This is a genomic window from Vibrio sp. 10N.247.310.98, assembly GCF_041467395.1.
GTDB lineage: Bacteria > Pseudomonadota > Gammaproteobacteria > Enterobacterales > Vibrionaceae > Vibrio > Vibrio crassostreae_C.
Genome location: NZ_JBFSUL010000002.1, coordinates 57,672 through 173,014, shown reverse-complemented (window position 1 = coordinate 173,014; position 115,343 = coordinate 57,672). Strand labels below are relative to the sequence as shown.

The 115,343-nt window shown below is 44.5% G+C and carries 110 protein-coding genes, 1 pseudogene, 1 riboswitch and 1 other annotated feature (2 of these 113 cut by a window edge); of the genes and pseudogenes, 66 read left to right on the top strand and 45 right to left on the bottom strand.

Going from position 1 to position 115,343, the window contains the following annotated elements; all coding sequences use genetic code 11:
• Nucleotides 1–31, top strand: partial view of a cytochrome o ubiquinol oxidase subunit IV gene (cyoD, locus tag AB6E78_RS01680; RefSeq protein WP_017105301.1) — the 3' portion only. It extends 281 nt beyond the left edge of the window; the window shows 31 of its 312 coding nt (coding positions 282–312); its start codon lies off the left edge, out of view; the stop codon is at nt 29–31.
• 8 nt (nt 32–39) lie between these two features.
• Nucleotides 40–909: a heme o synthase gene (gene cyoE / locus AB6E78_RS01675; RefSeq protein ID WP_048669035.1), complete on the top strand. Its 870-nt coding sequence runs from the start codon at nt 40–42 to the stop codon at nt 907–909.
• Between the two features lie 107 nt (nt 910–1,016).
• Here the strand turns inward: cyoE and AB6E78_RS01670 are convergent, their stop codons facing one another.
• Complete coding sequence (locus tag AB6E78_RS01670) at nt 1,017–2,006, bottom strand: efflux RND transporter periplasmic adaptor subunit (protein WP_017107610.1); 990 nt, start codon at nt 2,004–2,006, stop codon at nt 1,017–1,019.
• Nucleotides 2,006–2,647 carry a magnesium transporter gene (locus AB6E78_RS01665; RefSeq protein WP_372132345.1) on the bottom strand — a complete coding sequence of 214 codons (642 nt, stop codon included), beginning with the start codon at nt 2,645–2,647 and terminating at the stop codon, nt 2,006–2,008. The genes AB6E78_RS01670 and AB6E78_RS01665 overlap by 1 nt, the downstream gene beginning before the upstream one ends.
• A gap of 773 nt (nt 2,648–3,420) precedes the next feature.
• Between AB6E78_RS01665 and AB6E78_RS01660 the strand changes: the two genes are divergently transcribed.
• From AB6E78_RS01660 to AB6E78_RS01645, 4 genes are all read left to right on the top strand, one after another.
• Nucleotides 3,421–4,356, top strand: coding sequence for a LysR family transcriptional regulator (locus AB6E78_RS01660; RefSeq protein ID WP_017068098.1), 936 nt, complete (start codon nt 3,421–3,423; stop codon nt 4,354–4,356).
• A 203-nt stretch (nt 4,357–4,559) separates the two neighbouring features.
• On the top strand, nt 4,560–4,937 hold the full coding sequence (gene gloA / locus AB6E78_RS01655) for a lactoylglutathione lyase (protein ID WP_017066787.1): 378 nt from the start codon (nt 4,560–4,562) through the stop codon (nt 4,935–4,937).
• A gap of 14 nt (nt 4,938–4,951) precedes the next feature.
• On the top strand, nt 4,952–6,049 hold the full coding sequence (locus AB6E78_RS01650) for an alkene reductase (protein ID WP_017065285.1): 1,098 nt from the start codon (nt 4,952–4,954) through the stop codon (nt 6,047–6,049).
• A 110-nt stretch (nt 6,050–6,159) separates the two neighbouring features.
• The gene (locus AB6E78_RS01645; protein ID WP_372132348.1) at nt 6,160–7,026 is read left to right on the top strand and encodes a DMT family transporter; all 867 of its coding nucleotides are present in this window, start codon (nt 6,160–6,162) and stop codon (nt 7,024–7,026) included.
• Nucleotides 7,027–7,104: 78 nt separating this feature from the next.
• Here AB6E78_RS01645 and AB6E78_RS01640 read toward each other — a convergent pair whose 3' ends face one another.
• The gene (locus AB6E78_RS01640) at nt 7,105–7,281 is read right to left on the bottom strand and encodes a hypothetical protein (protein WP_372132447.1); all 177 of its coding nucleotides are present in this window, start codon (nt 7,279–7,281) and stop codon (nt 7,105–7,107) included.
• Between AB6E78_RS01640 and AB6E78_RS01635 the strand changes: the two are divergent.
• Nucleotides 7,249–7,365 (top strand): annotated as a pseudogene (locus AB6E78_RS01635) (cytochrome c); the annotation flags it as partial. The gene AB6E78_RS01640 and the pseudogene AB6E78_RS01635 sit on opposite strands and share 33 nt — an antisense overlap.
• A gap of 130 nt (nt 7,366–7,495) precedes the next feature.
• Here the strand turns inward: AB6E78_RS01635 and AB6E78_RS01630 are convergent.
• Both AB6E78_RS01630 and AB6E78_RS01625 read right to left on the bottom strand, forming a co-directional pair.
• Nucleotides 7,496–7,990, bottom strand: a complete 495-nt coding sequence (locus AB6E78_RS01630) for a peptidylprolyl isomerase (protein ID WP_017060208.1) — start codon at nt 7,988–7,990, stop codon at nt 7,496–7,498.
• Nucleotides 7,991–8,113: 123 nt separating this feature from the next.
• Nucleotides 8,114–8,722 (bottom strand): TetR/AcrR family transcriptional regulator, encoded by a 609-nt coding sequence (locus AB6E78_RS01625; protein ID WP_372128957.1) that lies wholly within the window; start codon nt 8,720–8,722, stop codon nt 8,114–8,116.
• Between the two features lie 167 nt (nt 8,723–8,889).
• On the opposite strand from AB6E78_RS01625, the gene AB6E78_RS01620 reads away from it, so the two are divergent.
• A complete protein-coding gene (locus AB6E78_RS01620) occupies nt 8,890–9,876 on the top strand; it encodes a glycosyl transferase family protein (RefSeq protein WP_081090248.1) in 987 nt (328 codons plus the stop codon).
• Between the two features lie 98 nt (nt 9,877–9,974).
• Here AB6E78_RS01620 and AB6E78_RS01615 read toward each other — a convergent pair whose 3' ends face one another.
• Nucleotides 9,975–10,271, bottom strand: a complete 297-nt coding sequence (locus tag AB6E78_RS01615; protein ID WP_372128967.1) for a hypothetical protein — start codon at nt 10,269–10,271, stop codon at nt 9,975–9,977.
• Between the two features lie 171 nt (nt 10,272–10,442).
• On the bottom strand, nt 10,443–10,676 hold the full coding sequence (locus AB6E78_RS01610) for a hypothetical protein (RefSeq protein WP_372132352.1): 234 nt from the start codon (nt 10,674–10,676) through the stop codon (nt 10,443–10,445).
• A 302-nt stretch (nt 10,677–10,978) separates the two neighbouring features.
• Here AB6E78_RS01610 and AB6E78_RS01605 point away from each other — a divergent pair, with 302 nt between their 5' ends.
• The 4 genes from AB6E78_RS01605 to udp all read left to right on the top strand — a co-directional run bounded on the left by AB6E78_RS01605 (nt 10,979) and on the right by udp (nt 16,590).
• The gene (locus AB6E78_RS01605; protein WP_017060213.1) at nt 10,979–11,395 is read left to right on the top strand and encodes a CBS domain-containing protein; all 417 of its coding nucleotides are present in this window, start codon (nt 10,979–10,981) and stop codon (nt 11,393–11,395) included.
• A gap of 179 nt (nt 11,396–11,574) precedes the next feature.
• A complete protein-coding gene (locus AB6E78_RS01600; RefSeq protein WP_048614570.1) occupies nt 11,575–13,038 on the top strand; it encodes an MATE family efflux transporter in 1,464 nt (487 codons plus the stop codon).
• 153 nt (nt 13,039–13,191) lie between these two features.
• The gene (locus AB6E78_RS01595; protein ID WP_137001571.1) at nt 13,192–15,549 is read left to right on the top strand and encodes a zinc/cadmium/mercury/lead-transporting ATPase; all 2,358 of its coding nucleotides are present in this window, start codon (nt 13,192–13,194) and stop codon (nt 15,547–15,549) included.
• Between the two features lie 282 nt (nt 15,550–15,831).
• Nucleotides 15,832–16,590, top strand: a complete 759-nt coding sequence (gene udp, locus AB6E78_RS01590; RefSeq protein WP_372132356.1) for a uridine phosphorylase — start codon at nt 15,832–15,834, stop codon at nt 16,588–16,590.
• 213 nt (nt 16,591–16,803) lie between these two features.
• Here the strand turns inward: udp and AB6E78_RS01585 are convergent, their stop codons facing one another.
• Nucleotides 16,804–17,970, bottom strand: a complete 1,167-nt coding sequence (locus AB6E78_RS01585; protein WP_017065293.1) for a DUF1887 family protein — start codon at nt 17,968–17,970, stop codon at nt 16,804–16,806.
• A gap of 197 nt (nt 17,971–18,167) precedes the next feature.
• A complete protein-coding gene (locus AB6E78_RS01580) occupies nt 18,168–20,159 on the bottom strand; it encodes a methyl-accepting chemotaxis protein (RefSeq protein WP_372132359.1) in 1,992 nt (663 codons plus the stop codon).
• Between the two features lie 277 nt (nt 20,160–20,436).
• Here AB6E78_RS01580 and hinT point away from each other — a divergent pair, with 277 nt between their 5' ends.
• The 7 genes from hinT to AB6E78_RS01545 all read left to right on the top strand — a co-directional run bounded on the left by hinT (nt 20,437) and on the right by AB6E78_RS01545 (nt 27,045).
• Nucleotides 20,437–20,787 (top strand): purine nucleoside phosphoramidase, encoded by a 351-nt coding sequence (gene hinT, locus AB6E78_RS01575; protein WP_017065295.1) that lies wholly within the window; start codon nt 20,437–20,439, stop codon nt 20,785–20,787.
• Between the two features lie 296 nt (nt 20,788–21,083).
• Nucleotides 21,084–22,475, top strand: a complete 1,392-nt coding sequence (locus AB6E78_RS01570; protein ID WP_017065296.1) for a COG3014 family protein — start codon at nt 21,084–21,086, stop codon at nt 22,473–22,475.
• A complete protein-coding gene (locus AB6E78_RS01565; protein ID WP_017060222.1) occupies nt 22,475–22,858 on the top strand; it encodes a YcfL family protein in 384 nt (127 codons plus the stop codon). The genes AB6E78_RS01570 and AB6E78_RS01565 overlap by 1 nt, the downstream gene beginning before the upstream one ends.
• A gap of 86 nt (nt 22,859–22,944) precedes the next feature.
• A complete protein-coding gene (gene lpoB, locus AB6E78_RS01560) occupies nt 22,945–23,535 on the top strand; it encodes a penicillin-binding protein activator LpoB (protein WP_017060223.1) in 591 nt (196 codons plus the stop codon).
• 205 nt (nt 23,536–23,740) lie between these two features.
• A complete protein-coding gene (locus AB6E78_RS01555; protein ID WP_017060224.1) occupies nt 23,741–24,595 on the top strand; it encodes a phosphotransferase in 855 nt (284 codons plus the stop codon).
• Nucleotides 24,596–24,703: 108 nt separating this feature from the next.
• On the top strand, nt 24,704–25,243 hold the full coding sequence (gene ycfP / locus AB6E78_RS01550) for an alpha/beta hydrolase YcfP (protein ID WP_009847155.1): 540 nt from the start codon (nt 24,704–24,706) through the stop codon (nt 25,241–25,243).
• Nucleotides 25,244–25,755: 512 nt separating this feature from the next.
• A complete protein-coding gene (locus tag AB6E78_RS01545; RefSeq protein ID WP_009847154.1) occupies nt 25,756–27,045 on the top strand; it encodes an NAD(P)/FAD-dependent oxidoreductase in 1,290 nt (429 codons plus the stop codon).
• A gap of 111 nt (nt 27,046–27,156) precedes the next feature.
• Here AB6E78_RS01545 and AB6E78_RS01540 read toward each other — a convergent pair whose 3' ends face one another.
• The 4 genes from AB6E78_RS01540 to AB6E78_RS01525 all read right to left on the bottom strand — a co-directional run bounded on the left by AB6E78_RS01540 (nt 27,157) and on the right by AB6E78_RS01525 (nt 32,708).
• A complete protein-coding gene (locus AB6E78_RS01540) occupies nt 27,157–27,702 on the bottom strand; it encodes a GNAT family N-acetyltransferase (RefSeq protein WP_372132362.1) in 546 nt (181 codons plus the stop codon).
• A gap of 137 nt (nt 27,703–27,839) precedes the next feature.
• Nucleotides 27,840–28,607, bottom strand: coding sequence for a peptidoglycan binding protein CsiV (locus tag AB6E78_RS01535; protein WP_017068090.1), 768 nt, complete (start codon nt 28,605–28,607; stop codon nt 27,840–27,842).
• Nucleotides 28,608–28,670: 63 nt separating this feature from the next.
• The gene (mfd, locus tag AB6E78_RS01530) at nt 28,671–32,132 is read right to left on the bottom strand and encodes a transcription-repair coupling factor (RefSeq protein ID WP_017066779.1); all 3,462 of its coding nucleotides are present in this window, start codon (nt 32,130–32,132) and stop codon (nt 28,671–28,673) included.
• A gap of 6 nt (nt 32,133–32,138) precedes the next feature.
• Nucleotides 32,139–32,708 carry a hypothetical protein gene (locus AB6E78_RS01525; protein ID WP_017065300.1) on the bottom strand — a complete coding sequence of 190 codons (570 nt, stop codon included), beginning with the start codon at nt 32,706–32,708 and terminating at the stop codon, nt 32,139–32,141.
• A gap of 227 nt (nt 32,709–32,935) precedes the next feature.
• Here AB6E78_RS01525 and lolC point away from each other — a divergent pair, with 227 nt between their 5' ends.
• From lolC to lolE, 3 genes are read left to right on the top strand one after another with little or no spacing between them, the layout of a single operon-like run.
• Nucleotides 32,936–34,144: a lipoprotein-releasing ABC transporter permease subunit LolC gene (lolC, locus tag AB6E78_RS01520; protein ID WP_017072110.1), complete on the top strand. Its 1,209-nt coding sequence runs from the start codon at nt 32,936–32,938 to the stop codon at nt 34,142–34,144.
• Nucleotides 34,137–34,829 (top strand): lipoprotein-releasing ABC transporter ATP-binding protein LolD, encoded by a 693-nt coding sequence (gene lolD / locus AB6E78_RS01515; RefSeq protein WP_017060230.1) that lies wholly within the window; start codon nt 34,137–34,139, stop codon nt 34,827–34,829. Before lolC ends, lolD begins: the two co-directional genes overlap by 8 nt.
• Nucleotides 34,830–36,074 carry a lipoprotein-releasing ABC transporter permease subunit LolE gene (gene lolE, locus AB6E78_RS01510; protein ID WP_017072111.1) on the top strand — a complete coding sequence of 415 codons (1,245 nt, stop codon included), beginning with the start codon at nt 34,830–34,832 and terminating at the stop codon, nt 36,072–36,074. It abuts the gene before it with no gap.
• 205 nt (nt 36,075–36,279) lie between these two features.
• Here the strand turns inward: lolE and AB6E78_RS01505 are convergent, their stop codons facing one another.
• Entirely contained in the window at nt 36,280–36,792 is a 513-nt protein-coding gene (locus tag AB6E78_RS01505; protein ID WP_017060232.1) for a DUF2062 domain-containing protein, read from the bottom strand.
• Nucleotides 36,793–36,809: 17 nt separating this feature from the next.
• Between AB6E78_RS01505 and AB6E78_RS01500 the strand changes: the two genes are divergently transcribed.
• The 11 genes from AB6E78_RS01500 (at nt 36,810) to pyrF (ending at nt 48,413) form a co-directional block, all read left to right on the top strand.
• A complete protein-coding gene (locus AB6E78_RS01500) occupies nt 36,810–39,140 on the top strand; it encodes a DNA internalization-related competence protein ComEC/Rec2 (protein ID WP_017060233.1) in 2,331 nt (776 codons plus the stop codon).
• 31 nt (nt 39,141–39,171) lie between these two features.
• Nucleotides 39,172–40,920 carry a lipid A ABC transporter ATP-binding protein/permease MsbA gene (gene msbA / locus AB6E78_RS01495; protein ID WP_372132367.1) on the top strand — a complete coding sequence of 583 codons (1,749 nt, stop codon included), beginning with the start codon at nt 39,172–39,174 and terminating at the stop codon, nt 40,918–40,920.
• A 13-nt stretch (nt 40,921–40,933) separates the two neighbouring features.
• Complete coding sequence (lpxK, locus tag AB6E78_RS01490; RefSeq protein ID WP_029235494.1) at nt 40,934–41,941, top strand: tetraacyldisaccharide 4'-kinase; 1,008 nt, start codon at nt 40,934–40,936, stop codon at nt 41,939–41,941.
• Entirely contained in the window at nt 41,922–42,101 is a 180-nt protein-coding gene (locus tag AB6E78_RS01485; protein ID WP_004736429.1) for a Trm112 family protein, read from the top strand. Before lpxK ends, AB6E78_RS01485 begins: the two co-directional genes overlap by 20 nt.
• On the top strand, nt 42,101–42,847 hold the full coding sequence (gene kdsB / locus AB6E78_RS01480; protein ID WP_017060236.1) for a 3-deoxy-manno-octulosonate cytidylyltransferase: 747 nt from the start codon (nt 42,101–42,103) through the stop codon (nt 42,845–42,847). Before AB6E78_RS01485 ends, kdsB begins: the two co-directional genes overlap by 1 nt.
• Before the next feature lie 292 nt (nt 42,848–43,139).
• Complete coding sequence (cmk, locus tag AB6E78_RS01475; RefSeq protein WP_017060237.1) at nt 43,140–43,820, top strand: (d)CMP kinase; 681 nt, start codon at nt 43,140–43,142, stop codon at nt 43,818–43,820.
• A 106-nt stretch (nt 43,821–43,926) separates the two neighbouring features.
• Complete coding sequence (rpsA, locus tag AB6E78_RS01470; protein WP_010439921.1) at nt 43,927–45,597, top strand: 30S ribosomal protein S1; 1,671 nt, start codon at nt 43,927–43,929, stop codon at nt 45,595–45,597.
• Between the two features lie 121 nt (nt 45,598–45,718).
• A complete protein-coding gene (ihfB, locus tag AB6E78_RS01465; protein ID WP_017060238.1) occupies nt 45,719–46,003 on the top strand; it encodes an integration host factor subunit beta in 285 nt (94 codons plus the stop codon).
• 129 nt (nt 46,004–46,132) lie between these two features.
• Nucleotides 46,133–46,405 carry a LapA family protein gene (locus AB6E78_RS01460; protein WP_017060239.1) on the top strand — a complete coding sequence of 91 codons (273 nt, stop codon included), beginning with the start codon at nt 46,133–46,135 and terminating at the stop codon, nt 46,403–46,405.
• Between the two features lie 12 nt (nt 46,406–46,417).
• Complete coding sequence (gene lapB, locus AB6E78_RS01455) at nt 46,418–47,593, top strand: lipopolysaccharide assembly protein LapB (RefSeq protein ID WP_017060240.1); 1,176 nt, start codon at nt 46,418–46,420, stop codon at nt 47,591–47,593.
• 124 nt (nt 47,594–47,717) lie between these two features.
• Complete coding sequence (gene pyrF, locus AB6E78_RS01450) at nt 47,718–48,413, top strand: orotidine-5'-phosphate decarboxylase (protein WP_017060241.1); 696 nt, start codon at nt 47,718–47,720, stop codon at nt 48,411–48,413.
• Between the two features lie 104 nt (nt 48,414–48,517).
• On the opposite strand, the gene miaE is transcribed toward pyrF, so the two are convergent.
• Entirely contained in the window at nt 48,518–49,273 is a 756-nt protein-coding gene (gene miaE / locus AB6E78_RS01445; protein ID WP_017060242.1) for a tRNA isopentenyl-2-thiomethyl-A-37 hydroxylase MiaE, read from the bottom strand.
• A gap of 143 nt (nt 49,274–49,416) precedes the next feature.
• A complete protein-coding gene (locus tag AB6E78_RS01440; protein ID WP_017060243.1) occupies nt 49,417–50,181 on the bottom strand; it encodes a hypothetical protein in 765 nt (254 codons plus the stop codon).
• A 322-nt stretch (nt 50,182–50,503) separates the two neighbouring features.
• On the opposite strand from AB6E78_RS01440, the gene cysB reads away from it, so the two are divergent.
• Both cysB and AB6E78_RS01430 read left to right on the top strand, forming a co-directional pair.
• On the top strand, nt 50,504–51,478 hold the full coding sequence (gene cysB, locus AB6E78_RS01435; protein WP_017060244.1) for an HTH-type transcriptional regulator CysB: 975 nt from the start codon (nt 50,504–50,506) through the stop codon (nt 51,476–51,478).
• A gap of 140 nt (nt 51,479–51,618) precedes the next feature.
• Nucleotides 51,619–52,821 carry a methyltransferase gene (locus AB6E78_RS01430; protein ID WP_372132370.1) on the top strand — a complete coding sequence of 401 codons (1,203 nt, stop codon included), beginning with the start codon at nt 51,619–51,621 and terminating at the stop codon, nt 52,819–52,821.
• A 174-nt stretch (nt 52,822–52,995) separates the two neighbouring features.
• On the opposite strand, the gene ald is transcribed toward AB6E78_RS01430, so the two are convergent.
• Nucleotides 52,996–54,120 (bottom strand): alanine dehydrogenase, encoded by a 1,125-nt coding sequence (gene ald, locus AB6E78_RS01425; RefSeq protein ID WP_017060246.1) that lies wholly within the window; start codon nt 54,118–54,120, stop codon nt 52,996–52,998.
• A 156-nt stretch (nt 54,121–54,276) separates the two neighbouring features.
• Between ald and lrp the strand changes: the two genes are divergently transcribed.
• The 6 genes from lrp (at nt 54,277) to AB6E78_RS01395 (ending at nt 62,135) form a co-directional block, all read left to right on the top strand.
• Nucleotides 54,277–54,771 carry a leucine-responsive transcriptional regulator Lrp gene (lrp, locus tag AB6E78_RS01420; protein WP_004734558.1) on the top strand — a complete coding sequence of 165 codons (495 nt, stop codon included), beginning with the start codon at nt 54,277–54,279 and terminating at the stop codon, nt 54,769–54,771.
• A 163-nt stretch (nt 54,772–54,934) separates the two neighbouring features.
• Nucleotides 54,935–58,105: a DNA translocase FtsK 4TM domain-containing protein gene (locus AB6E78_RS01415; protein WP_372132373.1), complete on the top strand. Its 3,171-nt coding sequence runs from the start codon at nt 54,935–54,937 to the stop codon at nt 58,103–58,105.
• Nucleotides 58,106–58,180: 75 nt separating this feature from the next.
• Nucleotides 58,181–58,777, top strand: coding sequence for an outer membrane lipoprotein chaperone LolA (gene lolA / locus AB6E78_RS01410; protein ID WP_372111000.1), 597 nt, complete (start codon nt 58,181–58,183; stop codon nt 58,775–58,777).
• A gap of 64 nt (nt 58,778–58,841) precedes the next feature.
• The gene (locus AB6E78_RS01405; RefSeq protein WP_372111002.1) at nt 58,842–60,197 is read left to right on the top strand and encodes a replication-associated recombination protein A; all 1,356 of its coding nucleotides are present in this window, start codon (nt 58,842–58,844) and stop codon (nt 60,195–60,197) included.
• Nucleotides 60,198–60,339: 142 nt separating this feature from the next.
• On the top strand, nt 60,340–61,647 hold the full coding sequence (gene serS, locus AB6E78_RS01400; RefSeq protein WP_017107656.1) for a serine--tRNA ligase: 1,308 nt from the start codon (nt 60,340–60,342) through the stop codon (nt 61,645–61,647).
• A gap of 221 nt (nt 61,648–61,868) precedes the next feature.
• Complete coding sequence (locus AB6E78_RS01395; RefSeq protein WP_017060251.1) at nt 61,869–62,135, top strand: DksA/TraR family C4-type zinc finger protein; 267 nt, start codon at nt 61,869–61,871, stop codon at nt 62,133–62,135.
• A 124-nt stretch (nt 62,136–62,259) separates the two neighbouring features.
• Here AB6E78_RS01395 and bioA read toward each other — a convergent pair whose 3' ends face one another.
• Entirely contained in the window at nt 62,260–63,537 is a 1,278-nt protein-coding gene (gene bioA / locus AB6E78_RS01390; protein ID WP_372132377.1) for an adenosylmethionine--8-amino-7-oxononanoate transaminase, read from the bottom strand.
• Nucleotides 63,538–63,696: 159 nt separating this feature from the next.
• Here bioA and bioB point away from each other — a divergent pair, with 159 nt between their 5' ends.
• Genes bioB through bioD form a run of 4 tightly spaced genes read left to right on the top strand, consistent with a single transcriptional unit; the run spans nt 63,697 to nt 67,431 of the window.
• Nucleotides 63,697–64,749, top strand: a complete 1,053-nt coding sequence (gene bioB, locus AB6E78_RS01385) for a biotin synthase BioB (RefSeq protein WP_016792500.1) — start codon at nt 63,697–63,699, stop codon at nt 64,747–64,749.
• Complete coding sequence (gene bioF / locus AB6E78_RS01380) at nt 64,736–65,947, top strand: 8-amino-7-oxononanoate synthase (RefSeq protein ID WP_372111078.1); 1,212 nt, start codon at nt 64,736–64,738, stop codon at nt 65,945–65,947. The genes bioB and bioF overlap by 14 nt, the downstream gene beginning before the upstream one ends.
• On the top strand, nt 65,948–66,751 hold the full coding sequence (bioC, locus tag AB6E78_RS01375; RefSeq protein ID WP_372132380.1) for a malonyl-ACP O-methyltransferase BioC: 804 nt from the start codon (nt 65,948–65,950) through the stop codon (nt 66,749–66,751).
• The gene (gene bioD / locus AB6E78_RS01370) at nt 66,748–67,431 is read left to right on the top strand and encodes a dethiobiotin synthase (protein ID WP_029405464.1); all 684 of its coding nucleotides are present in this window, start codon (nt 66,748–66,750) and stop codon (nt 67,429–67,431) included. The genes bioC and bioD overlap by 4 nt, the downstream gene beginning before the upstream one ends.
• A 114-nt stretch (nt 67,432–67,545) precedes the next feature.
• On the opposite strand, the gene AB6E78_RS01365 is transcribed toward bioD, so the two are convergent.
• Nucleotides 67,546–67,713: a hypothetical protein gene (locus AB6E78_RS01365; RefSeq protein WP_017060256.1), complete on the bottom strand. Its 168-nt coding sequence runs from the start codon at nt 67,711–67,713 to the stop codon at nt 67,546–67,548.
• 277 nt (nt 67,714–67,990) lie between these two features.
• Between AB6E78_RS01365 and htpX the strand changes: the two genes are divergently transcribed.
• On the top strand, nt 67,991–68,854 hold the full coding sequence (gene htpX / locus AB6E78_RS01360) for a protease HtpX (protein WP_029235495.1): 864 nt from the start codon (nt 67,991–67,993) through the stop codon (nt 68,852–68,854).
• Nucleotides 68,855–69,168: 314 nt separating this feature from the next.
• On the opposite strand, the gene purB is transcribed toward htpX, so the two are convergent.
• The 3 genes from purB to mnmA all read right to left on the bottom strand — a co-directional run bounded on the left by purB (nt 69,169) and on the right by mnmA (nt 72,480).
• Complete coding sequence (purB, locus tag AB6E78_RS01355) at nt 69,169–70,539, bottom strand: adenylosuccinate lyase (protein WP_372083371.1); 1,371 nt, start codon at nt 70,537–70,539, stop codon at nt 69,169–69,171.
• 143 nt (nt 70,540–70,682) lie between these two features.
• The gene (gene hflD, locus AB6E78_RS01350) at nt 70,683–71,300 is read right to left on the bottom strand and encodes a high frequency lysogenization protein HflD (protein ID WP_017060259.1); all 618 of its coding nucleotides are present in this window, start codon (nt 71,298–71,300) and stop codon (nt 70,683–70,685) included.
• A 43-nt stretch (nt 71,301–71,343) separates the two neighbouring features.
• A complete protein-coding gene (gene mnmA / locus AB6E78_RS01345; protein ID WP_017060260.1) occupies nt 71,344–72,480 on the bottom strand; it encodes a tRNA 2-thiouridine(34) synthase MnmA in 1,137 nt (378 codons plus the stop codon).
• A gap of 204 nt (nt 72,481–72,684) precedes the next feature.
• On the opposite strand from mnmA, the gene AB6E78_RS01340 reads away from it, so the two are divergent.
• A complete protein-coding gene (locus AB6E78_RS01340; protein ID WP_010439986.1) occupies nt 72,685–72,954 on the top strand; it encodes a hypothetical protein in 270 nt (89 codons plus the stop codon).
• Between the two features lie 102 nt (nt 72,955–73,056).
• Nucleotides 73,057–74,361, top strand: coding sequence for an inosine/guanosine kinase (locus tag AB6E78_RS01335; protein WP_017060261.1), 1,305 nt, complete (start codon nt 73,057–73,059; stop codon nt 74,359–74,361).
• A gap of 194 nt (nt 74,362–74,555) precedes the next feature.
• Here AB6E78_RS01335 and AB6E78_RS01330 read toward each other — a convergent pair whose 3' ends face one another.
• Complete coding sequence (locus tag AB6E78_RS01330; protein WP_017060262.1) at nt 74,556–74,966, bottom strand: H-NS family nucleoid-associated regulatory protein; 411 nt, start codon at nt 74,964–74,966, stop codon at nt 74,556–74,558.
• Nucleotides 74,967–75,330: 364 nt separating this feature from the next.
• Nucleotides 75,331–75,508: riboswitch (Lysine riboswitch) on the top strand.
• Nucleotides 75,509–75,620: 112 nt separating this feature from the next.
• On the opposite strand from AB6E78_RS01330, the gene AB6E78_RS01325 reads away from it, so the two are divergent.
• The 9 genes from AB6E78_RS01325 to hisIE all read left to right on the top strand — a co-directional run bounded on the left by AB6E78_RS01325 (nt 75,621) and on the right by hisIE (nt 84,867).
• A complete protein-coding gene (locus AB6E78_RS01325) occupies nt 75,621–77,213 on the top strand; it encodes a Na+/H+ antiporter NhaC family protein (RefSeq protein WP_017060263.1) in 1,593 nt (530 codons plus the stop codon).
• A 190-nt stretch (nt 77,214–77,403) separates the two neighbouring features.
• Nucleotides 77,404–77,539, top strand: a sequence feature (His leader region).
• A gap of 53 nt (nt 77,540–77,592) precedes the next feature.
• Nucleotides 77,593–78,489, top strand: coding sequence for an ATP phosphoribosyltransferase (gene hisG / locus AB6E78_RS01320; RefSeq protein WP_017060264.1), 897 nt, complete (start codon nt 77,593–77,595; stop codon nt 78,487–78,489).
• Nucleotides 78,489–79,790 (top strand): histidinol dehydrogenase, encoded by a 1,302-nt coding sequence (hisD, locus tag AB6E78_RS01315; protein WP_017065318.1) that lies wholly within the window; start codon nt 78,489–78,491, stop codon nt 79,788–79,790. Before hisG ends, hisD begins: the two co-directional genes overlap by 1 nt.
• 9 nt (nt 79,791–79,799) lie before the next feature.
• Nucleotides 79,800–80,840, top strand: coding sequence for a histidinol-phosphate transaminase (gene hisC / locus AB6E78_RS01310; protein ID WP_017060266.1), 1,041 nt, complete (start codon nt 79,800–79,802; stop codon nt 80,838–80,840).
• Nucleotides 80,841–80,971: 131 nt separating this feature from the next.
• Nucleotides 80,972–82,060 carry a bifunctional histidinol-phosphatase/imidazoleglycerol-phosphate dehydratase HisB gene (hisB, locus tag AB6E78_RS01305; protein WP_017060267.1) on the top strand — a complete coding sequence of 363 codons (1,089 nt, stop codon included), beginning with the start codon at nt 80,972–80,974 and terminating at the stop codon, nt 82,058–82,060.
• A 9-nt stretch (nt 82,061–82,069) separates the two neighbouring features.
• Nucleotides 82,070–82,684, top strand: a complete 615-nt coding sequence (hisH, locus tag AB6E78_RS01300) for an imidazole glycerol phosphate synthase subunit HisH (RefSeq protein ID WP_017060268.1) — start codon at nt 82,070–82,072, stop codon at nt 82,682–82,684.
• A 43-nt stretch (nt 82,685–82,727) separates the two neighbouring features.
• Nucleotides 82,728–83,465: a 1-(5-phosphoribosyl)-5-[(5-phosphoribosylamino)methylideneamino]imidazole-4-carboxamide isomerase gene (hisA, locus tag AB6E78_RS01295; RefSeq protein WP_012604374.1), complete on the top strand. Its 738-nt coding sequence runs from the start codon at nt 82,728–82,730 to the stop codon at nt 83,463–83,465.
• The gene (gene hisF, locus AB6E78_RS01290; protein ID WP_017060270.1) at nt 83,447–84,220 is read left to right on the top strand and encodes an imidazole glycerol phosphate synthase subunit HisF; all 774 of its coding nucleotides are present in this window, start codon (nt 83,447–83,449) and stop codon (nt 84,218–84,220) included. Before hisA ends, hisF begins: the two co-directional genes overlap by 19 nt.
• Nucleotides 84,217–84,867 carry a bifunctional phosphoribosyl-AMP cyclohydrolase/phosphoribosyl-ATP diphosphatase HisIE gene (gene hisIE, locus AB6E78_RS01285; protein WP_017060271.1) on the top strand — a complete coding sequence of 217 codons (651 nt, stop codon included), beginning with the start codon at nt 84,217–84,219 and terminating at the stop codon, nt 84,865–84,867. The genes hisF and hisIE overlap by 4 nt, the downstream gene beginning before the upstream one ends.
• A gap of 201 nt (nt 84,868–85,068) precedes the next feature.
• Here the strand turns inward: hisIE and AB6E78_RS01280 are convergent, their stop codons facing one another.
• From AB6E78_RS01280 to AB6E78_RS01265, 4 genes are all read right to left on the bottom strand, one after another.
• Nucleotides 85,069–85,581 (bottom strand): YchJ family protein, encoded by a 513-nt coding sequence (locus tag AB6E78_RS01280; RefSeq protein WP_102319771.1) that lies wholly within the window; start codon nt 85,579–85,581, stop codon nt 85,069–85,071.
• A gap of 127 nt (nt 85,582–85,708) precedes the next feature.
• Nucleotides 85,709–86,926, bottom strand: coding sequence for an EAL and HDOD domain-containing protein (locus tag AB6E78_RS01275; protein WP_102319772.1), 1,218 nt, complete (start codon nt 86,924–86,926; stop codon nt 85,709–85,711).
• Nucleotides 86,927–87,049: 123 nt separating this feature from the next.
• Nucleotides 87,050–87,784: a UDP-2,3-diacylglucosamine diphosphatase gene (gene lpxH / locus AB6E78_RS01270; protein WP_065675744.1), complete on the bottom strand. Its 735-nt coding sequence runs from the start codon at nt 87,782–87,784 to the stop codon at nt 87,050–87,052.
• Between the two features lie 77 nt (nt 87,785–87,861).
• Nucleotides 87,862–88,356: a peptidylprolyl isomerase gene (locus AB6E78_RS01265; protein ID WP_017060275.1), complete on the bottom strand. Its 495-nt coding sequence runs from the start codon at nt 88,354–88,356 to the stop codon at nt 87,862–87,864.
• A gap of 189 nt (nt 88,357–88,545) precedes the next feature.
• Here AB6E78_RS01265 and cysS point away from each other — a divergent pair, with 189 nt between their 5' ends.
• Nucleotides 88,546–89,931, top strand: a complete 1,386-nt coding sequence (gene cysS / locus AB6E78_RS01260; RefSeq protein ID WP_102319773.1) for a cysteine--tRNA ligase — start codon at nt 88,546–88,548, stop codon at nt 89,929–89,931.
• Nucleotides 89,932–90,029: 98 nt separating this feature from the next.
• Nucleotides 90,030–90,608, top strand: coding sequence for a thymidine kinase (locus AB6E78_RS01255; protein WP_017060277.1), 579 nt, complete (start codon nt 90,030–90,032; stop codon nt 90,606–90,608).
• Nucleotides 90,609–90,745: 137 nt separating this feature from the next.
• On the opposite strand, the gene AB6E78_RS01250 is transcribed toward AB6E78_RS01255, so the two are convergent.
• From AB6E78_RS01250 to AB6E78_RS01240, 3 genes are all read right to left on the bottom strand, one after another.
• The gene (locus tag AB6E78_RS01250) at nt 90,746–91,411 is read right to left on the bottom strand and encodes a YdcF family protein (RefSeq protein ID WP_102319774.1); all 666 of its coding nucleotides are present in this window, start codon (nt 91,409–91,411) and stop codon (nt 90,746–90,748) included.
• Nucleotides 91,404–92,258 carry an NAD(P)H-binding protein gene (locus tag AB6E78_RS01245; RefSeq protein WP_017060279.1) on the bottom strand — a complete coding sequence of 285 codons (855 nt, stop codon included), beginning with the start codon at nt 92,256–92,258 and terminating at the stop codon, nt 91,404–91,406. The genes AB6E78_RS01250 and AB6E78_RS01245 overlap by 8 nt, the downstream gene beginning before the upstream one ends.
• A gap of 114 nt (nt 92,259–92,372) precedes the next feature.
• Nucleotides 92,373–92,603: a TIGR02647 family protein gene (locus AB6E78_RS01240; protein WP_017060280.1), complete on the bottom strand. Its 231-nt coding sequence runs from the start codon at nt 92,601–92,603 to the stop codon at nt 92,373–92,375.
• Nucleotides 92,604–92,860: 257 nt separating this feature from the next.
• Here AB6E78_RS01240 and AB6E78_RS01235 point away from each other — a divergent pair, with 257 nt between their 5' ends.
• Entirely contained in the window at nt 92,861–94,168 is a 1,308-nt protein-coding gene (locus tag AB6E78_RS01235; RefSeq protein WP_102319775.1) for an ATPase, read from the top strand.
• A gap of 362 nt (nt 94,169–94,530) precedes the next feature.
• Nucleotides 94,531–95,373 carry a formate transporter FocA gene (focA, locus tag AB6E78_RS01230; protein ID WP_017060282.1) on the top strand — a complete coding sequence of 281 codons (843 nt, stop codon included), beginning with the start codon at nt 94,531–94,533 and terminating at the stop codon, nt 95,371–95,373.
• A gap of 506 nt (nt 95,374–95,879) precedes the next feature.
• Here the strand turns inward: focA and AB6E78_RS01225 are convergent.
• The 8 genes from AB6E78_RS01225 to AB6E78_RS01190 form a co-directional block, all read right to left on the bottom strand.
• The gene (locus AB6E78_RS01225; RefSeq protein ID WP_372132385.1) at nt 95,880–96,425 is read right to left on the bottom strand and encodes a recombinase family protein; all 546 of its coding nucleotides are present in this window, start codon (nt 96,423–96,425) and stop codon (nt 95,880–95,882) included.
• A 640-nt stretch (nt 96,426–97,065) separates the two neighbouring features.
• The gene (locus AB6E78_RS01220; RefSeq protein WP_372132388.1) at nt 97,066–97,965 is read right to left on the bottom strand and encodes a hypothetical protein; all 900 of its coding nucleotides are present in this window, start codon (nt 97,963–97,965) and stop codon (nt 97,066–97,068) included.
• A 285-nt stretch (nt 97,966–98,250) separates the two neighbouring features.
• Nucleotides 98,251–99,219, bottom strand: a complete 969-nt coding sequence (locus tag AB6E78_RS01215) for a hypothetical protein (RefSeq protein WP_372132391.1) — start codon at nt 99,217–99,219, stop codon at nt 98,251–98,253.
• Between the two features lie 152 nt (nt 99,220–99,371).
• Nucleotides 99,372–99,668, bottom strand: coding sequence for a hypothetical protein (locus tag AB6E78_RS01210; protein ID WP_372132394.1), 297 nt, complete (start codon nt 99,666–99,668; stop codon nt 99,372–99,374).
• Nucleotides 99,669–99,917: 249 nt separating this feature from the next.
• Nucleotides 99,918–100,193: a hypothetical protein gene (locus AB6E78_RS01205; protein ID WP_372132397.1), complete on the bottom strand. Its 276-nt coding sequence runs from the start codon at nt 100,191–100,193 to the stop codon at nt 99,918–99,920.
• A 120-nt stretch (nt 100,194–100,313) separates the two neighbouring features.
• Nucleotides 100,314–100,541 carry a hypothetical protein gene (locus tag AB6E78_RS01200; RefSeq protein WP_372132400.1) on the bottom strand — a complete coding sequence of 76 codons (228 nt, stop codon included), beginning with the start codon at nt 100,539–100,541 and terminating at the stop codon, nt 100,314–100,316.
• Between the two features lie 200 nt (nt 100,542–100,741).
• Nucleotides 100,742–102,181 carry a hypothetical protein gene (locus AB6E78_RS01195; RefSeq protein WP_372132403.1) on the bottom strand — a complete coding sequence of 480 codons (1,440 nt, stop codon included), beginning with the start codon at nt 102,179–102,181 and terminating at the stop codon, nt 100,742–100,744.
• A gap of 281 nt (nt 102,182–102,462) precedes the next feature.
• Nucleotides 102,463–103,257, bottom strand: coding sequence for an ABC transporter permease (locus AB6E78_RS01190; RefSeq protein WP_050645084.1), 795 nt, complete (start codon nt 103,255–103,257; stop codon nt 102,463–102,465).
• Nucleotides 103,258–103,694: 437 nt separating this feature from the next.
• On the opposite strand from AB6E78_RS01190, the gene torE reads away from it, so the two are divergent.
• The 3 genes from torE to torA are packed head-to-tail and all read left to right on the top strand — an operon-like array spanning nt 103,695 to nt 107,596.
• The gene (gene torE / locus AB6E78_RS01185) at nt 103,695–103,877 is read left to right on the top strand and encodes a trimethylamine N-oxide reductase system protein TorE (protein WP_017060298.1); all 183 of its coding nucleotides are present in this window, start codon (nt 103,695–103,697) and stop codon (nt 103,875–103,877) included.
• A 50-nt stretch (nt 103,878–103,927) separates the two neighbouring features.
• Complete coding sequence (gene torC, locus AB6E78_RS01180; protein WP_102320261.1) at nt 103,928–105,109, top strand: pentaheme c-type cytochrome TorC; 1,182 nt, start codon at nt 103,928–103,930, stop codon at nt 105,107–105,109.
• Between the two features lie 24 nt (nt 105,110–105,133).
• On the top strand, nt 105,134–107,596 hold the full coding sequence (torA, locus tag AB6E78_RS01175; RefSeq protein ID WP_102320260.1) for a trimethylamine-N-oxide reductase TorA: 2,463 nt from the start codon (nt 105,134–105,136) through the stop codon (nt 107,594–107,596).
• Nucleotides 107,597–107,890: 294 nt separating this feature from the next.
• On the opposite strand, the gene AB6E78_RS01170 is transcribed toward torA, so the two are convergent.
• Nucleotides 107,891–109,105 (bottom strand): putative manganese transporter, encoded by a 1,215-nt coding sequence (locus AB6E78_RS01170; protein ID WP_102320259.1) that lies wholly within the window; start codon nt 109,103–109,105, stop codon nt 107,891–107,893.
• Nucleotides 109,106–109,306: 201 nt separating this feature from the next.
• On the opposite strand from AB6E78_RS01170, the gene AB6E78_RS01165 reads away from it, so the two are divergent.
• Together AB6E78_RS01165 and AB6E78_RS01160 are read left to right on the top strand one after the other, a co-directional pair.
• Nucleotides 109,307–110,212 (top strand): manganese-dependent inorganic pyrophosphatase, encoded by a 906-nt coding sequence (locus AB6E78_RS01165; protein WP_017065328.1) that lies wholly within the window; start codon nt 109,307–109,309, stop codon nt 110,210–110,212.
• Nucleotides 110,213–110,361: 149 nt separating this feature from the next.
• Complete coding sequence (locus AB6E78_RS01160; protein ID WP_004734596.1) at nt 110,362–110,751, top strand: DUF2750 domain-containing protein; 390 nt, start codon at nt 110,362–110,364, stop codon at nt 110,749–110,751.
• Nucleotides 110,752–110,849: 98 nt separating this feature from the next.
• Here AB6E78_RS01160 and AB6E78_RS01155 read toward each other — a convergent pair whose 3' ends face one another.
• The 6 genes in view from AB6E78_RS01155 to sapA are tightly spaced (at most 36 nt apart) and all read right to left on the bottom strand, a layout consistent with a single transcriptional unit that may run on beyond the window.
• Entirely contained in the window at nt 110,850–111,629 is a 780-nt protein-coding gene (locus AB6E78_RS01155) for a DUF2927 domain-containing protein (protein WP_029235328.1), read from the bottom strand.
• Between the two features lie 36 nt (nt 111,630–111,665).
• Nucleotides 111,666–112,448, bottom strand: a complete 783-nt coding sequence (locus AB6E78_RS01150) for an ATP-binding cassette domain-containing protein (RefSeq protein ID WP_017060304.1) — start codon at nt 112,446–112,448, stop codon at nt 111,666–111,668.
• Nucleotides 112,445–113,446, bottom strand: a complete 1,002-nt coding sequence (locus AB6E78_RS01145) for an oligopeptide/dipeptide ABC transporter ATP-binding protein (protein WP_017060305.1) — start codon at nt 113,444–113,446, stop codon at nt 112,445–112,447. The genes AB6E78_RS01150 and AB6E78_RS01145 overlap by 4 nt, the downstream gene beginning before the upstream one ends.
• On the bottom strand, nt 113,446–114,333 hold the full coding sequence (gene sapC / locus AB6E78_RS01140; protein WP_017065331.1) for a putrescine export ABC transporter permease SapC: 888 nt from the start codon (nt 114,331–114,333) through the stop codon (nt 113,446–113,448). The genes AB6E78_RS01145 and sapC overlap by 1 nt, the downstream gene beginning before the upstream one ends.
• Nucleotides 114,320–115,282, bottom strand: a complete 963-nt coding sequence (locus AB6E78_RS01135) for an ABC transporter permease (protein WP_372132408.1) — start codon at nt 115,280–115,282, stop codon at nt 114,320–114,322. Before AB6E78_RS01135 ends, sapC begins: the two co-directional genes overlap by 14 nt.
• Nucleotides 115,282–115,343 carry the 3' portion of an ABC transporter substrate-binding protein SapA gene (gene sapA / locus AB6E78_RS01130; RefSeq protein WP_017065332.1) on the bottom strand. 1,561 nt of this gene lie beyond the right edge of the window, so 62 of the gene's 1,623 nt are visible here — the last part of the coding sequence; the start codon falls outside the window, past its right edge — the gene reads right to left on this strand; it ends in the stop codon at nt 115,282–115,284. Before sapA ends, AB6E78_RS01135 begins: the two co-directional genes overlap by 1 nt.

The following is a 115,343-nucleotide window of genomic DNA, read 5'->3' as shown; positions in this document are numbered from 1 at the left end:
CTACAACATGAACGTCAACATGAAGTTGTAGGCTAGGGTATGCTGAAAAGATATCTGTCTATTACCAAACCGGGCATCATTTTCGGCAACCTGATTTCTGTTGCGGCGGGGTTCTTCCTCGCCGCAAAAACAGAACCAGCCAGTGCGATGTTGTTACTGACAACATTAGCGGGTGTGGGACTTGTGATTGCATCAGGTTGTGTGGTCAACAACATCTTTGACCGAGATATCGACCAGAAAATGAAACGAACCCAGAACCGTGAATTGGTTCAGGGCAACATCAACACAGACGTCGCATTTATCTATGCGTTAGTCATGTTGTTGGCAGGCACGGCGTTGCTGTTTCAATTCGTTAATCCGATGTCTGCGGTGGTGGTGTTGCTTGGTTATGTGTTCTACGTTTTTTTCTACACCATGTGGTACAAGCGTAATTCAGTTTACGGCACCTTAGTGGGCAGTATTTCTGGCGCGGTTCCACCATTGGTTGGCTACCTTGGCGTGACGAACTACCTGAGCTTAGAAGCCGTTCTGCTGTTCATTATGTTCTGCTTATGGCAAATGCCACACTCGTATGCGATTGCGATGTTCCGCATTCAAGACTACCGAGATGCAGGCATTCCCGTTTTACCGGTTAAAGAGGGTGTGGATAAGGCTCACAAACATATGAAAGCGTATGTGGTCGCTTTTGGCGCGGTTGCTCTGGGGTTATTTTTACTCGGAGAGGCGGGTTATGAATACCTAGCCGTGTCGGCAGCCGTTTGCTTTATGTGGACCAAAGTGACGTTCCGTAAGGTTGATTGTCTTAACTACATCCAGTGGTCAAAGACAGTCTTCAAGGTCTCTCTGCTGGTGGTGATGAGCATCAGCGGCGTACTTGGACTGGAACTGATTCCACTGCCTTTTTCGTAAGGTTGGAACAAGATTAACCTATCAAGCAGTTCGCACCAATAATATAAATACCCCGACGAGCGGGGTATTTTTGTTTATCTTCTATCCAACTCTTACGCGTAACTTGTTTACCAAGCGCCTAAGTAAGACTTGTAAGATTGTAGGCGAACCGTTGCCGCACCGATTACATCAATAAAGCCCCAGAACGGATGTGGCTTCTCAGCAGAAATCCAAGCTGCGCCAGCTGAACCAATTGGGATATTGAAACCTTCTGGTTCGATGATCTCAAGTACGATGGTACGGCCTAAACCGTTGCCGTTTCTTACCACGTGTTGACCGACGCTTTGTGGCCCCTGAAGTGGAGAAATACTCGACTCACCCGTACCTGCATTAAAGCTGTGTACTTTTGCTCGGAACACATGCCCTGGGTAGGCATCAACGAAGAACTCTGCGAAGTCTCCTACTTGAACATAGCCGTAAGTTTGGTCTGAAATACGCATCTCAAGGAATTTTTTGCTGGTATTGTAGAGGTGCATGTTACCCATGACAGAACCTTCAGCAATATTCACTATCGATACCTGACCATCAAATTCAGCTCTAATGGTTTTCTTCTCTTGCGCCCAATTTACTTTTTGTAGATCGGCTTTTAACGATACAAGTTGAGCGTGCAGCACTCGAAGGTCTGAGTCGTATTTTTCTACGTCACGCATATTGAAGATTTCAGGTGACGTTTCAGCGCGCTCTAAGTCGCGAGTCATTTGCTTGATCTCTTCTTCTTTCTGAACAATTGAAGATTCGATCTTTGCTTTGTCTGCGGCAGAATCGATGTCGACGAGTGTGTAAATTACGTCGCCTTCTTTAACCATTTGGTTGTGCTCAACAAGCACTTTGTCGATCTGCTGACCAAAGATAGGTGACATTACCGCATGTGGTGCTTTCACTGTGGTTGAGTTGGTTAAATCAACCGGTGCCCATAAGCGAGAGATAACCGCTAATACCGCAAGGATTGTTACGCCGCCAATGGCAGCCCACGTGTAGTTTTTGAAGTTCTTCTTCAGTGCGCCTGTCGCAAACAGTGACCATACAATTAGGATGTATGGAATCATCATCTCTTTCATTATGCGACCTCTTTTTCTGTAGGGGATGGTTTTGTTGGAGCCTTTTCTTCTGAAGACTGTTCTTTAGAAGATTGTTCTACTGGAGACTCTTGTGTTGGAGACTGATTTGTTTGAGACGGCTCCGTTACCGATTGTTCAGGCGATACGTGGACAGCGGCTGTCGCTGCATTAGCCGCATCTTGTTTAGGCTGAACACCACGGCGAATCACATCACTCAGTGATTGACCAATATGTTTCCAGTTCGCCAATGCGATAACCAAGGCGATAACCCAGAATGTTTTGCTGATGAACAGTCCACAAAGTGACAGTGCAAACACGATCTGTACGTGAGCGCTTTTGTGCTCTTTTGCTTTATGCACTCCCAGTTCATGCAATTGCCACATGCCGTAAATACCGGCTAATACGACAGCAATGGTCACTGAGAACAAGTAACCAGAGAAGTACTCCATCTGGAAGAAGTTCATCATCATTTCATTGGGATGATTGTTGAATTGAGACATGTCGATGTCTTTAGAATGGATTGTGCCTAACGGTGCAAGAGCCCATGCACCAGCAAACATTACCGCCATAAACAGGCAGAATTTAATCAAGACCATCACAACGGCCCAGATTTTCTGGAAAACGATTTTTATAAAGTTCATATCTCAACCTAAATAAGGAGAGAGAAAGTGCAGCCTTGGTACAAGACTTTTAGAAGACATCTGAAAGAGGTGTTGAACTCACGTAACCGTATAGACCTACTGAGTCAAAAGTACTAGATGACAATTAAAAATCGCTTTGACCACGTAGACAACGCATTCTCGCGAATAGAGTGTTAAAAACACCTGGCGAAATCATTCTTAAGTAACGTCTACCATTGATAGGTTCGTTTGCTGCATTGGGTTTTAAGGCCGTCTTCCGTGATGTGTGCAACACCATCATCTACACATTTTTAGGTTTTCTGTTTAGGTTAAGAATTGATTTGTTGGCGAAATAATAGGAAGTGTAACTGGTGCTATCTACGCATTATTGCGATATTGAATTATCGTAATTACGATGAATTGAGTGGTTGCTTAAACGTGAGGTGGGTTTATTTGAACAGGCTCAAACTCGGCTTATAAAATATGTCTATTTAATTAGCCTGGATCATAGAAGTGGCTATAAAAGTATCAATAAGGCAGGACGGAAATATTGAATACTCCGACCAGTCTAGGGTGAGTTTGGGTGGATTAAGCGTTACTGGCACAGCGAAGAGATTTAGATTCCAATCTGGCGAATGTGGCAGCTATTCGAAAGAGTGAGTTGTTCTGACATTTTTGCTCTTTACCATATGATGCTTCCTTCTCAGTTTTGTTTTCTCAATGAGCATCCGTTGTTTCATTCTATCGCTTTTACGATAAGATAATTAAATCTATCGCCAAATGAGCACTGAATCATGAGTAATGACATTCCGAATTTTAACTTATTGGCTGTGTTTTCAGCGGTGATGGAGCAGGGCAGTTTGAGTAAGGCTGCCGATCATTTGAATACCAATCAATCGACGATCAGCACTGCGCTCGGCCGACTGAAAAATGAAATTGGCCAAGAGTTGTTTGTGCGCAGTGGGCGAGGGGTTGTGCCTACTGCTTACTCGCAAAGCTTGTATGAGCAAATCAAAGCGCCAATACATGAGCTCAACGGCGTGTTTCAAGGTATGGCTGGGTTTGATGAAGCGAGTACAGAGCGCAGGTTTGTGGCTTCGGTTCCCGAACATTTAAAGTGGATGTTGCTCGATCGATTTTCTCAGTTATCTAACCAAGGCTTATCTCTTGAGGTGTATGACCAACCAGATAGTGATGATCAAGTCCATGAGGATCTATTAACTCAGAAGTTTGATTTGATGATCGACATTGTGTTGCCTGAGCATTCAAGCATGATGAGCGAAAAGCTCTACGACAGTGAGTTTGTGATTGTTTGCCGAAATGGGCACCCTAGGATCAAAGGTGAGATCACCGAGGCGCAATATCTCAGTGAGCAACATGCGGTTTTAGCCAGAACACGTCGCCAAGTAAGAAGTTTGACTCACTACACTTCGTTAGACTTATCCTCGCGTAAAATTGTAATTCACGGCAGCTCTATGGCCAGTAACCTAATGCTGTGTAGCCAGACTGATTACATCACTGTTGTGCCGCTTTCTATGGCGAACCAGTATCAGGAACGTCTTGGGTTACAGTTGTTCAAACCGCCTTTCGATTATCAGCCTATCTCTCATTACCTCATTTGGTTGAAAAAACAGAACACCGATCCGGCACATAAGTGGTTGAGAGAGCAGATCATCAATACGACTAATGACATGTCTAAATCACTAAACAGTTGGCGCTCCGCTTTCTGATCGTCGCCCTATCTTTTGTTTGCCAAATATCTTCTTAACAAATCACTTGTATTAAGTGAGTTATAATAAAAAATTATCACAATGAGAATTTATGATAATTTCATTTATTTGCTGTCAGCTCGTATATTAACCCTAACAAAGAAGTGGGTAACCTCCACTCACGATTATATCGGCTCAGGTTGCTGGGCTAAAAAGGGCGAAATATGAAATTCCTACACACAATGATCCGAGTTACTGATTTAGACAAGTCTATCGAGTTCTACACCAAGGTATTGGGAATGAAGGAACTTGAACGCCACGAAAACAAAGAGTACCGCTACACATTGGTTTTTGTTGGCTATGAGCAAGGCGGCACGACTATCGAGCTAACGTACAACTGGGATACGAATGAGTACGAGATGGGCAGCGCGTTTGGTCATCTGGCATTGGGTGTAGAAGATATTTACGCAGCATGTGACAAAATCAAATCGCTAGGTGGCAACGTCACTCGCGAAGCGGGTCCAGTGAAAGGCGGCTCAACTCATATCGCTTTTATTACTGACCCAGACGGCTACCAAATCGAACTGATTCAACTAGGTTAATCGAGGATATAACAATGACAAACGCACTATTTCAACCAATTCAACTTGGTAATATCGAGCTTAAAAACCGTATTGTTATGCCACCGATGACGCGTTCTCGCGCAACGCAACCTGGTAATTCAGCAAACGATATGATGGCGGCTTACTACGCTCAGCGTGCTTCTGCAGGTTTGATTATTGCTGAAGGCACACAAATTTCACCTATGGGTCAAGGCTATGCTTGGACTCCGGGTATCTATTCTGATGAGCAGATCGCTGGTTGGAAAAAAGTGACTGATGCCGTACATGAAAAAGAGGGCGTTATCTTCGCTCAACTTTGGCATGTAGGCCGTGTAACACACCCAGACAACATTGGTGGTGAACAGCCAATCTCGTCTTCTGCACTTAAAGCACAAAACGTAAAGGTATTCATCGATAACGGTACTGATGAACCGGGCTTTGTTGATGTGGTTGAACCTCGTGAAATGACGAAACAAGACATCAAAGAGGTGGTTGAACAGTATCGCCAAGCGGCTTTGAATGCGGTTGAAGCAGGCTTTGATGGTATCGAACTTCACGCAGCGAATGGTTACTTAATCAACCAATTCATCGATTCTGAAGCAAACAACCGCACTGACGAATACGGTGGTTCAATTGAAAACCGTTTACGTTTCCTAGGCGAAGTGGTTGAAGCTATGGTTGAAGCGATTGGTGCTGACCGTGTTGGTGTCCGCCTTGCTCCGTTCACATCGTTGAATGGTACGGTTGACGCTACACCAGTAGAGACTTACACAGCGGCGGCAGCACTACTTAACCTATACAAAATTGTTTACCTACACATTGCAGAAGTTGATTGGGACGATGCACCTGAAACGCCAAAAGCATTTAAAGCAGCAGTTCGTGAAGCCTACGAGGGTGTCCTTATTTATGCGGGTAAATACGATAGCGAGCGTGGCGAAAAAGCCGTTGCTGAAGGCGTAACTGACATGGTTGGTTTTGGTCGTCCATTCGTTGCGAACCCAGATTTACCAGCTCGTATTCAAAATGGTTACCCACTTGCAGCGCACGATCCAAACACATTGTTCGGTGGTGCTGAAAAAGGTTTAACGGATTACCCAGAATACGCAGGCTAAAAACAGCTGCCTGAAGCAGAGTATTGAGATAGTATCTCGATCCTGTTGAATGTTTATAAAAAGCAACCTTGCAGAGTCGGGTTGCTTTTTTTGTTATTGGACTAAGTAAAATGATGAACGTGAAAGCGATGCGCGGAGAGCTTTACCTTCTATTTGCCACCCTGCTAGCTGGGGTGGGATGGATTGCATCTAAGCTGGTGGTATTAGAAATGCCTGGGCCAGTGTTCATTGGTGTGCGATTCCTCGTCGCGAGTCTTATTCTTCTGCCATTTTGTATTCACCATATTCGTAAGCTTTCGTTTAAGCAGATTCTGTCTCTTTGCGGCGTGGGTTTGTTGTTGTCTGCCTCATTGCAGGTATGGGTGTTTGCAGTTTCGGTGACTGACAGCTTGTCGGAAGGGGCATTCATCATGAGCTTAGCCATGATCATTGCACCGTTTGTGTCTTGGATTTTGTTTCGAGCTAAGCCTAATCGCGCGTTTTGGATGTCTTTCCCGATCGCGATTATTGGCATGCTGTTGCTGACTTTGGGTAACGGCTGGCATGTTGAGCAGAGTCAGATTTATTTCTTACTAGCATCGATGTTGTTGTCTGTTCACTTTGTGATGAACAAGCGTGTGATTACCAATATCAAGCCTATCGCATCAATCTGTGTGCAACTGTTTGTGGTGGGTGTGAGTGGTTTAGCCTTTGCTTCTATGACAGCTCAGCCGGAGTTCGAAATCACCAAAACCTTAGTCTTCTGGTTTATTGTCTCTGCGGTGATCGCAACGTCTATTCGTTACTTGCTACAAACGGTCGGTCAGCACTCCGTGAACATGGAAGTGGCGGCATTGATCATGATTCTTGAGCCTGTGTGGACGCTGCTGTTAAGTGTGAGTGTGCTTGGCGAAAGTGTAGAGATGCAGAAGCTGCTCGGTGGGGCGGTGATCATTGCTTCACTATTTTGCTATATCAAATGGTCGAGACGAAAATAAAACACTCGGCGCAAGGCCGAGTGTGGGTTGTTTTTCAATACACGTTCAGAGTGTAATAATTTCTAAGCACTAAGCTTGCTAAGCAGTGAACGCGGTAAGATCAGATTGCGCGACTACTTTCTGAAGTAGCTTGAGCATTTGTTGTTGCTCTTCAGCATCTAACTCGTTCATCAACTCTTTGTTTAAACGAACGGGGATAGGAACGAGTTGTTCTTCAAGTGCTTTTCTGAGCCTTATCAGGCGAGTGTTGAACAAGACTTGTCGAGTGCAGAGCAAGGGTTAAATTCTGCGAATAAGACGTGCAAAGGGTGTCACCGTACTTATCGTTCTCGCTGGTAACTATTCTAACAACGAGCTTTAAATACAGGTGGTAAAGTCGAACCCTTACCACCATAGTCCTATCGCACAGCCTTCTTTTCTTTATGCCATCAATTCGAATGCACTAGGGGCGGGAAAGGACGTGAATGAATTAGTCGCGAATAGTGACTTTTGTAATCACAATATCTTCGCAAGGCACATCTTCGTGTCCCCAGCGAATGGTTGTTGGTGCTTTCGCAATTTTGTTTACCACATCCATACCTGCTGAAACCTTACCGAATACCGCGTAACCCCAGCCAGCATTGGTTGTTGAGGTGTGATCTAGGAAATCGTTGTCATCAAGGTTGATGAAGAACTGCGCCGTTGCAGAATGTGGTGCATCAGTCCGAGCCATTGCCACAGAACCAATCACATTCTTCAAACCACGGTTTGCTTCGTTGACGATTGGGGCGCGAGTTGGTTTTTCTGTCATGTCGATAGTGTGACCACCACCTTGAATCATGAAACCTTCAATAACACGGTGAAATGTCGTGCCTTCGTAGAAACCGTCTTGGCAGTATTTAAGGAAGTTTTTCGACGTTACTGGCGCTTTTTCAAGGTTCAGTTCAATCTCGATATCGCCAAAGTTGGTGGTGAAAGTAATCATAGGGTTACCTAAAGTTGAAGTTTTACTGAGTCGTAATGACGAAAGTGGGTTGCAGTATAGGGAAAATAACAGCAGATACTAGTGATGGTTTTATTGTGGTTGAATTCTCATCAACCACCAAAATCACGCCTGATATTGTTTAAGGAACATCTCGACACTTGAAGTAATGATCACTTGTTTGTGCGCAGCATCCGGTGACGGCACATGACCAATGATTTGCGGCCAAAACGCAAAAGACTTAAGCAGACCAATGAACTGCGTGGAGGCGAATTGTGGGTCTAGTTCTACTAAACGACCGTCTGCCAACGCGGCTTTAATCCAGGTTGTAAGTCCACTTTCTGCTTGGGAATATTTTTCCATCGCTTGATGCGCCAGTTCGGCGTTATGGAAATACTCAGAGAACAGTACACGTGACAGGTCGATGAAGCCTTCAGACTCAAGTAACTCAAGTTCTTGATTGGCTATCGACGAAAGCTGTTCTTCAAGTGGCAGTTCTGCTTGATAAGGGAATTGCGTCGCGGCCAGAGTTTTGCTCCAAATGCTGTCTAGAATCTCATCTAAAAGCAGCTCTTTGCTGGCAAAGTGATTGTATACGGTGCGCTTTGATACTTCTGCGCGACTCGATATTTTATCCATGCTGGTGGCCTTGTAGCCATGCTCAGTAAACTCTGCGATAGCAGCGGCAACGATCGATTCACGTTTTCTTTGGCTCAGCGTTTTTTTTACAGTCATCGGGATACTACTCAATATGTCGCGGTTAGCATTGCATACGCTAATTTTACACCAGTAAGTTTACTTTTAGAACACCAATCCGCGTAATGGTAATTCGGTCGATAGCAACTGAATCGCTTTGCAATGCACTGTGGGTATCATAGAATCGAAAGTGTATTCGAATTTTATTGATATCAACGGAAGAGAATAAACAATCAATGAGTAGTATTTTAGAGTGTATTCGTACAGTTGGACGAGGAGAAAGAGGGCGTAAGCCTTTATCGTTCGAACAAGCCTACCGCATCATGGATGAGTATTTAAGCGGAGAGGTCGGTGACGACCAAATGGCTATGCTACTGATGCTGATTCGTGTGCAGAATGAAACTAATGAAGAGATCGCTGGCTTTGTAAAAGCGTTTCAATCTCGAGTGCCAGATTTAGGCGCTGATATTGATTGGCCGTGTTATGCAGGTAAGCGTAACGATAATGCCAGTGGCAAACCTTGGAACTTGTTGGCAGCAAAAATACTCGCTGACAATGGCTATAAAGTGTTAATGCACGGCTATATGGATAAGCCGAGCGGTAGGACGCACGTTGAAAGCCATTTGCAAGATGTCGGTGTACAAAGTGCTGAGAACCCTGAACATGCTAAGTCGATTCTTGAACAAGACGGCATTGCTTATTTACCGCTAGCTAACTTTGCGCCCGAAGCACAAACCATGATTGGTTGGAAACACCGTTACGGTTTGAGAACACCAATTAACACGGTAGTTCGAGCATTGAATCCTGGTGGTGGCCGTTTAGGTTTGCGTGGCAGTTTCCATCCTGGCTTCCCACAACTTCATGCGGAAGTTGAGCATGTTATTGGAAACAAATCCCACTCGGTGATTTCATTCAAAGGGATGAACGGTGAGTCGGAATATAATCCTAAAGTTAGCCAAACGGTATGGATGAGCTCCCCTGACAAAGTCGAATCGTTCTACTGGGAAGAGATGATGAACCTAGAGTTGCCACTTCCTAGTCAATGTGTACTTGGCACATCGGCTGAAGAGATGGCGCTAATGGCGAATACCGTTGTCGACAGCATGACAGCCATTCTCTTTGCAGAAACGCACGATAAAACTGAGGCATACCAGAAAGCGGTGCGCCTGTGGCATGAGTATTGTGCGCGTTAGATGGTGGTTTGTAATCAATGAGAGAAGGTCAGCGAGCGCTGGCCTTTTTTATGCTTAATTTCTAGTAATGGCTTTTCGTGCGTGCCCAAACAATAGCACTACTTCACTCGCATCAAGCGATGCATTTTGTCTTCGAACTGAATCTCGATCACCTGTGAGATTTTCATCTTATCAACACGATCAAGCATTCTCGCTTGGTAATCACGGTTCTTCATCCACTCTAGCGGTTCTTTAAAGCCATCCTCATTAATCACAAACGATTGATCGGTAATGGAGTCTTCAAAGATATGAACCACCCAAATGCGTGATTGGAAATCCAATAACTCACTAAAGTAGCTTTTTAACTTAGATAAGGAATTCGTTAGATACGTTTTAGGTGAGGTTTGAGAGGACATAGTAAACCGTATTTGGACAATGAAAATCGGCAAGGGCGCCGTCTGATCATTATAGCCTTTACCCGCTCGGCTTGTCAGGTCGAATTCGGCAGCCATTCACGCTAATGCTTTGCTATTGCTATTGCTACTGTGGCTGCCAGTTCGTGATTAACCAAATCAGTGTCGGAGTCACTATTTAACGAATAGGCCGAAGTCGATCTCTTGTTCTCTTTGATACTTCACCAGCTTCACTTTTAGGTCGTGTTTTGCTGCTAAATCAATGGCTAAGCATGACATGCGTTTTATCTCATCAACGCAGCTTGATATCAGCGGTTTTTCTTGATTATCGATAGTGGCGATGAGTGTGTTTTCTGTGCCGTCGTTACCTGCATAAACATACGCGTACATTTTGTTGTCGTGTTGCATAAACTTCCTAAATCGGGATTTCTAATTATTTGTGCGGTGAAGATTACAGGGTTTATTTACGCAGGCTAGTTTGGCTAAGTAAGGTTAAGCAAGGGAAAGTAAGGCTTTGTAAGAGCTCTTTTTTTCTTTTTTCTGGCGTTCGAAAACGTGCTCAACCCTTTGTTTGTCTCACTTTTTAGTCTTGTTAGGTTTTGCCTATCAATAAAATTGTTGAAATCCATTTAGTAAAATCAAGATTTTAGACAACAATTAACTTAACGAGATAGAAAAATATATGACGCAAAGTATTTAGGGAGAACGCAATGCATTCTATTAAAGTGAAAGATTACATGACGCAGCAGGTTGTGACATTTACTCCTGATATGCCGTTAAGTCTAGCGTTAGACAAAGTGATGCGTAGTCACCACATGGGTGGACCCGTAATCGACGATAATGAACAAGTGATTGGCTTCCTTTCAGAGCAGGATTTACTCGAGAAACTTGTGAAGGTCAGTTACTTCTGCCAAGACACACACCTTGTGGGTGACTGCATGTACCAAGAAGTGCTGTCGGTGTCACCTGACTTATCCATTATTGAATTGGCGGACATGATGCAGGTTGGAAAACCTAAAGCATACCCTGTGATCGATAATCGAAAACTGGTGGGTATTATCACCAGAACCGATGTTTTGAGAGCAATCGGCAAGAACTTGGAAGAATGCTTCAAACATCAGGTATAGTAGCGTGTTAAGAACGATTATTTTTCTCAATACCCTCAATTGAAAAAAGGCGCACTAGCGCCTTTTTTCTGTATAGCGCTTTTCTTGGTCGATCCTCTTTTTGTGGATCCCGAGTCTGTTGATCTGTTGATTAGCTGATTGGGCTTTAGCTCTTGGGTATTCCAACTTTTGGAGGTTTCATGTCAAATCAAACGGCAAAGTTTGTTGAAGGTTCAACGATGCGCCACATATTGGTGATGTCGGGGGCTGGCTCTGTCGGTTTGATGGCGTTATTTGTGGTCGATTTACTCGACATGCTGTTTATCAGTATGCTCGGACAGGTCGAATTGGCTGCTGCGGTAGGCTTTGCAGGTACGCTGACTTTCTTTTCTACCTCCGTTTCTATCGGTACTTCCATTGCCATGGGCGCATTAGTGTCCAAAGCCATCGGCTCAAAGAATCAAGAGCACGCTCGAAACCTAAGCACCAGTATCATGCTGACTGCGTTTGTTATCAGTTCAACCATAACTGCAATCATGTTCGCTTATATTCCAGAGCTGCTAGCCGCGATAGGCGCCAAAGGTATTGCAGCCGAGCGTGCTCAAGCTTACCTACAGATTTTGCTACCAAGTGGTCCATTTTTGGCGTTAGCGATGGCGGCGGGTGCGGGCTTAAGAGCGGCAGGTGATGCTAAGCGTTCGATGTGGGCAACTTTGTCTGGCGGCATTGTTAACGCGATTCTCGATCCTCTGTTTATTTTTGGTTTTGGTTGGAACATCGAAGGGGCGGCTATCGCTTCGGTTGTCGCTCGTTTCTCGGTGCTATTCTTTTCGCTTTATCCTCTTATTCGCAGCCATCAGCTGGTGGCTCCGCCTTCTTTTGTGCAATGGCGTCTTAATATTCGACCAATATTGGCGATTGCGCTGCCTGCGATTATCACCAATACCGCAACGCCTATCGGTAATGCGATTGTGACAACGGGTATCGCACAATATGGTGAGGACTTTGTCGCGGGCTTTGCCGTGATAGGTCGTCTGACGCCAGTTTGTTTTGCGGTTATCTTTGCCTTGTCTGGCGCTGTGGGGCCAATCATTGGTCAGAACTTTGGTGCTGAACGCATGGACCGAGTAAAAGAAACACTCAATAACTCATTGCTGGTTACTACGGCATACACCATCGCTGTTTGTATTCTGTTGTACTTCGTTCAAGGTTATGTCATTCAAGGCTTTAGCTTACAAGGTGATGCAGCAATCATTGTGGCGGCTTTCTGTACCTATGTGGCGTTAACCTTCACCTTTAACGGTGCACTATTTGTTGCCAACACCTCTTTTAATAACCTAGGTAAACCGCTTTACTCGACAGCATTGAATTTGGGTAAAGCGACGTTAGGTACTCTGCCGTTCGTCTATCTAGGTTCGGAGTGGTATGGCGCTTTGGGTGTTCTCTATGGTCAAGCTTTGGGTAATGTTTTGTTCGGAATTTTAGGTATCTTGGTGCTTCGACATCATATCGCTGAACTGATGCAAGGATCTCAAGTTGATCCAGTGGAAGATGATGTGTCGATTGTCAGCTTGAACACTCAGCCATTCTGTTCACACGATGCGGTTCTTATTGATGATGTATCCGCTAACCGTGAAGAGTGTGCGGAGCTTAAATCTCAGTAAGCCATCGGCGCTGGCATAATATTTTTGTTTTCTTGAAAACTTCTTCTTGACCTTGGAGTAGCCTCCAAGGTTTATACTTTTGATGAACTTAAGGTTCTGTTGCTCGTAAGTTAGCAACAACCTCAAGGCTTTTGAGTATTAAGGAGATACATTATGTGCGCAAAACATGCAGCGTGCCGCTCAGCAAAAGTGGACGTTCAACCTCAAGCGGCAGGAGCAAGTTGCTCTAGCCCTAAAATTTCAAGCATCACAGCAGCAGGTACTTCATCTGGTTGTTGTAGCTCTTCTGCTGCTTCGTCATCGTCTGGAGATGATTGTTGTAGTTCGTCGGATAGTGGAGAAGAAGACAGTCAGTCCTCAACTTTATCTCTCGATGCCAAATTTTCGAAAAGTTGGCTGGTTGCCGGAATGGACTGCCCAGCTTGTGCAAGAAAAATAGAAAACGCGATCAGCAATATTGACGGTGTTATTCAAGCGAAGGTTCTCTTTGCTACCGAAAAGCTGGTTGTGAAATTCGATAATGAAAGCCTTGCTGACACCATTGAACAGGTCTCTATCAAAACGGGTTTCCCTCTTACGGAAGTCGGTTCAAAGAAAGAAAAACAACAACCTGAGACTTTTTGGCAAGCTTATATCCAACCTAATTTACAGATTATCGCGATTGCAGCGGCAATGCTGTTTGCGGCGCTTGTAAAAATCACCTCACCTCAATTAAGTGAAGGCTTGTTTACGGTAACTTGTCTGCTTGGTTTATATCCGGTGGCGAAGAAAGCGGTTCAGCTGGCGCGTTCAGGTACACCGTTTGCTATTGAAACCTTAATGAGTGTTGCCGCGCTGGGTGCTTTGTACCTTGGCGAAACTGCGGAAGCAGCGATGGTTCTATTGTTGTTCTTGATTGGTGAGCGCTTAGAAGCGTTTGCTTCATCAAGAGCAAGAAGTGGCGTTCAAGCGCTAATGGCATTGGTACCAGAAAACTCGACTAAGATCATCAACGGCGAGCGTGTAGAAGTAGCAGTCAGTGAACTGGTTCCAGGTGATGTGATTGAAGTGGCCGCGGGCTCTCGTTTACCTGCTGACGGCCAATTGATTACAGACGCGGCAAGCTTTGATGAAAGTGCGTTAACCGGTGAATCTGTTCCTGTTGAACACATCGAAGGCAATAGCATCATGGCTGGCGCTGTGGTGGTCGATAAAGTGGTTCGTATCACCATCACTTCAAAACAGGGTGAGAACGCGATCGATCGCATTCTTCATCTGATTGAAGAAGCAGAGTCTCGTAAAGCACCACTAGAGCGATTCCTCGATAAGTTCAGCCGTTGGTACACACCGTTAATGATGGTAGTGGCTCTGTTGGTCATCATCACACCACCATTGTTGTTTGCGCAGCCATGGGAAACATGGGTTTACCGTGGCCTAGCGCTATTGTTGATTGCTTGTCCGTGTGCCTTGGTTATCTCGACTCCTGCAGCGATTACCTCTGGCTTAGCAGCAGCAGCGAAACGTGGCGCGCTCATTAAAGGCGGCGCAGCGCTAGAGCAGCTTGGTAAAATCCAAACCATCGCCTTCGATAAGACAGGCACACTGACCGAAGGTAAGCCTCAGGTTACGGATATTCAACCTCTATCGGGGTGGCAACAAGACGCGATGCTGCGTGTGGTTGGGGCGATTGAAGTTGGCTCTACTCACCCGTTGGCGCAGTCACTTGTCGCTAAAGTAAAAGACCTGAATATTGAGATTCCTGAATCACACAACAAGAAAGCGTTGATTGGTAGTGGTGTTGAAGGGGATGTTGATGGTGTTAAGTATCAGGTTCTGTCACCGTCTAAAGTCACGTTCGAACTTGGTGCCGATGTGGTTTCTCAGGTAGAAGCATTAGAAGGTGAGGGCAAGACGGTTGTGGTTGCTCTTGAGGTTAAAGATCAAGAAGAATCAACAGAGCAAGCTACGACGGTGATTGGTCTGATTGCTTGGCAAGATACGTTACGCAGTGACGCTAAGCTTGCGATTGAACGACTTAATGAATTAGGTATTCAATCTATCATGTTGACCGGCGATAATCCGCGCAGTGCAGCAGCGATCAGTAGCAAGATTGGTATGCAGTACAAGGCAAGCCTATTGCCAAGCGACAAGGTATCTTACGTTGAGGAGTTATCTCAACAGTCGCACGTGGCGATGGTCGGTGATGGCATTAATGATGCACCAGCAATGAAAACGGCGAATGTCGGCATCGCAATGGGTGGTGGTACGGATGTCGCTTTGGAAACGGCGGATTCAGCACTGACTCATAACCGTTTAACTGAGCTGCCAGCGATGATTGAACTGTCGCAAGCGACCATGAACAACATCCGTCAAAACGTAGCCCTTGCGCTTGGTTTGAAGGTCGTATTCTTGGTGACAAGCTTGTTAGGTATTACCGGTTTGTGGGTGGCAGTTTTAGCGGATAGTGGTGCAACTGCATTGGTGACATTGAACGCATTGCGTCTGCTTCGATTTAAATCTAAAGCGGACTAAATCGAGCTCACCGACATAGAGCATTCTTAACATAAAAGCGCCTTTAGCGGTAATACGTTAAAGGCGCTTTTTGTCTCATTAGTATGCAACATAGGCGTGCGGATTGCTTATTTTTGTGATGCCAATCGGTTTTTTGTGAAACTTGAATTATTGTTGCGATCATTCATGTGACATGTGTCACTTCATTTTGTAATGAGCTTGGTTAGAGTGTGTTCGTACCCCACGAATTTACTATGAGCTTAAATAAGGGTAAAAAGCCCAATAAGCCAAAAGGAGCGAACTATGTCTCAAGCTGTTTTCCACTTAGGTGTTACTGAAGCAGATCTTAACGGTGCTACTCTTGCGATCATCCCTGGTGATCCTGCTCGTGTGCAAAAAATTGCAGAAGAGATGGAGACCCCAGTATTCCTTGCTAGTCACCGTGAATACACGCTTTACCGCGCAGAGCTAGACGGCAAACCAGTTGTTGTATGTTCAACAGGTATTGGTGGTCCATCGACTTCTATCGCAGTTGAAGAGCTTGCTCAACTTGGTGTTCGCACTTTCCTACGTGTTGGTACGACTGGTGCTATCCAACCTCACGTAAACGTGGGTGACATGATTGTTTCTACAGGTTCTGTTCGTCTAGACGGCGCTAGCCTACACTTTGCTCCTATGGAGTTCCCAGCAGTGGCTGACTTTGAAGTTGCAACAGCAATGAAAGCGGCAGTTGATGAATCAGGTGCAACAGTTCACATGGGCGTAACGGCATCAAGCGATACGTTCTACCCAGGTCAAGAGCGTTACGACACGTTCTCTGGTCGCGTTGTTAAGCGCTTCCAAGGCTCTATGCAAGAATGGCAAGACATGGGCGTTCTAAACTTCGAGATGGAATCTGCAACACTGCTAACTATGTGTGCAAGTTCTGGTCTGAAAGCAGGTTGTGTTGCTGGTGTAATCATCAACCGTACTCAAAAAGAGACGCCTGATCACGACACTCTAAAAGTAACAGAAGCACGTTCAATCAAAGTGGTTGTAGAAGCCGCTCGTAAAATGCTTTAAGTCTTAAAGTGCTCTGAGTTTTAGAGAGCATTAAGTCTTCAAGTGACATTAAATTTTGAAAATGGCCGCATCGTATGATGCGGCCATTTTTTTGTGCCGTCTGAAAGTAATCAATAGAGAAAACAGACAACAAAAAAGGCGAGTGACTTAATCGTCATTCGCCTTTTTAACAATCTGCTTAAGAGCATTGAGCTCTCATGAGCTTATTGGTTTTTAGTACTCTAGATCTTCACTGCCACCCGCAGCTGTAAACCATGCCGTTAGGTGTGTTTTAAGATCTTTCAATTCGTCAGGGCCAATCAATGCAAGGCCAAGATCTTCAGCTCGTGTGATGTCGTTATGGCGAAGAGGGCGGAAGCTCACTAACATTGCACGTGCTTGTAGGCCACCTAGCAGGTCTCTAAGCGATTCCAGTTTGTACAAGGTGTCATCACCATCATCACGCATGCCTTTGGTCTTACATTCGATGATGTGCAGCTTATTGTTCACCACAGAGGCAACATCAAGCTCGTTACGAACCTCACGTTCACCCAGTTGACGGTATACCTGAACATTCAAAGAACGGTCTTGAATGGTCGGCATGTCATCTTGGATCTGCTTAACTGTGCTGTGAACCAATGTTTCAAGCCATTCACCGTTTGAGAAGCGGCGCGCGTCTTCGTTGGCAAAGGTCAAAATACCATTGTCGTAAGTCGCAATTTTAGCTTCAACCAAATCGCTCAGCAGCATGTTGAGCTCGCGATAGCCTTGTTGCTTCTCAGATAGGCCTACATCAAGTTTTTGTTCTTTACGGCAGGTCGTTGCTAGGTAGTTCAATGTCGCAAGGCCAGGGCCTAGTTCGAGTGCGTTACTTGCCCAACGTTCACCCAGTTCATAAAGTTTCTGATCCAGTTGCGGAGACAGCTGAACATCGCTGAATTCACCGCGAGCACCGAACACAGTTAGGTAGTCGTCGATAGTGATGCGGTCTTGAACTTGTGCGTCTTCTTTACCATTAGGGTACAACCAGCAAAGCTTGTCGCTATTTGGTTCAACCACGAAGATTGGCCAGTGGTAAGTACGGAATACTTCGTACACAGAAAGTAGGCGGTGACGGAGGCCACAACTTGCGTTGAGCTTCACTTCTTGACCGCGTGCTTTGAGGTCTTCGGCAAGGGTTTGGATAGATTCTTTAATGACAGATGTATTTACGATGGTCGGAATTTCGAAAAACTCACTCGTAATGTCGCGCTTGTGCAAAACGCTGTCTAAACGTTTGTACATACTGACTTGATTTTTGTCACCGATAAACACGATGTGAGTGCTGACCGTTCGGTTATCAAGTAATGGGGTGAGCAAGCGAATGGGGTCTTGATCGATAATGCCAACATGAACAGCCATATAAATTCCTTAATAGCGGCTCGCTCATAAAGGTGAAAGAAAAAACGGGAAGCAGCAAGCCTTAATAATCATATAATGACAAAGCTCATAAAAAACAAGGGCAACCCTTGATAAAAGTTGCCCTAGCTCAATTAGTCACCACTATTGGGTAAGAAGTCTCAACAATCTCACTAAATATCTATCGATTCTTCATTTATCTATAGTTTGAATTGATGTACTAAATCACCTTGCTGATTCGCCAAAATTGTTAGGTTTTGGCTTGCCTCCGCAATTGAAGACATCGCTTGGTAACTCTTATCTGCGATGTGGTTGATGTCTTCGATGTTGCGTGCAATATCACCAGACGTTTCACTCTGCTCAGCGGCTGCTTGAGAGATGTGTGTACTCATGTGGCTGATCTCTAGAATCAAGGCTTGGATCTCTTCCATCGCACTGTTTGCACTTGAAGCTTGTTGAACCGACATGTCCATATCGCTCATACAGCTTTCAATTACGTTACTTGCAGTTTTCGAGCTTGATTGCAGATTGCTGATCATAGTCTCGATTTCAGAGGTTGATTGAGTGGTCTTCTGTGCTAGCACTCGTACTTCATCGGCAACGACTGCAAAACCACGACCTTGTTCACCTGCACGCGCTGCTTCGATTGCCGCATTAAGTGCAAGTAGGTTGGTCTGTTCAGCAATACCACGAATAACGTCAAGGATTGAACCAATCTGGCTACTCATCTGTTGTAGCTCGCCTACAGCGCCCACTGATTCAGTAAGGCGAACTTCAAGCTGATTAATGGTGCTGATGTTGGTGTTCATGATCTGACGACCAGACTCAGAAGCCGATTCTACTTGTTGAACCATGGTGAGTGAGCTTTGCGCGCTGTTCGCCACTTCTTGTACAGAATGAGACATCTCTGTCATTGCGGTCGCAACAGTCGCGGTTTGCTCACGTTGGCTGTTCAATTGAGCCTGCGTTTCAGATGACGTCTTCTGGTTGACGCTTGCAGTCTTAGTTAAGTCATCTGAAGCATCATTCAACTTCACAAGGATATTGTGCAGGTTGTCAGCCAAGGTGTTGATGTGACGGCTCACGCGGCTGAATTCGTTGTCGTAGCGAATATCGATACGCTGAGTCATATCACCTTCAGTTAGACCTTCTAATGTACCGAGGATGCGAGTTAATGGCTCTCGTACGCTGTGTGCAATGTGGTAACCAATCGCAGCAGCGAACACAGTCACAACAACGCCAATGGCAATCGCGTTGAATAGGCCTTTGTCGTAGATGCTGCTTGCGTCAGCGAGTGATGAGTTAAGTTGCTCTTCAGCGGTCACGTTGAATGAGTCCAAAACAGCCATCGCTTGGTCAACTTCTAGAGCTAGGTTAGCGATGTTCACGTACAACGCTTGTTTGGCTTGTAGGTAGTTGTTGTGTTTGTCTAGTACGCCACCTTTCTGACCAACGTCTTTGGTGAACTTCTGAACCGACTCATCGAAGACATTTTTAAGTGCTGGTAGTTGTGTTGATAGACCTCGATAAGCGTAGTTAAGATGAGTAACGGCCTTTTTGTTTTGGTTAACGGCTTTTTGAACGAAGGCAACATCAGAGCTAGCAAGTGCATCAGAGGTAATAACTTCTGCGTCTTGCAGTTTGATGAAGTAGCTCTTTGCCATCACTTTTACAGAGATGCTTTTTTGGTCGGCAACGTACTCTTTCATACCAACGGTTAATTCTGAATGTAAGCGTTGGAAGTCACGAGACGCTTTTTGTACTTGTTCTTGTGCTTCGAACATCGCGACGTAGTTGTTCATCGCTTCGTCAGCTTCGGCGAAGTAGCGTTCTTCCATTGCTCTTAATTGCGCGATACGTTCAACAAGTGAAGCATTGTTTTGGCTTGCCGCTTCTAAACTACCGAGAACTTCTGAAAACGAGTTTTGTGATGCAGCAAATTCTGTACGCATTGCAGACATGCGTTCAGCGTTTTGTGTGGTTAAGAAATCTTTGAATGACTTATCAGCAGAAAGCAATTGAACACTCGTTTGATTTGAAAGCGCGACAAGTGGTAATGAGGTTTCTGAGACACTCTCAAAATTGCTGTGTATCTGATTCATGCTGTTCATCATGATGGTTATCGTGACTGCGAACATGATGATGATCAGTGCGAAACCAGCGTACATACGCTTGATCACAGATCCCTTCATGGCTTTCTCCCTAAATAAAAATGCAGACCTAATGTCAGGTCAAAGTAAAACTAACAAAATTATCAGCATTCTATTGAGCTCGGCTTACGCATTTTATGACGCACACGTCAAAAATAGCGCTCAGTTATAACCAACATGCCATTCTTGAGAGCTAAGGCTCGTTTTCTTTGATTTGAACGGTGTTTTTTATTATGCTTTAAAGCAGATTTATTGTGGTTTGATGCGGCATAGCGCATACTCAAAGCATTAAAAAATAAATGTTTTATCGGAGAGAAACATGGCTGAAGAAACCATTTTTACTAAGATCATCAACAAAGAAATCCCAGCAGATCTACTATACCAAGACGATTTAGTAACCGCATTTCGCGATATTAACCCTCGCGCGCCAAGCCATATCCTAATCATCCCAAACAAGCTGATTCCGACAACTAACGATGTTGAAGTCGAAGATGAAGCGATGATGGGGCGCATGTTTACTGTTGCTCGCAAGTTAGCAAAAGAAGAGGGCATTGCAGAAGATGGCTATCGTCTTATCGTGAACTGTAACTCTCACGGTGGCCAAGAGGTTTATCATATTCACATGCACTTGGTTGGCGGCCGTCCACTTGGCCCCCTATTAATGAGCTAATAAAAAGTTAATGAGCTAATGAAAAGCTAACGAGTTAATGAAAGCTAATGAGCTAGTTTAAACGCGCTCATTAGCGGGTTAACACAAGTAGTTAGTTGGAAAATTTGTAGTTTGTATGCCAACTTTAAGTTCTATCTGTTGTCTGAATGTCGGCATCGCTTAGGCAGAGGCTAAATAAGTAGGGTTTCAACTGGCTTGAGATCCTTTTTACAACGCGTTTCGTTTTGATAATGAGACCATTAAAGGTCAGCAGACCCTAATAAAGTTGGCATTTTAAACATGCACGGAGACGATAAGTGAAGCAACAGTTTAGATTCGCTTCCATTGCCCTGTTATCGGCGTTGACCGTAGGTTGTGCGAGTATGTCTGCAGGAAGCCTGTTCAGTCATTACAGCGCACAAAACAAAGCGATCTACCAAGCCGTTAAATCTGGAGATTATTCAGAGGCTCAGCAAGAGCTACCAGATTACGCGGCAGGCGACATCCTTGATAACTTTGAAAGAGGCAGAATTAATCTGCTGGATCAAAAATACCCTGAGAGTAAGGCTTCGTTTGAAGTGGCTGATCAGGCGGTTACTGAGCAGCAACGCAAAGCCGTGATCTCAATCTCAGACAGTGCAACCAGTGTGGGTGCGTTGGCTGTGAATGACAATATTACCGAGTATGTGCCAGCCGATTACGAGTTGGGCTTTCTTCATCTGTATCTCGGTTTAAATTACCTCAAGAAAAACGATTTAGAAGGTGCGGTGATTGAAATGCGTCGCGCCAACCAAGTTCAAGAACAAGCGAAGAAGCAACGCGAGGCTGAGTTAGACAAAGCAGCCAGCGATGCGAAGAAGCAAGGCTTGTCTGCCAATGTGGGTAGCATCCTTGCCAATTACCCTGATGCGGGTAAGAAACTGCAGTCAGTACAGAATGCGTATCTGATGTTCTTGTCTGGTCTGCTTTATGAAGCGTCAAATGATTTAAACAGCGCCTACGTTGACTATCGTCGTGCTTTGGCTGTGATGCCAGATAACCAAGAAATCATCGATAGAACCATGGCAACAGCCGCTCGTTTAGGGATGCGACAAGATTTAGCAACATTAGAAAAACGCTATAAGCAATCTTCTAAACTTAGTGCAGGTGAAGGGCGAGTGATTGTTCTTCAAGAGCAGAGCGCTGTGCAAGCTATGGACAGTTGGCGACTGGATTTGCCTGTTTATGACAGTCGCGATCAGGGGGCAATATACTCTCTTGCGCTGCCATATTACCCAAGTCAAAACGTAGAGCGTTTTTCTGCCTTGCGAATCAGCGGACAGCCGCTACAAGAACATTTGATCACTGATGTAAACGCGATGGCGCAGAACGATCTATCGGAACGTATGACAAGCATTGTTATTCGCCAAGCGCTACGTGTAGTCGCGAAAGATCGCATTCGAAAAGAAGCAACCAAAGGCGATGATGTCGGTAATATTCTGTTCAACGTGTGGAACACACTGACAGAGCAACCAGACACTCGCAGTTGGCAATCATTACCTGCAGAGATTAAGAGCAGTACGTTTGTAGCAAATAGCGGTCAATATACGTTGGAAGCGGGCGCTAAAACGTACGACTTTGATATTCGAGAAGGGCAGACCACCTTGGTGTGGATTTCTCGACAAGGAAACAATGCAACAATGTGGCATAAACAGCTAGGGAGGCTGTAATGAAAAAGTGGTTAGTGAGCTTAGCAGCGGTTATGGCTCTGGCTGGTTGTGCTGATAATACAGCTGGCGTAAGGGTCGATAGTCTGACTCAGAACGTTTTCTTTGGTGACAAGGTATTGGGCAGCCGTTTACAGGTTGAAGATATTCGCACCGATCTGGTCGACGGTCATACGCGAGGAATCGTTCGTTTAAACAGTAACTATAAAGGCGATCAACATATTCTTTATCGTTTTTACTGGTACGACGATGCCGGGCTTGAGGTCAACCTTAAACAAGGTCCTTGGAAGCAAGCGATTGTTCGTGGTTTTGAAAGTATTTCGTTGTCGGAAGTGTCGGTAAACCCGAAAGCGACTCAGTTCAGAGTCCAGTTCCGAGAGCAGTAAGTTAGATTAAACGGGTCTCATGATTCGTAAATACAAGAATTTAAGAGTGTGGGTAACCCCGCTCAGTGATAAGTTGAGGAAACAAAATGAAAAAGAGTGTCATTGCGCTACTAGGTTTAGCGGTTATTTTAGGCGGTTGTTCAAACAAGGTAAGCTACGGTGATGCACAAGCAGTAGAAACCACGACAATCGATTTCGGTTCAACTGACCTTCAAACGATTGCGGGTGAAATGGTCGATAGCATGATGGCGTCTGGTTCTGTGTCTTACATTACTCGTGAACAGCGTCCAATCGTGTTTGTAGAGCGAATCAAGAACAAAACAAGTGAGCACATCGATACTGAGTCAATCACTGACACTATCAGTACTAAGATGCTGAACTCTGGTAAGTTCCGTTTCGTTGATATGGACCGTGTAGAGTCTGTTCGTGACCAATTGAACTTCCAAAACAACGATGAGCTTGTAAACCAAAGTTCAGCGATTCAATTCGGTAAAATGGTTGGTGCTCAGTACATGCTGTACGGCAACCTATCAAGCATCGTTAAGAAAGCGGGTAGCGATGAAGACGTATACTACAAAATGACGATGCGTCTAATGGATCTTGAGTCTGGCTTGATTGAATGGGCTGACGAGACTGAAATCCGTAAGCAACAATCTAAGAGCCTACTAGGCCTTTAATTTCGCTTACTTGCCAACTATGCGCAGCCGGATTTGACAATGTCTAGTATTGGCGGCGCTTAATCTTGACAGCGTATAGCTTGGTCACACGCCAATGCAGTGCATGATGTGCTGTTTATGAAGAGACACTGGCTTTTGGTCAGTGTCTTTTTTGTAGGGAATGAAGACGTTTATAGGGCAGTTAAGACGTTTATAGGGAGTAAATATGGCAATTTTTTCTTGGTCTGAGGCTAAGCTTCTTGATACCAGTTTGAGTTCGCTTGACGGTTACTTTTCTGAGCCTCCAGTTAGAGCACAGACATTAACAGGCGGTTTGACCAATCGATGTTGGAAGTTGGTCGATGCCGATGGTACTGCGTATGTTTGGCGGCCAACCACACCTATCACCAAAGCGTTCTTCATTTCTCGCCATGAAGAGTACCAAGTGCTGTCTGCCATTGAGCGACTCGGTATCGGGCCAAGCCCAATGGTAGTGAATGAGCAGGGGTTACTGGTTGAGTGGATTGCGGGTGAGACACTTTACGAAGATCTAGAACTCGATGACCTGTTGAAAACGCTGATCTCTGTTCATCTGGTTAATACTGCGCGATTACCACTGCAACCATTCAGTTTCACGGCGCGAGTCGACCATTACTGGCTGCAGCTTGATGCGATTCATAAGACCGAAGCCTGCACTAAGATTTATCAAGAGTGGCGCGTGGCTCCGAGTATTACCAATGTTGACCTGTCTTTGTGCCATTTTGACTTAGGTGGTTATAACCTAGTGAGAAACAGTGACTGCATTAAGATTATTGATTGGGAATACGCTGCGCTCGCAGACCCTAGGCTCGATTTAACATTAACCATTGCGGTTGCTGGCGCGCCAGTCACAGAAGCGGTTGAGAAGTACTGTCAGCTGCGAGGAATCCATGATGTTCAGCCTTGGCTTGATGGTGTAGAAGCATGGTTACCAAGAAGCCAGATGATGGCGATGCTATGGTATTTACTTGCTCATCAGCTTTGGGGCGATGAAAGTTATCTGCGTGAAGCGGAGGCTCTGAGTCACACTTTATGTAGCTAGGATCACGTTTAGGAAGTGAAAAATATAATTTCTCAGCTGTTACCTTTAAAACCTTGTTTTTCGTGTTAGATTGATCAAAACGTACCAATATTCAACGGGGGAGGTACAATGATTATCTATCTACATGGCTTCGACTCAACAAGCCCGGGCAATCACGAAAAAATACTGCAGTTGCAATTCATTGATGATGACGTTCGTTTCATCAACTACAGTACTTTGCATCCAAAACACGATATGCAGCATCTGCTAAAAGAAGTGCATAAGGTGATAGAGCAATCCGATGATCCGCATCCCATTATTTGTGGTGTAGGTTTAGGTGGTTTTTGGTCTGAGCGTATTGGTTTCTTATGTGGGATTAAGCAGGTGGTGTTCAACCCTAATCTGCACCCTGAGAACAACATGGTAGGTCGAATTGACCGTCCAGAAGAGTACGAAGACATCGCAACTAAATGTGTTGCTCAGTACCGTATGAAAAACAAAGGACGCTGTTTAGTGGTGCTTTCTCGTGAAGATGAAATTCACGACAATACCAAAACAGCTGCCGCGCTAGAAGATTACTATGATGTAATCTGGGATGAGAAAGAGAGTCATAAATTCAAAAAGATCTCTCAACATCTTCAAGCAATGAAAGCGTTCAAAAACGCTTAATCAATCCAGATGTTTTATAAAAGCAGTGCTCAATGAGTGCTGCTTTTTCACATCTGAATCTTAGAGATTGGTATTGATAAAGTAGTTGTATATGTTTTATCGGTCGGTTTGTGCATTTATAGATCAGTTTGCGCAAACGTTAACTAATTAGTCGCGAATCCTCATTGAGGGTAAGGATTTTTTTGTTGCGGTCATCTTTTTGCTATATATAATGTTCCCAAGCAAAATATTTTGACAAATATCAAAAAAAATTGAGAGCGAGTGAAAAAACTTGCCCATAATTTGTGTTCTGCCTCTCAGGTAGTCACCTTTTTTATCCACGTGAGCAAAGCAACAAACCATTATTTGTTGTTTGTAACCCCTCTAACTACTCGGTGAGCTGTCGTTATTCTTTTTCGCGGTAACCCAATTTGTAACAGCCTTCGCATTCAAGGCCGAGTAGATACATAGAATTTATCGGTTGGAGTAATCGAGCCGAACCCCATTTATTCATTTTGTAGAGGATTGTCATTGTGACAAAAATTATCGTAGTAGGCGGCGGTGCTGGTGGTTTAGAACTAGCAACTAAGCTAGGCCGCACTTTAGGTCGTAAGAAACGTGCCCAGATTACTCTGGTAGACCGTAAAGCAAGCCACCTATGGAAACCATTACTTCATGAAGTAGCAACGGGCTCACTGGATGAAGGTGTTGATGCATTAAGCTACCGTGCGCACGCAAAAAACCATTACTTCGATTTCCAAATGGGCAGCCTGAACGACATCGATCGTGAGCGTAAAGTGATTGCACTAAGCGAGCTTACAGACGAGCACGGTGAACTGCTGATGCCAAGCCGTGAACTTGAATACGATATTCTAGTGATGGCGCTAGGCTCAACGTCAAACGACTTCAACACTCCAGGCGTTCGTGACAACTGTATTTTCCTTGATAGCCCAGAGCAAGCACACCGTTTTCGTACAGAAATGAACAATCAGTTCTTAAAGCTTCACGCTAAGAACGGTCAAGGCACGGTAGACATCGCGATTGTTGGTGCTGGTGCAACTGGTGTAGAGCTTTCTGCAGAGCTACACAACGCCGTTAAAGAACTTCGTACTTACGGCTTCGGCGACCTAGATTCAAGCAAGCTGAACGTAAACCTAGTTGAAGCGGGTGAGCGTATTCTTCCAGCTCTACCTCCTCGTATTTCAAGTGCAGCACACTCTGAGCTAACCAAGCTTGGTGTGAACGTTCGTACGAATACGATGGTGACTCAGGCGGATTCTGACGGCCTAACAACCAAAGATGGTGACAAGATCCCAGCTCAAATCATGGTATGGGCAGCAGGCATCAAAGCACCAGATTTCATGAAAGATATCGGTGGCCTTGAGACCAACCGTATCAACCAGTTGGTTGTGAAGAACACGCTGCAAACAACACTGGATGACAACATCTTTGCGATCGGTGACTTGGCGCAATGTACACAAGCAGATGGTTCATTCGTTCCGCCACGTGCACAAGCGGCTCACCAAATGGCAAGCTGTGCATTCAGCAACATCATTGCTAAGTTGAACGGTCGTGACCTGAAAGACTACATCTACAAAGACAAAGGCTCGCTAGTTTCACTTAGCCGTTTCTCTACGGTAGGTAGCTTGATGGGTAACCTGACGAAAGGCTCGATGATGGTCGAAGGTCGTATTGCTCGTGTGGTTTACATCTCTTTGTACCGCATGCACCAGATGGCGCTTCACGGCTTAATCAAAACATCACTGATGATGCTGGTTGGTCGTATTAACCGTGTACTTCGTCCAAACCTAAAGCTTCACTAATCAGGTAAGCCTTCTCAGAGCATTACGCTGATAATAAAAAAGAGCTCTTCGGAGCTCTTTTTTGATCGTGTCGATTATGGATTATCGCAGGTGTTGAACTCATTTCTGCTGTTAAGACGTTGGAGGTAGCACAGAATAAACCACGCCATCTTTCGGCTTACCGTTAAACAGAAATCGATTCTGGGCAATGGTTTCTCGCTCAGCGCCACACTTCTCGATCAACTTTTGGCTGGGTAGGTTCTCGGTATCGCAGACAATCTCCAAACGCGTTAACTTGAGTTGCGCGAAACAAAATTCAAATAGGGCGAACATCGCTTCTTTGGCGATCCCTCTCCTTTGAAAGTCATCACCGACCCAATAACCTAAACTCGCCATATTAAAGGTGTGGTAAAGCTCATTAATGGCAACCATACCGACCAGCTTATCGGTTTTTCGTTCAAAGATGCCAAAGCCAAACGCATCGGCTTTCACCCAGTTCAGGCGAGTTGCCAGAATAAATTTCTCGGCCTCGACGATAGAAAACTCTTTATGACACCAGTCGACCCATGGCAGCAAGCTAGGGGAGGACTTAACCAGCTGAGAAAATTCTTGAGCATCTGAGGCCTCAATGATTTTAAGGCTAAGATTTTGTGTGTTGATCTGAAATTCAGGGCTCATAGAGCGTACCAAGTAACGTGTAAGTACTGAGCAAAGAGAGTCAGTACAGAATAAAGATAGATAGCACTTAATAAAACGCCCTCACTAGGAGGGCGGATTGAATTATTTATATAATTATAGCCGAATCGGCAAGTAATTTACTGCGCTACACGTCTAACTTGAATCACCATTCCAAGAAGTGGGTGGTCAAGGTAATGAGTTTCTGTACTGCGCATACGACGTTTTTGGTCCATGCGGTAGCTCTTAAGGAACTCTTGGACTTCAACCGTCGGAGAAATTTCAGTTAGATTGCCCACCTGGACGTTGCTTTCTGCGCCACTTACTGGTGAATCTAGCTCAATTTGTTGCTCTTGTAGAGTCACTTCACGAACGCTTGGCGCTTTTAAATCTAATGTCGTTTCAGCGTATAGGTAGTGCTGAACGTAGATTTGCAGCTTGCCGTCTAATTCGTAGAGAGGCTTATCAATGGTCTCTTCTTGGAACCCATCAGCGCTGCCTGCAGTGATTGCGCCTTTTTCAGAGCCATCAGCATTAAACTGTTTAGAGAAATCTTTACCTGCTTGAATATGGAAAACAGGTGCCGAGCTCTTACCTTGGTCGCCTTGACGCCAAGCGGTATGCATCAGAACTTCAAAGCCAGCGTGTTTACTTAGCTTGTCTTTCTGAGGCGTTAACTTGTATTCCGAGTAAGGTAGCATTTGAACGCCTTTCTTTGCTCGGTATTGGGTATCTTGAAATGAACCAACGCGTTCAAGTGAAATCTTAGGCTGTGTATTTGGCCAAGATTCGTTCACCTTCTCTGCATCAACAGCGCGCTTAAAAATGATCACTTCTATATCAAATTGTCTCTGCGCCAAACTTGGCAGTGAGACGAACAATAGTAGCAGTGGGATCAGTCTTTTCATTTTTACTCCGTCTTCCAGCCGAACTACCGGCTGGATAATTTATATGTGCAAGTGGATTGGGTCTTATGCTGAAGGCAGCAAGTTTTGTCTGAATTCGCCCAATAAATCACTAACAAATTGAATTCGCTTCCGTCTGTCGACCAATGGTATCGTAAACTTGAACTTTGTTGGTCCTTCCATTGAAAACTTTTGCGGTTGAGATTGCAACAGTTTAACAAGGTAGGTCGGGTTTATGTCAGCATCCGGGTAGAATTCTAAGAATCCACCCTTATCGTGGGCTTCAATTTTCTTCGCTTTGATAGACGCTGCGGCTAATTTTAGCTCAGAAACTGATAACAAGTTCTTGGTTGCATCAGGCAGAAGGCCGAAGCGATCAATCAGCTCGACTTTCAACTCTGCCAATTCGTCGGTGTCACTCACACTCGCAATACGTTTGTATGTTGATAAACGCGTGTTGATGTCTGGAATATAGTCGTCTGGCAATAGTGCAGGCAGACGCATCTCAATTTCAGTTTGTTCACGCAATAGATCATCAAGCGAAGGCTCTCGACCTTCTTTCAACGCTTCAACCGCTTGTTCAAGCATCTCCATGTACAAGGTGAAACCAACCGACTGGATTTGACCACTCTGTTCATCACCCAACAGCTCACCCGCACCACGAATCTCTAAATCGTGAGTTGCTAGGGTAAAGCCTGCGCCCAAGTCTTCGAGCGAAGCTATCGCATCCAATCGCTTGATCGCATCTTTGGTCATTGCTTTAGGGTGTGGCGTTAACAAGTAAGCATAAGCTTGGTGGTGCGAACGACCTACACGACCACGTAATTGGTGCAGCTGTGCTAAACCAAGGTTATCGGCTCTGTCCATCAAGATGGTATTTGCCGTTGGTACGTCGATACCGGTTTCAATGATGGTTGTACACACCAGTAAGTTGAAGCGCTGGTGGTAGAAGTCATTCATGATGCGTTCCAGTTCGCGCTCTCGCATCTGGCCATGAGCTACAGTCACGCGCGCCTCTGGAATCAGCTTTTGCAATGACTCTGCTGTTTTCTCAATCGTGTCGACTTGGTTGTGTAGGAAGTAAACCTGGCCACCACGCATGATTTCACGCAGCACCGCTTCTCTGACGATGGCATCATCACTCTCGCGAACGAAGGTTTTAATTGCCAAGCGTCGTGCGGGTGGTGTAGCGATGATCGAAAGGTCACGCATGCCACTCATTGCCATGTTCAGCGTTCGCGGGATCGGTGTCGCAGTAAGCGTTAGAATATCGACATCCGCACGCATCGCTTTCACTTTCTCTTTCTGACGTACACCAAATCTGTGTTCTTCATCGACAACCAGCAGGCCTAGGTCTTTAAACTTAATATCGCTCGAAAGCAGCTTGTGAGTCCCGACTAGGATATCCACTTTACCGTCGGCGACATCTTGCATGATTAGTTTTTGCTCTTTAGCTGATTTGAATCGGGATAGAACCTCAACACGAATCGGCAAGTTGGCGAAACGGTCACGGAAGTTTTCGAAGTGTTGCTGAGCAAGTAGAGTAGTAGGAACTAAAACCGCTACTTGTTTGCTGTTGTCGGTACAAACGAATGCTGCACGCATCGCGACTTCGGTTTTACCAAAGCCAACATCACCACACACCAAACGGTCCATGGCTTTGGCTTGGCACATATCAGACATAACAGCATTGATGGCCATCGCTTGGTCATCGGTTTCTTCAAACGGGAAGCCAGATTTGAAAGTCGCGTATTGGCCGCGGTCGAGTACAAACTTGTAGCCAGGTTTTAGCTCACGCTTAGCGTAAACATCAAGTAGCTCTGCTGCAACATCACGGACTTTCTCCGCGGCGCGTTTACGCGCTTTTTGCCACGCTTCGCCACCGAGTTTATGTAGCGGTGCAGAATCTTCAGCGCCACCCGAGTAACGCCCGATTAAGTTCAAAGAAGCAACGGGCACGTACAGCTTGGCATCGTTTTGGTACTCAAGTGTCACGTATTCGGTTTTCATGCCACCGGCTTCGAGTGTCTGCAAGCCGATGTAGCGACCAATACCGTGGTCAATGTGCACTACAGGTTGACCTGGTTTAAGTTCGGCTAAGTGACGAATGACAGTGTCGCTGTTAACACTTTTTTTGTCTTTCTTACGGCGCTGAACAACGCGATCACCCAACAGGTCGCTTTCACAGATAAGGGCGATGTTTTGCTCTTCATGGATAAAACCGTGTTCAGCAGAGCCAAGGATGAGGCTGAACTTGTCTTTGCCTTTAATTGAGGCATCGAGGTTTTCAACTTCGCTTGGTCGTACTTTAATACCACGAAGCAGTTCACTCAGCGCTTCACGACGACCTTCTGATTCAACCGAAAATACTACTTTGCCGTCGAAGGCTTCTGTGAACTTTCTTAGGTTAGCTAAAGGTTCTTTATTTTGATGCTGAACGCTGAGGTCAGGTAATGACACGACAGGCAAGTTGGTGCGGCCTGCTTTCTCTTCAATCGAATCTAGACTCAGGTTAACTTGTGGCTTCTGTTTGAAGTGAGCGAACAGCTCGTCTTTCTTCAACCACAGTTGTTCAGGCGTGAGAAGTGGCCGTAATGGGTCAACACCGCGCTGTTCGTATCGATGAGCAACGTCCGTTAGGAATGAGTCTACTGCAGTCTCGACATCACCTAGAATCAGCAGTTGCGCTTCATCGGCAACGTAATCAAACAAGGTTTCTGTGTGATCGAAGAACAGCGGTTGCCAGTACTCGATACCAGCAGGCCAAGTACCCTTAGAAACCTGCATATAAACCGATTCTGGTTCGCGGCGCGCATCAAACTGTTGGCGCCAACGAATACGGAAATCTTCAATCGCTGTTTCCGAGGTCGGGAATTCGTGAGCAGGCAGCAGGCGGATCTCAGAGATGTCTTCGATAGAACGCTGGTTTTCAGGATCGAAAGTACGAATAGTGTCGATTTCGTCATCGAAAAAATCGATTCGATACGGGTCTTTACTGCCCATTGGGAACAGATCGAGAATAGAGCCACGGCTTGCGTATTCACCGGGGCCAAACACTTGGTCAACGTAACGATAGCCTGACTTTTCAAGCTGTAGACGCAGTTTCTCTAAAGAGTAGAGATCGCCCGTTTTCACCATTAACGTGTGTTGTAGCAAAAAGTCACGCGGTGACTGGCGTTGCAATAACGTGCTGATCGGAACGATCGTGATGCCATCTTTTAGTGTTGGCAGTGCGTAAAGGCGTGCGATACGATCTGAGATGATCTCTTGGTGCGGCGAGAAGCTATCGTATGGCAGCGTTTCCCAGTCAGGGAATAATGCGACTTCATGTGCCGTAAACTGTTCAATTTCAGATTGAAGCTTAAGCGCCACTTGTGGGTCGGGTACAGCCAAGACGGTATGGCTGTTGTGTTGCTCTGCGAGTTTGGCAATGGCAAGAGCGAGAGACGAACCGACTAGGTTACCGATGTGCTTTTTGTCACCGGCACCTTTAAGTTTAGGTAGTGTAAATATGGATTTTTTGGTCATGTTAATTTACTTGTTATCTCGGTCTAGAGAGCGTTGACGCAAGAGTTTCTGTTGTTGATAAAGTGCCGCTTTAATTAGCAGGTCTTGGTCGGTATCGCGAAGATGAGCGTATTTAAATTTGATTTCGAAACCTGAGTCTTTCGCCTCGCTAGCAAATACTTCTGCGTAGCAATAAATGGCTGCAGCTGGGTGCTCTAGAAAAAGTTTGGCTTTTACTAAGCGACCCGGTTCGATGTCTGCTTTTGAAAAGCAGGAAAACTGACTCGCACCAAATGAATAGGTGTGAGTGCGAAATTTCTCATCATCTTGCTGCGATAACATAAAGCTCAACAAGAGGTTTAATTTTGAGTTTTGTGCATCCAATAAACTGGTGACATTCTTCAAGTCGCTGTTTTTCAGTTCCGCTCGAGCGCTGTCAGCTAACAGATCCAATTGGCTAAATTCACTTGCCACCACAAATGGTGCTGGGATCTCAGATTCGAATTGAATTTGAGAAGGTAAAGTGAAGCCGCTGTCCATTGGTTCAATATTAGCGGTAAGGCTATGGTGAACGGTGAAAAACTCTTGTTCTGTCATGCGTTAGTTCCTTGAAGTGATCTATTGATTATCGCTATGTGGCCGCAGTAATCAAGGTCAGTTAATTGAAACTATCAAATAGTTGTTTGAAATTTGGTGTTTTGACAGGGTTCTGTTTTTCAGGCCTAACTAATTGAGTTAATTCACTCTATATTTTCAATTACCCCCTACACAGTAACAGCAATACCCGTTACATTAACCCGCATCCCTTTTTGATGGTTCAAAGTATGTTTCATCCTATTTCAATGTTTGTTGGCCTGCGTTATTTGAAAGGCCGTTCAGGTGATCGCTTTAGCCGTTTTGTTTCTTACATGTCGACGGCAGGTATCACCATTGGTGTGCTGTCTTTGATTACTGTTTTATCGGTAATGAATGGATTCGAAGCGCAATTAAAAGACCGAATTCTCGGCGTTCTTCCTCAGGCTGTGGTTTATGAACAAGGAGGCACGACCTCACTTTCTGAAAAAGCCCCAAGCTTCGCAGAACAAATTTCGCTTAATGGTCATGTTGAACCGATTGTTCGCAGTGAGGCAGTGATTCAGAGCCCTGCTCAGCTTTCTGCTGGCCTTTTGATTGGCATCCAACCCAATTCTGATGATCCACTTCAAGACCACTTAATCGCGGGTCGCTTGTCTTCACTTCAAGCTGGGCAATATCAGCTGTTTCTTGGTCATACTCTGGCGAGAAACCTAAAAGTATCGATGGGCGACAAAGTTCGTCTAATGGTGACCAGCGCGAGTCAATACACACCATTGGGGCGTATTCCTAGCCAACGAAATTTCACCGTTGCCGGTATTTTCAATACAGGTTCTGATATCGACGCTCAACTGATGGTGACAGACATCCAAGACGCTGGGCGTTTGATGCGTTATAAATCAGACACTATTTCAGGCTGGCGACTATTTTTTGAAGACCCGTTTGAAGTCGCAGAGTTATCAACTCAGCCATTACCGGAAGGTTGGTTGTGGAGCGACTGGCGAGACCAACGTGGCGAGCTGTTCCAAGCGGTTCGTATGGAGAAAAACATGATGGGCCTAATGCTTGGTCTGATCATCGGGGTTGCTGCATTTAATATTATCTCTGCGCTGATTATGGTGGTGATGGAGAAACAATCTGAGGTCGCGATACTTAAAACTCAGGGCATGACTGACGGCCAAGTGATGGGCATCTTTATGGTTCAGGGCGCGAGTAGTGGCGTGATTGGTGCGCTCTCTGGTGGTGTGTTAGGCGTTGCTCTAGCGATGAACCTTAATACTATTTTAGAGGCGATGGGCGTTGCTCTATTCTCGTTTGGTGGTCAGTTACCTATTTTGATTAACCCAATTCAAATCGCTGTTGTTGTGGTTCTGGCTATTGCACTTAGCCTGATTGCCACTGTATTCCCTTCTTATCGTGCATCGTCTGTGAAACCTGCTGAGGCCCTTCGTTATGAGTAATTTTCTTCAATGTAATGATATCCGTAAAACGTACCGTGAAGGCTCGTTAGATACTGAGGTGCTCAAGGGAGTCAGCTTTGACATCGAAAAGGGTGAGCTAGTAGCAATCATCGGTACCTCTGGCTCGGGCAAAAGTACCTTACTGCATATCTTAGGCGCATTAGACGATGCTTCTGCGGGCAGTGTGAGTTTTCTTGGCCAGGACTTAGCATCTTTGAGTTCGAATAAGCAGGCGAAGCTTCGCAACCAGCATCTTGGCTTTGTGTATCAGTTCCATCATCTTCTATCTGACTTTTCAGCTTTAGAAAACGTGGCGATGCCGTTATTGATTGGCGGCGAAAAGCCCGCTAAAGCAAAGCAAGAAGCACAACGTTTGTTGGACAAAGTTGGATTGAGTCACCGCGTGGACCACCGACCTTCAGAGCTTTCTGGTGGCGAGAGGCAACGTGTGGCGATTGCTCGTGCATTGGTGAATAAGCCTGCGCTAGTGTTGGCGGATGAACCAACCGGTAACCTTGACCATAACACCGCACTGTCTATTTACGACTTAATGCGTGAACTGAACCGTGAATACGATACTGCCTTTTTGGTCGTGACTCACGATGGTGAACTTGCCGGTAAGATGGATCGCCAACTTCACATGCAAGATGGTTTACTGGTCAACGTAGAAAAAGAGGAGAGCTAAGTGTTTTCCTCTTTATCTCTATTGATAGGCGGCCGATTTAGCCGTGCGAAACAACGAGACAAGATGGTGTCGTTCATCTCATTGTCTTCGACCATTGGTATTGCGGTTGGTGTCGCGGTGATCATTATCGGCTTATCTGCGATGAATGGCTTTGAGCGAGAGCTTCAATCACGAGTACTTTCTGTCATTCCTCATGGTGAATTTGAAGGCGTGAATGAGCCTGTGACTCGTTGGGAGCACGTGATTGAGGAGTCGGTTAAGCACGATAAAGTCGTTGCTGCTGCGCCTTATGTGAAAATTACTGCGCTTGCTGAAAAGGGCAAAGAACTCAAAGCAATTGAAGTTCGCGGCGTTGATCCGCAGCTAGAACAACAGGTATCAAGCCTATCGAGTTTTATCGATAAGCAAGCTTGGAGCGAGTTTAAGGCAGGGCAACAACAGATCATTTTGGGTTCTGGTGTAGCGAATGTGCTGGGTGCGAAAGTCGGTGATTATCTGACTTTGATGATTCCGACGGTAAACGGTTCTGTGAAGGTTCAGGCACCAAAACGTGTTCGAGTGAAAGTGGTTGGCTTGCTGACGCTTAATGGTCAGATAGATCACAGTTTGGCGCTAATCCCGATTGGTGATGCTCAGGTCTACGCAAACTTAGGTGAGGCGGTAACTGGGGTTTCTTTGAAAGTGACCGATGTGCTGAACGCGAACTCTATTGTGCGTGAAGTGGGCAATCAGCTTGATGTGTATGTGTATCTACGAAGCTGGCAGCAGAAGTTTGGTTTCTTGTATCGAGATATCCAACTCGTTCGTACCATCATGTATCTGGTGATGGTACTGGTTATTGGTGTGGCTTGTTTCAATATTGTCTCGACGCTAATGATGGCAGTAAAAGACAGAGCATCAGAGATCGCGATTTTAAGAACCATGGGTGCATCAGACGGCCTTGTGAAGCGCATCTTTGTTTGGCAGGGCGTATTCTCAGGCGTGTTAGGCAGTTTAGTGGGCAGTGCAATAGGTGTGCTAGTCGCTCTTAATCTCACGACACTAATCAAAGGACTTGAAAAGTTGGTCGATCACCAGTTCTTGTCCGGTGATATCTATTTTGTCGACTTCTTGCCATCACAACTTGATATGACGGATGTTGTTGTGGTTTCCGGCACTGCGATTGTGCTGAGTTTACTGGCGACATGGTACCCAGCATCACGCGCGGCGAAGTTGAATCCAGCCTCAGTGCTGAGTTCTAAATAGCATTCGCCTAAATAACAGGCCGTCAGTTTTCAGTCGATACAAAAAAGGATCCCAGTGGGATCCTTTTTTATTGAATTCAATTCGTGTTCTTTACGACTTTCGTTACATGCCAATCTTGCAGAGGTAAGTAGCTCATCCGATTTTAACTTGTGTACGTTTTAAGTGAAGCGCATACAAGGTTAGATTGAATAACAAGAAATGGCGTTCAGTGCCTTGCTTGTCGCTTCTTCCAACTTCTTACTACTGAGTAGCGCCATAAACCGCGAATACCAAAGTAGCCAATCATTGCTGAAACCACGCCACAAATCAGACAACCCAATAAGAACGGAGGCCCTATAGTGCTCATTTGCGCCAAGATGAAGTCCCAAGACAATTCGAAATGGAAGGCTTGCGGTGGCACATGCATAACAAACGCCCCGACTTTATAAGCAAAGTAGAAGAGAACAGGCATGGTAACCGGGTTACTGATCCAAACAAGTGCGACAGCTAAAGGCAGGTTAACGCCACATGCGACAGCAAGGCCTGCAGACATAATCATTTGACTTGGTAGAGGGACAAACGCCATGAATAACCCAACAGCAAACGCGCCAGCCGCAGAGCGACGATTAAGGCACCATAAGTTGGGGTTGTACAAAACATTGCCAAAAACTTTCAATGCTTTCTGACGCTTGATTAGATCATGGTCAGGCATAAATCGTTTGATAAACTTTCTTGGCATAGGAGGAAGCTACTCTCTTGTTTAACACTTGGTTCTTGATTTCATTTGCTGCGACAGTTGTGTCTGCCAGCTTCTGGCCTGTGATGCCACATTGGGTTTGGGCACCATTGATGCTGTTGTTACTGCTAGCACCAACAAAGTATAGCGTTTTCCGGAGTGCAAGAGGTCCAGTAACAGCATTGATACTAGTTATCTGCCTAGGGAATGCGATTGAAATACAAACGAGTCGCTTATTCCAATCAGGGCAGAATACTACCATAAATGCGTCGGTTGTTAGCCTTTTTAGTGAAAATAGCCACGGTTTTGAAAGCGTAATAGTAGTCAGATCAATTGGCGGCGAAAAATTAATCTTTCCTCAATTGATAAAATTGCGTTTGTTTACTCCTTTCAAGCTAACGCTTGGAGATGATGTCTATTTATCGGCCTCAATAAAGCCGATATGGGGCAAACTCAACGAAGCCGGCTTTGACCGAGAAAAGTACTTGTTTAGTGCTGGCGTGGTTGCCAATGCAACTTACAGAGCAGATACCAAGTACCGAATTCATTCTAGCACCAACTTACGCGCCCAATGGTTTGAAGCCAGCCTTGAAAGGTTAAGTCTGCTGGCAAATCAAGATCTCATTATCGCTTTGAGTTTTGGATATCGAGACCTTATTCCGCCTCAGCGGTGGGATATGCTTAAAAGCAGTGGCCTGATTCACTTGATGGCTATTTCGGGGCTGCATATTGGGATTGCCTTTGGTATCGGCTATCAGATTGGCAAGATATTAAGGTTACTTTCCCCTTCATTTCTTTGGTTACCTACAATATTCGGGCTCGGCTTGGCGTATTTCTATAGTTGGTTTGCTGGATTCACGCTGCCAACTTTGAGAGCTTTGGTGATGTGCGTTATCGCGAGTTATTTCTTGTGGCGTGGGCAAAATATCAGTTTGCTTCGGTATGTTACTTTAAGTGTGTGCGTGGTTCTGCTGATTTGGCCGTTTTCAGCTTTGTCGAGCAGTTTTTGGTTGTCCTTTGGTGCATTGGGCGCTGTTTTCTATATCGCCTGTAATACTCAGCGCTCAGCTTCAAGCTTTACATTTATCGACTACGCACTCCAACTTATTAAGCTTCAACTGATGCTGACATTCCTTATCGCGCCTTCCTCGATGTTGTTTTTCAAAGGAGTCAGTTTAGTCTCTGTTTTCTACAACTTGTTCCTTTTGCCTTGGGTATCGATGGTGACGATCCCGCTGTTGTTTCTGGCAATGTTTCTAAGCTTAATATCGGAGTCAGTGTCTGGCGTGGTTGGTATAACAGCGCTAGACAATGATTTGGTCAGTCAGCTGTGGAAGTTAGTCGACTTATCGCTTGAGCCTCTCGTATTTAGTCTTCCTTTCTCTGAGCGATTTTGGATCCAAGTCGATAATCAGACGATTGCATTATCAGTATTCCTTATCTTGTTTTTGAGCTTTGTTAGTCGGTATTTCAAGCGAACATTATCGATATTGGTAACTGCAGTGTTTGTGCTGTGGTGGGAGTTCAGCAAACCCCAGCAAGACAAACTAACTATTGATATCTTGGATGTTGGGCATGGGTTGTCTTTGGTCTTGGAAAAGAACAATCAGATTGTTGTTTATGATCTTGGCAATGCGTGGCCAGGAGGCTCGGTTGTTGAGTCTTTGTTGATTCCTACTTTGAATCAGCGGGGGATTTATGAATTAGAAGGCGTGATTGTGAGTCATTTCGATTCTGACCATGCTGGTGGTTATCCGGCATTACTTGAGAACTATACGCCAAAGTGGATAAGAACCAGTCAGAACATTATTCAAGAACGCCAATCTATCACTCAAGCCCCGTCTAATATTCAAACATGTACTATTGGAGAGGTTTGGAACTGGCAAGATGTTGTTTTTGAGGTGTTGTGGCCGCCTAAGCAAGTAAAGAGGGCGTATAACCCACATTCGTGTGTGGTCAAGATCTCAGATCATAGTGCTGATTTCTCAATGTTGCTCACTGGTGATATTGAACTGGTAAGTGAGTGGTTACTTGCTCGTGAAGGAGAACAGCTAAGGAGTGATGTTATGTTGGTTCCGCATCATGGCAGCGATTCGTCATCGATTAAGTCGTTTATTGAGGCGGTGTCTCCTCAGCTGGCGATAGCTTCTCTTGCCAAAGGCAACCAGTGGGGAATGCCGAGTGAGTTTGTTATTGAACGTTATCAGGAAGCGGGGAGTACTTGGCTAGATACTGGAGAAAGCGGACAAATAACCATCACTCTTAGCAAAGAAGGTTGGCAATATCATGCGATTAGAGAACAACAAGGCGGGCAGTGGTATAGGCAGATGCTCCGTAAGGGAGTAGAATAGATAGATTATTGTGAGAAAATTAAGCGATTCTATGTCAACACAAACAGATGAAACTACCTGGGTCACATTTAAAAGACTTTGGACTTATATTCGATTATATAAGGCCGGCCTAGGTGTTGCGGTAATTGCGCTTATTATAAATGCCGTTTCTGATACCTATATGATTTCCTTACTAAAGCCGTTACTTGATGAAGGCTTTGGTAATGCTGAATCTGACTTTTTACGTACACTTCCACTTATTATCTTTGCCATGATGTTCGTTCGTGGCGTCAGTGGCTTTGTTTCAACCTATTGCTTGAGTTGGGTCTCTGGCAATGTGGTGATGGAAATTCGTCGTAAGATTTTCAGCCATTTCATGCACATGCCTGTTTCTTTCTTCGATAAAGAACAGACAGGCGCATTGCTATCTCGAATTACTTACGATTCAGAGCAAGTGTCTGCAGCAACCAGTAAAGCGTTAGTCAGTATTGTCCGTGAAGGTGCAAGTATTATTGGCTTGTTGACGCTGATGTTCTGGAATAGTTGGCAGTTATCTTTGGTGTTATTTGCTGTAGCGCCTTTGGTTGCGTGGGCGATCAGTATCGTATCGAAGCGATTCAGAAAGATCTCTAAGAACATGCAAACTAGCATGGGTCACGTTGCTTCTTCAGCTGAACAAATGCTGAAAGGGCATAAAGTGGTTCTAACTTACGGTGGTCAAGATCTAGAAAAACACCGCTTTGATAAAGTTAGTAACCAAATGCGCCAACAAAGCATGAAGTTAATCACTGCTCAAGCGGCCGCTAACCCGATTATTCAAATGATCGCATCAGTTGCGATTGTTGTTGTTCTATTCCTTGCTAGTGTCGATTCTATTAAAGCCGAGCTTACTCCTGGTACGTTTACCGTTGTCTTCTCTGCAATGTTTGGTCTATTACGTCCGCTAAAGGCGTTAACTAACGTAACGTCTGAATTCCAACGTGGTATGGCTGCGAGTACGACTCTATTTGGCTTGATGGATCTAGATACCGAGCAAAACAAAGGGACGTTGAAACCTGAAACTGTAATGGGTGAAGTGGCTGTTAAAGATGTCACGTTTACTTATGACGGTGCAGAGAAACCAGCACTTGATAAGATCAGCTTCAATATACCGAAAGGTAAAACGGTTGCGCTTGTTGGGCGATCTGGCTCGGGTAAGAGTACCATTGCTAACCTATTCACTCGTTTTTATGACGTAGACTCTGGTTCAATTGAGCTTGATGGCCACGACATTCGTGATTACGAATTGAGAAATCTGCGTGAGCACTTTGCGCTCGTTTCTCAAAATGTACATCTGTTTAACGATACGGTGGCTAACAACATCGCTTACGCAGCAGAAGAACAGTATTCACGTGAACAGATCGAATACGCGGCTAAGCTTGCTCATGCAAGTGAGTTTATCGAAGGCATGGAAAATGGCATCGATACCGTTGTTGGTGAAAATGGCGCAAGCCTTTCTGGTGGTCAAAGACAACGTATTGCGATTGCACGTGCTTTATTAAGAGATGCGCCTGTGCTGATTCTTGATGAGGCGACGTCTGCACTGGATACTGAGTCAGAGAGAGCGATTCAATCTGCACTAGAAGAACTGCAGAAAGACAAAACAGTATTAGTTATCGCACACAGACTCTCTACCATCGAGCAAGCTGATGAGATTCTAGTGGTTGATGATGGACATATTGTAGAAAGGGGCGCACATGCTGAGCTAATCGCGCATGATGGTGCTTATGCACAATTACACCGAATTCAGTTCAGCGGATAAATTAGGTCTTGTTGTGATCGAAAAGATTTGGTTTAACAATCACCCGTTGAAATATCTTCTCTGGCCGCTTTTGTGGCCACTGAGTCTGCTGTTCAAATTGATTAGTGGTCAACGTCGTGATGCTTACCTCTCTGGGAAGAAAGAGACCTACCGCCCGCCTTTACCTGTTATTGTTGTGGGCAATATTACCGCTGGTGGAAATGGTAAAACCCCGGTTGTGATTTGGTTAGTAGAAATGCTTCAGGCTCACGGCTTTAAACCTGGAGTTGTGTCTCGTGGTTACGGTGCAAAAGCACCAAGCTATCCGTTAGTGTTGAATGAAAATACGCCAGCAGAGCATTCGGGTGATGAACCTCGCTTGATTCGTAAGCGAACTGGTGCGCCAGTCGCAGTCGACCCTGTGCGAGCTAACGCAGTGAAAGCATTGCTGAGTAAAGGTGTTGATGTGATTATCACTGACGATGGCCTTCAGCATTACGCGCTTGAACGCGACATTGAATTTGCAGTTATCGACGGCGCAAGACGCTTTGGTAGCGAATGCCTAATTCCTTTAGGCCCGTTAAGAGAGCCTGTATCTCGTTTAGATGAAGTCGACTTTTTGGTTAACAATGGCGGTAAAGCGCATGGGCGAGAGTTCTCGATGTCTTTGCTTCCAAGCCAAGCGGTTAACCTAAAGACTGGTCAGAAAAGGTCTGTGGCAGAATTACAGAAGCTGGTTGCTTTTGCCGGTATTGGCCACCCACCGCGCTTTTTTAAAACATTGGAAGATCTTGATGGTGATGTGGTATTCACACAGGGTTTCGCCGATCATCAAGATTTTGATAAAGATGAACTTCATGCCTTAGCTAAGAAAGGTATGAATCTGATTATGACAGAAAAAGACGCTGTAAAATGCGAAGAATATGCTCAAGATAACTGGTGGTATCTTCCAGTTTCTGCGCAGTTCGATGAAGATTCGCAACAGCAAATTTTAAAAAGAATAAAAGAGGTTATGGAATACTATGGATCACCGTCTACTTGAGATCGTTGCTTGCCCTGTATGTAAAGGTAAACTAACTTTTGACAAGGATAAGCAAGAGCTTGTTTGTAAAATTGATCGCCTTGCTTACCCAATTAAAGAGGGTATTCCTGTTCTTTTAGAACCTGAAGCTCGCACCGTTTCTATGGATGAGGGTAAGTAATGTCTTATACGGTTGTTATACCTGCAAGATACCAATCGAGCCGTTTACCAGGGAAGCCACTTGCTGACATTGGTGGAAAGCCAATGATTCAATGGGTATACGAACAGTCAATGAAAGCGGGTGCCGATAACGTTATTATCGCTACCGACGACGCTCGAGTTGAAAAAGCGGCTAAAGCATTTGGCGCGACCGTTTGTATGACATCACCGAATCACGAATCGGGCACTGAACGCCTAGCTGAAGTGATTGAAGTTATGAATATTCCTGATGATCATATTATCGTGAATGTTCAAGGTGATGAGCCACTTATCCCACCTTCGATCATTAATCAGGTTGCCAACAATCTTGCTAACAGTACAGCCCCGATGGCAACGTTAGGTGTGGAAATCACTCATGCTGATGAAGTGTTTAACCCTAATGCCGTTAAAGTTGTAACCGATAAAGACGGTTATGCCTTGTATTTTAGCCGAGCAACCATCCCTTGGGATCGCGATGCTTACGCGAACAACGGTACTGCAGCGGAATCTCCTTTGCTTCGTCATATTGGTATCTATGCTTACCGAGCGGGTTTTATCAATACCTACATTAACTGGGAACCAAGCACTCTTGAACGTATTGAGTGCCTAGAGCAATTACGAGTACTTTGGTACGGTGAAAAAATCCACGTAGACGTTGCGGCGGAAGCACCTGCGGCTGGTGTTGATACGCCTGAAGACCTAGAAGCGGTTCGAGCTATTATTGGTTAAGCTTCTTTGAGCGAATTCTTGTTTGCTCTACAAAATGAAAAATCATGAGCCTTGCCTATTGCGAGGCTTTTTTCTATCTATCGAAAAGTGCGCTATCGAAAAGCGCGTGCGTGTCTTATTAACCTAAGCAAACGGATATTGAGATAGTTGCATTGGTTTATGCATCATCAACACGGAATTATCTGAGATTTACCTCGCTCGAGTTCCAATTTTTCTCTATAATATGCCGCCTATAAAGTAGTGGCGAATCGCTAGTACAGAATAAAACTTACGACAAAACGTGGAGTAAAAGATGCCTTCTCAAAGCCCAGTGATTACGGTTGATGGACCAAGTGGTGCAGGTAAAGGTACCCTGTGTATGTTGCTAGCAGATAAGCTAGGCTTTCATCTTCTAGACTCAGGCGCGATCTATCGCGTATTGGCTTTAGCGGCAATTCACCATGGTGTGGATACTGAATCAGAGGATGCTTTAGTACCGCTTGCTACACACTTAGACGTGCAGTTTATTGCTGAAGGCGACTTAGTTAAGGTTATCCTAGAAGGTGAAGATGTGTCTGGTGAACTTCGTAAAGAAGAGACTGGCATGGCGGCTTCAAAAGTTGCTGCTTTACCTCGCGTTCGCGAAGCACTGCTTCGTCGTCAACGTGCATTCAGCGCTGCGCCTGGTTTGGTTGCAGATGGCCGTGACATGGGAACGGTTGTGTTTCCTGAAGCTGAAGCGAAAATATTTTTAGATGCAAGTGCTGAAGAGCGTGCGAGTCGCCGCCTTAAACAGTTGCAACAGAAGGGGTTAGATGTTAAATTTGACGACCTTTTGAGCGAGATCCAAGAGCGAGACGACCGAGATCGTAATCGCCCAGTGGCGCCACTTCGCCCTGCAGAGGATGCTCTAGTGCTTGATTCCACCTCAATGAATATTGAGCAGGTAGTAGAAAAAGCACTACACTATATTGAATCGAAACTGGCTGGGTAATTTCGCCGAGCTAGTACGAACGTTGGTCGCAAGGATGATGACCGGCGAATTTATCAACCCCATGCGGTAGGATACCCATGGACGTTTAATTATTGAAGATTAAATAATGACTGAATCTTTTGCTCAACTCTTTGAAGAGTTTCTATCTGAAACTGAATTCCAACAAGGCAGCATCGTTAAAGGTACTGTAGTAGCTATCGAGAACGGTTTCGTTCTTGTAGACGCTGGTCTTAAGTCTGAATCTGCTATCCCTGCTGAACAATTCAAGAACGCTGCTGGCGAACTTGAAGTTGAAGTTGGTGCTGAAGTAGACGTAGCTCTAGACGCTGTTGAAGATGGTTTCGGTGAAACTCAACTTTCTCGTGAGAAAGCTAAGCGTCACGAAGCTTGGATCGTACTTGAGAAAGCTTGCGAAGAAGCTGAAACTGTTGTTGGTATCATCAACGGTAAAGTTAAAGGCGGTTTCACTGTTGAACTTAACGGTATCCGTGCTTTCCTTCCTGGTTCTCTAGTAGACGTACGTCCTATCCGTGACACTGCTCACCTAGAAAACAAAGAGCTAGAGTTCAAAGTAATCAAGCTAGACCAGAAGCGTAACAACGTTGTTGTTTCTCGTCGTGCTGTTATCGAATCTGAAAACAGTGTTGAGCGTGACGAACTTCTTGAAACTCTACAAGAAGGTACTGAAGTTAAAGGTATCGTTAAGAACCTTACTGACTACGGTGCATTCGTTGACCTTGGCGGTGTTGACGGTCTTCTACATATCACAGATATGGCTTGGAAGCGCGTTAAGCACCCATCAGAGATCGTTAACGTTGGTGACGAAATCCTAGTTAAAGTTCTTAAGTTCGATCGTGAGCGCACTCGTGTTTCACTAGGTCTTAAGCAACTAGGCGAAGATCCATGGGTAGCAATCGCTAAGCGTTACCCAGAAGGTCACAAGCTTTCTGGTCGTGTTACAAACCTAACTGACTACGGCTGCTTCGTTGAAATCGAAGAAGGCGTTGAAGGTCTAGTACACGTTTCTGAAATGGATTGGACTAACAAGAACATCCACCCTTCTAAAGTTGTTAATGTTGGCGACGAAGTTGAGGTTATGGTTCTTGATATCGACGAAGAACGTCGTCGTATCTCTCTAGGTCTGAAACAGTGTAAAGCTAACCCATGGCAGTCATTTGCAGAAATGCAAGCTAAGGGCGACAAAGTTACTGGTAAGATCAAGTCTATCACTGACTTTGGTATCTTCATCGGTCTAGAAGGCGGTATCGACGGTCTTGTACACCTATCTGACATTTCTTGGAACGCTGCCGGCGAAGAAGCTGTACGTGAATACAAGAAAGGCGACGAAATCTCTGCTGTTGTTCTAGCAGTAGATGCAGAGCGTGAGCGTATTTCTCTTGGCGTTAAGCAAATGGAAAACGACCCGTTCAACGCATACGTTGCTGACAACAAGAAAGGTGTTCTTGTAAACGGTACTGTTACTGCAGTTGACGCGAAAGGCGCTACTATCGAGCTAATCGAAGGCGTTGAAGGTTACATCCGCGCTTCTGAAGTTTCTCGCGACCGTATCGAAGATGCATCTCTAATCCTAAGCGTTGGCGACAGCGTTGAAGCGAAGTTCACTGGTGTAGACCGTAAGAACCGCGTAATCAACCTATCTATCAAAGCTAAAGATGAAGCTGATGAGCAAGAAGCAATGGCTTCACTGAACAAGTCTGAAGAAGGCGCGTTCGGTAACGCAATGGCAGACGCATTCAAAGCTGCTAAAGGCGAATAATAGCTTCTCATTAAGAGAATTATAGCTATCTAGCCAAGAAAGGAGCCGTAAGGCTCCTTTTTTTTTGCTTATTTTTCCGATAGGTCTATAATTTCTAAAAAGAAAACCAACGAGGGTAACTATGACTAAGTCTGAATTGATTGAGAGACTGTGCGCTGAGCAAACGCATCTTTCTGCAAAAGAAATTGAAGACGCTGTAAAAGACATTTTAGAGCATATGGCTTCAACACTAGAAAGTGGTGATCGAATCGAAATTCGCGGTTTTGGCAGCTTTTCTCTGCATTATCGTGAGCCTCGTGTTGGACGTAACCCAAAGACTGGTGACAAGGTTGAGTTAGAAGGTAAATACGTTCCTCACTTCAAACCAGGTAAAGAGCTGCGTGAACGAGTAAACTCAGGAATGTAGCCTACTTATCGGAATTAAGAAAAGCGGCATACTATAATGTATGCCGCTTTTTTATGACCATAATATGGTGGTCTGATTAGTAATTTTCCTGCATAATCGTACAGCTAACCAACCAATGAGTGATGAACTATGAAAATTATAAAAATAGTCGCCGTTATCGCACTTTTCCTAATTGCACTGGCTTTAGGCTCTCAAAACCAAACAACTGTGAATTTCAACTATCTGCTAGCGCAAGGTGACTTCCACCTATCAAGTTTATTAGGTGTTGTATTCGTTTCAGGCTTCGCCCTTGCTTGGTTAGTCTTTGGTAATATGCACATGCGGTCTCAGCTAAAAATTCATCGCTTGAAGAAGCAACTCAATAAGCAATCAAAGCAGGTCCCTGCTGATACTAAAGCTTAAAGGCTATATTTGATGTTAGAGTTACTGTTCTTACTTTTGCCCATCGCAGCCGCTTATGGCTGGTATATGGGTAATCGTAACGCTCAGCAAGAAAAACAAAAGCAATCACACCAGATCTCCCGTCAATACGTGACGGGTTTGAACCTATTACTGTCAGATCAATCTGACAAAGCGGTTGATCACTTTATTGAACTGCTTCAAGTAGACAATGAAACCATCGATACTCACTTGGCTTTGGGCAACTTGTTCCGCTCAAGAGGCGAAGTCGACCGCGCTATTCGTATTCACCAAAATCTCATCTCTCGTTCGGGGCTTACCCTCGATCAGAAAAATCTCGCACTGCAACAATTAGCTAAAGACTACATGGTCTCTGGCTTCCTTGATCGCGCTGAAAAAATCTTTGAACAACTTGTAGAAGAACCTGACCATAAAGAGGGCGCTTTACAGCAGTTGGTGGCTATTTATCAGCAGACCCGTGAGTGGAACAAGGCTATCCATTACGGAAATATCTTAGTTAAGCTCGGCAAGAAAAAAATGAAGATGCGTGCCACAGTCGCGCATTTCTGGTGTGAGCTTGCAATGCAAGAACAAGCCGATGGTAATCGTTCTAAAGCGCTTCAGCATTTTAAGAAGGCGCTTTCTGAAGACCCTAAATGTGTTCGCGCAAGTATCGCACTAGGGAAGTTCCACTTAGCGAACGAAGATTACCAAAAGACAATTGATTGTCTTGAATCGGTACTTGAACAAGATATCGATTTTATCAGTGAGGTGTTGCCAACCCTTGCTGAGTGTTACCACAAGCTTGGACAAGAAGCTCAATTGGTCGAGTTCCTCAAAGCGTGTATTCAGAAGAAAGCCGGTGTATCTGCCGAACTGATGCTGGCGCAATTGGTTGCTCACCATGAAGATGTAGGCTCTGCTCAAGAGTTACTGACAAAGCAGCTTGTTAAAAATCCAACCATGAAAGGTTTTTATCGATTAATCGATTACCACCTAGCGGAAGCAGAAGAAGGCCGAGCAAAAGACAGCTTAACCACACTTCAATCTATGGTTGGTGAACAGCTTAAGGTTAAGCCTCATTACCGTTGTCGTCAGTGTGGTTTCTCGACACACTCTTTGTATTGGCACTGCCCTTCATGTAAAGGGTGGGGGACGATCAAGCCTATTCGTGGTCTTGATGGTGAATAGATTTGTGGTCACTTTAAGACCAAATTATTAATTGCAGCTTTCGGGCTGCATTTTTATGACTGTTATTTATCACCTGCTTAGGTGATTAGAAATTTTTAGAAAGTTAACTGCGTTAGGAGATGAAATGAACGACCAAAAAATCATTGTAGCCTTGGATTATGATAATCAAGCGGATGCGTTAGCCTTTGTCGATCGAATTGACCCAGCATCTTGCCGCCTAAAAGTGGGCAAAGAGATGTTTACCCTGTTTGGCCCTGAATTTGTTCGTGAATTACATAAGCGTGGTTTCTCAGTATTTTTAGACCTTAAATTCCACGACATCCCGAACACATGTTCAAAAGCAGTCCGTGCTGCCGCTGAACTGGGTGTTTGGATGGTGAACGTACACGCAAGTGGCGGTGAGCGTATGATGACGGCTTCTCGCGAAATCTTAGAACCTTATGGCAAAGATCGTCCACTGTTAATCGGTGTAACGGTACTCACCAGTATGGAGCAATCTGACTTAGCGGGTATCGGTCTGGATCTTGAACCACAACAACACGTGATGCGCTTGGCTTCTCTAACGAAAAACTCTGGCTTAGACGGTGTTGTATGTTCTGCACAAGAGGCTTCTTTGCTTAAAGGTGCACTTGGTCAAGAGTTCAAGCTAGTTACTCCAGGTATTCGTCCTGTCGGCGCAGATGTTGGTGACCAGAAGCGCATCATGACGCCTTCTAAAGCGATTGAATCAGGTTCAGACTACCTTGTTATTGGTCGTCCGATTACGCAAGCGATAGACCCTGCTGCTGTACTTGCAGAGATCAACGGTACGCTTGCTTAAGTCTATATTTGGATTGAGATATAAATAAAGAAGGCCAGCAAATTGCTGGCCTTAATTTTTTAGTCTGGATTAGTCTAAACTGGACTGAATGCTCTGTGTGGAGCCTAAACCGGAGCACCACTATGGAATTTGAAGTCGCTGTCTTCTGAAGTGATAAGATCAGCTTCTACTTGAGCAAAATGCGAAATACGCTCTGAAATATCTTTCCCTGCGATCTGTTCTGCTAGCTCAAGGTAATCTTGGTAGTGGCGAGCTTCTGAACGAAGTAGAGACACGTAAAACTTCTCCATGTCTTCTTCCAAGAAAGGAGCCAATTTAGCGAAGCGCTCACAAGAGCGAGCTTCAATAAACGCACCGATGATAAGCTTATCAACCAGAGCATCAGGCTCGTAAGTCTTAACTTGTTTGATCAAGCCCTTAGCGTAACGACCCGCCTCGATTGGCTGGTAAGTCACGCCTTTCTTCTCCATCAACTCCATGACTTGGTAGAAGTGATGCAGCTCTTCTTTGATCAGTAAAACCATCTTATCGATTAGGTCAGCACCGTAATTACAGCCTTCTTTCGCTGTGATTTGCTTGGATACGTTGCTTTTACCACGCAGAGACTCTAAGTCTCCGATACGACGGTAAGCAAATTGCTCGTATGGCAAAATCCATTCATTCAGTTGCTTCGCGCTTTCTTTATCGACGGCGTACTTGCGAATAAGGAATAAAGCACTCTGTGCCGCCTTAAGTTCACACAGCATGTGATCGCGTAGAATGATGTGAAGATTTTCTGGCTTTTTGGCTTCATCTATCCATGAATCTGGCGTTTCGGCTTTAAGAAAAGAGTGGATTGGAGCGAGTAATTCTTGATACATGGTCAGGGAAAGTTTGTTGATAATGCGGGGATTTTATCACAGCTCAAGAGATCTCCCTATACAGAGAAAGGAAATTCAACAGCTACAAAAAAGGCCGCCTATTTAATGTAAATAAGGCGGCCTTTAAGTGTTGAGTTAGACTGTTACCATTTCTTCTTCTGACCGAAGAGGGCATCCATATCGTCTTCTCGTTCTTTAGATTCCATCTGCTGCAAATCTTGAGCGTTTTTGTCTTGGCGTTTCTGGTCAAGCTCGTTAAGCATCTGTTGAAGCTTTTCTTTGGCTTGATTAGAGTACGAGTCGTTCTTAGTCGCCAAAGCATCAATACCTTTGCGTAATAGCTGAATCGCTGTTCCCGGTTGTCCGCGAGAAATCGAATCGTTTGCACGTTTGATAACATTTTCAATGTTAATACGGATTTGAATTGTTTCTAGGCGAGCATTTTCAACCACATAAGCTTGAGTCTCGAAACGGCCTTTATTGTGCTCGTTGCGCACCGTATCACGCAGGCGTTTAACTAACTTAAGCATCATGATCGCTTGCTTGTCACTACTTGGTACGCGGAAAGCGGTACTCTCGCCACCTTTGTAGTTCTCTTTTAGCTGAGTGATTTGTTGTTTTACGCTTTCAATGCGTTGGGCAAGCTGCTTATTTTTTGGATCGAGTTGATACATGTTTTCTAATGCATCAAGAATTCGATTGTTTAAGCATACAAGAAGATCTTGGCTAAACGGCATGTGATGAGCGTTGCCAATCAGTTCTTCTGTACCGTCAATAATGGTTAGATAACGAGAAGCTTCCTGTTTCTTCGCTGTTTCTACCTTAACTTTATATTGAAGCATGATGTTGTAGCCTAAAACTAACACCAAAAGAACGGCTACTAAGACGATTATTAAACCAATATTCATATATTTGAGTCTGCTTATTATTTTCTATAGCTAACTGGAGAGGATACACGATTCCATTGTGTATCGGCACTCGTAAATTGCAATTTCTGATTATCTCTTGTTGAGCGAAATCGGCAATCAAAACTTACCAACTAATGTATGAGAATGAGGGTTGGGTTGCAAAGCGTTAGTGATGTTTTTGTTTGTTAAGCTAGAAAAACTCAATTTTCCTGTCATTTTTGTGTTCGAAGCGTTATAACTATTAATTATATTACACGCGACTATAACGCTCTCTTTGCAAATAAGTTAGCACAGAAATGAGTAAAGGATTACGAGGTTAGATATGAAGTTACAGCAACTGAAGTACATTGTTGAGGTTGTAAACCATAACCTAAATGTTTCAGCTACAGCAGAGAGTTTGTACACATCTCAGCCTGGCATTAGTAAGCAAGTTAGATTACTTGAAGACGAACTAGGCATTCAGATTTTTGAGCGTAGCGGCAAGCATCTAACGCAGGTTACCCAAGCGGGTGAGGATATCATTCGTATCTCTCAAGAGATTTTGGCGCGCGTTGAAAGCATTAAAGCGGTAGCGGGTGAACACACACATCCAGAGATGGGTACATTGAATATTTCAACGACTCATACTCAAGCTCGTTATGCACTGCCTGATGTGATTAAAGGTTTCACGGCGCGCTATCCAAAAGTATCGCTTCACATGCACCAAGGTACGCCAAGCCAAATGTCAGAAGCCGTCGCTAAAGGTACAGCGAATTTTGCGATTGCAACGGAAGCGCTACACCTTTACCAAGATGCGATTATGCTGCCTTGTTACCACTGGAACCGTTCGATCGTCGTGACCAAAGATCATCCCCTGGCACAGAAGCGTAATATCACGATCGAAGATCTTGCGGCTTACTCTCTCGTGACTTATGTATTTGGTTTCACTGGCCGTTCTGAGCTTGATACCGCGTTTAACAAAGTAGGTTTAACACCGCGTGTTGTGTTTACTGCGACCGATGCAGACGTAATCAAAACCTACGTTCGTATGGGCATTGGTGTTGGTGTAATTGCAAGTATGGCTATTGACCACGAGCAAGATACTGATTTGGTTGCGATTGATGCGAGCCATCTATTTGGTGCGAGCACAACCAGCATTGGTTTTAGAAAAGGCACCTTCTTGCGTTCTTACATGTTTGATTTCATGGAGCGTTTTGCACCGCACTTAACTCGCCCTGTGGTTGAGCAAGCTATTTCTTTGAAATCGAACGAAGAGATCGAAGAGATGTTTAAAGATATCGAACTGCCAGTTCGTTAATCTCATCGTGTAAATTTTGATTCTTATTCGGCCTGTATTTGCAGGCCGTTTTTCTTTTGGGCTTTTAGTTTTCGTTTTCTTTATCGGGCCTTTCCATTTCGACCTCTTACCCCTACAATCCACGCATCATAGGGGGAAGCATGCATTCACGATTTAAAATACTCGATTCATTTTTGCTAGAGCACCAGATTTACTGGCGTTCAGAGCCTTTTCACCTATGCCAAACTCAACAGCAGCCGTGGAAAGAGGTCAATCGTCCACTCGTTGATTGGTTAGAAAGCTTAGATAATGAAAGCATTCAAACCTTAAAAGAGCAGCCTCAGCTTTTGATTGAGGAACTGACTCGTTTCCTACCTGAATTAGAAACTGCTACCCAAAACATCCAGTTCGATAACACTGCTTTGGTTGGTTTAGACCTCCCACGTGGTACTGCTGATGGTATTCCTGGCCGAAAGCTACATCAAATTGTCGCAATGGGCGAGGCTGCATTATGCCATCACCATGGCAAAGAGTGGCTCGAGTGGTGTTCTGGTAAAGGCTTTCTTGGTCGAATCCTATCTCAGCAATCCGATCAAAAAGTCACTAGCTTTGAATGGCAGCAATCGTTATGCGAAAGCGGACAAAAGATTGCGGATGACCAGAAATTAGCGATGCACTTTGTTCAAGGTGATGCGTTTTCTGAAAGTGCTGATGACGTGTTTAACTCAAACCAACATGCCGTAGCCCTTCATGCTTGTGGCGATCTTCATGTTGAGCTAGTTAAAAAGTCAGTGTCACATGGGCTACCCGCGGTCACCATTTCCCCTTGTTGTTATCATCTTATTCGAGACGAAGCGTATCAAGCGATGTCTTCTGTCGCGAAAAGCTCAGCATTAACGTTAAGTAAGAGCGACTTAAGAATTCCGCTTCAAGAAACCGTCACTGGTGGTGAAAGAGTAAAAAGACATCGTCAACTAGAGATGAGCTATCGTCTAGGCTTCAGCCAGTTACTTAAGGCTGAACTTAACATTGACGAATACATTCCTGTACCGAGCATCAAAAAATCAGAGTTAGCTGAGGGTTTTGAATCTTTCTGCCGCTGGGCATCTGAAGTGAAAGAGGTGTCGCTGGGTTCAGATATTGATTTTGACTCTTATTTTATTCAAGGCGAAGCGCTTTTCTGGGAAATGGAGAAGCTGAGTTTGGTTCAACAAGTCTTTAGACGACCATTAGAGATATGGCTGGCTTTAGATCGCGCTATCTACCTTCAAGAGCAAGGTTATGAAGCTACGATTGAAGAGTTCTGCGAACGCAACGTTACGCCAAGGAACCTATTGATTCATGGGGTTAAAATCGAGCACTAGTGGTAAACCGTACTGTTACGTGTTTTTACGATCTCAATTCATTAATGCAAATAAAGTCATAAACGCAAAAAAGCCAGCGCGACTGAATGGTCGTACTGGCTTTTTGTTTAATGTGTATCAATCAACTGAACGCTTCAACGAGAAAATTATTACGTTCAGTTAACCACTACATCATTAGTTAAACATTGCGATTGCTTCAGCTGGGTCTACGTATTCAAGGTCAAAGCTCTCTGCAACTTCTTTACAAGTTACTTTACCGTGAATAACGTTTAGACCTTCTAGGAAGCCTTCATCAGATAGAAGTGCTTCGCGGTAGCCTTTGTTCGCTAGCTTAACAATGTAAGGAAGTGTTGCATTGTTTAGTGCGTATGTAGAAGTGCGAGCAACAGCGCCAGGCATGTTTGCAACACAGTAGTGAACGACGTCATCAACAATGTAAGTTGGGTCTGCGTGAGTGGTTGCGTGAGAAGTCTCGAAGCAACCGCCTTGGTCGATTGCAACATCAACAACTGCTGAACCTGGCTTCATCTTAGCGATGTGCTCTTTTGTAACCAGTTTTGGCGCTGCCGCACCAGGGATTAGTACAGCACCAATCACTAGGTCTGCTTCTAGAACATGCTTCTCAATAGCGTCTTCAGTAGAATAAACCACTTTTGCACGACCTTGGAATTCTTCATCAAGACGACGCAGTGTATCTACGTTACGGTCAAGAATTGTAACATCAGCGCGAAGGCCTACAGCCATACGTGCTGCGTTAGCACCTACAACACCGCCACCAACAACAACAACTTTTGCTGGTTCAACACCTGGAACGCCACCAAGAAGAAGACCACAACCACCGTTAGATTTCTCTAATGTTTGTGCACCTGCTTGAATAGACATGCGACCAGCTACTTCAGACATTGGTGCTAATAGTGGCAAGCGACCCATATTATCTGTTACAGTCTCATAGGCTACGCAGACAGCTTTGCTCTTGATAAGCTCTTCAGTTTGTGGAAAATCTGGTGCAAGGTGTAAATAGGTAAATAATATTTGCCCTTCGCGAAGCATAGCTCGCTCGACAGCTTGAGGTTCTTTAACCTTTACAATCATCTCTGCTTTCGCGAAAACGTCAGCAGCAGTAGGAAGAATGGATGCGCCTACAGCGATGTAATCATCGTCTGAAAAACCGATACCAGTACCGGCATTGGTTTCTACAAAAACTTGGTGGCCGTGTGAGATTAGTTCTCTCACGCTAGCTGGGGTCATACCAACGCGGTATTCGTGGTTCTTGATTTCCTTAGGTACGCCAATGATCATCCTGACTCCTCATTTTATTTTGGTTGTTTTATCTATGCGTAGGGTAATTCTGTCGAATTAATATCTAGTATAGATAGGTTTAGATAAAATTTGATACTGAATATTAAAAAGTTGTAGTATATTTTTTTGCAAGGAAGTAATAAGGTGGAATAAAAAATGGCAGACAATTATAAGAAGCCGTCCAAGGAACTAGATCGTATTGACCGCAACATTCTTAATGAGTTGCAAAAAGACGGTCGTATCTCAAACGTTGAACTCTCAAAACGAGTAGGACTTTCTCCAACTCCATGTCTTGAACGTGTTCGTCGTTTAGAACGTCAAGGTTACATTACTGGGTACACAGCGTTGCTGAACCCACAGTACCTTGATGCTTCACTTTTAGTGTTTGTTGAAATTACGTTGAACCGTGGTGCGCCAGATGTGTTCGAACAATTCAACACCGCTGTGCAGAAACTGGATGACATCCAAGAGTGTCATTTAGTGTCGGGTGATTTTGACTATCTTCTAAAAACACGTGTATCTGATATGGGTGCTTACCGTAAGCTACTGGGTGATACGTTACTTCGTCTACCGGGCGTAAACGACACTCGAACTTACGTAGTAATGGAAGAAGTGAAACAAACCAATCAACTTGTGATTAAAACTCGTTAGTCACAATTGGTGAAATGAAAGAAAGCGGACATTTGTTCCGCTTTCTTGCTTTCTGGAATTGGGTTTTTCTGTTTGATATGGTTAAATCAACAGTAGTTTCATTGAAACGAGCGGCTTTGGCCGCTCGAGATGTTTTTATCCCGTTTAATTATTAAGTTGGTTTATGTTCAAGCAGAGCAGTAATAAAGTAGAAACAATCATTAAAACGAGTGAAGAGCCTCAGTCTCCTCGTTTGAGTGGTTCTCAACGTATCAAAGAGTGCAGTCTGATTCTCGGTGTTCTCTTCTCTATTCTACTTGCCGTTGCGTTATTAACTTTTAGTCCTGCAGACCCATCATGGTCGCAAACGGCGTGGGGTGGTGACATTCAAAATGCGGGTGGCTACCTAGGTGCTTGGTTGGCGGATACGCTTTTCTTCGTATTCGGTTCTTTGGCTTACCCTTTGCCTATCTTAGTGACGGTTGCTGCGTGGGTATTATTCCGAAAACGTAATGAAGACGAGCAGATCGACTTCATGCTGTGGGGCACTCGCTTACTCGGCCTGACTATCCTAATCCTTACTAGTTGTGGTCTAGCGGATATCAACTTTGACGACATCTGGTACTTTTCATCAGGTGGCGTAGTGGGCGACGTCTTAACAAGCCTTGCACTTCCGACATTGAATGTTCTTGGTAGTACGCTAGTCCTTCTTTTCTTATGGGGTGCTGGCTTTACTCTATTAACCGGTATTTCTTGGTTAAGCATTGTGGAATGGTTGGGTGAATGTGCCATCAAATTCTTCACGTCTGCTGTTAATAAGGCTCGTGGCCAAGATCAAGAGCTACTAGAGCCTCAGTTAAGAGAGTCAGCAGACCGCGATTTAATCGAAGAACGTCATCAGCAGCATCAAGAGCCAACTTACCGCGATGTTCCTGCTATAGAAGACAACAAAGAATCAACAGAGCATGACCCGTTAGATCCAGCGATGAGCTTTTCTGCGACCAATGATTCTTCAGACGTGGCGACAAGTGCGCGAGACAATGCTGCATCGCCGAAGCGTCATTACAATATTCATATGCCTGTCGATGCTCCTGCGAAACAAGAAGCTCCTGTTCATGAAGAACCTCAGGTTCAGCCTCAAGCGGTAATTGAGTCAGAGCAAACGATCCCTGCAGCAGCTGTTTACCAAGCGCCAGAAGAACCGCTAGAAGAAGGTATTGAGCGCTCTAAACAGTTGAATGCAACGATAGAGCAGCTAGAAAATGCGGCCATGTATGAAGATGACCTAGCAGAACAAGATCAGGTTGACGCGCATGATTCTCAGGTTGCTTACCAACAATACATGCAGAACGAACAACCAGAAGTTGGCCCTGCTCATGCTGACCTTAGAAGTGCTGAACCAGAATTAGATAGCTCACCACAAGTAAATGGCGAATTTGGTTCTGAAGATGTTCAACCTGAATCTTTATACGCTTCACCTATGGGCGAGCCAGAAGCAACCGTGGAAGACGATTTCTCTGCACAACCTTCACCGTTTGATGTTACGGAAGAGCAAAGCTACCAACAGGGCTCAGAGCTTGAATCAGAACAGGCTGAAGCTGAATTAGCTGACGCAGCATTAATCGAAGAACAGTTTGAACCTTTCCCTTATCAAGAAGAACATTCAGAACCTGAACAGCCAACAGCACAAAACCTAGAGCCAACTGTTGATCTTCCTTGGGAAGAAGTAACGGAAGAAGAACCTGCGCATCAAGATCAAGATGTCGCCGCATTCCAAAGCATTGTCTCTGAAGCACAAGCGAATATGGCAGCGGCGCAGAACCCGTTCTTGGTTCAACAAGATGTTAATTTACCTAAGCCTGCTGAGCCATTACCCACGCTTGAATTGTTATTCCACCCTGAAAAGCGTGAAACCTTTATTGACCGTGATGCGCTAGAGGCAATTGCTCGTCTTGTTGAATCTAAGCTAGCGGACTACAAGATCAAAGCAGACGTTGTCGACATTTTCCCAGGTCCAGTAATCACTCGATTCGAACTTGATCTGGCTCCAGGTGTGAAAGTAAGCCGTATTTCTGGTCTTTCTATGGACTTAGCGCGTTCACTCTCTGCATTGGCAGTACGTGTCGTAGAAGTGATTCCGGGTAAGCCTTATGTTGGCTTAGAACTGCCGAACATGAGTCGCCAAACGGTATTCTTCTCAGATGTGGTTGCTAGCCCTCAGTTCCAAGAAGCGAAATCGCCAACGACAGTGGTTCTCGGACAAGACATCGCTGGTGAAGCGGTCATTGCTGATTTATCGAAAATGCCTCACGTTCTGGTTGCGGGTACAACCGGTTCTGGTAAGTCGGTAGGTGTGAACGTAATGATTCTGAGTATGCTTTACAAAGCATCACCGGAAGATGTTAGATTCATCATGATCGACCCGAAAATGCTTGAGCTATCGGTTTATGAGGGTATTCCTCATCTATTGTCTGAAGTGGTAACCGACATGAAAGATGCGTCGAACGCCCTTCGTTGGTGTGTTGGCGAGATGGAACGCCGTTATAAGCTGATGTCAGCGCTAGGCGTTCGTAATATTAAAGGTTACAACGATAAGCTTAAGATGGCAGCGGAAGCGGGTCACCCAATTCACGATCCACTGTGGAAGCCGGGCGACAGTATGGATCCTGAAGCGCCATTGCTTGAGAAGCTGCCTTACATTGTGGTTATCGTTGATGAATTTGCCGACTTAATCATGGTGGTTGGTAAGAAGGTTGAAGAACTGATTGCACGTTTGGCACAAAAAGCACGTGCGGCGGGTGTTCACTTGATTCTAGCGACGCAGCGTCCATCTGTGGATGTTATTACCGGCCTTATCAAAGCGAACATTCCAACCCGTGTGGCCTTTACGGTATCAACTAAAACGGATTCACGAACTATCCTTGACCAAGGTGGTGCGGAATCACTATTGGGCATGGGTGATATGCTTTACTTGCCACCGGGTTCTAGCCATACAACTCGTGTTCACGGTGCCTTTGCATCTGATGACGATGTACACGCAGTCGTGAATAACTGGAAAGCGCGTGGTAAGCCAAACTATATTGATGAAATCACCAACGGCGAACAAACCCCAGAAACCTTGCTTCCGGGTGAGAAGATGGAAGGTGATGAAGAGGTCGACCCTCTGTTTGATCAAGTGGTAGAACACGTTGTTCATTCACGTCGTGGCTCAGTTTCAGGCGTACAGCGTCGATTCAAGATTGGCTACAACCGTGCTGCACGTATTGTCGAGCAACTTGAAGCTCAAGGTATAGTAAGTGCTCCAGGTCATAACGGTAACCGAGAAGTCTTAGCACCAGCGCCACCAAAAGATTAGTTCCGGTAGGAACTCATAACTATTCAGTCGGTCAAATCGAAAATATGACCGACTTATGTTCTAACAGGATTATTGATGAAAAAAGTATTCGCACTTTTATTTATGAGCTTCTCAGTGTTTGCTTCTCCGAAAGAAGAGTTGAGTAGCCGTTTGGCATTAAACGCAGGCTTCAGCGCTGACTTTAAACAAGTCGTGACTAGCCCTGATGGTGATGTGGTGATGGAAGGTGAGGGCATGGTAGAGATTGCACGCCCAAGCTTGTTCCGCTGGGAGACTACGTTTCCTGATGAAAACTTGTTGGTATCTGATGGCCAAAGCTTGTGGTACTACAGCCCGTTCATTGAGCAAGTGAGCATTTACTGGCAAGAGCAAGCGACATCACAAACACCTTTTGTCCTGCTTACACGCAACCAAGAAAGCGATTGGGACAACTACAACGTGGCGCAAACGGGTAACCAATTTACGCTAACGCCAACCGCTGTCGATTCTAATCAGGGCGACTTCCAGATTAACATCACCGAAAAGGGCATTGTTCAGGGCTTTAATGTGATTGAACAAGATGGTCAAAAAGGTGAGTTTACCTTTAGCAATGTTGACTTGGGTAAACCTGCAGCAGACCGCTTTACTTTTGTGGCACCGGAAGGTGTCGAGGTCGACGACCAAAGAAACTGATCTAAACAAGCAGATCGTTTGGTAGTACGTCGATAGGCATTAATGCCATCAACGAATCAAGAGATTGCAATTGAGTAATTACAGCTTAGATTTTGCGGGGGACGAAGATTTTCGTCCCCTTGCTGCTCGTATGAGACCGGAAACTGTCGAACAGTACATCGGTCAGCAGCATATATTAGGCCCAGGTAAACCACTTCGCAGAGCGTTGGAAGCGGGCCATATCCACTCGATGATTTTGTGGGGGCCTCCGGGCACCGGTAAAACGACGTTAGCCGAAGTAGCAGCAAACTATGCGAATGCTGAAGTGGAACGCGTATCGGCGGTAACCTCGGGCGTAAAAGACATTCGTATTGCAATTGAAAAAGCGCGCGAGAACAAGCAAGCAGGGCGCAGAACCATCCTGTTTGTGGACGAAGTCCATCGCTTTAACAAAAGTCAGCAAGATGCTTTTCTGCCTCATATCGAAGATGGCACCGTAACCTTTATTGGTGCGACAACAGAAAACCCTTCTTTTGAATTGAACAACGCTTTGTTGTCACGTGCGCGTGTCTACAAACTGACTTCCCTGAATACAGATGATATTTCTCTCGTTATTCGCCAAGCGATTGAAGATAAGCAACGTGGGTTAGGTGATGTGCCTGCTGATTTTGCTGATAATGTTTTAGATCGCCTTGCAGAACTGGTTAACGGCGACGCGCGTATGTCGCTTAACTACCTTGAACTGCTGTATGACATGGCAGAAGACAACGATAAAGGCGAGAAAGCGATAACCTTGCAGTTGTTGGCTGAAGTGGCTGGTGAGAAAGTCGCTCGTTTCGATAACAAGGGTGATATTTGGTACGACCTAATCTCCGCGGTTCATAAGTCAATTCGTGGATCAAACCCTGATGCGGCCTTGTACTGGTCTGCGCGAATGATTGCTGCGGGTTGTGATCCTTTGTATATCGTTAGACGCTTGCTGGCGATTGCTTCTGAAGATATCGGTAACGCTGATCCTCGTGCCATGCAGGTAGCGATGTCGGCTTGGGATTGCTTCACGCGCATTGGCCCTGCTGAAGGCGAGCGTGCGATTGCGCAGGCGGTTGTTTATCTCGCATGTGCACCAAAGAGTAACGCCGTTTACACCGCGTGGAAGCAAGCGTTAACAGATGCTCACAATCTTCCTGAATATGAAGTGCCGCATCATTTGCGAAATGCACCGACAACTTTGATGAAGAACATGGGCTACGGGCAAGAATACCGTTATGCTCATGACGAACCAGGAGCCTACGCGGCGGGTGAAAAATATCTGCCTCCTGAAATGGGAGAGAAACAATACTATTTCCCAACAAAACGAGGCTTAGAGAGCAAAATTGGCGAGAAGCTAGATTATCTGGCGGATTTGGACGCAAAAAGCCCACAAAAACGCTATGAAAAGTAGTCTTTTTTGGATATCGTTACCTAGTCATAAAATTTCAATTAAATCGTTATAAATTGGTCGAAATAGCACCAGTTTTAGGGGTTTAGCAGTGATTCAGTAGCAAACTACTGAATATTCAAATAACTAAAGCATAGGATTAGCAATGCTGGATTCTAAATTACTTCGAGCTGAGCTGGATGAAACAGCGGCAAAATTAGCACGTCGAGGCTTCACCCTTGATGTAGAGACAATTCGTGAACTTGAAGAAAAACGTAAGTCCCTTCAGATGAAAACTGAAGAGCTACAAGCGTTACGTAACTCTCGATCGAAGTCCATTGGTCAAGCGAAAGCAAAAGGCGACCATGAAGAAGCTGAGCGTATCCTTGCAGAAGTAGGCAACTTAGGCGCAGAACTAGACCAAGCTAAAGTAGCATTGGCTGATCTTCAATCTGAGCTAGAAACGATCACAATGTCTATTCCTAACCTACCTGATGCAGAAGTGCCAGATGGTAAAGATGAAGATGATAACGTAGAAGTTTCTCGTTGGGGTCAACCTAAGACTTACGACTTTGAAGTGAAAGATCACGTAGATCTTGGCGAAATGTCTGGCGGTCTTGATTTTGCTAGCGCAGTTAAAATCTCGGGTTCTCGTTTCATCGTGATGAAAGGCAAATTTGCACGTCTACACCGTGCTATTGCTCAGTTCATGCTGGACCTTCACACTGATGAGCACGGCTACACAGAAATGTACGTACCGTACCTAGTGAACCACGATAGCCTTTACGGTACTGGTCAACTTCCTAAGTTCGGCGAAGACTTGTTCCACACAAGCCCGCTAACTGAGCAAGTAAGTGACGTGCCTCTTAAGACTCTATCGCTTATCCCTACTGCGGAAGTACCGGTAACGAACATGGTTCGTGACACGATTACTGATGAAGCTGAACTGCCACTTAAGATGACAGCTCACACGCCATGTTTCCGTTCTGAAGCGGGTTCTTACGGTCGTGACACTCGTGGTCTTATCCGTATGCACCAATTCGACAAAGTTGAATTAGTACAAATCACTAAGCCAGAAGACTCAATGGCAGCGCTTGAAGAGCTAACTGGCCACGCTGAGAAAGTACTTCAACTTCTAGAGCTTCCTTACCGTAAAGTGATTCTATGTACAGGTGACATGGGCTTCGGTTCTGCGAAAACTTACGACTTAGAAGTATGGGTTCCAGCACAAGAGACTTACCGTGAGATTTCTTCTTGTTCAAACATGTGGGATTTCCAAGCGCGTCGTATGCAAGCTCGTTTCCGTCGTAAAGGCGAGAAGAAACCTGAACTTGTACACACACTAAACGGTTCTGGTCTTGCTGTTGGTCGTACTATGGTTGCTATTCTTGAGAACAACCAAGAAGCAGATGGCCGTATTGCTATCCCAACAGTACTTCAGCCATACATGGGCGGCGTAACGCACATCGGTTAATTAGATTGATTAAGCATTAGGTTACTTATAAAACCCAGCCAACAGGCTGGGTTTTTTATTGCCTATAGAATAGTGCAGTGGCGAGAAATAAATAATTTTTGTTACCTATGTGTAATAGTGTTTTATTGATTTTGATAATTATTACAATCCTTAAATGTGGCTATAATATGCTCTTACCGCGGTAGGTATAGATTTTCTCGTTCAAATACTGAGGAGGGCTTATGGCCGTAGGATGGGCTGGTGACGATAGTGTCAGCCAGCAAATACAAAATACCATTGATGATGAGATCTCTCGTGTAAGAGGAAACCTTCGAGGTGGTGAGGGTTTGCGTTATTGTGATGAGTGTGGTGATGAGATTCCGGAACAAAGACGACGCGCGATCAAAGGCGTTCGTTTGTGTATAGAATGTCAGTCAATATTAGAGCATGACGCACATCGACATTCATTGTTTAACCGTCGAGCAAGTAAAGATAGCCAATTACGTTAAACTGACGGTTACCTTCAAGCAGTTAAGGCCTTACTTTTATGTAAGGCCTTTTAGTTTAATTAAATGATTTATTAATGAAGATATATAGAAATAATCGTCGCTCTTGTTTAGAGCAATAAACGCCTTATTTAAAGCAATGAGTATTTTGTAATGCAGTGTCGATAGCAGCGACCAATTGCTCAATATGTTGTGGTTTGATAATAAACGGAGGCATCATATAAATTAGCTTACCAAACGGACGGATCCAAACGCCTTGCTCTACAAAGTGAGCTTGGATGGTTTCCATATCGACAGGTGTGTGGGTTTCAACGACGCCAATCGCGCCCAACCAGCGAACGTCTTTGACAAGATCATGCTCTCGCAATGGTGGTAGCAACTCAGAGAAAAGCTGTTCGATCTGTTGAGTTTGATTTTTCCAATGACCTTGCTCGATGATGGATAAACTTGCCGCACCGACTGCGCAAGCTAATGGGTTACCCATGAATGTTGGCCCGTGCATAAAGCAGCCCGCTTCACCGCCACATACCGTGTCAGCTACTTCCTTACTCGCAAGCGTCGCTGACAATGTCATATAGCCACCAGTTAAAGCTTTGCCTACGCATAATATGTCCGGTTGAACATCGGCATGCTCACAAGCGAACAGTTCCCCTGTGCGGCCAAATCCGGTCGCAATCTCATCCAAGATCAGCAATACGTTGAATTCATCACACAGCAAGCGAACTTGTTTTAGGAACTCAGGGTGGTAGATGCGCATGCCGCCAGCCCCTTGAACGATAGGCTCTAAGATCACCGCTGCGACTTCTTGATGGTGTGCTGCCAGCTTTTCTCGAAAACTATCGATGTCACTTGAGTTCCACTCATCCCAAAAGCCTGTTTTTGGCGAATCAGCGAAAATATGTTCCGGCAAAAAGCCTTTGTAGAGGCTGTGCATCGAATTGTCAGGGTCGGTCACTGACATCGCCGCAAAGGTATCACCGTGGTAGCCATCTCTTAGTGTGAGGAACTTTGAACGAGGTTGTCCTTTAGCGTGCCAATATTGCAATGCCATCTTGAGGCTAACCTCTACGGCAACTGAACCTGAATCGGCCAAAAATACATGCTCAAGATTACTTGGCGCGAGATTCAAAAGCTTCTTACATAGATCGATAGCGGGCTGGTGGGTGATGCCACCAAACATAACGTGTGAAACCTTATCGATTTGACTATGAGCTGCAGCGTTTAGCTCTGGATGATTGTAGCCGTGGATGGTTGACCACCAAGATGACATACCATCAATAATTCGTTTTCCGCCTTCTAATTCTAGGTAAACACCGTCTGCGTTGGTGACTGGGTAGCAGGTCAGAGGTGTTAACGTTGATGTGTAGGGATGCCAGATATGCTGGCGATCAAAGGCGAGATCCATAGTAACTTCCATTCTTGGTGTGGTTAAAAAATAACCAGATGTAAACTTTTGATATTATCAATGTGTTGACAGTCTAAAGCTTGTCGGTAGACTAGCCAAGCATAAATGCAATCTCTATTGATAGAGATGAAACATCAAATAATAAAAAAGGATCGACACGTGGAAGTTCGTCATGACTGGACAGTTGCTGAAGTAACAGCGCTGCTTGAAAAACCGTTTATGGATTTAATGTTTGAAGCTCAAGTGGTTCATAGACAGTACCAAGAGCACAACCACGTGCAAGTGAGTACGCTTTTATCGATAAAGACAGGTGCTTGTCCTGAAGATTGTAAGTATTGCCCTCAAAGTGCTCACTACCGAACGGATGTCGACAAAGAACGCTTAATGGAAGTTGAGCGTGTTTTGGATGCGGCGCAAAAAGCCAAGAATGCGGGCTCAACTCGCTTCTGTATGGGCGCGGCATGGAAAAACCCGAAAGAGCGCGATATGCCTCACCTAACTGATATGATCAAAGGTGTGAAAGGCATGGGTCTAGAAACCTGTATGACATTGGGCATGTTAACGCCGGATCAAGCAGGCGAGCTAGCCGACGCAGGTTTGGACTACTACAACCATAACCTTGATACGTCTCCAGAATTTTACGGCAGCATCATCACCACTCGTACTTACCAAGATCGTTTAGATACGCTATCTCACGTACGTGATGCCGGTATGAAGATCTGTTCTGGTGGCATTATTGGTATGGGCGAAAGTACCAATGACCGTGCAGGCCTGCTGGTAGAGCTAGCGAACCTTCCGGTACACCCTGAGAGTGTGCCAATCAACATGCTCGTGAAAGTGAAAGGCACACCGATGGAAAACGTCGATGATGTTGAATCTTTTGACTTCATTAAGTTGATTGCGATTGCTCGTATCATGATGCCAATGTCAGCGGTTCGTCTATCTGCAGGTCGCGAGAATATGAATGAACAGATGCAGGCGATGTGCTTCATGGCTGGCGCGAACTCTATCTTCTACGGTTGTAAGCTACTGACTACGCCAAACCCAGATGAAGACACGGACATGCAGCTGTTTAAGAAGTTAGGCATCAACAGCCAACAAGTGGCTCAGAAGCCTGATGAAATTCAAGAAAACGAACTGTTAGATCAAGTAGTGGAGCGCGTTGCTGCTCGTCCAACGAAAGATGACATGTTCTACGATGCCACTGTTTAAATCCCGTATCAAAGATGCCCTTGTTCAACGCCGTGAGCAGGGGCTAACTCGTCAACTTAAAGTGCTCGAAAACAGTAATGGTCCTTTGCTTAATTGCGAAGGTTCTCGCTTTATTAATTTTTCGAGTAATGATTACCTAGGCTTGGCGAACGACCCTGAATTGGTGGAGGCGTGGCAAGCTGGGCTTTCCCTTTATGGTGCTGGCAGTGCGGCATCGCCATTGGTCACGGGTTTTAGTCCTGCTCATAGAAATTTAGAAGCTCAGCTGTGTGAATGGTTGGGCTTTGAACGTGCGATTCTCTTTAGTTCTGGTTTCAGTGCGAACCAAGCCTTGTTGTTTTCTCTGCTCGAAAAAGACGACTCTCTGCTGCAAGACAAGCTTAATCACGCCTCTTTGATGGAAGCGGGGATGCTTTCTCATGCAACCATGAAACGCTTTAAACACAACGACACGCAGCATCTAGAGTCTCTATTAAGCCGATCTCTACAATCCTTGGTCGTCACTGAGGGCGTATTCAGCATGGACGGCGATCAAGCGCCTCTCAGCCAGATATCTAACCTGACTCATCAATACGACAGTTGGTTGGCGGTTGATGATGCCCACGGTATCGGCGTATTAGGTGATAAAGGAGCTGGGAGTTGCAGTGCAGCACAAATCTCCCCCGATATTTTGGTGGTGACCTTTGGCAAAGCATTTGGCGTTTCTGGTGCTGCGATTCTTTGTTCGTCAGAAGTGGGTGATTACTTAACTCAGTTTGCTCGTCATCATGTGTACTCGACGGCGATGCCACCTTCACAAGCGGTGGCTTTATCTCATGCCTGTAAGATGACTCAAACTCAAGAGTGGCGCCGAGAAAAGCTGACTGAGTTAGGGTCTCTCTATGCAGAGCAGGTGAGCGGCTTGAAAGGCTTTGTGGATACTCAGACTCCGATTAAGCCATTTGTGATAGGTGAAGCACAAGCGGCATTATCAATAGCTGAAGAGTTAAAGCAAAACCAAGTTTGGGTGACCGCAATAAGGCCGCCAGCCATACCTGCTGGAACTGCTCGATTACGAATCACGTTAACAGCTAACCATAGTCAGAAGCAGATTCTTCAGTTAACCCGTTCGTTACGTCAAGCAGTGGAAACAAATCTTGAATCAAGCTTTGAATCGAATAGTGAAACTCACATCGAAATAAATAATGAGGCTCAGTAAATGTCACAAGAAGCAGTCGTGCATAATTACGTAGGCCAAGATAAGAATGCGATTGCCGAAGCTTTCGGCAAAGCGGCAACAACCTATGACAAACACGCTGAATTTCAACGCGATGTTGGCCACCGATTACTGGATAAATTACCCAGCGATCTGTCAGGCTTTAAGGTGCTGGATCTAGGTTGTGGTACTGGCTATTTCTCCGAGCAACTTGTAAAACGAGGCGCCGAAGTGGTTTGCGCTGATCTTTCTGTTGGAATGCTAGCAACAGCAGAGAAGCGGTGTGGTGCATCTGTATCTTTATATCAACAAGCCGATGCCGAACAATTGCCGTTTGAAGATGGGTGTTTTGACATCGTTTTCTCTAGCCTTGCGTTGCAATGGTGTGACGATTTGTCGTCGCCTTTGAGAGAGATGAAGCGTGTTACAGCGGCTGGTGGGCGTGTTATTTTCTCAACTTTGCTTGATGGGTCACTGTTTGAACTGAAAAAGTCGTGGTCCAAAATTGATGCACATCAACACGTTAACCATTTTATTACAATCAATCAGGTAAAAATTGCGTTAGCGCAATCTAGCTGTACCGTTCATCAACTAGACTTGCCCACCATCACCGTTTGGTACGACACTGCGTTTGAACTGATGCGCGACCTTAAAGGTATCGGCGCTAATCACGTAAGTGGTCGCTCACAAGGTTTAACAAGTCGTCGCATGTTGCAGCTTGTTGATCGGGAATATCGAGAGTTTAAGAACCATCAAGGTTTCTTACCAGCAACATATCAAGTTTGTTTAGGGGTTATTCAATTATGATTGATGCATTATTCATTGCGGGTACGGATACCGAAGTGGGAAAAACTGTGGTTTCAAAAGCGATTCTTCAAGCTTTGGCCGCACAAGATTTATCAACAATTGGTTACAAGCCAGTTGCTGCAGGGAGTGAAAAATCCCCTGAAGGACTACGTAATAGTGATGCACTGCATCTTCAAGAAGCGGCGACGCAAGATATTGCTTACGAAGACGTAAACCCGTATGCACTATTGCTACCGTCATCGCCTCACATCGCTGCAAAGCATGACGGCGTGGTGATTGATGAGGCGGTATTATCAGCGAAGCTGGAAGAGCATAAGCAAAACTCTGACATCGTGTTAGTTGAAGGTGCTGGTGGTTGGCGAGTCCCGGTTTCAGACGATGAATATCTTTCTAGCTGGGTTAAAAAAGAGCAACTGCCAGTGGTACTGACTGTGGGTATTAAACTTGGTTGTTTGAGCCACGCTCTATTAACGGCAGAAGCGATTCGTGCTGATGGCCTAAACCTAGTAGGTTGGGTCGCAAACCGTATCAATCCAGGTACTGAGCACTACGCAGATATTATTGCGATGCTTGAAGATAAGTTAGGTGCACCTAAGTTAGGTGAAATCCCTTACGTCCCAAAAGCGAAGTCTAAAAACATTGGTAAGTACATTGATGTGCAGCCTTTGCTTGCGCTTTAATTACCACGTTATGTACTAAATAAGAAAAGGGCTGCGATTGCAGCCCTTTTGCTATTTTAAGCCTTTAGACCTTGAGTTGATAAACAACCGGTCTTTTAATAAACAAGCTTAGAACTAATGTTCTTTAGTCAGTCCCATTAAAGCTTGCTGAGTTTCTGTGATTTTTGTCTGTGCCGTTTGCGGTGTTAGGATTCCAACCTGCTTTTTCGCTTCTTCTTCAGTAATCCCTAGGTGACAGCACAGTAAATCGATAGCCATTTGAGTGTTAGTACCTTCAACCATGATCCTTTCCTTTTTGTACATGGACTAGCCAATAAATCATCTGCAGTCACTGTAAACGGATTGTTATATCGACACCATACGACTTAGGTCTAATAGAGTGGATTTAATTCGGATATGGTCTCGTAATCAAATGTTGCAATTTAATGCTTAACCTTGTTTTCTTAATCTAAGACTATATGTATAAGTAAGTATAAGTCTTCAAGGTTGGAATCTATTGCTGTCTGCCTTGTCTATAACAATAAGTTTTATAAAAACAGCTTTCATGCGGAGATAAGTAATGAAGCGAGTAATGTTGTTCCTTGCAACTAACCTAGCGGTTGTATTGGTACTAAGTGTTGTTCTTAATGTTGTATACGCAGTTACAGGTATGCAACCCGGTAGCCTCTCAGGTTTATTGGTGATGGCTGCGGTATTTGGTTTTGGCGGCTCATTCATTTCATTAATGATGTCGAAGAAAATGGCGCTACGCTCGGTAGGCGGCATGGTCATTGAAAGCCCACGTAACGAAACAGAACATTGGTTGATGGAGACGGTAAGCCGTCAATCTCAACAAGTTGGTATTGGTATGCCAACAGTGGCGATCTACGACTCGCCAGACATCAACGCATTCGCGACAGGTGCTAAGCGTGACGATTCATTGGTAGCAGTATCAACAGGCCTGCTGCACAACATGACGCGTGATGAAGCTGAAGCAGTATTAGCGCATGAAGTGAGCCACATCGCGAACGGTGATATGGTGACCATGACGTTAATGCAAGGTGTAGTGAACACGTTCGTTATCTTCCTATCTCGTTTCATCGCCAACATTGTTGCGTCGAATGACAACGAAGAAGAGGGTGGCAGCAACATGATGGTGTACTTCGGTGTGTCTATGGTGTTGGAATTGGTATTTGGTTTCTTAGCAAGCTTCATTACGATGTGGTACAGCCGTCATCGTGAATTCCATGCCGATGCAGGTGCAGCGAACCTAGTAGGTAAAGAGAAGATGATTGCAGCGCTAGAGCGCCTAAAGGTGAGCCATGAGCCACAACTAGAAGGTTCTATGATGGCATTTGGTATCAACGGTAAGAAGTCTCTAACAGAGCTTCTAATGAGCCACCCGCCGCTAGACAAGCGTATTGCTTCTCTACGTAACATGTAATCGCTACGTATTCTTCAGTCGCTAATCGACAAGATACATTTGAAAGGCTTCCTTCGGGAGGTCTTTTTTGATCTTGGCATCTAAGACAGTAAGTATTCGAGGAATAGGTGTCTGGCGATAGAGGGTTACTGGTGATGAAGCATTACGATATTGATTGGTTGATATCGCACGGATTGAGATGAGTAGGGTAATGATACTGGGTTGCTTTGTATTATTTTTCTGACGTCTCTTGTGCTCAATACACTTTGTTCCGCTCAACAAAAAGGCTTCCACATGGGAAGCCTTAGTCTATTCTGTGATTCGAAATTCGAACCTTACAGTTTGTCAGTTAGCTCGATTGCTTGGCCGATGTAGTTCGCTGGAGTCATCTCTTTCAGGCGAACTTTCTCGTCTTCAGGGATCTCAAGACCATCGATGAATACACGCATGCCTTCGCCATCTACACGTTTACCACGAGTTAGCTCTTTTAGCTTCTCGTATGGTTTTTCGATGCCGTAACGACGCATTACTGTTTGTACTGGTTCAGCCAATACTTCCCAGTTCTTGTCTAGTTCAGCAAGTAGCGCAGCGCGGTTAACTTCAAGCTTGCTAATACCTTTCAGAGTCGAAGTGTATGCAATGATTGCGTAGCCAACACCCACACCTAGGTTACGAAGAACCGTAGAGTCAGTAAGGTCACGCTGCCAGCGAGAAACTGGAAGTTTTTGTGCAAGGTGGCTGAATACTGCGTTCGCTAGACCAAGGTTGCCTTCAGAGTTTTCGAAGTCAATTGGGTTAACTTTATGCGGCATTGTCGAAGAACCGATTTCGCCAGCAATAGTCTTCTGCTTGAAGTGACCAAGAGCGATGTAGCCCCAAACGTCACGGTCGAAGTCTAGAAGGATAGTGTTGAAACGAGCAATTGCATCGAATAGCTCAGCGATGTAATCGTGAGGTTCGATTTGAGTTGTGTACGGGTTCCAAGTTACGCCAAGAGATTCAGTGATGAACTCTTCGCTAAACTGGTGCCATTCAACTTCTGGGTATGCAGAAAGGTGTGCGTTGTAGTTACCTACAGCACCGTTGATTTTCGCTAGGATCTCAACGTTTTCGATTTGCTTGTATTGACGTTCCATACGGTACGCAACGTTAGCCATCTCTTTACCCATAGTAGAAGGAGAAGCTGGCTGACCGTGTGTACGAGACAGTAATGGAATATCACGGTACTCGTTCGCAAGTGCTTTGATAGCATCAATTACGTTACGGATTTCTGGAAGAATCACTGTGTCACGAGCTTCTTTAAGCATAAGCGCGTGAGAGGTGTTGTTGATGTCTTCAGAAGTACATGCAAAGTGAATAAATTCGTTTACAGCGTGAAGTTCAGGAACGCCAGCAACTTTCTCTTTCAAGAAGTACTCAACCGCTTTAACGTCGTGGTTAGTCGTGCGCTCGATCTCTTTGATACGTAGAGCATCTTCTTCGCTGAAGTTAGCGGCTAGTTCATCAAGAAACTGGTTAGCTTCTGCACTGAACGCTGGTACTTCTTTGATTGCATCAGTTGCTGCAAGCTTTTGTAACCAACGAATTTCAACGATAGAGCGGTACTTTAGTAGTCCAAACTCACTAAAGATGCTGCGTAATGCAATAGTCTTACTTCCGTAACGGCCGTCTACTGGTGAAACAGCAGTCAATGCTGACAGTTCCATGGTGTTCTCCTGAATTGAGTTTTCTAAATTTTGAGAGGTTTATACCAGTAACAATCTCAATTGTCACGCACATTGCGCAATCGTTTGCGTGAGAGTTGTATTGATACAAAAAACAAGCTCGCGACGAGGCGCGAGCTAATAAACTACATTCGAGCTAGTAGGATTTGAGCCTGCTCGATCATCTTCTTACGACCGAAGATAAGGTGGCGACGTTTACCGCCAACTTGACGCCATAACACAGCGCTTCGAATCCCTGATAGAAGCAGTGCGCGAACCTTATGTTGGCTCGATGTCTGCTGAAGTACAGACGGAGTACCAGAAACCTGAATGCGAGGGCCGATAGGGCTGACGACATCAAGGTAGATACTTGCAAGGTTGCTGATCATTTGCTCGTCAAACAGATCAAAGTGTTCAGTTTGGCGCTCTGCAGTTTGAATGCGGTCACCAAGCTGAGACATAGAGTCGTTGCGAGAAGACAGCTTACGCTCAAGCGCCATCAAGCTGATGATGTAACGCGTGATATCGCTACCTGCTGGAGTACTATCGATACCTTTTACTAAGCACTCAAGGCCAAGCTTTAGGTTCGCTTCACGTCCAAATACGCCCACGGTATTCGATGGGTTGGTATTTAAAATGGCACTGAGTGAAGCTTCAAAGGCATCTTTATCACAATGGCCGTCTTTCGCTACTTGTTGAACCAAAGCCACAGCTTGGCAAATTCCGGCGAAAGCAATAGTACGGTCATAAAGTGTATTAGCCACGTAGTAACTCCTAGTTGTCTTCTATCGTTTGTCGTTTGATTGATTAGATGCGCTTTTCGATGATACCACCACCAAGACATACTTCGCCTTGGTAGAACACTGCAGATTGACCTGGGGTCACTGCGATTTGTGGCTCATCAAAAATAACCTTAATGTTCTCATCATCAATTGGGATGATTGTACAAGGAATATCTGTTTGACGGTAACGTGTTTTTACCGTGCATGTCATAACTTCAGTAATTGGTGTGCGATTTACCCAATGAAGTTGAGATGCGATCAAGCCTTCTGATTTCAGAAGAGGGTGGTCTTTACCTTGTACTGCGATGAGTACATTACGCTTAAGGTCTTTTTCACCAACAAACCATGGTTCTTCGTTACCGCCACCACCTTTAGTGCCGCCAATATGAAGGCCTTTACGCTGACCTAGCGTGTGGTACATCAAACCTTGGTGTTGACCAATCACTTGGCCTTCAGGTGTTTCGATGTTACCCGGTTGTGCTGGTAGGTATTTGCCTAGGAACTCAGTGAACTTGCGCTCACCGATAAAGCAGATGCCTGTTGAATCTTTCTTCTTAGCTGTGATCAAGTCTTGCTCTTCAGCAATACGTCGCACTTCTGGCTTCTCTAATTCACCGACAGGGAATAGGCTGCGTGCCACTTGATCTGAGCTTAGCGTGTATAGGAAATAACTTTGGTCTTTGTTGCTGTCTAGACCGCGTAGCATTTCTGGTTTTACGCCAGCATCAAGCTCCTCTTGAGTTGGGAAAGTACGACGAACGTAGTGACCCATCGCAATGTAGTCTGCGTCTAGCACTTCATCCGCAAACTCTAAGAATGCTTTAAATTTGATTTCTTTGTTACAAAGAATATCTGGGTTAGGTGTACGACCTGCTTTGTACTCTTCAAGGAAGTATTCGAATACGTTGTCCCAGTATTCTGCAGCAAAGTTGATAGTGTGAAGGTGGATACCTAGTTTGTCACATACCGCTTGAGCATCAGCAAGATCTTCAGCTGCCGTGCAGTATTCTTCGTTATCGTCTTCTTCCCAGTTTTTCATGAAAAGGCCTTCTACCTGATAGCCTTGTTGCTGAAGAAGATACGCCGATACTGACGAATCTACACCGCCGGACATACCGACAATTACTTTCTTTTCGCTGTTTCCAGAGCTGATATCTGACATGTCTAAACACCGTTACTATTACTTGGTCGCAGATTCTAACAGAAAGAGAAACGCCGTGACAGATCCGAGACCGGAATCACAGTTTCATTTGCACAAATAGTGCGCTGACTTTGTTAGAGAATCGCATGAGAGCGAGGTGAGTCGCTAGGATGTCAGAAGTATATGTGGCATAGTCGCTCGAAATCCAAGACCTGAGATAAAAAAATGTCTGAACAAAATGAATTTATGCAAGAAGAAGAGCTGATTGAGATCATCGAGAACCAGCTTGAAGATGGCGAACCAGTGAAAGTGAAAGAGACGTTGATGCGTTTAATGATGACAGGCACTCCACGTGAAGAAGCAATTGCGGCTATGGCATGTGCACTGGCAATTGAAGTATTTGACGTTATGAAAAACGGCGCGGAGTTTAATCAAAAACGTTACGCGGAGCATTTGGGCATGCTGCCCGATTTAAGCTTTATGGAAGGCGAATAAAAAAAACCTTCAGCAAACGTTTGCTATAGTTTGAAAGATTGCCGCGTTAAATATAGCGCGGTAGAATCCGCCACCTATTTCCCCTTGACTTAGACTAGCCTTATGAAATTCCCTGGACAACGTAAATCAAAGCACTACTTTCCGGTTCACGCTCGTGATCCTCTAGTGAGCCAAGCTCAAAGCAGTAAAAGAATGTCACGCACTCATATTATCGGTATTGACCAAACATTGGTGGATATTGAAGCAAAGGTGAGTTCTGAACTTATTGAGAAGTATGGTTTGAGCAAGGGACATTCACTGGTTATTGGCGACGCAGCCGCTGAATCTTTGTATCAAGAATTAAAAGAGCAGTGCCTGATTACCAATGAATACGCTGGTGGCACAATTGGTAACACATTACACAACTATTCAGTGCTAGCGGATGACCGTTCTACACTGTTAGGTGTAATGAGCCAAGATATTAAGATTGGTAGTTACGGTTATCGCTATTTATGTAATACATCAAGCAGAATGGATCTGAACCATTTACAAGGGGTAGATGGCGCAATTGGTCGCTGCTTTGCATTAATTACAGAAGACGGTGAACGTACTTTCGCAATTAGCGAAGGACAAATGAACCAATTAAAACCAGAAAGCATTCCTGAAAAAATCTTCAAAAGTGCTTCTGCTTTAGTTTTAACGGCTTATTTAGTTCGCTGTAAGCCAGGCGACCCGATGCCTGAAGCAACAATGAAAGCGATCGAATACGCGAAGAAATACGATGTGCCAGTCGTTCTTACACTAGGTACTAAGTTCGTTATTCAAGATGATCCAGAATTCTGGAAAGATTTCCTTGAGCAACACGTAACGGTTGTTGCAATGAATGAAGACGAAGCTGAAGCGTTAACGGGTGAAAGCGATCCACTGGCTGCATCAGATAAAGCGCTAGACTGGGTAGACCTTGTTCTATGTACTGCGGGACCTGTTGGCCTATTTATGGCTGGTTATACAGAAGATGCAGCTAAGCGTGAAACGTCACTGCCTTTACTTCCAGGTTCAATTGCGGAATTCAACCGTTTTGAATTTAGCCGTCCTGCGCATAAAGATTTATGTGAAAACCCAACTAAAGTGTATTCGCACATTGCGCCATACATGGGTGGACCAGAAAAGATCAAAAATACCAATGGTGCAGGTGATGCTGCGTTATCAGCTTTATTACATGATATGGCTGCTAATAAGTACCACAAAGAAAACGTGCCAAACTCAAGTAAACACCAACATTCATTCTTGACGTACTCTTCGTTCTCACAAGTTTGTAAATATTCTAACCGTGCTAGCTATGAAGTGTTGGTTCAACACTCTCCACGTTTATCTCGTGGCCTTCCTGAAAGAGAAGATAGCCTAGAAGAAGCGTACTGGGAAAGATAAGTTACTTTCTTTAATCAGTAGTACTATCAGTATCAGTTGGTTTCTAATACTGATAGTACAAATATAAAAAAGGCTCCGAAAGGAGCCTTTTTTGTTTCTGAATATATTGAAGTCGTAAATAATACTTTGGTCGACTTAAATATTAATTCTATCGCTTAGCGTGTAATTGATTACTCACTAAGTAAACTAAATGTTTAGATAGCAAACTCTTCTAGAGATTTACCAGCATCTAGCTGTTCTTGGATAGCTGAAGGCGTACGGCCTTGACCTGTCCAAGTCTTCTCGTCGCCGTTTGCGTCTACGTATTTGTATTTCGCTGGGCGAGGAGCGCGTTTAGCTTTTGTTGTTTTAGATTTTGCTTCACCAGAAAGTGCAGCAATAAGATCGGCAACATCAATTCCGTCTTTTGCAATTTGTTCAGCAATAGCAGAAAGCTTAGCTTCTTGCTCTGCTTTAGCAGCACGCTCTTCAGCTTCAGACTCTTGACGCTCTTGTACAACAATAGTCAGCTTGTCTAGCGCTTCTTCAAGTTGCTCAAGAGTTAATTCACGTGAGAACGCACGAAGGCTGCGGATATTTAATAGAGTTTTTGTTAATTCAGACATGATATTTTCCATCAAGGTAAACTAAATAATCTTCCTAATAATAAACAGAGCCTAGGAATAAAACAAATAGTATTTCTTCTATTACATATTTAAATATAAAAGTGAGATGAATAGTTGAAAATTCAGAGCAGTATTTCTATTGAATTTATAATAATTATTAAGAATATCTTAAAAAATGATATGTGACAGGTGGAGTAGTCAACTTATGTAGACTATTCTTCTATTGATTAGTTCATTAACAAAAAGCTATTTTTCTCGGAATGATATGTTGCATTGTTGCTATTGATGAGTACAATTGCGGCTACCTGATGCGAGGTGTTGGTTAATTTGTTGTTAAACTCTGGTTTACACGGTTAATAATGTTATCGCACGTAGAGGTGCAATTATAAAAAGTAACTTCCGTTGGGGTGATGCCAATGAACGGGAATGAAAGGTGTAATTGCCGAAGTAAATTGTATATCTAAGCAATTTGCTGGGGTTGTGCTCAATAGGTACAACACTGCCATAGTCTTAATTTTAAACTATGGAGCGCTACTGTAGGGTTGGGTGAAGTGTTCACTTCCCTTTCGCTTAGTTCAACATGAGCTTGGTCAGCCGTATCAAGTTTGTCTGCAGTAGATCTCTAGCCAAATAAAAAACTGGTTTTTGAAGATCATGAATTTAATAGATTTTGCAACATCACCTTTATCTTTGCTTCCGCCCCTTGTGGCTTTGAGCCTTGCTATTGTTACCCGCCGTGTATTGGTTTCTTTGGGTGTCGGTATCATCATGGGTGCGATTCTACTTGCTGATTACTCAGTAGGTAACGCAGCTAGCTACGTGTTTACTAAAGCATCTGGTGTTTTCATCGAAGATGGTGGCATCAACACTTGGAACATGAGCATCATTGCATTCCTAATTATTCTTGGAATGACAACGGCATTATTAACACTGTCTGGCGGTACTCGCGCATTCGCGGAGTGGGCACAGTCTCGCGTTAAGAGCAAACGTGGTTCAAAACTACTTGCTGCTTTCTTAGGTGTATTCATCTTTGTTGATGACTACTTTAACAGCCTAGCGGTTGGTGCTATCTCTCGTCCTGTAACAGACCGCTTCTATGTATCTCGCGCTAAGCTTGCTTATATCCTAGATTCAACTGCTGCTCCTATGTGTGTGATCATGCCTGCTTCTAGCTGGGGTGCTTACATCATCACGATCATTGGTGGCATCTTAGTGACACACGGTGTGACAGAGTATTCTGCACTGGGTGCTTACGTTCGTCTTATCCCAATGAACTTCTACGCTGTATTCGCACTACTAATGGTGTTCGCAGTAGCATGGTTCGGTCTAGACGTTGGTAAGATGCGTGAGCATGAGATCGAAGCATCTCAAGGCCGTGGCTTTGAAGGTGACAACGATCAAAAGCAAGCTCACGATCTAAACGAAGAGTTAGATATCGAAGAGAGCGAAAACGGTTCAGTTTCTGATCTTGTTATGCCAATCGTATCGCTAATTGTAGCGACAGTGGCTGCAATGCTTTACACAGGCGGCCAAGCGCTGGCTGCTGATGGCCAAGCATTCAACCTTCTAGGCGCATTCGAAAACACGGATGTAGGTAAGTCTCTTGTTTACGGTGGTGTTATTGGCTTACTAGTAGCACTAGCGACAGTATTCAAGCAAAAGCTATCTATGACTGATATCGCAAGAACAATGTGGATCGGTGCTAGCTCTATGTTTGGCGCGATTCTGATTCTTGTGTTTGCATGGACTATCGGTTCTGTTATCGGCGACATGAAAACGGGTTCTTACCTATCGTCTCTAGTAACAGGCAGCATTGATTACCACTGGTTACCGGTTATGTTGTTCCTTCTAGCGGGCGTTATGGCGTTCTCTACAGGTACATCTTGGGGTACGTTCGGTATCATGCTACCAATCGCGGGTGATATGGCTGCAGCATCGGATATCGCACTGATTCTTCCAATGCTAAGTGCGGTTCTAGCGGGTGCAGTATTTGGTGACCACTGTTCTCCAATCTCAGATACGACGATTCTGTCTTCTACTGGTGCTCGTTGTAACCACATCGACCACGTCTCGACTCAGCTTCCATACGCGTTGTCTGTAGCGTTCGTATCGTGCATTGGTTTCATCACTCTAGGTATGACATCTTCAATTGGCATCGCATTTGGCGCAGCGTCTCTAACGTTTGTTGCTGTATGTTTTGCATTGGCTTACTTCTCTCGCTGCAAAATGGCTACGTGCAAAAGCTAAAATTGAAAGTTAATCAGTAAACTATCAGGGAGGCGTTTGCCTCCCTTTTTTGTGCCTGTTAATTTAATTTTAAGTTTCGTGAAAAAAGTTCGAATAAATGGTTGAAAAAGGATGTCAGCTTAGTTAGTGTGGAGACAAGACAGCAAACAACCTAAGAGCTGATAAGTATGCGTAAATTAGTAATGAACATTCATCACCATCATCACCCTATCTAGTCTTTCGGGGAGATTTACGTATACCCGGGAGCAAGATTACTCCCGGAGGTTAAGTCAAAAGAATTTAGATTTAAACCCTCGGGATGACAAAGTCCCCGAGGGTTTTTTAGTTTTAGCGCTTTTAAATAATCAATAAATTCAAATATTTGCACAGGGATACAGCAATGCAGACACAACGCCTAAGAATCGCAATTCAAAAGAAAGGTCGCTTAAGTAAAGAGTGCCAAGACCTACTTAAAAAATGTGGTGTTAAATTTAATATCATGGGTGAGCGCCTAGTGGTTCACTCACTAAATATGCCAATCGACTTGTTACTCGTTCGTGATGACGACATCCCAGGTCTTATCATGGATGGTGTAGTTGACCTTGGTTTCATCGGTGAAAATGAACTAGAAGAAGTTCGTCTAGATCGTGTTGCTCTTAAAGAGCCTTCAGAGTTCCGCACACTACGTCGTTTAGACTTCGGTGGTTGCCGCCTTTCAATCGCTATTAATAAAGACGAAGAATACAACGGCCCACAAGACTTAGCGGGCAAACGTATTGCGACAACCTACCCACAACTACTTAAAGCCTACATGGACGAGCAGGGTGTTGAGTTCAGCACTTGTATGCTAACAGGTTCGGTTGAAGTCGCGCCTCGCGCTGGCCTTGCAGACGCTATCGCTGATTTAGTTTCTACAGGTGCAACGCTTGAAGCGAACGGCCTAAAAGAAGCAGAAGCTATCTTCCAATCGAAAGCAACACTGATTCAACGTGTTGGCGACTTCGACGCAGACAAGACCGCACTGATTGAAAAACTACTGACTCGTATGCAGGGTGTTCAACAAGCGAAAGAGTCGAAGTACATCATGCTTCACGCGCCAACCTCTCAACTAGAGCAAATCAAAGCACTACTGCCTGGTGCTGAAGATCCAACGGTTCTTCCTCTATCTACAGACAAAGACAAAGTTGCCGTGCACCTAGTAAGTACAGAGAACTTGTTCTGGGAAACAATGGAACAGCTGAAAGAGTTGGGTGCAAGCTCGATTCTAGTATTACCAATCGAAAAAATGATGGGGTAGTGACGATGAGAACCGTTGTTTGGCAATCTTTAAGTGAATCACAGCAAGACTCGGTATTAGAGCGTCCAGCTATTACTGAAGGTGCAAACATCACAGCGACTGTTTCTGATGTTATTGCAAAAGTACGAAATGAAGGCGATGCCGCGCTTAAAAAGCTGACTGCAAAGTTTGATGGTGTAACTCCAGAATCTATCCGAGTCAGTTCGGGTGAGATTGAAGAGGCGTGTGCTCGTCTAACACCAGAGATGAAGCAAGCGTTAGAGCAAGCTTATAGCAACATTGCTAAGTTTCACGAAGCTCAAAAGCCGCAGCCAATTAAGGTTGAGACACAGCCTGGTGTTGTGTGTGAGCAAGTGACGCGCGCGATTAATACTGTTGGCCTTTATATTCCCGGTGGCAGTGCGCCACTACCGTCAACGGTTCTTATGTTAGGTGTTCCTGCTCAAATCGCAGGTTGTCGTAAGGTTGTGCTTTGTTCACCTCCGCCAATCGCTGATGAAATCTTGTATGTCGCTAAGCTTTGTAAGATCGACGAAGTTTACAACGTTGGTGGTGGTCAAGCGGTTGCAGCAATGGCTTACGGTACCGAGAGTGTGGCTAAAGTCGATAAGATCTTCGGCCCAGGTAATGCCTACGTTACGGAAGCAAAGCGCCAAGTGAGTAATGACTTCCGCGGAGCAGCTATTGATATGCCAGCTGGCCCATCTGAAGTGTTAGTGATTGCTGATGAAACGGCTGATGCAGACTTCATTGCAGCGGATTTGTTGAGCCAAGCGGAACACGGGCCTGACTCTCAAGTAGTATTGGTAACTCCATCTCCAGTGGTTGCAGACCAAGTAACAGAAGCGGTTCAAAAGCAACTGAAAGAACTGTCTCGTGCGAACATCGCTCAGCAAGCATTGGCTTCAAGCTTAATCATCATTGCTGAATCGATCACTCAAGCGATTGCGATTTCGAATTTCTACGGTCCTGAGCACTTGATCGTTCAAACCAAGAACCCACGTGAATTGCTGCCATTGCTAGATAATGCAGGCTCAATTTTCCTTGGTGACTGGTCTCCAGAATCTGCAGGTGACTACGCATCCGGCACAAACCACGTTCTTCCGACTTACGGTTATACCAAGACGTATTCAAGCCTAGGTTTGGCTGATTTCTCTAAGCGAATGACGGTGCAGGAGCTAACAGCCGATGGGTTGAAAGGCCTAGCGCCAACAGTAGTAACAATGGCGGAAGCCGAAGGTTTGGATGCACACAAACGCGCTGTGACTATCCGAGTTGAAAAGTTAAATAAAGCGAAATAAGGGTAGGGCATGGAAAAGTTAGCAAGAAAACAAGTTCAGGCTCTAACACCTTACTTGTCTGCAAGACGCATAGGCGGTACTGGTGATGTATGGCTAAACGCCAACGAATCTCCGTTTGATAACGAGTACAACCTGAACTTGTCTCGTCTTAACCGTTACAGCGAATGTCAGCCAAAAGAGCTGATTGATGCTTACGCTCAATACGCAGGCGTGAAATCAGAGCAAACTCTGACAACGCGTGGTGCTGACGAAGGCATTGAGTTATTGATTCGTGCTTTCTGTGAGCCGAACGAAGACGCTATTCTTTACTGCCCACCCACTTACGGTATGTACGCAATCAGTGCAGAGACGATTGGTGTTGAGCGTAAGGTTGTGCCTCTGACTTCTGAATGGCAATTGGATCTTCCAGCTATCGAAGCTCAGCTCGACAACGTAAAAGTGGTGTTTGTTTGTAGCCCAAATAACCCAACCGGTAATTTGGTTGATCGCAAAGACATCATCAAGTTGCTTGAAATGACACAAGACAAAGCGATTGTGGTGATGGATGAAGCGTATATCGATTTTTGTCCAGAAGCGTCAACCGTTGATTTGCTTGAGCAATATCCAAACCTAGCGATTCTGCGCACCTTGTCGAAGGCCTTTGCTTTGGCGGGCTTACGTTGTGGCTTTACGCTAGCGAACAAAGAGCTTATCGATGTACTGTTGAAAGTGATTGCTCCTTATCCAGTGCCAATCCCTGTTGCTGACATTGCCGTTCAAGCACTTTCAGAGCAAGGACTCGCGCGAGCTAAGTTCCAAGTTCTGGATTTAAGTGCTAACCGAGCGTATTTGCAGGCGGGTCTATTAGGTATGCCTCAAGTGACGGTTTTTGATGGCTGGGGTAACTACTTACTGGTGAAATTCCCGAACGGCGATGAGTTATTTAAAGCGGCTTGGGATACGGGCATTATTTTGCGTAATTCACCTATTGAAGACTGTGTTCGTATTAGTATTGGTAACCGCGAAGAGTGCGAAAAGACACTTGGATTCATTCGTAACTTTTATCAGTAACGAAAGGCTTACCAGTAATAACATTTGCCAGTTTGAGTTGATTAATCGCAGATTGGCAAGTGAAACCAATATTTTGGGTTAGCGTTTGATTTTAGCTAGGCCACCAGATTTAAAATTAAAAGGAAGTTCAAGTGAGTAAACAACAGAAAATACTTTTTATAGACCGTGACGGCACCTTAATTGTAGAGCCGCCAGTTGACTTTCAAGTAGATCGTTTAGACAAGCTAAAATTCGAACCGCGAGTAATTCCTAGCCTACTTGCACTGCAAGACGCTGGTTACCGTCTAGTGATGGTGACTAACCAAGATGGTCTAGGTACCGATAGCTACCCACAAGAAGATTTCGATGCACCACACAATATGATGATGGAGTTCTTCGAATCTCAAGGCGTTAAGTTTGACGACGTGCTTATTTGCCCTCACTTTGACGAAGACAACTGCTCTTGCCGTAAGCCTAAACTGGGTATGGTTAAAGAGTACCTACAAGGCGGTAAAGTCGATTTCCAACACTCTGTTGTGATTGGCGACCGAATGACGGATCTTCAACTGGCAGAGAACATGGCTATCCGCGGTATTCAATATGGCCCGGATGCGGAAACTGAAGGCACGCTTAACTGGCCACAAATCGTTAAAGATCTGACGGTTAATGCGCGTATTGCTGAAGTAGTTCGTACTACTAAAGAAACCGATATCAAGGTTGCAGTAAACCTTGATGAAACCGGTGGCAACAAGATCGATACCGGCATGGGTTTCTTCGACCACATGCTTGATCAAATCGCGACACACGGTGGTTTCCAAATGAACCTGACTGTGAAGGGCGACCTGCACATTGATGATCACCACACAGTCGAAGATACCGCTCTGGCTTTAGGCCAAGCATTGAAAGATGCACTAGGCGACAAACGTGGTATTGGCCGTTTTGGTTTCAGCCTACCAATGGATGAGTGTTTGGCTCAGTGTGCGTTAGACCTTTCTGGTCGTCCATACCTGAAGTTCGATGCTAAGTTCAGCCGTGAGCAAGTGGGTGATCTTTCAACCGAGATGGTGGTTCACTTCTTCCGTTCTCTAACTGATACATTGGCTTGTACGCTACACCTTTCTTCTGATGGCAATAATGATCACCACATCATTGAGAGCCTGTTCAAAGCGTTTGGCCGTACTCTTCGCCAAGCAATCAAAGTTGAAGGTAACGAGTTACCAAGCAGCAAAGGCGTTCTGTAAGGGTTCGGTATGAAAGAGCAAAAAGTCGTTATTATTGATACTGGTTGTGCCAACGTTTCATCGGTGAAGTTTGCGATTGAACGTCTGGGCTACGCAGTTGAAATTTCAAAAGAACCAGAAGTTGTTCTTGCTGCCGACAAGCTATTCCTACCCGGTGTAGGTACAGCAAGTGAGGCAATGAAGAACCTGCAAGAGCGTGACCTTGTTACCCTTGTCAAGCAAGTTGAGAAGCCTCTGCTGGGTATCTGTTTAGGTATGCAGCTGTTAGGCAAACTGTCTCAAGAGAAAGGTCAAAAGGCTGATGAGTTAGTTGAATGCCTAGGTTTGTGTGATGGCGAAGTTCGTTTACTTGAAACGGGCGACTTACCATTACCACACATGGGTTGGAACACAGTAACAGCAACGCCTAATCACCCGCTATTTAAAGACATTGAAGAAGGCGAATACTTCTACTTTGTTCATAGCTTCGCAATGCCAGTGGGTGACTACACAATCGCACAATGTGATTACGGTAATCCGTTCACTGCGGCGGTTCAAAGTGGCAATTATTATGGTGTTCAGTTCCACCCAGAGCGATCTTCGAAAGCTGGCTCTAAGCTGATTCAGAACTTCTTGGAATTGTAATAAGGATTAGGCAGCGGCTAACGTTGCCATATAAGGAATGTAAATGATTATTCCCGCGTTAGATTTAATTGAAGGCCAAGTAGTTCGCTTATTCCAAGGAGACTACGGGCAAGTAACAGAATACAAAGTAGACCCAGCAGAGCAGTTTAATCTGTACCACCAAGCTGGCGCTGGCTGGCTGCACCTTGTTGACTTAACGGGCGCAAAAGACACAACGGCTCGTCAGTTAGACTTGATTGCTAAGCTCCTTGCTAGCACGCCTGCGAACATCCAGATTGGTGGTGGCGTGCGTAACGAACAAGATGTCGTTGATCTGCTAGAAGCTGGCGCACAGCGCGTTGTGGTTGGTTCTACAGCCGTTAAGCAACCTGAGTTGGTGAAAGGTTGGATGGAGAAGTATGGCGCGGAAAAAATCGTGCTGGCTCTAGACATCAACATTGATGAAAGCGGCACACGTAAAGTGGCGATTTCAGGTTGGCAAGAAGATTCAGGTGTGACTATTGAAGCGCTGATTGAAGACTACCTCACGGTTGGCCTTAAACACGTGCTGTGTACCGATATTTCACGTGACGGCACGCTAGAAGGATCAAACGTAGAGCTCTATGTTGATCTTTGTAAGCAGTACCCACAAGTGCAATTCCAATCATCGGGCGGCATTGGCAGCCTAGCTGATATCGAAGCGCTTAAAGGCAGCGGTGTTGCGGGTGTGATTGTGGGTCGTGCGCTACTTGATGGCAAGTTTACCGCAGAGGAGGCATTTGCATGTTGGCAAAGCGAATAATCCCTTGTTTGGATGTCCGTGACGGACAAGTGGTTAAGGGCGTTCAGTTCCGTAACCACGAAATTATTGGTGACATCGTTCCGCTAGCACAACGCTATGCAGAAGAGGGCGCCGATGAATTGGTATTTTATGACATCACCGCATCAAGTGATGGCCGTGTGGTCGATAAAAGCTGGGTGAAACGCGTAGCTGAAGTGATCGATATCCCTTTCTGTGTCGCTGGTGGTATTAAATCAGCAGAAGATGCAGCGCGCATTCTTGAGTTTGGTGCGGATAAAGTGTCAATCAACTCACCGGCATTGGCTAATCCACAGCTGATTACTGACCTTGCTGATAAGTTTGGCGTTCAGTGTATCGTTGTCGGTATCGATTCATACTTCGACAAAGAAACCGGTAAATATCAGGTTTACCAATTTACAGGCGATGAAGCGCGTACTAAAGCAACCAAATGGGAAACCAAAGATTGGGTGCAGGAAGTACAGAAGCGTGGCGCAGGTGAGATTGTGTTAAACATGATGAACCAAGATGGCGTTCGTAACGGCTATGATATCGATCAGTTAAACATGGTGCGTGAAGTGTGTAATGTGCCATTGATTGCCTCTGGTGGAGCTGGTGCAATGGAGCACTTTGCTGAAGCTTATAAAAAGACCAACGTGGATGGAGCACTTGCGGCTTCGGTATTCCACAAACAAGTCATCAATATTGGTGAACTTAAACAGTATTTAAAACAACAAGATGTAGAGGTGCGACTATGAGTTTTGAACCCGTAAGCTTATCAAAAACAGAAGTAGGCGCATTGTCAGAGCGTATTAACTGGGAAAAAGTAGATGGCTTAGTGCCAGCGATTGTTCAAGATTACCAGTCAAGCCAAGTGCTAATGATGGGATACATGAACCCAGCCGCACTTGAGAAAACGGGTGAAACTGGCAATGTGACGTTTTTCTCTCGCACAAAAGAGCGTCTTTGGACGAAAGGTGAAACGTCGGGCAATGTATTGCAACTGCAAAACATCGCCTTGGACTGTGACAGCGACACCTTACTGGTTAAAGTTAATCCCATTGGTCCAACGTGCCACACAGGTACAACAACGTGTTGGGATGGAGACAAGCAAGAAGAGTCTCAGATGGTGTGGCTTCATCAGCTTGAGCAGCTATTGGCTGCCCGCAAGGACGCCGATCCTGAATCTTCTTATACTGCCAGTCTATATGCCCGTGGCACCAAGCGTATTTCGCAAAAAGTGGGCGAAGAAGGCGTTGAAGTCGCGCTTGCGGCGACGTCGGGCGATAAGGCGGAGTTAGTGTGTGAATCAGCAGATTTGATTTACCACCTAATGGTTCTTCTTCAAGACCAAGGCTTATCGATGGATGATGTGGTAAACAAGCTGAAAGAGCGTCATAAGTAAGCTCTCTTTAGATTAATAGAACCGCGTAAAAGACAGACAAAAGCCCCGCAAACAAACATGTTTACGGGGCTTTTTAGTTTTTTAATTTTCAAGATTTCTAAGCCCTACGTCACTTTTCTAACCTCTGACTTTGCGTCATTCCGAGGAGCCTAAGCGACATCAGGAATCTCTTCTCTCAATCTGACTTCTTAGTCGAACGAGTTACCCGCAGCACTTCTTGTATTTCTTACCACTGCCACAAATACACGGATCATTACGGCCGATTTTAAAGCTCTCAACGGTTTGATTTAAGCGTGGGTCAATTTCTGGTTGTGTAGTTTGTTCCTGCTCTGGGAAGGTACCATCAATGTAGTACCAAAGACCGTCTTCACGTATAAAGCGAGAGCGTTCTTGCATGCAGTATTGTGCGCCTTCTTCATTGAAGTAAGCTTTAAACTCAACAAAGCCTTCGTCTTGGTGCGAGCCTACCGCAGTATCGATGACTTCTAGTCCTGCCCAATCACTGTTGATAGATTCGGCAATGCCTTCTCTTTGTGCTTCTGCATTGCAGCTAGGGTGGTAAGTCGCAACAACATAGTCAACCAAACCCAGCACGTGTGCTGAATAACGAGAGCGCATTAATTGCTCTGGTGTTTCAACGGCACTGTGGTTAAGGTGCGCTGATTCACAGCACTGTTGGTAAGTATTGTTGCTACCGCATGGGCATAAAGACATAGTCAGGTCCTGTAAAAATGGCCTCTATTAAGAGGCCATAAATGAATGCGTGGGAGTTTACCAAGAAACGATCGCTCACCAAAGCTTAGTTTCTATTGAAACTATTAAAGCTATAGTACGAAGTATGTTATTTCAGGGCTGGAGCCAATAGCTCTTGGGCCCAAGTTGTCGCTTCGTCATAAGCTTGACCAAGTTGAGCTTCACTCAGTTTGAGAAGCTGGCGAATACGAGTCGCTTCATCCCAACGAGCTTGTTCATAAGCAACGACCATCGCCAATACAGCACCTAACACGCCTTTACGTTGGATAAGGGCCTGTTTAATCTCATCGTCGATTGGCACTGAGTCCAGTACTTGCTTCAACGGTTGGTCAAACAGTGAATCCAGTAGCGAGAACATACCGGTCAAAAAGGCTTGTCCTGGCTCAACCTTCACATTCATCTTCTCGACTAAGAGCTCACATTGACGCGCGCGTAATACCGCTAAACCGTAGAGTGAGTCCGGCTTGTCTTCTTTCGCTGATGCGATCGCCACAAGTGAAACGAACTTACGCAGCTTTTGTTCACCAAGGTAAATAAGCGCTTGGCGGAATGAACGAATCGTTGTTGGTGAACCGCCAGCGGAGTTTACGTAGGTAAGTAGCTTATACGACATGGTCACATCGAGCGTAATCAAACGCTCTACTTCACCAAAGTCGATAGGGTCGTGCGCAATCTCTTTTAACAGCTGAACAGTCGTCAGGAATGCCGGGTTGAGCGCACGCGTTTGGATCATCTCTGGCTTGCTAAAGAAATAACCTTGAAAGTAGGTGAAGCCTGCTTTTTTCGCTTCTTGGTATTCTTCGTACGTTTCTACTTTCTCAGCAAGGAACTTGATATCTAGCCCTTTGAGAGAGTTCATAAACATCGCTGCTTTGGCAATTGGCGTCAAACGGATATCGAACTTGATAATTGAAACGTAGGGTAAGAAGCGCTTCCAAGCTTTACTTGGCACAAAGTCGTCTAGCGCAATGGTATAACCCGCGTCAAAGATGGTTTTGATTGCTTCAAGTAATTCGTCTGTTGGTTCGCAGTCTTCAAGAACCTCAACAACGAGGCTTTCTTTGGGGAACAGAGTAGGGACTAAGTTGATTAGGCTTGCATATGGGAAGTTCACGAACCCAAGCTTATCACCCAACGTATTATAGTGGGTCGATAAGAAGTGATCGGAAAGCAAACGGCTAGTAGCGAGCTCCGGCTCTACTTCAGGGAAAGTGTTCTTAGGACCATCCCTGAATAGCAACTCGTAACCTATGGTTTTCTTGCCTGTGTCGAGTATTGGTTGACGCGCTACGTATGAATATTTCAACTTGGTACTGTGTTCGGTTTATTTCTGGTAGAGAGATAATAGCTAATTCACTAGAAATTACCATACACTTTCTAAGAAAGTCTGACCGACAATAATAATCAAAGTGAAAGTTTAAGCGTGATGTTAAAAGCTATTGCTAAACGCTCGATTCTGTAGTTCAAAACTTTGCGGCGTGAACACCAGCACTGAGCCTTGCGTATACCAATCGCCAAGTACGATACGGGTTTTAGTGCAATTGTTAGCATTAAATGTATGGATGTCTGGGCGGTGAGTATGGCCGTGGATCATCAGATCGACATTGTTTCGTTCCATCACATCTTCGACTTCTTGCTGTGTCACATCCATGATGTCGAGAGACTTGGTCTGCTTGTCATCTTTGATATCTGATTGAACCTTTGAAACAATTTTCTTCTTGATGAAAAATGGAATTCGGTTGAAGACCCATTGTAACCATGGCTGATGCACTTTTTCGCGAAAGGCGAGGTACTTTACATCTTCAGTACATAGAGTGTCTCCATGCAATACTACCGCTTTTTGCCCGTAGATATCGATCGTAGAAACTTCGTCGAGAAGTTGTACGCCCGTTTGCTTAGCAAATTTTTTGCCGACTAAGAAGTCGCGGTTCCCTTGAGTAAAGTAACAAGGCACGCCTGTTTTCACTAAGTCGATAAACGCTTGGCGGATAGAAGTCGCGAATTCACTCTTATCATCGTCACCAATCCAGAATTCGAAAAGGTCACCTAATACGTAAAGTGCATCCGCTTCTACGGCTTCTTTCTTCATAAAGGTTAAGAAGCAGTCTGTGATGTCTTGTCGTGACGGAGAAAGGTGCAGATCTGATATAAAATATGTTTTCATAGGTCTAAAAAAAGGGAGCGATTCGCTCCCTATATCCTGATTTTATCGGCTCATCAATACTAACCGAAAGCGATGAATTAAGCTTCGATTGTAGTACCAGTGATGATCACTTCTTCTAGAGGTACATCTTGGTGCATACCCATAGAACCAGTGCTAACACCTTTAATCTTGTTTACGATGTCCATGCCTTCAACAACTTCTGCGAATACACAGTAGCCCCAACCGTCTAGGCTTTCGCTACGGAAGTTTAGGAAAGAGTTGTCGTTAACGTTGATGAAGAACTGAGAGCTGGCTGAATGCGGTTCCATAGTACGAGCCATTGCTAGCGTACCAACTTTGTTCGCTAGACCGTTGTTTGCTTCGTTCTTGATCGTTGCACGAGTTGCCTTTTCTTTAAGGCCAGAAGTCATGCCGCCGCCTTGAATCATGAAACCATCGATAACACGGTGGAATAGTGTGTTGTCGTAGAAACCGTCACGGCAATACTGTAGAAAGTTTGCGCTTGTTTCTGGTGCTTTTTCTTCGTTAAGTTGAACTTTGATATCACCAAAATTTGTGTGAAGGATGATCATGATTGTTACCTTACTGTCTTTTTAATATGAAGTTCGAATTCTAGCGCATGTTGGCGGACTTTCAAATCATCAAATCATTCACTTAACTCAGATGTTTAAAGTAATTCCTGCTTTTGGGGATTACCTATTAAGGTATGACTTGTTATACTGCGAGCTTATTTTGATTAATCCATAAAATAGATAGAGATCATGCTGAAGATATATAACACGCTCACAAGACAGAAAGAGGAATTCAAACCAATTACAGCTGGCAAAGTCGGCATGTATGTCTGTGGGGTAACCATATACGATCTCTGTCATATTGGTCATGGTCGTACGTTCGTTTCTTTCGACGTAGTAACTCGTTACCTTCGTTACCTTGGTTACGATTTGAACTTCGTTCGTAACATCACAGATATCGATGACAAAATCATCAAGCGCGCTAACGAAAACGGTGAGTCTTGTGACTCTCTGACTGAGCGTTTAATCGGTGAGATGCACGCTGACTTTGATGCATTGAACATGAAGCGTCCAGATGTTGAGCCTCGTGCGACAGAATACATCACTGAAATCATCGAGCTTGTTGAAAAGCTGATTGAACGTGGTTTCGCATACGTTGCAAGCAACGGCGACGTGATGTTTGAAGTAAAGAAATTCGACGAATACGGTAAGCTTTCTAAGCAAGACCTTGATCAGCTTCAAGCGGGTGCTCGCGTTGATGTTGAATCTGCAAAACGTAGTCCATTAGACTTCGTTCTTTGGAAGATGTCTAAACCAGGTGAACCTACATGGGAATCGCCATGGGGCCCGGGTCGTCCAGGTTGGCACATCGAATGTTCAGCAATGAACTCGTCTATTCTTGGTAACCACTTCGATATCCACGGTGGTGGTTCAGATCTGCAGTTCCCTCACCACGAAAACGAAATCGCACAGTCTTGCTGCGCGCACGGCACTCAGTATGTAAATACTTGGATGCACAGTGGTATGGTGATGGTAGACAAAGAAAAGATGTCTAAGTCACTAGGTAACTTCTTCACTATCCGTGACGTTCTAGCACATTACGATGCTGAAACGGTACGTTACTTCCTAATGTCTGGTCACTACCGTAGCCAGCTAAACTACAGCGAAGATAACCTAAACCAAGCTCGCGCATCACTAGAGCGTCTATACACGTCACTTCGTGGTCTAGACCTTACAGCAGCTCCTGCTGGTGGCGAAGAGTACGTGACTCGATTCTCTACAGCGATGAACGATGATTTCAACACACCTGAAGCTTATTCAGTACTGTTTGAAATGGCTCGTGAAATCAACCGTATCAAGCCTGAAAGCATTGAAAGAGCAAGCGGACTTGGTGCACTGATGCGTGAACTAGCAGACATCATCGGTATTCTTCACCAAGAGCCAGAAGCCTTCCTACAAGGCGATGCGGCAGGTAACGGCGACGAAGTGGCTGAAATCGAAGCGTTGATCAAACTGCGTAACGATTCTCGTGCTTCAAAGGATTGGGCAAACGCCGATCTTGCACGTGATAAGCTAAACGAGTTGGGTATTGTTCTGGAAGATGGCCCAGAAGGTACGACTTGGCGTCGTAAGTAAATCTTATAAAAAGGGCTGATTTTCAGCCCTTTTTTCTAGCACGAATTCTCTATTTTCACCTTTTCTATCTTCAACTTTTAATTAACAGGAATATTTCTGTGGCTCAGATGTATTTTTATTACTCGGCAATGAATGCGGGTAAATCAACAACGCTTCTTCAATCTTCATTCAACTACCAAGAACGTGGCATGACGCCAGTGATCTTTACGGCAGCGTTGGACGATCGCTATGGTATCGGTAAAGTGAGCTCACGAATTGGTCTGCAATCTGAAGCTCAGCTGTTTAAAAATGACACCAACATGTTTGATGCGATCAAAAAGCTCAATGAGGAAGAAAAGCGTCATTGTGTGTTGATCGATGAGTGCCAATTTTTATCGAAGGAGCAGGTGTACCAATTAACAGAGGTGGTTGATAAGCTGCATATCCCAGTACTTTGTTACGGCCTACGTACCGATTTCTTGGGTGAACTGTTTGAAGGTAGCCGTTACTTACTGTCTTGGGCAGATAAACTTGTTGAGCTTAAAACAATTTGTCACTGTGGCCGTAAAGCGAACATGGTCATTCGTACCGACGAGCATGGTGTGGCGATTGCTGAAGGTGACCAAGTAGCTATTGGTGGTAACGATAAATACGTTTCTGTTTGCCGTCTGCACTACAAAGAAGCGTTAGGTAAATAAGCTGACCTACAGATGCTGACATTGCTAACGCGAAAGAACGAAAAACGGTGACCAAGTGTCACCGTTTTTGTTTATTGGGCCTGTGTTTTGCTTTCTTCCAAGCCGAGCTTTTACTTTGTTCAAAATCTAACTTTTGCTTATTCGAAACCGAGCTTCTTCAATGCTTGATAGGCGTGGTCAACGTCGTCGGGGATCGGCATCTCAATCTGAAAGCCTTTCGCTGGGTAGATTTTGATTCGCTCATAATCAGCAATTAATGCGCCTAACACCATGTCTAACGGTAGCTCTTCGTTAAAGTAATCATCCCAAGTTTGCCATCGTGACGTCACGGTAATCTCGGAAGTTTCGTCAGGCCACTGTTTACTGAAGGTGGCGTAGGTACGTTTCTCCATGAAGGGCTTCTGAACTAAGGTTAACCTCTTCGGCGATAACCCTTTTTCTGTCAGCAACTCATGAGTGAATCGTACATTTTCCCCAGTATTTGTCGCGTGTTTCTCTATGATAATGTCAGAGTCAGGCACACCACAATCTCGTGCGATAGAAGCGAATGCTTCTGCTTCTGAGCGCTCAAAGCTTCCTTCGGTAAAGCGTCCAACACCGCCAGAAAAAACGATGTAAGGCGCGACCTTTTGGTGATAAAGCTCGGCTGCATATTCAGCGACGCGAGTATCGTTGCTACACAATACAAAGATACAGTCGGAAGGCGTAACCTTGTGACCCATAGACATAAAGTTCCAAAGGGTGTCGACTGAGCGATGCAGTTTTATGTTGGGATCTTTGTTAGCTATAGATTGTTCAGTCATGAAGTGCGTCCAGTGTGGATTCGAATTTAAATGAATAACCTAAGTCGAGAATCTTCTTCGAAGAGATTAACTTGTCTGGGGTATCAACAACAGCGGGCAGAGGCTCACTGCTGTTGGCGCTTTTCAGTGCCGCGGCATAAAACTCCGCCTTACTGACTGTATTTGGTGTGGTCACGTTAACTATTTCATTGTGCAGTTGACTGATAGCGAAATCGACAGCACCAATTGCATCATCAAGGTGCAGCATGTTGGCTGGAGCTTGAGTGCTGACTTGTTTTAACTTGCTTGCGAAGCGTGATGGGTGACGGCTTGGGCCGATTAAGCCACTAAAGCGAAGAATGGTGTAGTCGATACCGGAATCAATCACTGACTGTTCAGCTTGCAGCATGATTCGTGCGTTATCGGAAAATAAAGACGCGTGCTCGTTATCTGAGGTCGAAAGGGGGAGTGATGCATCCAGCTCGTTCAGCACACCCGGCTTAGTTGGGTATACCGTAGTTGAACTAACCATAATGAGCTTTTTAATGTTGGCCTTTTGGCATGCATTGGTGAGTTGCTGCCAGTAGTCGGCATACTCTTGTCCTGCTCCTTTTCTAAAGCCAGGAGGGAAGCTGCCAATCACAATTTCAGTGTTGTTTTCGAGTAACAATGAATAGAGTCGCCCGATAGTCTGTTGTGGATCGGATGAATCAAAGCTAAACACTTCACATGGAATTTGTTCGCTACCAATGGCATCTGCTCCCGCTTGGGTCGTTTTCGTGACCACTACTCGGTTACCATGTTTTTCTAAATGTTCAGATAAAGGTGCACCTACCCATCCTGCACCGACAATAAATATAGAAGCCATGTGTTCCTCACAACTGCAAATGACGAATTTACAATAAGCCTAACAAAGCTTTGCCCAAAAATGAAAAAACTCCACGGCCGAAGCAAGTGGAGTTTTTACTAGAACAATGGAGCTTTAGTTTAGTACGCGAAGAAGCTTGTCTGCGCGCTCTGCCATCTCGATACCTTCATCTGTTAGGTAACCGCCGTCTGGCTGAGTACAAAGGTTTTTTTCGAATAGGCGCTTAACAGCGTCTTGAGTTTCTTGAGCAGCCTCTTGATGGACTTTAATTCCAGTAGCTGCACTACTTACATCAAATTGAAGAAGGAGGTTTAAATCAGCAATATGTTCAGCGTTGTACTTCATAATTAACCTATATATTCATAACGTTCTCTACCTTCACCTTAGTGCGCATTCTCGGCTCAGGCAATAGCAAATAAAGAGAATTGATAAGTGATACCAAATTGATTGATTAATCATCGAGTGATGAGTTTATTTTGGTTATATTGGGTGATTTGCACCCACTTAAATCATCAGTGATGTTTATTGCTAAGTGGTTGTAATATATTGTGACTAGAAATAATTTGCATTGAGCGAATATTGTATAAAAAGGATATGCATAAGTGAGAGCGAACAAAGTAGCATTAACGATCAGTATGCTATTTGCTATCTCAGGTTGTCAAAGCACACCCTCAGAGCAGACAGACGCGAACCAAACCACAAACAACAATAATGAATCGACAATAGAGGTCCGTTCATTTCAGTCTGTCCAAAGCGTTTACTCCGAATGGGAAGTTAAGCTTGAAGATCATGATCAATTGTCTCTCTATGCACCAGAGAATTACAATGAACTATTAGACGCATGGGATGATGCTGAAAGCATTTATGCGGACTTACTTAAAGACGAAACTCGGATAACCAAGAGTTACTCCATTTTTTCGAGCCTAACTTACGCTGAAGCCTTCGATGAAAAAATCGCTTTGATCAAATCAAACTATGACTCGATCTTAGTGTTAAAGAAGAAGGCTGATCGAGTACTCGCGGATTCGATTGTCCAAATGGATTACCTGAAGTTTCTTGGCGCAGATACCATGTTTACCTCGAGCTACAAACGTTTGTATTCAGAATACAGCGAGTTGTTCGAGTATGTGCTGGTCGATGAGCTTGAAGACGCTCAAGAAGCGCAGGTGGAATTTCTTAACAATGCTCGCTTATTAGAAGTTAAAGTGGCGCATAAGAAATACATCGAACCTTTGAAGAACGAATTAGAGTTCTTGGAAGATGAAGATTTTGATGACGTTGCTCCGCTTACCTTTGCTAAGGCAGCATCTCAAATTGCGTTGGCCGAAAGCCAAGTGAAAGCTAGCCCTCGTGAAAAGTCGATCATTGAAGACGCGGTTCACGCTGCAGAGTTTGAATTGAACCACGTGCGCAGTGTCGCTCATGAAGTCAAAGTGCTGGCGAGCGTAAAAGGCGACCAGTTCGAACAGTCGGTTTTGAATGCCGAGAACCAGCTACTGAGCATTTCACAAATCGTTAATGATGAAGATTACCGTGATGTTGGTTTACGTCAGCAATCACAGAAGATAGTAGCGAGTGTTAAGGCGTTAAAAAGCTCTGATATGACAGGGCTTTTAAAGTCAGAGATTGAAACTTTGACTGAGCAATTGGCTAAGCTGGAGTCTGAAAACCAGAAGCAAGCGCAGCAACTGTCTGAAGCAACCAAGCACAGTGAGTTGCTCGGTGAGCAGATTACCAAGAGTGATGCTCACATTAAAAGCTTAGAAGAGTTAGTGGATAGTTTGAAAAGCTTAGGTGGCAAAGTTGCCAACGAAAGTGACTCTGGTGTGATGTCCCCGGCTGTTGAATCTACTCTAGAGGATTCAACCCTAGAACAATCATCAGAAGAAGTGATTGAACCTTCGGTTTAGCATCACTAATTTCTTTATTTGTGATTGAGTTAAAAGCGCCTTAGGGCGCTTTTTTACGTTCTGTTGATCTATGTCAAAATCTAGAAATAAAAGCGCTCTGTGAGCCATTTTAGTGTACGTTATTCTTTTGGTTTTAACGTAACTTGTTGATATTTATAGGTGTGTTATTTTCTATGCTGATAACTAATCATTCAGCAGAGTTTTCTTTTTACTACTAAAGTCGTATGAATTTGGAATAACTCGGACTATTTGCTTTCAACAAGGCTGTTAGAGCTATTTTGTGCCTAAAATAGCTCTTGAATTCAGAAATGAAAGAGAGGATTATCGCGCTCCCGACGACATGTTTCAAAATGTAAATCATCATGAATCTAAACCAATTTGACTCATTATTACCGCCACAAATGGCTGAGCGCGCTGCAGATATTGGCGTAGGTAAAGCAACCAAAGATCCAATCAAATCTTTTCTCCTAGCGATTTCCGCTGGCATACACATCGGTATTGCGTTTGTGTTCTACACCATCGTAACGACTGGTGCTGGTGATTTGCCTTGGGGTATTACTCGCCTATTAGGTGGCCTTGCATTTAGCTTGGGTTTAATTCTCGTTGTTGTTACCGGTGGTGAGCTATTTACCAGTTCGGTGCTGACTCTGGTTGCTCGTGCAAGTGGCAAGATTAGTTGGCGCACGCTCGTTAAGAACTGGGCTACAGTTTATGTAGGTAACTTGATTGGCGCATTGCTGCTGGTGGCTTGTATGTTACTGACCAAACAGTACATGTTCGACCACGGTCAAGTGGGTTTGAATGCAATGGCGATCTCCCAACATAAGATGCACCACGATTTTATCCAAGCTATCGCGCTCGGCATCATGTGTAATGTATTGGTTTGTATCGCGGTATGGATGACGTTTAGTGGACGCACACTGACTGACAAAATTGCGGTAATGATTTTGCCTGTTGCGATGTTCGTATCGGCTGGTTTCGAGCACTGTATTGCGAATATGTTCCAAGTGCCTTTAGCTATCGGCATCAAAACATTTGCTCCGGCTGAATTTTGGACAATGACAGGCGCTAACCCAGCGGACTATGTTGATCTGAACATGGCGGACTTTTTGATGAACAACTTGCTGCCCGTTACCATCGGTAACATCATTGGCGGCGGTATCTTTGTTGGCATGTGGTACTGGTTGATCTACCTACGTGACTAATAAAGGTGGCGCTATCGACAAAGATGGCGTGACTAACTCAGTTGACGAGATGAGTTAAGGCGCAGTGAAAACACTGAACTGACTTATGACATTTACAAGACGGTCTGCATTGCAGGCCGTTTTTTATTTGTGGAAAACCTACTTCTTCATCTCTCTAATGATCATCTGAGTACGCAACAGCGCTGATTACCATGTGTGTATATGTCTTTGAAATCACCCAAAGATCAAAGGCGATGATCTTCCCTTGGGTCGAAATGGACAAAAAAGGATCTATATTGATTTGGTTATCCACAGTTTCTGTGTATAAGTTGAAGGATAAGTAGTTTCAGAGGGTGAATGTATGCCAAAAAGTATACCAAAAATTCTGAGGGCGGGAAATAAAGGGTATGGGTGTTTCTGTGGGAGTGGATTTAGAAATATCTTAAAACCCGATTAAGGGGTGTTGAGCCAGTTCCCCCGCTACCCATATAATTTTTTCTTAGAATGTAGAAATATCGAACAGTGTTCTATTTAACTATGTTGATGATGGTTGCTCGTGATACACCATACTCACGACTTAAAGCTGATTGTGATTCACCTTGAGCGTGGCGGTGCTTAATTGTTTGGCGTTGGTCAGGGGTTAGCTTTGAAGGTCTACCACCAAGTCGTCCTGTGCGTTGTCGTCCAGATTGGAGGCGGTCGGTTATCATGCCATGTTCCAGTTCAGCGAATACACCAAGTAGTTGAGTGAAAGCTTTTGCCATAGGGGTATCGTTACTTGTGTCTACTTGTCCATCCAGTGTTCTTACCATTACACCCTTGGATTGTAGCTTTTGAACTGTTTCAAGGATCTGATTAAGGGAACGACCAAGGCGGTCAAACTTGGTTACTAATACTATGTCGCCCTCTCTTACGTAATCCACCATTTCACGGAGTTTGGAAAGGTTGTCGTCGGACTTACCAGATTGCTTACCATGGAATATCTTGGTGCATCCTGCTGATTCCAGTTGTTCGATCTGAGTGGAAAGGTTTTGGTCTTGGGTTGAGACTCGTGCATATCCGATATAGCTCATGTGTAAACTCCTTAGGTGTCAAAAACTACATAGATTCTAACACTCTGAATATAGGTGTCAATAACTAAGGTGGATGGGTTACTAACAGTGTCAATAATTACGATAGAGTTTCTAACAGGTATATACATTAATATCACTTAATATCACATAAAAACACATTATTTATATAAGGATTACACTTAATTCTATTCGTATTACACATGTAGATTTATTAGGGATTCCTTATGGAATAAGGGGTTCACTGTCGTGAGGGTGTAAAAATGTGTGTATTATTTCTATGTTTGTCGAAATGAGGCGCGCGCGAGGGGTTTTCTTAGCAAATGGAGGTATTTTAAAGGGGTCTAAGAATGACGGGAGATTACCAAGTAGTGTATACGAAGGTAGGTATTACAAAGGTTGGAGAATGACGCTGAAGCTTGTCAGGGAGTGTTTGGGAGTGGAATTGTGGGAAGGTAGAAGTGAGAGTGAGGTTCTCGTGCGAGAATGAGTCATATCAGGGTAAGAACTCAGATATAACAAAGGGTTGGGAGGTTTAGAGGTAAAGATACCCCGAAGTGGAGGTGGAAAAGAACTAGTGAATAATACAGGGATGCACCCCCTGATTGATGAGGGTGAGTTAGTGAATAATACAGTGGTTTCGCTAGTGGATTCGCAACTTCGGGGATACAGAATCAAGGTTGGGGAAGTACGAGGTAATGTTGTTGTTGATGCGTTGTTGGTATCCGCTGAAAGTATCGAAGTCGATGTCGAGGGCGAACATACGGGACATATCTAGGTCGGAGAGTTTACCGGATTCGATGGCGTTATCTGGGAATAAGATTATAAATTTGTCCTGCAGTTTTTGACTTACTCCATGTTGTTTGTAAATGTTGTGACTCCATGAGTGCCATAGGGCTGTGAATTTATCGTATGTTCCAGATTGGTAGAGTTTGTTTGTCATGGTTTCGCAGGATTGTTTATCAGGGTGAGTGTTTAAACCACGGGATTTGATTTCAATGTGTTGTCCTGTTATTGGGCAAAAAGCGTCTGACATAGCTTTGTAGGGTTTGCCTGATGGGTCACGGAATGTTTCAGAGTATTTGTTGTTATCTGCAAGGGCGTAGGAAGTGTTACGAAAGAATTGGTCTTCACATGCACTACCTTTGTCACCAGACCATGAGGTGTTAGGGATTGTTTGTCTTGGTAAATGGGTGGATAACTTATCCATGTTGTTAAATAGGTATTGGTTTGTGTGGATTTGGAATTCGTTTTCTCTGTAGGTTGTGAAACCGTTTTTCTTGTATGTGTCTATTTTTGCCTTGGGTAAGGTTTGGGGAAATACTAATACTACGTTTGAATGATTCTGGAAGATTTCTTGGTAATATGATTTTTCTTTTCTTAGGTTTATGGGTGTATCTCGGTAAAGGATAATGTTGTTTGTAATTGGGTCTTTGTAACCAGTGTGAGAGTTGTAAGGGCTGTTCAATGGTTTTAAGTATGGAAAGCGTGTCTGGAACGATGTTCCGATAGTGGTAATCGTGTTGTGCACGGTGGTAATCATAAATCTGTAATCTCGGGTAAATCATTTTTTCCTCCTCAAGAAAAATGAATAAATTAAAATGGTGTTGTTCAAAAAGAACAGTATTGTTCAGTAAGAACAGTGTGGCGGGGGAAAGCCCCCTTGAATGTGGTTAGTGCTTGGATAGGTGTTTTGTGCACAAATAAGGGTAAAAGTGTCACGGTTTTTTTGGCTGTAGCCCTTGGTATGACTGGGCTGAGAGGTAAATTATGTGCACATTAATGTGACGGGTAAGCACTAGCTATAACGTTATAGTTTTTGTAGAGTTTAAAAAAGGTGTTCTAAGTCATCCTCCACATCTATTTCACGGACATCTTTTGGTGATGCTGGCGTGGTAAGTAGGTGCATAAAACCTTGGTCATATATATAACCCTCAAGTCCGTGGTAGTAATCATTTAAACTTATGGTATTACCGAAAGACTCAATACATTCATGGTCAAAAACATCGTAATCATAAAGACCTGCTATATCCTTAGGTTGCTTGGTTGGTTTGTTTCGATTACGGACAATGGAAAAACGATATGCACCGTCTTTGGTCTTCTGCATTAAGTGTTCAACAATGTAGGGACACCATTCAGCGATTAGGTTGAAGATTCTTTCACCACCCATTCCTTTATAAACTTTAAATTTTGGGTCTAGATTAGTTGGGTCTAGCCATAGTCCATTTTCACAACCAATAGCATTACCCATTTTAAGGTTAAGGCTTGCGGGAGCTAATACAAGGTTATCTCGAACAAATAAACCAATACGTCCACCTTCAGCTTTAAGTGGGAAGCGGTGACAGATATGGTAACAACGTTTGGAATTATCCAGTTCCCAAGTGTCCTTTTTAAAAGTCAGACCGTTAGCTTTAAGGGCGAATGAGCGGAGCTTTAAAAGTGCAACCATACCGTCCTTGTCACGAGGTAAAACCTCTACTGTGCCATGCCTTACTGCGTGATGGATTAACCACTCGGAAATAGTGCATAGGTAAAGGTTGGCTTTACGGTGTTCGATACGTTCGAGGTCTTTACAAGATTTACATAGACCTGATTTGTTGCCGTAGCTGATTGGGTTTGGACAATTTGAACAGGTTAGTTTTGCTTTGGTTTGAGATTTGGATTTCGCTTTCTTAGTTTTACTTCTACTGGCTTTCTTTTTACAGGTATCACCACAATACTTAGATTTACCTTTGGGCTTTTTACGACAACCACCAGCAGCACAAACCGATTTTACTTCTTGGTTGCCTTCTTGCATTTAGTGTTTTCCTCACGTTGGGAATGTTCACGGACGATACGGTTTAAAAGTTGAGTAATAGACTCATCTGGGTTTTGTTTTTGTAGGTCAGAGAGTATTTTCATCTCATCACCATATAGACATAGTTTTGTAGATTTCATTTGATTAGCTCCTTATAGATACTTGCAAGAAAAGAGGTGGCGAGATTCTGGGTAATGTTGTTCAAACTGTTGGCGGTTGTGGTGGTAAGTATCTTCCTGTTGCTTAAGTTCAGAGGATGAAAACATGGGAGTTACACCATACTGTTTCTGAATAGCTAAAGTTTTATCACGACACTCTTTACGGATCTGAATCTGACGGATTTGGTGTTCATGAATAAACTCGGAATCCACCATTGCATTCAACATTGCTGTATCAAAACGCTTCATTAGTTGTTCAAGTTTCTTTTCTACTTTTGCATTACTTTTCATTTTAATTGCTCCTTTAATTCGGTGATGATTTCTCGGTACTTGTTGGCGATAGATTTAACGTACTGGGGGTTGAACTCACGGTCAGAGAATTTCTCAACCATGATTTCGTGGATTTGGTGTCTAGGTAATCCTAAAACTGAATGAATTATGACCTCCGCGGTGGTGCTATGAATGTGGAAGTGTCCGGCGTTAGCTATTTGGGTGTATAGGAAGGAATAGAACTCCTCCCAATTGTAATAGGTCAGGTTTTTAAGCTTCATTCAGTACCAGTTCCTTTAGGGTAATGTCGTCTTCGAATGAAAATAGTTCGTGTCCGAAGTGGTGGGCGTGGGTTTCGATTGTTTCAGGGTTAGAGGCTTCGTTTAAAAAGGTGTCAATTACTAAACCGTTGAATGATACCCATCGGGATTCTGCATAAGCGATGAATTGCTCCACCTTCGGAAAGGCTGAACGTAAAACTGTGTTAGCTTTGTGAGCTTCATTAGTAATGACTGCTTGAGGTGCGATTTGTTTCTTGATAGACATAAAATGTCTCCTTATTTGATTTGGGTTAAAAGGTGGAAAAGGTCATTTGCGAGTGTTGCTGTTAAGGGGTGGCTTGCTAATACACCAAGGGCGAAACCTACGAGGTAACAAGTAAAATCATTATTCATTGATGAAACCACCGTCTCTAAGTTTGCGTTTGGTGCGGCTGTATGTGCTGTAAATGGTGGCACGGGATAAGTTTTGTAAACCAAAGTTAAAAGGGTTGGCGATGATGTCTGATACTGGAATGTCTGAAAGGATGCAGGACACAAAGACCATGTTGTTGTATTGACCACCAAAGCAGTGTGTAAAAGCCTTAGCAATTTCTTGCTCGAATTGTAATTTCATAAAAGGGATACCTCGAATTTAGGATGCAGAAAACCCACCAGTCTGGATTGAGCGCAGACAGTGTAGGTCGAATTGTATTGTTTCATTTAGTTAGGGAAGAAAGTAACCACTCTCAATCCCTTATTTATACTAGTAATTATAGCACGAGGTTGACTGTAAATGCAAACTATTCTCAATAAATATTCTTGACAAAGTTAAAATTATCTGAGTTGGTTTATTATCTTGTGTAATGACTGTAAAGACAGTGCTCCGATGTAGTGGCGTTTCGTTCCCTTGATAGCGTGTCCCATTAATATGTCGATTTGTGGATCGGAGGCTGAAGGAACATTAGCTAAGGAAGTGGCGTAAGAATGTCGAAGGGAATAGAAAGTTAGAATTTCATCATTCTCTGTAAATGTCGGAAGATTCAGTTTATCCGTGAGGCGAGAAAACCATACTGTAAGTTGCTGAGAGGTTATTTTGAATTTACCGTTCGATGTAAGGTAGTCTATCACGCCGAGGTCATAAAGTTTCTGGTGGATTGGGATTTTACGGGATGAGTTATCGTTCTTCGTACCGATTACGTCTAGATAAGGCACACCATTAGATTCTAGGATGCTGGAGGCTGTCAGGCGAAGGATTTCAATGTTTCTCAAGCCAGCATACCGTATAATTAAAAGGGCTGCTGTGTAGTCGCTGAGAGGCTCTGATAGGCAACAGGTTTCAAGGATAGATAACTGCTCTTGGTTGTAAGCTCCGCGCTTCTTCTTTGGTTTAGTTTGGTTGTAGCGCATTAATGTAACTGGGTTCACCTCGATCACAGATTTACGGTAAAAGTAGTCGAAGTATTTGTTTAGGAACATTTTGGCACGGATCAGAATACTAGCCTGTTTACGATCTTCTTCTACGGTTTGGTCGTAAGCTTCTTGGATATTCTCTGCAATACTTTGCTTGTTATAAGGTGAAAACTTTTCTTGAGGATAATCTGACAATGTGGTGAATGCCTCGTCTAGTTCTCGGTAGGTTATTTGAGATAAACGCTTACCATTGAAGAAGTGGGAGAAGTAACCAGATAACCACTTGATACGCTCCTCTACGGTTTTGACCTCGGCTACCTTCCCTTTATCGTTTTGGTAAAGAGGGGATTGTTTGTCGTCTATTAATTGCTGTAAACCATCTTCCCATAATGGTGTGGTGTCTATTACTACTTCGGGAACAGGTGCTACAGAAGGGACTGGAATTTCAAAAGTTTGTTTCAAGGTTTCGAGTGTTGCCATAGCCTCGGTTAACTTGTTTGCAAGGACTTGCTCGGACAGATGAGAGTTAAAAGTATTGATTAAATTGAGGTCTTGTTGTGGCTGGTGGTAATAATCCTCGATACCAATATCACCGTCATGAACTTGTGGGACGGATTTTTTAAGGTTACGGCTGATACGCTCGATTTTAAATTCTGCGAAAGTTGGTACATGGACAGGTTCGGAATAACCGTAATCGTCTTGACTGTAATTATGAGCCAGTTTGGAACTAATAGAGGCTTGGTAAACTTGCTGTAACTGTTTTGCTGATTTTGAACGAGGATAAAGGATCGCTGTATAACCACTTATTACACGTTTCAGTTCTTGCTCTACCACTGCTTCGAGAAACTCTTTCTCTGCTTCCATGAGAATACACATCCTTCTGATTTTATTAACGATAGATTGGGCTAGACGTAGGCTATCTGTTTTTAAGCTTTTACGAAATATCTTACCAGTAGATTTGAGTCTGACACTAAGATAATAGATTGAGTTACGCTGAATTAAGTATGCCAAAATGTATACCACTTAAGACAATCTGAACTACTCAAGCCCCAAACCTTTAAGTATCAAAGGGAAGATATGCACAGTTTCTGTGGATAACCTGTCTCAAATTCAGTGAGTAACCAGATCTAAGTGGAGCAGGGAGGCTATTTCGAAGGCTGTATTTGAGCGAGAACTCGCCCTTCTTTGGTTAAAGATGTCTTCAATGAGAGGTGAAGTGCAAGTGCTAAAGAGCAGCTCATCATCACGAAAATCGCCAGCATGATCATCAGTTGATACTTAATCGCGATCATCGGTGAAGCACCACCTAAGATCTGTCCAGTCATCATTCCCGGCAGCGTTACTAAGCCTGTGGTTGCCATAGAGGCCATGATAGGGGACATCGCTTTCTGTATTGCATTACGTACAAAAGGCGCAGCAGCATAAGTAGGAGACGCGCCTAACGCGATTGCTGCTTCATATTCTGATTTCTGTGTTTCAAAGGCACCAAACAGGTTCTGCAATGCCACGATATTACTGCTTAAGCTATTACCCAATAACATCCCTGCGATTGGGATAAGGTACTGCGCGTTAAAAACCGGTGTCGGCTTAATGATGAAAAAGCAGATGAACAAGACAATAGGTACACAAGTTACCGCAAGGCTAACGGCGACAGGAGCCAAAAGTAGGTTTCTTGGCAGTCTAGATTTTTCAACAATCGAGCTTGCACCGACGATAATCATAGTAAATAACCACAGCAAATTGACCCACAAACTATTCAAAGTGAACAAGTATTCTAGGTAAAGTCCCACCAGAAATAGCTGAATAACCATACGAATGATGCTGATAGAAGCCTCTTTGCCAAGGCCGAGTTTTAACTTGTGGTTGATGGTAATGGGTAGCAAGAGAAGTGAGCTGAAGAACAATAACTGCCACCAAGATATATCAATAACGTCTTGCATAATGTTTCCTTTTAAGTAGGTCCCCATCATATCTGAAAGTGCCAAATGATGCATTTCAGCTTCTCAGCCGTTGCTTTAAAAAATACTCAATAATTTAACAATCAAACCACAAAATATTGGTTTTTTGAGGCATTTTTGGCTACTACTTAGTAGGTAAAACGTTAAAATTGGTTACAATAAGGTTGCGCAGGTGTTGGAATTTAACATTTGTGAAATATACTTAATTCTTCACATTTGTTAATACTTTTTAATAACTTTGTTTAACTAAAAACAACTTTGGATGAGCTCAAAAAAGTATTGATTAGCAAGGGTTATAACGGGAGATTTGATTGAACCCTACTTTGAGTATGGTCTAAAATTTGTCGTTAGATACTTAAGAACTTTAGCCCCATAGAATGGGTTACTCGAAATTACTAAATACAAAATAGGCAAAATGTATGAGTGATGTTAATAAAATTGAAACTAGCGAAAAACATTCGCTGGAGTGGAAGTCTTTCCTCTTCATCGCGGTGGTTCTCTTCCCAATATTAAGTGTGGCTTTTGTAGGCGGTTACGGCTTCCTAGTTTGGGCACTGCAAGTGTTTGTATTCGGACCTCCAGGTGCTCACGGCGGCATGTAATGCCCTCTAGTAACAACATTTTTTAAAATCAATATTTAAGAGAGCTAAACATGAAATCATTTTTAGTTAAATTATGGCGCACAATGACTCGCCCAGCAGTACACATCAGTCTTGGTGTACTAACTATGGGTGGCTTTATCGCCGGTGTTATTTTCTGGGGCGGTTTTAACACAGCTCTAGAGCACACAAATACAGAAGAATTCTGTGTAAGCTGTCACACCATGCGTGACAACGTATACGTAGAACTACAAGAAACGGTTCACTGGAAAAACACTTCTGGTGTACGTGCTACTTGTCCTGACTGTCACGTTCCACATGAATGGACAGCAAAAATCGCTCGTAAGATGCAAGCTTCTAAAGAAGTATTCGCTCAAGTATTTGGTGACCTAGATACGCCTGAGAAATTCGAAGCTCGTCGTATCGAACTGGCTAAACACGAATGGGATCGCTTCTCTTCGAACAAATCTCTAGAGTGTAAAAACTGCCACAACTACGATTCAATGGATTTCGAAAACATGCGCCCAACAGCGCGTATCCAGATGAAGAACGCGGCAGAGCGTGATCAAAGCTGTGTTGACTGTCACAAAGGTATTGCTCACAACCTTCCATTAGATATGGCATCAGCGAGCGGTATTGTTGGCGAGCTAGAAAACGTAGCAAGCAGCACATCTTACGCAAATGGTTCAGACGTGATCTCTATTCGTCACCTACCAATGTACACAGATGAAACAGCTGAAGTTGAAGCGGGTCTATTAAGCCCTGCAAGTAAAGTTGCGGTTATCGACGAAAAAGGCGATATGATCAAGATTCAAATCGACGGTTGGCGTAAAGCGAAAGGCTTCGGACGTGTAATCCAAGAAGACTTCGGTATGAACATCTCAACTGCAATCTTGACGAAAGATGTATCTCAAAGTGACGTTATCACTGTTGGTGAGAAGAAAGAAGATGAGCTTACTGGCCTTCCATGGGAAGAAGTTAACCTAGCACTTTGGATGAAGAAAGAGTCTATGGTTGATAACTTCGATCCAATCTGGAACGCAGCGGGTCAAGCGTACCAATCTAACTGTTCAACGTGTCACTCACAGCCAGATGAAGCTCACTTCAGCGCTAACGGTTGGGTAGGCATGCTAGATGGTATGATTGCATTCGTTAACTTCGATACAGATACAGAAGCACTGGTTCTTAAGTATCTACAGAAGCACTCATCAGATTTTTCTGAAGGCCATCACTAATAAGACGTCAATTGGAGTAACACAATGGCAATTACAAGAAGAAGTTTTCTGAAAGGTGTCGCTACTACAAGTGCGGCATCGGTTATCGGTCCAAGCTTATTGGCGTCGGCATCAGCGTCTGCTGCAGAAACAGACGGCGCGTGGAAAGTCTCTGGTTCTCACTGGGGTGCATTCCGAGCTCGCGTTTACGCGGGTAAAGTACAAGAAATTAAACCTCTAGAAATCGATCAGCACCCAACTGAGATGTTGAAAGGTATTAAAGGTATTATCTACAGCCCATCACGTGTGCGTTACCCTATGGTTCGCCTAGATTGGTTGAAGAAGCATAAATACAGCGCAGACACACGTGGTAACAACCGCTTTATTCGTGTGACTTGGGATGAGGCACTAGACCTTGTTTACCGCGAGCTAGAGCGCGTACAGAAAGATTACGGTCCATGGGCGCTTCACACAGGTCAAACTGGTTGGAGACAAACAGGTCAGTTCCATAGCTGTACTAACCACATGCAACGTGCAATGGCACTTCACGGTTACTCTGTGAAGAAAATCGGTGACTACTCAACAGGTGCTGGTCAAACGATCATGCCTTACGTGCTAGGTTCTACTGAAGTTTACGCACAAGGTACATCTTGGGAACTTATCCTAGAAAACAGTGACAACATTGTTCTTTGGGGTAACGATCCAGTTAAAAACCTTCAAGTAGGTTGGACATGTGAGACTCACGAGTCGTTCGCATACCTAGAACAGCTGAAAGAAAAAGTTGCTAAGAAAGAGATCAACGTTGTTTCTGTTGACCCTGTTAAAAACAAAACAGGTCGTTACCTAGAAAACGAGCAAATGTACATCAACCCACAAACTGATGTGGCGTTCATGCTTGGTGTTGCTCACGTTCTTTACAACGAAGGCCTATACGACAAGAAGTTCATCGAAACTTACTGTCTAGGTTTTGAAGATTTCATCAAGTACGTTCAAGGTGAAACGAAAGACAGAGTTGAGAAGACGCCAGAATGGGCTTCTGCTATCTGTGGCGCAAGCGCGGACTCTATTCGTGACTTCGCTAAGATGCTGGTTAACGGTCGTACACAGATTCTTGTTGGTTGGAGTATCCAACGTCAAGAGCACGGTGAACAACCTTACTGGATGTGTGCAGTTATCGCAGCAATGGTTGGCCAAATTGGTCTACCGGGCGGTGGTATCTCTTACGGTCACCACTACTCTGGTATCGGTGTATCTTCAACTGGCTTCGCTGCTCCGGGTTCTTTCCCGCTGAACATCGACCAAGGTCAATCACCTAAGTACACCAACACAGATTACAACGGCTACAGCCGCGTAATCCCAGTTGCTCGTTGGGTTGATAGCTTGCTAGAGCCTGGTAAGAAGATCAAAGCGAATGGTTCAACGGTAACACTACCTGATATCAAGATGATGGTATTTAGTGGTAACAACCCGTGGCACCACCACCAAGATCGCAACAAGATGCGTAAAGCATTCAAGAGCCTACAAACTGTAGTGGCTGTTGATTTTGCTTGGACTGCAACTTGTCGTCACTCTGACATCGTGCTTCCTGCATGTACTCAGTGGGAACGAAACGATATTGATGGTTATGGCGCATACTCTGGCCGTGGTTTGATCGCAATGCACAAGCTAGTGGATCCTCTGTTCCAGTCTAAGACTGACTTCGAGATCATGTCTAGCCTAACTAAGCGTTGGGGTCGTTACGACGATTACACGCGTGGTATGGACGAAATGCAGTGGGTTAAATCACTGTACGACGAATGTCGCGCTTCAAATGAAGGCAGCTTTGAAATGCCTGAATTTGCTGAGTTCTGGGAGAAAGGTTTCCTAGACTTCGGTAAAGGTAAGCCATGGACTCGTCACGCTTCATTCCGTGAAGATCCAGAGATCAACGCACTAGGTACACCTTCTGGTTTCATCGAAATCACAAGCCGTACTGTTGGCAATATGGGCTACGAGCACTGTCAAGAACACCCAATGTGGTTCGAGAAATCTGAACGTTCACACGGTGGTCCAGGCTCTGACAAACACCCGTACTGGCTACAATCTTGTCACCCAGACAAGCGTCTTCACTCTCAGATGTGTGAATCTGAAGAGTGGCGTGCGACTTACGCGGTACAAGGCCGTGAGCCAATCTACATCAACCCAGTAGATGCTAAGAAGAAAGGCATCAAAGATGGCGATGTAGTACGTGTGTTCAACGACCGTGGTCAACTACTAGCGGGTGCTGTTCTAATGGATAGCTATGCTCCTGGTGTTGTTCGTATCGAAGAAGGTGCTTGGTACGGTCCGATCAACGAGAAAGTGGGCGCGCTAGATACATACGGCGATCCAAACACACTGACTCAAGATATCGGTACGTCTGAACTTGCTCAAGCAACGTCAGCAAACACATGTTTGGTTGATTTCGAGAAGTTCCAAGGCAAACTGCCTCCAGTAACTTCATTCGGTGGTCCAATCGAAGTTTCTTAAGTCTTGTCTTAAGAACCAAGATTAAAGCTTGAATTAAAGCCCCTGTAAGCACTCTTACAGGGGCTTTTTGTATTTTTGATATCAGTGTTGGTGTTTCTAAATAAGCATTATACAGGGCTAATAGAGGGCGTTTTTGAGACAGGCTGTAACGCGCTGTTTGAGAGAGGTGGTAGAAGCAGTGAAGCAGGAAGGGAATGTAAAAAGAACCTGTGGAAAGACTTAAGCAGGCGGAAACAAAAAGGCCGATACAAAGTACCGACCTTACAGAAGCCTATGGAGTTAACTCTACTCAAGTTAGATCTCAAATATAAACCAGTAGCTATAAGCACAGATTAGTGCGGGCACACTAGAGTATAAGGTCGCGACCAGTGCCGCTTTGGGAGCCATCGCAATCGCAGGGAATAGCGCGTCACCATCATTTGAAATTGCGTTACCTACCTGAGCCGAAAGTGGCAGGGCGCCTGAAAGGTATAAGCTAGTGACCAATAATTGCGGTCCACAGCCCGGTAGCAAACCCATCAACACGCCAGCCAGGGGGAGCATGATGCCCCAGCTTGAGAATAGCGTCGCAAAATCAACATTTGCTATCACAGAGCCAAATTCAAAGAAAAGAAAGGCAACCACAACCCACGCTGTCACAAAGTTGGTGTCTTGAGCGGTTTTTTGCAGTGGATGTGAGCCTAAACATTTCTCATCTTCACTTACTGCTGATTTGTAATCTTCAATTTCCCGAGTGAGGCCCCATAGAAACATCGAGCTAATCAATAAAATTGTTCCCGCCCATTCCATCGACATTTCAGGCAACGCGAGTAACTCGTTTACATCGACTTGAAAAGAGCCAAGTAGAGCTACTGCAGCGCCGGGAATAATCAGCACTGACCATAGGTAACCTTGCAGGTTGATCGCCTTTTTAGAGACGGATTCTTTGTCTTGGGATTGAGATGAGCAACTGTGAACGGCTTCATTTTTCTCTGCTTTTTTTGGGCGTAAGAAGTCGTCTGCGTGAAACAAGTTAATGATTCGGCCTGACGCAGTACCCACGATCACGCCCATCGCCATCATGGCTAAACCTGTCTTAGGCTCGCTCGCTATGAGCAGGAAGGCCGCATCACCCATGGTTGAGACGAGCACAGCAACAACTGCGCCGAATCCGAGTTTGCCCGAGATAAATTGTGTGGTAACCACTATCGCACCGCCACAGCCGGGCAACGCGCCCATGAGAGCCGCGAATACCACTTGGTTTGAACGAGATTGATGGACGAGCTTATTGAAGACGTTATCTTTGTTTATGTACAGACTTAACCAGTGGTAAATAGCCAAGGTTAAAGCAACATAACAAGACACTGCCCAAAACGCGTCTGACAAAGTAGTCACCGTCAGCTCTCGTGTAGCTGGGGCTGCAACCAAAGCTGCAAGTGAGACAGGCAAAAGCAGGCGCTTAAATGACAGTGAAAACTGAGTTGTTTTCGCAGCACTACTGCTTGGCAAAAAAGAGATTAGTCGATCCATAGGTGTTACTCAAAATTAGTGGCTTAAGATAAATATATACGAATGATAATAATTATCAATTGCATTTGTTGTTTTTTTATCTATTGTTACTATTGGCTAAACCCACGAAACATGACCAATCTAAAAAAATGAGGTAAAGTATGGCTAATAAAGAGAGGCTCTAAAGGTAGAGTCATAATTGTTAGTGTAATAGGAAGAAACATGATTTTAGTTGTTGGTCACAAAAACCCTGATAGTGACAGTATTTGTAGTGCGTTAGTTGCAACTGAGCTTCTTAAGGCTCGTGGCGAGGAAGCGACACCAATTCGCCAAGGCGAGATCAACCGCGAAACTCAACACATTCTAGAAGTCGCTGGTGCTGAAAAGCCAGAGCTTCGTACTTCTGTTGCTGGTGAGAAAATCTGGCTAGTAGACTACTCAGATCTAGCACAAGCACCAGATGATGTTGCTGATGCAGAGATCGTAGGTATTGTTGATCACCACCGTCTAGGCGACGTGATGACAGTAAACCCAATGGAAGCTTGGATCTGGCCTGTTGGTTGTACAAACACTGTACTTTTCAACATGTTCAAGATTGAAGGTCACGCAATCTCTCAACAAATCGCTAAACTAATGATGTCTGCAATTCTTTCAGACACAGTTGGTTTCGCTTCTCCAACATGTACTCAAAAAGACAAAGACGCGGTTGCTGAGCTTGCTGAAATTGCTGGCGTAACTGACGTTGATGCATTCATCAAAGCGCTTCTAATCGCAAAAACAAACATCGAAGGCCTATCTGCTGCACAGCTAGTAGAAAAAGACCTTAAAGGCTACCCATTCAACGGTCGTGATGTTGTTGTTGGTCAAGTTGAACTTGCGACTCTTGAGCAAGTAGACGGCATGATCGAAGCGCTAGAAGCTGATCTTGAAGAGCGTTGTGAGAAAGACGGTCTAGCGTTCGCTGCGGTAATGCTAACAGATATCACTACTGCTCAAACTCGTCTTCTATACAAAGGTGAGTGGGCTGAGAAATTGGTTAAGCACGAGAAAGGCGGCGTATTAATGATGGAAAATACACTAAGCCGTAAGAAGCAAGGCTGGCCTTGGCTACAAGGTGAGCTTGTTTAATCAAGTCGCTTAATATTAAACGCCTGCTTATTTAGCAGGCGTTTTTCTTTGAAGTAGACTTTCTTCTTCATCGATAATGTTTGAAGTTAACAACACTCGGCATAAAATAGCTTTAAGAGCAAAGTTACTGACTAAAGTAGGAAATTAAGATGACTACACAGCTAGACGATAAAAAAATCGCTGAAATCAACAAGTACACGGGCGAGCAACGCCTGAAATACTGTGTGAAAGAAATCGTAGCAAACCGTGAAGTATGGATCTTAACCGATGAACACGGTTGTGTAATGCTGAACACAGAAGATGAAGATTGTGTTCCAGTATGGCCAAACCAAGAGTTCGCAGAATCATGGGCAACGGGTGATTGGTCTGAGTGTAAAGCTGAGTCTATTTCGTTGAACAAATGGCACAGTCGCTGGACGAACGGTCTAGAAGACGACGAACTTGCTGTTGTAGTATTCCCGAACGAGCAAGAAGAAGGCGTTATCTTGTTCCCGGATGAGTTCGACTTCGAATTGAAAAAGCAGGCAGCTAAGCGCTAGTTCTTTCGTAATACAGTAACATCGTAAGTCAGCGTTGCCTTTCTTAGGCAGCGCTATCATTCAATTATCCCATCTAAGCTGCTTCCAACGTATATTCGTCAATACCCAATCAACTGATACAAAGGCGCTTGCTGTGCGGCTTTAGAAGCTTGCTGAAGCACACCTGTTTTGCTGTATCTCTTGAGTATCTTTCGAACGATAGGTTTTACTTCAGATTTTGTCATTCCAGCTTTCAATTCTGGTTCATACAGCAATTGCAGTAGCACTACGTCTAACGGCGATAATAAGTCTTCTGGCGTGTGGTCGTTGAAAATAGAAGGGTAGGCTTTATCTGAATCATTCGGCAGGCCTAGAACTTGTGTGATCTCTTCCACGATACAGGCGACCAGCTTACCTCGCGATCTTGCCTGATCAACCGGGATTACAATCCCAGCGTATACAATCTCGCCTTTAGAATTGGTTCTATAGCCCGCCGTGCAGATGGCGCTATTTAAATGTTGAGTTGATTTGAGCTTGAGCACCGATTTCGCCTCAGATACCCACTGGCTCTGCCTTGTGTATATCCATTTAACGTTCGCTTCGGACTCTTTACTGACGATTGTTATTGGATGTTGGGTGACTTCAGATAAGTGTTTGATATGAAGCTCTGTGATCTCTTGATGCAGTTCCTCATCGCCCACTCGATGATCGATCCAAATCTTGATCGGTTGTTTCCACTTGGCGAGCGGTTTGTTGCCTTGGGAGTATTCGTGTTGAAGCGCGACGTTATAAAAGGCAGTTTCGACGAAGCTTCTATCTAGCCATGTGAGCGGTGTGCTTGTCGCGTTAAAGGACAACAGCACCAACAAGAGGGGAAGCATTGAAGCTGTTCGATACATACTTTTCCCCTCTGCTAAATGTAGCGTGATTCCAGGTTAGTGGTTCGGCGCTTTGGAGAAATGGCTCTCAACCAATCTTTGGGTGATTTGGTGAGTTGGATTGGTTAGCACTTGATCTGTTTCCCCACTCTCAACCACATTGCCTTCATGCATGACAATAATCTTGTCGGTAATGTGCTTAACAATACCGAGGTGTTGAGATACATAAACGAACGATACGCCCATCTCTTCTTGTAACTCTAAGAACAGATTGATGATTTGCGAGCGCATTGCCATGTCCAAACCATTTAAAGCTTCATCAGCAACAATGATGGATGGCTGAAGTATTAAGGCACGAGCCAAACAAACCCTTTGTTTCTGGCCTGCAGCAAGCATCTGAGGGTAGAAATACGCATGTTCCGGTAGAAGGCCTACGCGCAGTAGTGTGTCTTTCACACGACGCATACGAGCTTCTGGAGGCATGTTGGTGTTTCGCTTTAATGGACCTTCAAGAATTCGACCGATCTGAATGCGCGGGTTAAGTGACGTATTCGGATCTTGGAAGATCATTCGAATCAGCTTACAACGAGTCGAGTAGTCTTTGTGCTCTAGCTTTTCGCCATTCACGCGGATCTCGCCTGCGGTTGGCTCCACCATGCCTGCGAGCATTCTGGCTAATGTTGATTTGCCAGAACCATTCTGGCCGATAAAACCAATTGTCTGGCCTGCTTCAAGAGAAAAGCTAACTGGCTTCACCGCCTGATGAATCTTTTTACGGAAAAGACCAGAGCGAGTCGTAAAGTCTTTAGACAAATCACTGACTTCTAATAATGCACTCATGATTTCTTTTTCTTCTCCATATTCAGAGGGAAGTGACAGTTGAACTTATGGTTCTTGATACGTTTCGTATGTGGGATCTCGACACACTGCCTTTGTGCGTATGGGCAGCGAGGCCCTAATCGACAACCAATAGGAAGGTGTTGCAGCGGTGGAATTGACCCTGGCAAAGACTGGAGTTTTTCTTTGTGGGGAATCCAATCGTTAAAGTCTGGCATCGCTTTTAGCAGAGCAACAGTATATGGGTGCTTGGGTGCGTCCAACAGCTTCGGCGTATCAGCGGATTCTACAGATTGACCACAGTACATCACGGTAATACGAGTCGCCCATTGGGTAATGGTGGTTAAGTCATGGCCGATCAGTACGATGGTGGTGTTATTGATCTGATTCATACGACTCAACAGGCGCAATATTTGAGACTGTGTAATTGGATCTAAATCGTTGGTTGGCTCATCTGCAATCAAGACTTTTGGCTTGGCAGCGATCGCCATTGCGATCATGACTTTCTGACACTCACCATCGGTCAGCTCATAAGAGTAACTGTCCATTAGGCGAGAGTGGTCTTTGATGCCCACTTTGTGCAGTAACGCGATCGCTTGCTTCTTACGCCACTTAAATCGTTGCCACCAGCGACCTTCAAACGAATGGGAAGGGATCGCTTCAACGAGCTGGTTGCCTACTTTTTCAGAAGGATCAAGACACGTCGATGGCTCTTGGAAGATCATCGCGATATCGCGGGCGATCACTCGGCGTCTTTCTTTCGGCGTCAGTTGCAGCAGGTCGATATTACCTAAGCGCATTCGGTCTGCGGAAACCTTCCAGTTCTCTTTACAAACCCCGACAATCGCTTTTGCAACCAAGCTCTTACCAGAGCCTGATTCACCTACTAAGCCACGAATTTCCCCTTCATTGAGGGTAATACTCATTCGATCTACCGCTTTAACCATTCCTTGAGGGGTCTCAATCTCGATGGTTAGATGTCGAATATCAAGTAACGGCATTATTCGATTCCTGCATTTAGCGCTTGGCGAACACCTTCACCGACGAGGTTAATCACGATCACTGTAAACATAATAGCTAAGCCGGGTAGGGTAACTGTCCATGGCGCAAGGTAAATCAACTCGACCGAATCACCCAAGATTGAGCCCCATTCGGTACTCGGTGCTTGAGCGCCAAGTCCTAGGAAACCTAAAGCAGTGATATCAAGAATTGCAACTGACAGTGCCAGCGTCACTTCAAGTGCGATCACGGTAAGAATGTTCGGAAGGATTGAATTCCAAAGCAGGTAAAAATCGTTCGCACCATCAAGGCGAGAAGCCAGAATATAGTCTTTTTCTACTTCAGCATGCACGGCAATGTACACCGAGCGTATAAAGCGCGGGATCAGTGCCAAACACAAGGCGAGCAAGATATTGAACTCACCAAAGCCAAGGAATGCCACGAAGATAATCGCCAGCAGAAGAGATGGAATCGACATAACGGTATCAAGCAGGTGGTTTAGTGTGCTTGATAGCAATCCACGAGTCATACCAGCAAGTACACCAATCAGACAACCAATGACGGCTGCGATAAAGGTAATCACCACTGCGGCGCCAAACGTCAGCTGAGAGCCAATGATCAAGCGAGAGAGAATGTCTCGGCCCAAGTCATCCGTGCCCAGAAAGTATTCAACCGTGCCTGCTGGATCCCAAGAGGGCGGCGTCAATAGGTGACCGGTTTGTTCTTGAGCATCATGCGGGGCTAGCCACGGTGAAGTGACGGTGACCAGAATGATAAGCACCAAACACCACAAGCCAAACATAGCCAGATTATTGCTACGGAAGCTGCGCCAGAAACGTTCGAACTGGGTTGGAATCTGTTCTTCTTGGTAGACGTTATTTGTTAGCATACCATTCCTTCCTTACCAGTGGATTGATCATCGCGCCCAGTAGATCGGACAGAATGTTGGCGGTCAAAACCAAGGTTGCCACCACAATTACGCCTGCTTGAATTGAAACGTAATCTTGATTCGATAATGCATCCAATAACCAGCGACCAATGCCCGGCCAGTTAAAGATAGACTCGGTAATAATAGCAAGCGTCAACATACTCGATAGTTGAACGCCGACCTTTGGAATAATCGGAGGTATCGCGTTTCTTAGCACGTGCTGTGTGATGATCTCTCTAGTGGAAAGACCTTTAATTCGCGCAGCGCGGATGTAGTTTTGCGTCATTACTTCAGCCACTGACGCTCTCATCAATCGGATGACCTGAGTCGTTGGCGCCAGTGCTAAAACAAGACAAGGCAACGCCATGTGCTCGATAACACTTTGTAGTGCGTGCGCACGGTAGCGACCCTCGGCAAAAAAGGCGTCAATCATCGCGAATCCAGTCACGTGTTCAATCTCGTAAAGTAGGTCGTATCGGCCACCAACTGGGAACATTTCAAAGTGCAGTGAAAACACCATGATCATCAGCAACGCGACCCAAAATATAGGCGCAGAGTAACCGGCCATTGAGGTGAACGATATGGTGGTATCAACAAATTTACCTTGTCTCATACCAGCAATGGTGCCGAAAGGGATACCGATGATGAGTGCCAACACAAAGGCAAAGAAGCACAGCTCTAGCGTTGCAGGGAACACCAGGACCAACTCATCGATGATAGGCACACCGTGTTTGCTTAGGCCAAAGTTTAGCGTCGATAATTCAGTGATATAGCTAATCCAACCGGGCCAAAAATCTTGAATTGCCCAAGGTGAGGTTTGGTCTAATCGAAGCAGGGAAAAACCTACCAAGGTCAGAATTCCTAGCGTAATAACGAATAAGTTTACACGTCTTAATGTATACCAAAACATTACTGCACCTCTCTTCTGACTTGATCAAAAGGTTGGGCATTGAAAGGACTTGCTTTAAAGC

Excerpts from the sequence above, each read along its gene's own strand:
- AB6E78_RS01440 (WP_017060243.1), bottom strand. The coding sequence starts at position 50,181 with ATGAATATTGGTTTAATAATCGTCTTAGTAGCCGTTCTTTTGGTGTTA.
- cmk (WP_017060237.1), top strand. The coding sequence starts at position 43,140 with ATGCCTTCTCAAAGCCCAGTGATTACGGTTGATGGACCAAGTGGTGCA.
- AB6E78_RS01220 (WP_372132388.1), bottom strand. The coding sequence starts at position 97,965 with ATGATTACCACCGTGCACAACACGATTACCACTATCGGAACATCGTTC.
- lolA (WP_372111000.1), top strand. The coding sequence starts at position 58,181 with ATGAAAAAAGTATTCGCACTTTTATTTATGAGCTTCTCAGTGTTTGCT.
- purB (WP_372083371.1), bottom strand. The coding sequence starts at position 70,539 with ATGGAACTGTCAGCATTGACTGCTGTTTCACCAGTAGACGGCCGTTAC.
- AB6E78_RS01200 (WP_372132400.1), bottom strand. The coding sequence starts at position 100,541 with ATGAAATTACAATTCGAGCAAGAAATTGCTAAGGCTTTTACACACTGC.
- AB6E78_RS01135 (WP_372132408.1), bottom strand. The coding sequence starts at position 115,282 with ATGTTTTGGTATACATTAAGACGTGTAAACTTATTCGTTATTACGCTA.
- hisA (WP_012604374.1), top strand. The coding sequence starts at position 82,728 with ATGATTATTCCCGCGTTAGATTTAATTGAAGGCCAAGTAGTTCGCTTA.
- AB6E78_RS01585 (WP_017065293.1), bottom strand. The coding sequence starts at position 17,970 with ATGGCTGTTCATGTTGGCATTATCGATCAAGACCCCATTCGCTTGCTC.
- AB6E78_RS01610 (WP_372132352.1), bottom strand. The coding sequence starts at position 10,676 with ATGCAACACGACAACAAAATGTACGCGTATGTTTATGCAGGTAACGAC.
- lapB (WP_017060240.1), top strand. The coding sequence starts at position 46,418 with ATGTTAGAGTTACTGTTCTTACTTTTGCCCATCGCAGCCGCTTATGGC.
- lolC (WP_017072110.1), top strand. The coding sequence starts at position 32,936 with ATGTTTCATCCTATTTCAATGTTTGTTGGCCTGCGTTATTTGAAAGGC.
- mnmA (WP_017060260.1), bottom strand. The coding sequence starts at position 72,480 with ATGTCAGATATCAGCTCTGGAAACAGCGAAAAGAAAGTAATTGTCGGT.
- AB6E78_RS01595 (WP_137001571.1), top strand. The coding sequence starts at position 13,192 with ATGTGCGCAAAACATGCAGCGTGCCGCTCAGCAAAAGTGGACGTTCAA.
- AB6E78_RS01505 (WP_017060232.1), bottom strand. The coding sequence starts at position 36,792 with ATGCCAAGAAAGTTTATCAAACGATTTATGCCTGACCATGATCTAATC.
- AB6E78_RS01280 (WP_102319771.1), bottom strand. The coding sequence starts at position 85,581 with ATGTCTTTATGCCCATGCGGTAGCAACAATACTTACCAACAGTGCTGT.
- AB6E78_RS01625 (WP_372128957.1), bottom strand. The coding sequence starts at position 8,722 with ATGACTGTAAAAAAAACGCTGAGCCAAAGAAAACGTGAATCGATCGTT.
- AB6E78_RS01540 (WP_372132362.1), bottom strand. The coding sequence starts at position 27,702 with ATGAGCCCTGAATTTCAGATCAACACACAAAATCTTAGCCTTAAAATC.
- lpoB (WP_017060223.1), top strand. The coding sequence starts at position 22,945 with ATGAAAAAGAGTGTCATTGCGCTACTAGGTTTAGCGGTTATTTTAGGC.
- AB6E78_RS01205 (WP_372132397.1), bottom strand. The coding sequence starts at position 100,193 with ATGTCTATCAAGAAACAAATCGCACCTCAAGCAGTCATTACTAATGAA.
- kdsB (WP_017060236.1), top strand. The coding sequence starts at position 42,101 with ATGTCTTATACGGTTGTTATACCTGCAAGATACCAATCGAGCCGTTTA.
- AB6E78_RS01215 (WP_372132391.1), bottom strand. The coding sequence starts at position 99,219 with ATGCAAGAAGGCAACCAAGAAGTAAAATCGGTTTGTGCTGCTGGTGGT.
- htpX (WP_029235495.1), top strand. The coding sequence starts at position 67,991 with ATGAAGCGAGTAATGTTGTTCCTTGCAACTAACCTAGCGGTTGTATTG.
- AB6E78_RS01240 (WP_017060280.1), bottom strand. The coding sequence starts at position 92,603 with ATGAAGTACAACGCTGAACATATTGCTGATTTAAACCTCCTTCTTCAA.
- AB6E78_RS01340 (WP_010439986.1), top strand. The coding sequence starts at position 72,685 with ATGTCTGAACAAAATGAATTTATGCAAGAAGAAGAGCTGATTGAGATC.
- AB6E78_RS01555 (WP_017060224.1), top strand. The coding sequence starts at position 23,741 with ATGGCAATTTTTTCTTGGTCTGAGGCTAAGCTTCTTGATACCAGTTTG.
- mfd (WP_017066779.1), bottom strand. The coding sequence starts at position 32,132 with ATGACCAAAAAATCCATATTTACACTACCTAAACTTAAAGGTGCCGGT.
- AB6E78_RS01525 (WP_017065300.1), bottom strand. The coding sequence starts at position 32,708 with ATGACAGAACAAGAGTTTTTCACCGTTCACCATAGCCTTACCGCTAAT.
- lolD (WP_017060230.1), top strand. The coding sequence starts at position 34,137 with ATGAGTAATTTTCTTCAATGTAATGATATCCGTAAAACGTACCGTGAA.
- ald (WP_017060246.1), bottom strand. The coding sequence starts at position 54,120 with ATGATCATTGGCGTACCTAAGGAAATCAAGAACCACGAATACCGCGTT.
- AB6E78_RS01645 (WP_372132348.1), top strand. The coding sequence starts at position 6,160 with ATGATGAACGTGAAAGCGATGCGCGGAGAGCTTTACCTTCTATTTGCC.
- pyrF (WP_017060241.1), top strand. The coding sequence starts at position 47,718 with ATGAACGACCAAAAAATCATTGTAGCCTTGGATTATGATAATCAAGCG.
- AB6E78_RS01155 (WP_029235328.1), bottom strand. The coding sequence starts at position 111,629 with ATGTATCGAACAGCTTCAATGCTTCCCCTCTTGTTGGTGCTGTTGTCC.
- AB6E78_RS01160 (WP_004734596.1), top strand. The coding sequence starts at position 110,362 with ATGACTACACAGCTAGACGATAAAAAAATCGCTGAAATCAACAAGTAC.
- focA (WP_017060282.1), top strand. The coding sequence starts at position 94,531 with ATGAATCTAAACCAATTTGACTCATTATTACCGCCACAAATGGCTGAG.
- AB6E78_RS01580 (WP_372132359.1), bottom strand. The coding sequence starts at position 20,159 with ATGAAGGGATCTGTGATCAAGCGTATGTACGCTGGTTTCGCACTGATC.
- AB6E78_RS01210 (WP_372132394.1), bottom strand. The coding sequence starts at position 99,668 with ATGAAAAGTAATGCAAAAGTAGAAAAGAAACTTGAACAACTAATGAAG.
- hinT (WP_017065295.1), top strand. The coding sequence starts at position 20,437 with ATGGCTGAAGAAACCATTTTTACTAAGATCATCAACAAAGAAATCCCA.
- AB6E78_RS01415 (WP_372132373.1), top strand. The coding sequence starts at position 54,935 with ATGTTCAAGCAGAGCAGTAATAAAGTAGAAACAATCATTAAAACGAGT.
- torC (WP_102320261.1), top strand. The coding sequence starts at position 103,928 with ATGAAATCATTTTTAGTTAAATTATGGCGCACAATGACTCGCCCAGCA.
- hisG (WP_017060264.1), top strand. The coding sequence starts at position 77,593 with ATGCAGACACAACGCCTAAGAATCGCAATTCAAAAGAAAGGTCGCTTA.
- AB6E78_RS01670 (WP_017107610.1), bottom strand. The coding sequence starts at position 2,006 with ATGAAAGAGATGATGATTCCATACATCCTAATTGTATGGTCACTGTTT.
- rpsA (WP_010439921.1), top strand. The coding sequence starts at position 43,927 with ATGACTGAATCTTTTGCTCAACTCTTTGAAGAGTTTCTATCTGAAACT.
- AB6E78_RS01250 (WP_102319774.1), bottom strand. The coding sequence starts at position 91,411 with ATGACTGAACAATCTATAGCTAACAAAGATCCCAACATAAAACTGCAT.
- AB6E78_RS01265 (WP_017060275.1), bottom strand. The coding sequence starts at position 88,356 with ATGATCATCCTTCACACAAATTTTGGTGATATCAAAGTTCAACTTAAC.
- AB6E78_RS01330 (WP_017060262.1), bottom strand. The coding sequence starts at position 74,966 with ATGTCTGAATTAACAAAAACTCTATTAAATATCCGCAGCCTTCGTGCG.
- AB6E78_RS01430 (WP_372132370.1), top strand. The coding sequence starts at position 51,619 with ATGCATTCACGATTTAAAATACTCGATTCATTTTTGCTAGAGCACCAG.
- AB6E78_RS01650 (WP_017065285.1), top strand. The coding sequence starts at position 4,952 with ATGACAAACGCACTATTTCAACCAATTCAACTTGGTAATATCGAGCTT.
- torA (WP_102320260.1), top strand. The coding sequence starts at position 105,134 with ATGGCAATTACAAGAAGAAGTTTTCTGAAAGGTGTCGCTACTACAAGT.
- bioA (WP_372132377.1), bottom strand. The coding sequence starts at position 63,537 with ATGGATCTCGCCTTTGATCGCCAGCATATCTGGCATCCCTACACATCA.
- lrp (WP_004734558.1), top strand. The coding sequence starts at position 54,277 with ATGGCAGACAATTATAAGAAGCCGTCCAAGGAACTAGATCGTATTGAC.
- AB6E78_RS01665 (WP_372132345.1), bottom strand. The coding sequence starts at position 2,647 with ATGAACTTTATAAAAATCGTTTTCCAGAAAATCTGGGCCGTTGTGATG.
- cysS (WP_102319773.1), top strand. The coding sequence starts at position 88,546 with ATGCTGAAGATATATAACACGCTCACAAGACAGAAAGAGGAATTCAAA.
- cysB (WP_017060244.1), top strand. The coding sequence starts at position 50,504 with ATGAAGTTACAGCAACTGAAGTACATTGTTGAGGTTGTAAACCATAAC.
- AB6E78_RS01245 (WP_017060279.1), bottom strand. The coding sequence starts at position 92,258 with ATGGCTTCTATATTTATTGTCGGTGCAGGATGGGTAGGTGCACCTTTA.
- AB6E78_RS01365 (WP_017060256.1), bottom strand. The coding sequence starts at position 67,713 with ATGGTTGAAGGTACTAACACTCAAATGGCTATCGATTTACTGTGCTGT.
- AB6E78_RS01190 (WP_050645084.1), bottom strand. The coding sequence starts at position 103,257 with ATGCAAGACGTTATTGATATATCTTGGTGGCAGTTATTGTTCTTCAGC.
- AB6E78_RS01615 (WP_372128967.1), bottom strand. The coding sequence starts at position 10,271 with ATGTCCTCTCAAACCTCACCTAAAACGTATCTAACGAATTCCTTATCT.
- AB6E78_RS01630 (WP_017060208.1), bottom strand. The coding sequence starts at position 7,990 with ATGATTACTTTCACCACCAACTTTGGCGATATCGAGATTGAACTGAAC.
- AB6E78_RS01605 (WP_017060213.1), top strand. The coding sequence starts at position 10,979 with ATGCATTCTATTAAAGTGAAAGATTACATGACGCAGCAGGTTGTGACA.
- gloA (WP_017066787.1), top strand. The coding sequence starts at position 4,560 with ATGAAATTCCTACACACAATGATCCGAGTTACTGATTTAGACAAGTCT.
- ihfB (WP_017060238.1), top strand. The coding sequence starts at position 45,719 with ATGACTAAGTCTGAATTGATTGAGAGACTGTGCGCTGAGCAAACGCAT.
- cyoE (WP_048669035.1), top strand. The coding sequence starts at position 40 with ATGCTGAAAAGATATCTGTCTATTACCAAACCGGGCATCATTTTCGGC.
- AB6E78_RS01195 (WP_372132403.1), bottom strand. The coding sequence starts at position 102,181 with ATGGAAGCAGAGAAAGAGTTTCTCGAAGCAGTGGTAGAGCAAGAACTG.
- AB6E78_RS01600 (WP_048614570.1), top strand. The coding sequence starts at position 11,575 with ATGTCAAATCAAACGGCAAAGTTTGTTGAAGGTTCAACGATGCGCCAC.
- hisIE (WP_017060271.1), top strand. The coding sequence starts at position 84,217 with ATGAGTTTTGAACCCGTAAGCTTATCAAAAACAGAAGTAGGCGCATTG.
- AB6E78_RS01325 (WP_017060263.1), top strand. The coding sequence starts at position 75,621 with ATGAATTTAATAGATTTTGCAACATCACCTTTATCTTTGCTTCCGCCC.
- miaE (WP_017060242.1), bottom strand. The coding sequence starts at position 49,273 with ATGTATCAAGAATTACTCGCTCCAATCCACTCTTTTCTTAAAGCCGAA.
- lpxH (WP_065675744.1), bottom strand. The coding sequence starts at position 87,784 with ATGAAAACATATTTTATATCAGATCTGCACCTTTCTCCGTCACGACAA.
- AB6E78_RS01145 (WP_017060305.1), bottom strand. The coding sequence starts at position 113,446 with ATGCCGTTACTTGATATTCGACATCTAACCATCGAGATTGAGACCCCT.
- AB6E78_RS01535 (WP_017068090.1), bottom strand. The coding sequence starts at position 28,607 with ATGAAAAGACTGATCCCACTGCTACTATTGTTCGTCTCACTGCCAAGT.
- udp (WP_372132356.1), top strand. The coding sequence starts at position 15,832 with ATGTCTCAAGCTGTTTTCCACTTAGGTGTTACTGAAGCAGATCTTAAC.
- AB6E78_RS01485 (WP_004736429.1), top strand. The coding sequence starts at position 41,922 with ATGGATCACCGTCTACTTGAGATCGTTGCTTGCCCTGTATGTAAAGGT.
- AB6E78_RS01460 (WP_017060239.1), top strand. The coding sequence starts at position 46,133 with ATGAAAATTATAAAAATAGTCGCCGTTATCGCACTTTTCCTAATTGCA.
- serS (WP_017107656.1), top strand. The coding sequence starts at position 60,340 with ATGCTGGATTCTAAATTACTTCGAGCTGAGCTGGATGAAACAGCGGCA.
- AB6E78_RS01225 (WP_372132385.1), bottom strand. The coding sequence starts at position 96,425 with ATGAGCTATATCGGATATGCACGAGTCTCAACCCAAGACCAAAACCTT.
- AB6E78_RS01660 (WP_017068098.1), top strand. The coding sequence starts at position 3,421 with ATGAGTAATGACATTCCGAATTTTAACTTATTGGCTGTGTTTTCAGCG.
- AB6E78_RS01170 (WP_102320259.1), bottom strand. The coding sequence starts at position 109,105 with ATGGATCGACTAATCTCTTTTTTGCCAAGCAGTAGTGCTGCGAAAACA.
- AB6E78_RS01395 (WP_017060251.1), top strand. The coding sequence starts at position 61,869 with ATGGCCGTAGGATGGGCTGGTGACGATAGTGTCAGCCAGCAAATACAA.
- hisC (WP_017060266.1), top strand. The coding sequence starts at position 79,800 with ATGGAAAAGTTAGCAAGAAAACAAGTTCAGGCTCTAACACCTTACTTG.
- hisF (WP_017060270.1), top strand. The coding sequence starts at position 83,447 with ATGTTGGCAAAGCGAATAATCCCTTGTTTGGATGTCCGTGACGGACAA.
- bioC (WP_372132380.1), top strand. The coding sequence starts at position 65,948 with ATGTCACAAGAAGCAGTCGTGCATAATTACGTAGGCCAAGATAAGAAT.
- sapC (WP_017065331.1), bottom strand. The coding sequence starts at position 114,333 with ATGCTAACAAATAACGTCTACCAAGAAGAACAGATTCCAACCCAGTTC.
- torE (WP_017060298.1), top strand. The coding sequence starts at position 103,695 with ATGAGTGATGTTAATAAAATTGAAACTAGCGAAAAACATTCGCTGGAG.
- AB6E78_RS01335 (WP_017060261.1), top strand. The coding sequence starts at position 73,057 with ATGAAATTCCCTGGACAACGTAAATCAAAGCACTACTTTCCGGTTCAC.
- AB6E78_RS01165 (WP_017065328.1), top strand. The coding sequence starts at position 109,307 with ATGATTTTAGTTGTTGGTCACAAAAACCCTGATAGTGACAGTATTTGT.
- AB6E78_RS01565 (WP_017060222.1), top strand. The coding sequence starts at position 22,475 with ATGAAAAAGTGGTTAGTGAGCTTAGCAGCGGTTATGGCTCTGGCTGGT.
- hisH (WP_017060268.1), top strand. The coding sequence starts at position 82,070 with ATGAAAGAGCAAAAAGTCGTTATTATTGATACTGGTTGTGCCAACGTT.
- ycfP (WP_009847155.1), top strand. The coding sequence starts at position 24,704 with ATGATTATCTATCTACATGGCTTCGACTCAACAAGCCCGGGCAATCAC.
- bioF (WP_372111078.1), top strand. The coding sequence starts at position 64,736 with ATGCCACTGTTTAAATCCCGTATCAAAGATGCCCTTGTTCAACGCCGT.
- msbA (WP_372132367.1), top strand. The coding sequence starts at position 39,172 with ATGTCAACACAAACAGATGAAACTACCTGGGTCACATTTAAAAGACTT.
- bioD (WP_029405464.1), top strand. The coding sequence starts at position 66,748 with ATGATTGATGCATTATTCATTGCGGGTACGGATACCGAAGTGGGAAAA.
- AB6E78_RS01150 (WP_017060304.1), bottom strand. The coding sequence starts at position 112,448 with ATGAGTGCATTATTAGAAGTCAGTGATTTGTCTAAAGACTTTACGACT.